This is a genomic window from Micromonospora sp. NPDC047762 (assembly GCF_043204655.1).
Classification (GTDB): domain Bacteria; phylum Actinomycetota; class Actinomycetes; order Mycobacteriales; family Micromonosporaceae; genus Micromonospora.
Genome location: NZ_JBIDCQ010000001.1, coordinates 738,011 through 851,877, shown reverse-complemented (window position 1 = coordinate 851,877; position 113,867 = coordinate 738,011). Strand labels below are relative to the sequence as shown.

Annotated in this window: 106 protein-coding genes, 1 tRNA gene and 1 riboswitch (1 of these 108 cut by a window edge); of the genes, 58 read left to right on the top strand and 49 right to left on the bottom strand. The window is 71.3% G+C overall.

Features of this window, described 5'->3' with window-relative positions; genetic code table 11:
* Positions 1-553, bottom strand: partial view of a DUF881 domain-containing protein gene (locus ACGF3C_RS04180; RefSeq protein ID WP_393218579.1) — the 5' portion only. 248 nt of this gene lie to the left of the window's left edge; the window shows 553 of its 801 coding nt (coding positions 1-553); its start codon is at positions 551-553; its stop codon lies beyond the left edge, outside the window.
* Positions 554-774: 221 nt separating this feature from the next.
* On the opposite strand from ACGF3C_RS04180, the gene ACGF3C_RS04175 reads away from it, so the two are divergent.
* The 5 genes from ACGF3C_RS04175 to ACGF3C_RS04155 all read left to right on the top strand — a co-directional run bounded on the left by ACGF3C_RS04175 (position 775) and on the right by ACGF3C_RS04155 (position 7,045).
* Positions 775-1,038 (top strand): cell division protein CrgA, encoded by a 264-nt coding sequence (locus tag ACGF3C_RS04175; RefSeq protein ID WP_112583988.1) that lies wholly within the window; start codon positions 775-777, stop codon positions 1,036-1,038.
* A 204-nt stretch (positions 1,039-1,242) separates the two neighbouring features.
* On the top strand, positions 1,243-3,441 hold the full coding sequence (locus ACGF3C_RS04170; RefSeq protein ID WP_357232856.1) for a (Fe-S)-binding protein: 2,199 nt from the start codon (positions 1,243-1,245) through the stop codon (positions 3,439-3,441).
* Positions 3,442-3,547: 106 nt separating this feature from the next.
* Entirely contained in the window at positions 3,548-4,870 is a 1,323-nt protein-coding gene (locus tag ACGF3C_RS04165) for a hemolysin family protein (protein WP_357232852.1), read from the top strand.
* Positions 4,863-5,864 carry a hemolysin family protein gene (locus ACGF3C_RS04160; protein ID WP_393218574.1) on the top strand — a complete coding sequence of 334 codons (1,002 nt, stop codon included), beginning with the start codon at positions 4,863-4,865 and terminating at the stop codon, positions 5,862-5,864. The genes ACGF3C_RS04165 and ACGF3C_RS04160 overlap by 8 nt, the downstream gene beginning before the upstream one ends.
* A 167-nt stretch (positions 5,865-6,031) precedes the next feature.
* Positions 6,032-7,045 carry an NlpC/P60 family protein gene (locus ACGF3C_RS04155; protein WP_357200642.1) on the top strand — a complete coding sequence of 338 codons (1,014 nt, stop codon included), beginning with the start codon at positions 6,032-6,034 and terminating at the stop codon, positions 7,043-7,045.
* Positions 7,046-7,100: 55 nt separating this feature from the next.
* Here the strand turns inward: ACGF3C_RS04155 and ACGF3C_RS04150 are convergent, their stop codons facing one another.
* Positions 7,101-9,083, bottom strand: coding sequence for an N-acetylmuramoyl-L-alanine amidase (locus ACGF3C_RS04150; protein ID WP_393218570.1), 1,983 nt, complete (start codon positions 9,081-9,083; stop codon positions 7,101-7,103).
* A gap of 235 nt (positions 9,084-9,318) precedes the next feature.
* Positions 9,319-9,454, top strand: a riboswitch (cyclic di-AMP (ydaO/yuaA leader).
* Positions 9,455-9,467: 13 nt separating this feature from the next.
* Between ACGF3C_RS04150 and ACGF3C_RS04145 the strand changes: the two genes are divergently transcribed.
* Complete coding sequence (locus ACGF3C_RS04145) at positions 9,468-10,508, top strand: NlpC/P60 family protein (protein ID WP_357233060.1); 1,041 nt, start codon at positions 9,468-9,470, stop codon at positions 10,506-10,508.
* Between the two features lie 60 nt (positions 10,509-10,568).
* Here ACGF3C_RS04145 and dcd read toward each other — a convergent pair whose 3' ends face one another.
* Positions 10,569-11,147 (bottom strand): dCTP deaminase, encoded by a 579-nt coding sequence (dcd, locus tag ACGF3C_RS04140; RefSeq protein WP_030332009.1) that lies wholly within the window; start codon positions 11,145-11,147, stop codon positions 10,569-10,571.
* Between the two features lie 97 nt (positions 11,148-11,244).
* Between dcd and ACGF3C_RS04135 the strand changes: the two genes are divergently transcribed.
* Together ACGF3C_RS04135 and ACGF3C_RS04130 are read left to right on the top strand one after the other, a co-directional pair.
* Positions 11,245-11,802, top strand: coding sequence for a pyridoxamine 5'-phosphate oxidase family protein (locus tag ACGF3C_RS04135; protein WP_355004623.1), 558 nt, complete (start codon positions 11,245-11,247; stop codon positions 11,800-11,802).
* 269 nt (positions 11,803-12,071) lie between these two features.
* Positions 12,072-12,145 (top strand) — tRNA-Gly (locus tag ACGF3C_RS04130).
* Between the two features lie 170 nt (positions 12,146-12,315).
* Here the strand turns inward: ACGF3C_RS04130 and ACGF3C_RS04125 are convergent.
* The 3 genes from ACGF3C_RS04125 to ACGF3C_RS04115 form a co-directional block, all read right to left on the bottom strand.
* Positions 12,316-12,924: a 2'-5' RNA ligase family protein gene (locus tag ACGF3C_RS04125; protein WP_393218566.1), complete on the bottom strand. Its 609-nt coding sequence runs from the start codon at positions 12,922-12,924 to the stop codon at positions 12,316-12,318.
* Between the two features lie 194 nt (positions 12,925-13,118).
* Positions 13,119-14,057, bottom strand: coding sequence for an LD-carboxypeptidase (locus tag ACGF3C_RS04120; protein WP_393219084.1), 939 nt, complete (start codon positions 14,055-14,057; stop codon positions 13,119-13,121).
* 194 nt (positions 14,058-14,251) lie between these two features.
* A complete protein-coding gene (locus tag ACGF3C_RS04115; protein WP_393218564.1) occupies positions 14,252-15,187 on the bottom strand; it encodes a 2-dehydropantoate 2-reductase N-terminal domain-containing protein in 936 nt (311 codons plus the stop codon).
* A 97-nt stretch (positions 15,188-15,284) separates the two neighbouring features.
* Between ACGF3C_RS04115 and ACGF3C_RS04110 the strand changes: the two genes are divergently transcribed.
* On the top strand, positions 15,285-15,854 hold the full coding sequence (locus ACGF3C_RS04110) for a TetR/AcrR family transcriptional regulator (RefSeq protein WP_357235422.1): 570 nt from the start codon (positions 15,285-15,287) through the stop codon (positions 15,852-15,854).
* Positions 15,855-16,014: 160 nt separating this feature from the next.
* Entirely contained in the window at positions 16,015-16,356 is a 342-nt protein-coding gene (locus ACGF3C_RS04105; protein ID WP_357200665.1) for a VOC family protein, read from the top strand.
* A gap of 24 nt (positions 16,357-16,380) precedes the next feature.
* On the opposite strand, the gene ACGF3C_RS04100 is transcribed toward ACGF3C_RS04105, so the two are convergent.
* The 3 genes from ACGF3C_RS04100 to ACGF3C_RS04090 all read right to left on the bottom strand — a co-directional run bounded on the left by ACGF3C_RS04100 (position 16,381) and on the right by ACGF3C_RS04090 (position 18,259).
* On the bottom strand, positions 16,381-17,025 hold the full coding sequence (locus ACGF3C_RS04100) for a dihydrofolate reductase family protein (protein ID WP_393218561.1): 645 nt from the start codon (positions 17,023-17,025) through the stop codon (positions 16,381-16,383).
* A 32-nt stretch (positions 17,026-17,057) separates the two neighbouring features.
* A complete protein-coding gene (locus ACGF3C_RS04095) occupies positions 17,058-17,762 on the bottom strand; it encodes a dihydrofolate reductase family protein (RefSeq protein ID WP_357200669.1) in 705 nt (234 codons plus the stop codon).
* A gap of 77 nt (positions 17,763-17,839) precedes the next feature.
* Entirely contained in the window at positions 17,840-18,259 is a 420-nt protein-coding gene (locus tag ACGF3C_RS04090) for a hypothetical protein (RefSeq protein ID WP_393218558.1), read from the bottom strand.
* Positions 18,260-18,306: 47 nt separating this feature from the next.
* On the opposite strand from ACGF3C_RS04090, the gene ACGF3C_RS04085 reads away from it, so the two are divergent.
* Entirely contained in the window at positions 18,307-19,188 is an 882-nt protein-coding gene (locus ACGF3C_RS04085) for an LLM class flavin-dependent oxidoreductase (protein WP_357200682.1), read from the top strand.
* Positions 19,189-19,254: 66 nt separating this feature from the next.
* Here ACGF3C_RS04085 and ACGF3C_RS04080 read toward each other — a convergent pair whose 3' ends face one another.
* The 3 genes from ACGF3C_RS04080 to ACGF3C_RS04070 are packed head-to-tail and all read right to left on the bottom strand — an operon-like array spanning position 19,255 to position 21,375.
* Entirely contained in the window at positions 19,255-19,686 is a 432-nt protein-coding gene (locus ACGF3C_RS04080; RefSeq protein ID WP_357222475.1) for an ASCH domain-containing protein, read from the bottom strand.
* A gap of 57 nt (positions 19,687-19,743) precedes the next feature.
* Entirely contained in the window at positions 19,744-20,790 is a 1,047-nt protein-coding gene (locus tag ACGF3C_RS04075; RefSeq protein ID WP_393218554.1) for a questin oxidase family protein, read from the bottom strand.
* A 33-nt stretch (positions 20,791-20,823) separates the two neighbouring features.
* Positions 20,824-21,375, bottom strand: a complete 552-nt coding sequence (locus ACGF3C_RS04070; protein WP_393218551.1) for a phosphoribosyltransferase family protein — start codon at positions 21,373-21,375, stop codon at positions 20,824-20,826.
* Positions 21,376-21,562: 187 nt separating this feature from the next.
* Between ACGF3C_RS04070 and ACGF3C_RS04065 the strand changes: the two genes are divergently transcribed.
* From ACGF3C_RS04065 to ACGF3C_RS04050, 4 genes are all read left to right on the top strand, one after another.
* Positions 21,563-22,201: a septal ring lytic transglycosylase RlpA family protein gene (locus ACGF3C_RS04065; protein ID WP_393218548.1), complete on the top strand. Its 639-nt coding sequence runs from the start codon at positions 21,563-21,565 to the stop codon at positions 22,199-22,201.
* 104 nt (positions 22,202-22,305) lie between these two features.
* Positions 22,306-23,430: a PP2C family protein-serine/threonine phosphatase gene (locus tag ACGF3C_RS04060; protein ID WP_357200720.1), complete on the top strand. Its 1,125-nt coding sequence runs from the start codon at positions 22,306-22,308 to the stop codon at positions 23,428-23,430.
* Positions 23,431-23,559: 129 nt separating this feature from the next.
* On the top strand, positions 23,560-25,416 hold the full coding sequence (locus ACGF3C_RS04055) for an acyl-CoA dehydrogenase (RefSeq protein WP_393218545.1): 1,857 nt from the start codon (positions 23,560-23,562) through the stop codon (positions 25,414-25,416).
* Between the two features lie 194 nt (positions 25,417-25,610).
* Positions 25,611-25,880, top strand: a complete 270-nt coding sequence (locus ACGF3C_RS04050; protein ID WP_030487564.1) for a DUF6458 family protein — start codon at positions 25,611-25,613, stop codon at positions 25,878-25,880.
* A gap of 48 nt (positions 25,881-25,928) precedes the next feature.
* Here the strand turns inward: ACGF3C_RS04050 and ACGF3C_RS04045 are convergent, their stop codons facing one another.
* Positions 25,929-26,468, bottom strand: a complete 540-nt coding sequence (locus tag ACGF3C_RS04045; protein WP_393218542.1) for a SixA phosphatase family protein — start codon at positions 26,466-26,468, stop codon at positions 25,929-25,931.
* 112 nt (positions 26,469-26,580) lie between these two features.
* On the opposite strand from ACGF3C_RS04045, the gene ACGF3C_RS04040 reads away from it, so the two are divergent.
* Positions 26,581-26,868: a DUF6458 family protein gene (locus ACGF3C_RS04040; protein ID WP_350854835.1), complete on the top strand. Its 288-nt coding sequence runs from the start codon at positions 26,581-26,583 to the stop codon at positions 26,866-26,868.
* Between the two features lie 230 nt (positions 26,869-27,098).
* Here ACGF3C_RS04040 and ACGF3C_RS04035 read toward each other — a convergent pair whose 3' ends face one another.
* Entirely contained in the window at positions 27,099-27,776 is a 678-nt protein-coding gene (locus tag ACGF3C_RS04035) for a hemolysin III family protein (RefSeq protein WP_355004642.1), read from the bottom strand.
* 107 nt (positions 27,777-27,883) lie between these two features.
* On the opposite strand from ACGF3C_RS04035, the gene ACGF3C_RS04030 reads away from it, so the two are divergent.
* From ACGF3C_RS04030 to ACGF3C_RS04020, 3 genes are read left to right on the top strand one after another with little or no spacing between them, the layout of a single operon-like run.
* Positions 27,884-28,561, top strand: coding sequence for an allophanate hydrolase subunit 1 (locus tag ACGF3C_RS04030; protein ID WP_357228001.1), 678 nt, complete (start codon positions 27,884-27,886; stop codon positions 28,559-28,561).
* Complete coding sequence (locus ACGF3C_RS04025) at positions 28,459-29,421, top strand: biotin-dependent carboxyltransferase family protein (protein WP_393219080.1); 963 nt, start codon at positions 28,459-28,461, stop codon at positions 29,419-29,421. The genes ACGF3C_RS04030 and ACGF3C_RS04025 overlap by 103 nt, the downstream gene beginning before the upstream one ends.
* A complete protein-coding gene (locus ACGF3C_RS04020; protein ID WP_357227997.1) occupies positions 29,405-30,154 on the top strand; it encodes a 5-oxoprolinase subunit PxpA in 750 nt (249 codons plus the stop codon). The genes ACGF3C_RS04025 and ACGF3C_RS04020 overlap by 17 nt, the downstream gene beginning before the upstream one ends.
* A 34-nt stretch (positions 30,155-30,188) precedes the next feature.
* Here the strand turns inward: ACGF3C_RS04020 and ACGF3C_RS04015 are convergent, their stop codons facing one another.
* The 6 genes from ACGF3C_RS04015 to pdhA form a co-directional block, all read right to left on the bottom strand.
* Positions 30,189-32,021 (bottom strand): NHL domain-containing thioredoxin family protein, encoded by a 1,833-nt coding sequence (locus ACGF3C_RS04015; RefSeq protein ID WP_393218537.1) that lies wholly within the window; start codon positions 32,019-32,021, stop codon positions 30,189-30,191.
* A 117-nt stretch (positions 32,022-32,138) separates the two neighbouring features.
* Positions 32,139-34,862, bottom strand: a complete 2,724-nt coding sequence (locus ACGF3C_RS04010; protein WP_393218534.1) for a hypothetical protein — start codon at positions 34,860-34,862, stop codon at positions 32,139-32,141.
* A 343-nt stretch (positions 34,863-35,205) separates the two neighbouring features.
* Complete coding sequence (locus ACGF3C_RS04005) at positions 35,206-35,346, bottom strand: hypothetical protein (protein ID WP_355004647.1); 141 nt, start codon at positions 35,344-35,346, stop codon at positions 35,206-35,208.
* Between the two features lie 219 nt (positions 35,347-35,565).
* Positions 35,566-37,020, bottom strand: a complete 1,455-nt coding sequence (locus tag ACGF3C_RS04000; RefSeq protein ID WP_393219077.1) for a dihydrolipoamide acetyltransferase family protein — start codon at positions 37,018-37,020, stop codon at positions 35,566-35,568.
* Positions 37,021-37,025: 5 nt separating this feature from the next.
* On the bottom strand, positions 37,026-38,015 hold the full coding sequence (locus tag ACGF3C_RS03995) for an alpha-ketoacid dehydrogenase subunit beta (RefSeq protein WP_355004649.1): 990 nt from the start codon (positions 38,013-38,015) through the stop codon (positions 37,026-37,028).
* A complete protein-coding gene (gene pdhA, locus ACGF3C_RS03990; RefSeq protein ID WP_355004650.1) occupies positions 38,015-39,190 on the bottom strand; it encodes a pyruvate dehydrogenase (acetyl-transferring) E1 component subunit alpha in 1,176 nt (391 codons plus the stop codon). The genes ACGF3C_RS03995 and pdhA overlap by 1 nt, the downstream gene beginning before the upstream one ends.
* A gap of 524 nt (positions 39,191-39,714) precedes the next feature.
* On the opposite strand from pdhA, the gene ACGF3C_RS03985 reads away from it, so the two are divergent.
* Together ACGF3C_RS03985 and ACGF3C_RS03980 are read left to right on the top strand one after the other, a co-directional pair.
* The gene (locus ACGF3C_RS03985) at positions 39,715-40,629 is read left to right on the top strand and encodes a hypothetical protein (protein ID WP_393218529.1); all 915 of its coding nucleotides are present in this window, start codon (positions 39,715-39,717) and stop codon (positions 40,627-40,629) included.
* A 65-nt stretch (positions 40,630-40,694) separates the two neighbouring features.
* Entirely contained in the window at positions 40,695-41,318 is a 624-nt protein-coding gene (locus tag ACGF3C_RS03980; protein ID WP_357227090.1) for a phosphatase PAP2 family protein, read from the top strand.
* Between the two features lie 145 nt (positions 41,319-41,463).
* On the opposite strand, the gene ACGF3C_RS03975 is transcribed toward ACGF3C_RS03980, so the two are convergent.
* From ACGF3C_RS03975 to ACGF3C_RS03965, 3 genes are read right to left on the bottom strand one after another with little or no spacing between them, the layout of a single operon-like run.
* Complete coding sequence (locus ACGF3C_RS03975; RefSeq protein ID WP_357204877.1) at positions 41,464-42,687, bottom strand: hypothetical protein; 1,224 nt, start codon at positions 42,685-42,687, stop codon at positions 41,464-41,466.
* 57 nt (positions 42,688-42,744) lie between these two features.
* Entirely contained in the window at positions 42,745-44,430 is a 1,686-nt protein-coding gene (locus ACGF3C_RS03970) for a GTPase (protein WP_393218524.1), read from the bottom strand.
* The gene (locus tag ACGF3C_RS03965; protein WP_357227085.1) at positions 44,427-46,247 is read right to left on the bottom strand and encodes an ABC transporter; all 1,821 of its coding nucleotides are present in this window, start codon (positions 46,245-46,247) and stop codon (positions 44,427-44,429) included. The genes ACGF3C_RS03970 and ACGF3C_RS03965 overlap by 4 nt, the downstream gene beginning before the upstream one ends.
* Before the next feature lie 220 nt (positions 46,248-46,467).
* Between ACGF3C_RS03965 and dnaK the strand changes: the two genes are divergently transcribed.
* The 5 genes from dnaK (at position 46,468) to ACGF3C_RS03940 (ending at position 51,213) form a co-directional block, all read left to right on the top strand.
* Complete coding sequence (gene dnaK, locus ACGF3C_RS03960; RefSeq protein WP_393218519.1) at positions 46,468-48,336, top strand: molecular chaperone DnaK; 1,869 nt, start codon at positions 46,468-46,470, stop codon at positions 48,334-48,336.
* A gap of 48 nt (positions 48,337-48,384) precedes the next feature.
* Positions 48,385-49,140, top strand: a complete 756-nt coding sequence (gene grpE / locus ACGF3C_RS03955) for a nucleotide exchange factor GrpE (protein WP_355004657.1) — start codon at positions 48,385-48,387, stop codon at positions 49,138-49,140.
* 85 nt (positions 49,141-49,225) lie between these two features.
* Entirely contained in the window at positions 49,226-50,410 is a 1,185-nt protein-coding gene (gene dnaJ / locus ACGF3C_RS03950; protein WP_393218515.1) for a molecular chaperone DnaJ, read from the top strand.
* A 30-nt stretch (positions 50,411-50,440) separates the two neighbouring features.
* Entirely contained in the window at positions 50,441-50,881 is a 441-nt protein-coding gene (locus ACGF3C_RS03945; RefSeq protein WP_030332087.1) for a heat shock protein transcriptional repressor HspR, read from the top strand.
* A 137-nt stretch (positions 50,882-51,018) separates the two neighbouring features.
* Positions 51,019-51,213, top strand: a complete 195-nt coding sequence (locus ACGF3C_RS03940) for a hypothetical protein (protein WP_393218512.1) — start codon at positions 51,019-51,021, stop codon at positions 51,211-51,213.
* A 203-nt stretch (positions 51,214-51,416) separates the two neighbouring features.
* Here the strand turns inward: ACGF3C_RS03940 and ACGF3C_RS03935 are convergent, their stop codons facing one another.
* Positions 51,417-51,848, bottom strand: a complete 432-nt coding sequence (locus tag ACGF3C_RS03935) for a hypothetical protein (RefSeq protein ID WP_355004660.1) — start codon at positions 51,846-51,848, stop codon at positions 51,417-51,419.
* 172 nt (positions 51,849-52,020) lie between these two features.
* Between ACGF3C_RS03935 and ACGF3C_RS03930 the strand changes: the two genes are divergently transcribed.
* Positions 52,021-52,479, top strand: coding sequence for a GNAT family N-acetyltransferase (locus ACGF3C_RS03930; protein ID WP_357231138.1), 459 nt, complete (start codon positions 52,021-52,023; stop codon positions 52,477-52,479).
* Here ACGF3C_RS03930 and ACGF3C_RS03925 read toward each other — a convergent pair.
* From ACGF3C_RS03925 to ACGF3C_RS03915, 3 genes are all read right to left on the bottom strand, one after another.
* A complete protein-coding gene (locus ACGF3C_RS03925) occupies positions 52,468-53,682 on the bottom strand; it encodes a cation:proton antiporter (RefSeq protein ID WP_357231141.1) in 1,215 nt (404 codons plus the stop codon). The two genes, ACGF3C_RS03930 and ACGF3C_RS03925, sit on opposite strands and share 12 nt — an antisense overlap.
* A gap of 5 nt (positions 53,683-53,687) precedes the next feature.
* The gene (locus ACGF3C_RS03920; RefSeq protein WP_124815967.1) at positions 53,688-54,188 is read right to left on the bottom strand and encodes a cation:proton antiporter regulatory subunit; all 501 of its coding nucleotides are present in this window, start codon (positions 54,186-54,188) and stop codon (positions 53,688-53,690) included.
* A 174-nt stretch (positions 54,189-54,362) separates the two neighbouring features.
* Complete coding sequence (locus tag ACGF3C_RS03915; RefSeq protein ID WP_393218507.1) at positions 54,363-55,499, bottom strand: epoxide hydrolase family protein; 1,137 nt, start codon at positions 55,497-55,499, stop codon at positions 54,363-54,365.
* Between the two features lie 86 nt (positions 55,500-55,585).
* Between ACGF3C_RS03915 and ACGF3C_RS03910 the strand changes: the two genes are divergently transcribed.
* From ACGF3C_RS03910 to ACGF3C_RS03845, 14 genes are all read left to right on the top strand, one after another.
* Positions 55,586-56,230, top strand: coding sequence for a helix-turn-helix domain-containing protein (locus ACGF3C_RS03910; RefSeq protein ID WP_357231148.1), 645 nt, complete (start codon positions 55,586-55,588; stop codon positions 56,228-56,230).
* A gap of 85 nt (positions 56,231-56,315) precedes the next feature.
* On the top strand, positions 56,316-58,907 hold the full coding sequence (gene clpB, locus ACGF3C_RS03905) for an ATP-dependent chaperone ClpB (protein WP_393218504.1): 2,592 nt from the start codon (positions 56,316-56,318) through the stop codon (positions 58,905-58,907).
* Positions 58,908-59,084: 177 nt separating this feature from the next.
* Positions 59,085-59,711: a DUF4178 domain-containing protein gene (locus tag ACGF3C_RS03900; protein ID WP_357225830.1), complete on the top strand. Its 627-nt coding sequence runs from the start codon at positions 59,085-59,087 to the stop codon at positions 59,709-59,711.
* Position 59,712: 1 nt separating this feature from the next.
* The gene (locus ACGF3C_RS03895; RefSeq protein WP_393218500.1) at positions 59,713-60,225 is read left to right on the top strand and encodes a DUF2617 family protein; all 513 of its coding nucleotides are present in this window, start codon (positions 59,713-59,715) and stop codon (positions 60,223-60,225) included.
* Positions 60,222-60,647, top strand: a complete 426-nt coding sequence (locus tag ACGF3C_RS03890; protein WP_393218497.1) for a DUF4247 domain-containing protein — start codon at positions 60,222-60,224, stop codon at positions 60,645-60,647. The genes ACGF3C_RS03895 and ACGF3C_RS03890 overlap by 4 nt, the downstream gene beginning before the upstream one ends.
* A gap of 33 nt (positions 60,648-60,680) precedes the next feature.
* Positions 60,681-62,252: a polyamine aminopropyltransferase gene (locus ACGF3C_RS03885; protein WP_357198249.1), complete on the top strand. Its 1,572-nt coding sequence runs from the start codon at positions 60,681-60,683 to the stop codon at positions 62,250-62,252.
* 112 nt (positions 62,253-62,364) lie between these two features.
* Complete coding sequence (locus ACGF3C_RS03880; protein WP_357225846.1) at positions 62,365-62,745, top strand: hypothetical protein; 381 nt, start codon at positions 62,365-62,367, stop codon at positions 62,743-62,745.
* Between the two features lie 69 nt (positions 62,746-62,814).
* On the top strand, positions 62,815-63,669 hold the full coding sequence (locus ACGF3C_RS03875; protein WP_393218494.1) for a hypothetical protein: 855 nt from the start codon (positions 62,815-62,817) through the stop codon (positions 63,667-63,669).
* 82 nt (positions 63,670-63,751) lie between these two features.
* Positions 63,752-64,333, top strand: coding sequence for a DUF4178 domain-containing protein (locus tag ACGF3C_RS03870; protein WP_393218491.1), 582 nt, complete (start codon positions 63,752-63,754; stop codon positions 64,331-64,333).
* 101 nt (positions 64,334-64,434) lie between these two features.
* A complete protein-coding gene (locus ACGF3C_RS03865; protein ID WP_393218488.1) occupies positions 64,435-65,202 on the top strand; it encodes a hypothetical protein in 768 nt (255 codons plus the stop codon).
* 72 nt (positions 65,203-65,274) lie between these two features.
* Positions 65,275-65,931 (top strand): hypothetical protein, encoded by a 657-nt coding sequence (locus ACGF3C_RS03860; RefSeq protein WP_393218485.1) that lies wholly within the window; start codon positions 65,275-65,277, stop codon positions 65,929-65,931.
* A 10-nt stretch (positions 65,932-65,941) separates the two neighbouring features.
* Positions 65,942-66,751, top strand: coding sequence for an SDR family oxidoreductase (locus ACGF3C_RS03855; protein WP_357225866.1), 810 nt, complete (start codon positions 65,942-65,944; stop codon positions 66,749-66,751).
* A gap of 169 nt (positions 66,752-66,920) precedes the next feature.
* Positions 66,921-67,460, top strand: a complete 540-nt coding sequence (gene pyrE, locus ACGF3C_RS03850) for an orotate phosphoribosyltransferase (RefSeq protein ID WP_112586136.1) — start codon at positions 66,921-66,923, stop codon at positions 67,458-67,460.
* Positions 67,461-67,517: 57 nt separating this feature from the next.
* Entirely contained in the window at positions 67,518-67,895 is a 378-nt protein-coding gene (locus ACGF3C_RS03845) for a helix-turn-helix transcriptional regulator (RefSeq protein ID WP_030332125.1), read from the top strand.
* Positions 67,896-68,059: 164 nt separating this feature from the next.
* Here ACGF3C_RS03845 and ACGF3C_RS03840 read toward each other — a convergent pair whose 3' ends face one another.
* Positions 68,060-68,881 (bottom strand): DedA family protein, encoded by an 822-nt coding sequence (locus tag ACGF3C_RS03840; protein WP_393218480.1) that lies wholly within the window; start codon positions 68,879-68,881, stop codon positions 68,060-68,062.
* A 129-nt stretch (positions 68,882-69,010) separates the two neighbouring features.
* Positions 69,011-70,582 carry an LPXTG cell wall anchor domain-containing protein gene (locus ACGF3C_RS03835; protein WP_393218477.1) on the bottom strand — a complete coding sequence of 524 codons (1,572 nt, stop codon included), beginning with the start codon at positions 70,580-70,582 and terminating at the stop codon, positions 69,011-69,013.
* A 181-nt stretch (positions 70,583-70,763) separates the two neighbouring features.
* Between ACGF3C_RS03835 and ACGF3C_RS03830 the strand changes: the two genes are divergently transcribed.
* A complete protein-coding gene (locus tag ACGF3C_RS03830) occupies positions 70,764-71,243 on the top strand; it encodes a SigE family RNA polymerase sigma factor (RefSeq protein WP_112586142.1) in 480 nt (159 codons plus the stop codon).
* A gap of 2 nt (positions 71,244-71,245) precedes the next feature.
* A complete protein-coding gene (locus ACGF3C_RS03825; protein ID WP_393218473.1) occupies positions 71,246-72,307 on the top strand; it encodes an LCP family protein in 1,062 nt (353 codons plus the stop codon).
* Positions 72,308-72,380: 73 nt separating this feature from the next.
* Here the strand turns inward: ACGF3C_RS03825 and ACGF3C_RS03820 are convergent, their stop codons facing one another.
* Complete coding sequence (locus ACGF3C_RS03820) at positions 72,381-73,958, bottom strand: LPXTG cell wall anchor domain-containing protein (protein ID WP_393218470.1); 1,578 nt, start codon at positions 73,956-73,958, stop codon at positions 72,381-72,383.
* A gap of 146 nt (positions 73,959-74,104) precedes the next feature.
* Positions 74,105-74,317: a hypothetical protein gene (locus ACGF3C_RS03815; protein ID WP_357260132.1), complete on the bottom strand. Its 213-nt coding sequence runs from the start codon at positions 74,315-74,317 to the stop codon at positions 74,105-74,107.
* A 124-nt stretch (positions 74,318-74,441) separates the two neighbouring features.
* On the opposite strand from ACGF3C_RS03815, the gene ACGF3C_RS03810 reads away from it, so the two are divergent.
* Complete coding sequence (locus ACGF3C_RS03810) at positions 74,442-74,825, top strand: phage holin family protein (protein ID WP_238677616.1); 384 nt, start codon at positions 74,442-74,444, stop codon at positions 74,823-74,825.
* Between the two features lie 135 nt (positions 74,826-74,960).
* Positions 74,961-75,986: a class II fructose-bisphosphate aldolase gene (gene fbaA / locus ACGF3C_RS03805; RefSeq protein WP_355004685.1), complete on the top strand. Its 1,026-nt coding sequence runs from the start codon at positions 74,961-74,963 to the stop codon at positions 75,984-75,986.
* A 51-nt stretch (positions 75,987-76,037) separates the two neighbouring features.
* Here fbaA and ACGF3C_RS03800 read toward each other — a convergent pair whose 3' ends face one another.
* Entirely contained in the window at positions 76,038-77,231 is a 1,194-nt protein-coding gene (locus ACGF3C_RS03800) for an LOG family protein (protein ID WP_393218465.1), read from the bottom strand.
* 249 nt (positions 77,232-77,480) lie between these two features.
* Here ACGF3C_RS03800 and ACGF3C_RS03795 point away from each other — a divergent pair, with 249 nt between their 5' ends.
* Positions 77,481-77,909, top strand: a complete 429-nt coding sequence (locus ACGF3C_RS03795; RefSeq protein ID WP_112586150.1) for a DUF3151 domain-containing protein — start codon at positions 77,481-77,483, stop codon at positions 77,907-77,909.
* A gap of 46 nt (positions 77,910-77,955) precedes the next feature.
* Here ACGF3C_RS03795 and ACGF3C_RS03790 read toward each other — a convergent pair whose 3' ends face one another.
* Entirely contained in the window at positions 77,956-80,409 is a 2,454-nt protein-coding gene (locus ACGF3C_RS03790) for a chromosome partitioning protein (protein ID WP_393218460.1), read from the bottom strand.
* An 89-nt stretch (positions 80,410-80,498) separates the two neighbouring features.
* Positions 80,499-81,635 (bottom strand): diacylglycerol kinase family protein, encoded by a 1,137-nt coding sequence (locus tag ACGF3C_RS03785; protein ID WP_393218458.1) that lies wholly within the window; start codon positions 81,633-81,635, stop codon positions 80,499-80,501.
* A 123-nt stretch (positions 81,636-81,758) separates the two neighbouring features.
* Here ACGF3C_RS03785 and ACGF3C_RS03780 point away from each other — a divergent pair, with 123 nt between their 5' ends.
* The 3 genes from ACGF3C_RS03780 (at position 81,759) to purD (ending at position 85,494) form a co-directional block, all read left to right on the top strand.
* Entirely contained in the window at positions 81,759-83,048 is a 1,290-nt protein-coding gene (locus ACGF3C_RS03780) for an adenylosuccinate synthase (RefSeq protein ID WP_357232596.1), read from the top strand.
* Positions 83,049-83,356: 308 nt separating this feature from the next.
* Positions 83,357-84,160 (top strand): hypothetical protein, encoded by an 804-nt coding sequence (locus ACGF3C_RS03775; protein ID WP_393218455.1) that lies wholly within the window; start codon positions 83,357-83,359, stop codon positions 84,158-84,160.
* 83 nt (positions 84,161-84,243) lie between these two features.
* Positions 84,244-85,494: a phosphoribosylamine--glycine ligase gene (gene purD / locus ACGF3C_RS03770; RefSeq protein ID WP_357234533.1), complete on the top strand. Its 1,251-nt coding sequence runs from the start codon at positions 84,244-84,246 to the stop codon at positions 85,492-85,494.
* 52 nt (positions 85,495-85,546) lie between these two features.
* Here the strand turns inward: purD and ACGF3C_RS03765 are convergent, their stop codons facing one another.
* The 3 genes from ACGF3C_RS03765 to ACGF3C_RS03755 all read right to left on the bottom strand — a co-directional run bounded on the left by ACGF3C_RS03765 (position 85,547) and on the right by ACGF3C_RS03755 (position 88,970).
* The gene (locus ACGF3C_RS03765; protein WP_357234530.1) at positions 85,547-87,109 is read right to left on the bottom strand and encodes an AMP-binding protein; all 1,563 of its coding nucleotides are present in this window, start codon (positions 87,107-87,109) and stop codon (positions 85,547-85,549) included.
* 192 nt (positions 87,110-87,301) lie between these two features.
* Positions 87,302-88,516, bottom strand: a complete 1,215-nt coding sequence (locus tag ACGF3C_RS03760; RefSeq protein WP_393218450.1) for an acyl-CoA dehydrogenase family protein — start codon at positions 88,514-88,516, stop codon at positions 87,302-87,304.
* A 1-nt stretch (position 88,517) separates the two neighbouring features.
* Entirely contained in the window at positions 88,518-88,970 is a 453-nt protein-coding gene (locus tag ACGF3C_RS03755; RefSeq protein WP_357230215.1) for an SCP2 sterol-binding domain-containing protein, read from the bottom strand.
* Between the two features lie 67 nt (positions 88,971-89,037).
* On the opposite strand from ACGF3C_RS03755, the gene ACGF3C_RS03750 reads away from it, so the two are divergent.
* Positions 89,038-89,676, top strand: a complete 639-nt coding sequence (locus tag ACGF3C_RS03750; protein ID WP_357230213.1) for a TetR/AcrR family transcriptional regulator — start codon at positions 89,038-89,040, stop codon at positions 89,674-89,676.
* Here ACGF3C_RS03750 and ACGF3C_RS03745 read toward each other — a convergent pair.
* Complete coding sequence (locus ACGF3C_RS03745) at positions 89,651-90,316, bottom strand: DedA family protein (protein WP_393218445.1); 666 nt, start codon at positions 90,314-90,316, stop codon at positions 89,651-89,653. The two genes, ACGF3C_RS03750 and ACGF3C_RS03745, sit on opposite strands and share 26 nt — an antisense overlap.
* 170 nt (positions 90,317-90,486) lie before the next feature.
* On the opposite strand from ACGF3C_RS03745, the gene ACGF3C_RS03740 reads away from it, so the two are divergent.
* Positions 90,487-91,638, top strand: coding sequence for a histidine kinase (locus ACGF3C_RS03740; protein ID WP_357230211.1), 1,152 nt, complete (start codon positions 90,487-90,489; stop codon positions 91,636-91,638).
* The gene (locus ACGF3C_RS03735) at positions 91,635-92,276 is read left to right on the top strand and encodes a response regulator transcription factor (RefSeq protein WP_357230209.1); all 642 of its coding nucleotides are present in this window, start codon (positions 91,635-91,637) and stop codon (positions 92,274-92,276) included. Before ACGF3C_RS03740 ends, ACGF3C_RS03735 begins: the two co-directional genes overlap by 4 nt.
* Positions 92,277-92,288: 12 nt before the next feature.
* Here the strand turns inward: ACGF3C_RS03735 and ACGF3C_RS03730 are convergent, their stop codons facing one another.
* From ACGF3C_RS03730 to ACGF3C_RS03700, 7 genes are all read right to left on the bottom strand, one after another.
* Positions 92,289-92,909 (bottom strand): DedA family protein, encoded by a 621-nt coding sequence (locus tag ACGF3C_RS03730; RefSeq protein ID WP_357230207.1) that lies wholly within the window; start codon positions 92,907-92,909, stop codon positions 92,289-92,291.
* 72 nt (positions 92,910-92,981) lie between these two features.
* On the bottom strand, positions 92,982-94,244 hold the full coding sequence (locus tag ACGF3C_RS03725; protein ID WP_393218440.1) for an adenylosuccinate synthetase: 1,263 nt from the start codon (positions 94,242-94,244) through the stop codon (positions 92,982-92,984).
* Positions 94,241-95,200 carry a hypothetical protein gene (locus tag ACGF3C_RS03720; RefSeq protein WP_357230203.1) on the bottom strand — a complete coding sequence of 320 codons (960 nt, stop codon included), beginning with the start codon at positions 95,198-95,200 and terminating at the stop codon, positions 94,241-94,243. The genes ACGF3C_RS03725 and ACGF3C_RS03720 overlap by 4 nt, the downstream gene beginning before the upstream one ends.
* A gap of 9 nt (positions 95,201-95,209) precedes the next feature.
* Positions 95,210-96,178, bottom strand: a complete 969-nt coding sequence (locus ACGF3C_RS03715; protein WP_393218436.1) for a serine/threonine protein kinase — start codon at positions 96,176-96,178, stop codon at positions 95,210-95,212.
* Complete coding sequence (locus tag ACGF3C_RS03710; protein WP_393218433.1) at positions 96,175-96,927, bottom strand: NUDIX domain-containing protein; 753 nt, start codon at positions 96,925-96,927, stop codon at positions 96,175-96,177. Before ACGF3C_RS03710 ends, ACGF3C_RS03715 begins: the two co-directional genes overlap by 4 nt.
* Positions 96,928-97,086: 159 nt before the next feature.
* Complete coding sequence (locus ACGF3C_RS03705) at positions 97,087-97,953, bottom strand: MaoC/PaaZ C-terminal domain-containing protein (RefSeq protein WP_393218430.1); 867 nt, start codon at positions 97,951-97,953, stop codon at positions 97,087-97,089.
* Positions 97,953-99,308 (bottom strand): 3-oxoacyl-ACP reductase, encoded by a 1,356-nt coding sequence (locus ACGF3C_RS03700; RefSeq protein WP_393218427.1) that lies wholly within the window; start codon positions 99,306-99,308, stop codon positions 97,953-97,955. Before ACGF3C_RS03700 ends, ACGF3C_RS03705 begins: the two co-directional genes overlap by 1 nt.
* 55 nt (positions 99,309-99,363) lie before the next feature.
* Between ACGF3C_RS03700 and ACGF3C_RS03695 the strand changes: the two genes are divergently transcribed.
* Positions 99,364-100,656 carry an acetyl-CoA C-acetyltransferase gene (locus ACGF3C_RS03695; RefSeq protein ID WP_393218424.1) on the top strand — a complete coding sequence of 431 codons (1,293 nt, stop codon included), beginning with the start codon at positions 99,364-99,366 and terminating at the stop codon, positions 100,654-100,656.
* A gap of 66 nt (positions 100,657-100,722) precedes the next feature.
* Here the strand turns inward: ACGF3C_RS03695 and ACGF3C_RS03690 are convergent, their stop codons facing one another.
* Both ACGF3C_RS03690 and ACGF3C_RS03685 read right to left on the bottom strand, forming a co-directional pair.
* On the bottom strand, positions 100,723-103,050 hold the full coding sequence (locus ACGF3C_RS03690) for a PKD domain-containing protein (RefSeq protein ID WP_393218421.1): 2,328 nt from the start codon (positions 103,048-103,050) through the stop codon (positions 100,723-100,725).
* A 447-nt stretch (positions 103,051-103,497) separates the two neighbouring features.
* Positions 103,498-105,816, bottom strand: coding sequence for a right-handed parallel beta-helix repeat-containing protein (locus ACGF3C_RS03685; protein ID WP_393218419.1), 2,319 nt, complete (start codon positions 105,814-105,816; stop codon positions 103,498-103,500).
* A 175-nt stretch (positions 105,817-105,991) separates the two neighbouring features.
* Between ACGF3C_RS03685 and purB the strand changes: the two genes are divergently transcribed.
* Positions 105,992-107,416, top strand: coding sequence for an adenylosuccinate lyase (purB, locus tag ACGF3C_RS03680; protein WP_238689259.1), 1,425 nt, complete (start codon positions 105,992-105,994; stop codon positions 107,414-107,416).
* Between the two features lie 137 nt (positions 107,417-107,553).
* Here purB and ACGF3C_RS03675 read toward each other — a convergent pair whose 3' ends face one another.
* Together ACGF3C_RS03675 and ACGF3C_RS03670 are read right to left on the bottom strand one after the other, a co-directional pair.
* Positions 107,554-108,117 (bottom strand): YbjQ family protein, encoded by a 564-nt coding sequence (locus ACGF3C_RS03675; RefSeq protein ID WP_357203695.1) that lies wholly within the window; start codon positions 108,115-108,117, stop codon positions 107,554-107,556.
* Between the two features lie 24 nt (positions 108,118-108,141).
* Positions 108,142-108,825 carry a trypsin-like serine protease gene (locus tag ACGF3C_RS03670; protein WP_355004709.1) on the bottom strand — a complete coding sequence of 228 codons (684 nt, stop codon included), beginning with the start codon at positions 108,823-108,825 and terminating at the stop codon, positions 108,142-108,144.
* 359 nt (positions 108,826-109,184) lie between these two features.
* Here ACGF3C_RS03670 and purS point away from each other — a divergent pair, with 359 nt between their 5' ends.
* From purS to ACGF3C_RS03650, 4 genes are read left to right on the top strand one after another with little or no spacing between them, the layout of a single operon-like run.
* On the top strand, positions 109,185-109,448 hold the full coding sequence (gene purS / locus ACGF3C_RS03665) for a phosphoribosylformylglycinamidine synthase subunit PurS (protein ID WP_350854676.1): 264 nt from the start codon (positions 109,185-109,187) through the stop codon (positions 109,446-109,448).
* Positions 109,445-110,128 carry a phosphoribosylformylglycinamidine synthase subunit PurQ gene (purQ, locus tag ACGF3C_RS03660; protein WP_091396055.1) on the top strand — a complete coding sequence of 228 codons (684 nt, stop codon included), beginning with the start codon at positions 109,445-109,447 and terminating at the stop codon, positions 110,126-110,128. Before purS ends, purQ begins: the two co-directional genes overlap by 4 nt.
* A 46-nt stretch (positions 110,129-110,174) precedes the next feature.
* Positions 110,175-112,844 carry a phosphoribosylformylglycinamidine synthase subunit PurL gene (gene purL, locus ACGF3C_RS03655; RefSeq protein ID WP_393218412.1) on the top strand — a complete coding sequence of 890 codons (2,670 nt, stop codon included), beginning with the start codon at positions 110,175-110,177 and terminating at the stop codon, positions 112,842-112,844.
* Positions 112,845-112,848: 4 nt separating this feature from the next.
* Positions 112,849-113,604, top strand: coding sequence for a 2-phosphosulfolactate phosphatase (locus tag ACGF3C_RS03650; RefSeq protein WP_393219074.1), 756 nt, complete (start codon positions 112,849-112,851; stop codon positions 113,602-113,604).
* Positions 113,605-113,867: the final 263 nt, after the last annotated feature.

Here is a 113,867-nt window from a genome sequence, read left to right as displayed (position 1 = left end):
TGGTGAGCACGCGGACATTCATGATTGACATGGCCTCGGCCCCGCCGGCCCAGAGCGCGTTGACCACCGCCTGTACGTCTCCCTGATGCACCACCAGGTCGTCGTTGCTGGCGTCCGACTGCGTCTGGTCGAGCTGGGGCGCGTCGTTCAGCTCGACGGTGACCCCGGGCCCGCTCAGGGCGGTGAACCCGGCGTCCTGGAGGCTGCCCTGGGCGCGATTCTGCTGAGCCTTGATCGGGGCGTCCGAGCCGGCCAGCGTGTTGGTCCGTTGCTCGACCTCGCCGCGCAGCTCGGCGGCGCGGCGCTCGCTGGCGGCGACCTGTTCGCGGCGATCCTCGATGAGCTGGTTGAGCTGGGGGCGTCGGTCCTCCCGGAGAGAGGTGCCGCCTGCGGTGGTCGCGGTGGTGGTGAAGAGCAACCCGGCCGCCGCGGCGATCAGGGGCACCCCGATCGACCAGCCCGGACGGCGTTGGCGCGGTCGCCGGGGCAGCAGCCCGGCGGCGGCCCGTCGGAGGACCTTCTGCCAGGAGGTTGCGCCGGATGTGTACTCCACCGAGCGTTCCTTCCGCGTGTCGGGGATCGGTCCGTGCCGGCTGGGCCGGTGATGCGAACAGTCCCGCCTCTTTCGGTCACTCCGTGCACCGGCCTGACCCCATTCGTGGTCCGGGCGGCCAATCGGGACTACGCTAGCTCTCGAACATTATTGGCCATGGACCGTCGCCCCCGCGCCCGGTTGTCAGGCCGGACGAGGTCGTCACCCCTCTGGAGAGCGCCGTGCCCAAGTCTCAGGTCCGTAAGAAGAAGGTGTACACCCCGCCGACGGACGTGCGTCCGACGACGACGTCGTCGTCGCGCAAGCCTAGCCCGGTGTGGTTGCCGATCACCGCGGTCGCCTTGATCGTCGTCGGCATCGGCTGGCTGGTGCTCTACTACCTGTCGGAGCAGGAGTACCCGGTCATGGCGTGGGGTTACTGGAACCTCGCCGTCGGCTTCGGTGCGATGGTCGCCTCGCTGGCGTTGCTCTCTCGCTGGCGCTGATCCGCCGACCGTCGCGTCGGCGGTCCCACGTCACCCCGTCGAGCCCCTGCCCAGCAGGATCGGGTGGGGCCCCCTATGGTGTGCGCAGGCAGCGCGGCCTACTGCGAGATGACTCACGTTACCGCTGGGTAACCTTCGCGTAGGCTGCACTGCATGACCGAGCAGAGCGAGGTCATCAGGCAGCAGACCGGGGAGGCCAACTCGATGGGCAGCGTCCAGATCGTCACCACGATCCTCGCAGCCGCCATCACCGCCGTGGCGGTGTGGCTTGCGGTGCGTGCGGTCCTGAAGATGGTGGCAGTCATCCGGCTCGGGCAACCCGCGCCGGAGCGGTTCTCCGACAAGGTCGCCCGCGCCAGGACGATGCTGGTGGAGACGGCCGGCCACACCCGGATGCTCAAGTGGGGCGTGGTGGGTGCCGCGCACTGGTTCGTGATGGTCGGCTTCGTCGTGCTGTCGCTGCTGGTGCTCGAGGCGTACTTCGAGGTGGTCACCACCGACGGCGGTCTGCCGATCATCGGGCACTGGACGATCTTCGGTCTGGTCACCGAGATCATCGGGGTGCTGGGTCTGGTCGGCATCCTGGTGCTGATGGCGATCCGGCTGCGCAACCGGCCGACCCGCCCGGGAGGGCGGTCCCGGTTCACCGGCTCGACCATGTGGCAGGGCTACTTCGTCGAGTGGATCGTGCTGCTGGTCCTGATCTTCGGCTTCGTGATCCGGGGCTTCAAGGTCGCCACTGACCACTTCGAGTTCCCGTTCTGGGCCACCCCGGTCAGCCACGCGGTCGGCGCGGTGCTGCCCGACTGGGCGGACGGCGTCAGCGTCGCCGCGGCCATCAAGATCATTATTTCGATGACGTGGCTGATCGTCATCTCCCTGAACGTCACGATGGGCGTCGCCTGGCACCGCTTCCTGGCGTTCCCCAACATCTTCTTCAAGCGGGAGCCCGCCAAGCCGGCCGGCTCCGGTCTCGGCGCGCTGCGCCCGATGACGAGCCAGGGCAAGCCGCTCGACTTCGAGGAGGCGGACCCGGAGAAGGACCAGTTCGGCGTCGCCCACGTCGAGCAGTTCAGCTGGAAGGGCCTCCTGGACTTCAGCACCTGCACCGAGTGCGGTCGCTGCCAGTCGCAGTGCCCGGCCTGGAACACCGGCAAGCCACTGTCGCCGAAGCTGCTGGTGCTGAGCCTGCGCGACCACGCGTACGCGAAGGCGCCCTACCTGCTGGCCGGCGGCGGCAAGGACCTGACCGGCGAGGAGAAGGCCACCCAGGCGCAGCTCGCCCACCTGGACGTGCTGGCCCTCGCCGAGGCCGACAAGCCGTTGATCGGCACCGCCGAGGAGGGCGGTGTCATCGACCCGGACGTGCTCTGGTCCTGCACCACCTGCGGTGCCTGCGTCGAGCAGTGCCCGGTGGACATCGAACACGTCGACCACATCGTCGACATGCGCCGCTACCAGGTCCTGATCGAGTCGAGCTTCCCCTCCGAGGCCGGGGTGATGCTGCGCAACCTGGAGAACAAGGGCAACCCGTGGGGCGCCCCGCAGAACACCCGCGAGGACTGGACGAAGGGTCTGGACTTCGAGGTGCCCCGCGTCGGCGAGGTGGACGACTTCGAGTACCTGTTCTGGGTCGGCTGCGCCGGCGCGTTCGAGGATCGGGCCAAGAAGACCACCCGCGCGGTGGCCACGCTGCTCAACGAGGCGGGCGTGAAGTTCGCGATCCTGGGCGAGGGCGAGACCTGCTCCGGCGACCCGGCGCGACGGATCGGCAACGAGTTCGTCTTCCAGATGCTCGCCCAGCAGAACGTGGAGACGTTGAACGAGGCGTTCGAGGGTCGGGAGAAGGCCAAGCGCAAGATCGTGGCGACCTGCCCGCACTGCTTCAACACCCTGGGCAACGAGTACGGGCAGCTCGGCGGGGAGTTCGAGGTGGTCCACCACACGCAACTGCTCGCGCACCTGGTCGCCACCGGCAAGCTCACGCCGGTGCAGCCGGTCGACGGCGGCGTCACCTACCACGACCCCTGCTACCTGGGTCGGCACAACCGCATCTTCGCGGCCCCCCGCGAGGTCCTCGGTGACGCCATCGCGGGCGACCTGACCGAGATGCCGCGTAACAGCGAGCGGTCCTTCTGCTGCGGTGCCGGCGGCGCCCGGATGTGGATGGAAGAGAAGATCGGCAAGCGGATCAACGTGGACCGCGTCGAGGAGGCCATGGCCACCGGGGCGAAGACGGTGGCGGTCGGCTGCCCGTTCTGCTCGACGATGCTCAACGACGGGGTCAACGGCAAGGGTGCCGGCGAACAGGTCGAGGTGATCGACGTGGCCAGCGTGCTGCTCCGCTCGGTCAAGCCCGAGCAGCCGCAGGGCGGCAAGGAGACCGCGCCGATCGGCGGCTGAGACGCGTACCTCCGGGATCTGTTCATCGACGGCGGCGGCCCCTGAGGGCCGCCGCTGTCGTGCAAGAATCTCGCCGAGGTGAGGCGACATCGACGGCCTACTCTTGATGACGCTGTTGCCCCTGGTCGGCTTCGCAGCCCTGACCGCGGGCAACGCGTTCTTCGTCGCGGCCGAGTTCGCCCTGGTCACTGTCGACCGGGCGGAGATCGACCGGCGGGCCGCCGCGGGCGACCAGGCCGCCCTGACGGTACGCACAGCGCTGCGCGAACTCTCCTTCCAGCTTTCCGGGGCGCAGCTCGGCATCACCATCACCGCGCTGCTCACCGGCTACCTGGCCGAGCCGGCCCTGGCTCGGCTCTTCACCCCGCTGTTGCGCCCGCTGGCCGGGGACAGCACGGAGCGGCTCACCCCGTTCCTCGCGTTGGCCCTGGCCACGCTGATCTCCATGCTCTTCGGCGAGTTGGTGCCGAAGAACGCGGCGCTGGCCCGGCCCATGCCGGCGGCGCTGGCCACGGCCGGTCCGATGCACACCTTCTCCCGGACGTTCGGCTGGGTGATCCGGGGGTTGAACGGCTCGGCGAACCGCCTGGTCCGGGCGTTCGGCGTGGAGCCGCAGGAGGAGTTGGCCAGCGCCCGCTCGCCGGAGGAGCTGGGCCTGCTGGCGGGCATCTCGGCGCGGGCCGGCGCGTTGCCCACGGACACCGCGATGCTGCTGCGTCGCACCATCCGCTTCGGTGACAAGCGGGCAGCGGAGGCGATGACCCCCAGAGTGGACGTGGTCGCGCTGCGCGCCACGGCCACCGTGGCGGAGCTTCTGGAGGAGTCGCGGCGGACCGGGCGGACCCGGTTTCCGGTGTATGAGGAGACCCTGGACCTGGTGACCGGTGTGGCCGGCGTGCCCGACGCGCTGGGCGTGCCGCTGGCCGACCGCGCGTCGACCCGGGTCGGTTCGGTGGCCCGCGAGCCGGTGTACGTGCCGGAGAGCCTGAACCTGGACGGTGTCCTGGCGGCGCTGAAGGCGGCCGGGGCCGACCTGGCCATCGTGGTCGACGAGTACGGCGGCACGGACGGCGTGGTGACAGTCGAGGACCTCGTCGAGGAGTTGGTCGGGGAGATCGCCGACGAGTTCGACCCGGCGAGCGTGGACGACAACGGTTCGGACGAGCTGACCGTGCCGGGCGGTGAGCGCACAGTGTTGGTCGACGGTGTGCTCCGCTCCGACGAGTTGGCCGAGCAGACCGGCTTCCGGCTACCCGAGGGGCCGTACGAGACCCTGGCCGGGTTCCTGATGGCCCAGCTCGGGCACATCCCGCTCGCCGGCGAGACGGTCGAGGCGGCCGGCTGGGAGTTCACAGTGGTCGAGGTCGAGCGGCACCGGATCGAGCAGGTCCGGGTGTTGCGCCCGGCGGACCCGGACGACGATGACTGAGCTGCTGGTGACAGTGCTGTTGCTGCTCGGCAACGGGTTCTTCGTGGGCAGCGAGTTCGCGCTCATCGCGTCCCGTCGGACGGTGATCGAGCCGCTGGCCGCCGGGTCGAAACGCGCCCGCTGGGCGTTGTCGGCGATGAACCAGATTCCGCTGATGATCGCTGGCGCGCAGCTCGGCATCACTGTCTGCTCGTTGGGTCTGGGCGCGATCGCCGAACCGGCGCTCGCTCACCTGCTGGAGCCGCCGTTCCACGCGGCGGGCCTGCCGGAGCGGGCGGTGCACCCGGTGGCTTTCGTGCTGGCGCTGGGCGTGGTGGTATTTCTGCACACGGTCGTCGGTGAAATGGTGCCGAAGAACATCACGCTGGCCGGTCCGGAGGTCTCCGCGCTCTGGCTCGGCCCGGCGATGCTGGCATTCTGTGTGGCCACCAAACCGTTGTTGCTCGCGATGAAATGGGCGGCCCGGAGGGTGCTCGGGTTCTGGCGGATCGAGGCGTCCGAGTCGGTGAAGACGGTGTTCACCGCCGAGGAGCTGGCCGGGTTGGTCTCGCAGGCGCGGACCGAGGGGCTGCTCGACGCGGAACAGCACGCGCGGATCACCGGCGCGCTGGCCCTGCACGCCCGGACGGCGGCGGACGCGCTGCAACCGTGGTCGACAGTGGTGACGGTGGCCGAGGACGTCTCGCCGGCGTCACTGGAGGTGCTGGCGACCCGGACCGGCCGGTCCCGGTTCCCGGTGGTGCAGCGGTCGACCCGTCGGGTGCTCGGCTTCGTGCACGTCAAGGACGTGCTCGGGTACGCCGGGCAGGGTCGCCGGTCACCGGTGCCGGCCGACGTCTACCGGCCGCTGGCGGTGGTGCCGCCGGACCGTACGCTGGCCGACCTGCTGCTGGCCATGCGTCGTGAACGGCGGCACATGGTGCTGGTCAGCGACGGGCGACGGCCGATCGGTGTGGTCACTCTCGACGATGTATTGACCGCAATCGTTGGATGATGAACCAATACCCTTGGTGTGCAAGCGGTTGCACGACAGTGATGGTTACCGCCCTCGCCTTGATTACCGCCGCGAGCTTCCCTAATGTGAGGCACCGACCGCTGTGGGTCGTCTGCCTCGGCCCTTTCCTCACGCGAGGCGCCCGGCGGTCGGTTGCAAAGGAGTCGGTGCCGGTGGCAACCATGCCCCCTCATCGTCACGACCTGTTTGCGTCTGCTCGCTCTGGTGGCCTGCGTCGCGTCGCGCACCGGGTGCTGATCCTGGTCGCCGCGGCGGCGGTCGGCGCCGGTCTGCTGACCGCGCCGGCACATGCCGCGCCCACGGTCGACGAGATCGAGGCGCAGATCGACAAGAAGTGGGAGCAGTTGGAGCCCACCATCGAGCAGTACAACAAGGTCCGGGCGCAGCTGAAGGTCAACCGGCAGAAGTCGGCGAACCTGCAGAAGAAGATCGAGCCGCTGGCGCTGCAGAGCGAGCTGGCGCTCAACCGGGTCGGCGACCTCGCCTCCCGCTACTACATCTCCGGCCCGTCACACGACATCGGTGCGCTGCTGGTCAGCGCCAAGCCGGACACGCTCACCGAGCAGCTCACCATCCTCGACCGGCTCGCTTCGCAGGAGCGCAAGGAGGTCGAGGGCGTGCTGGCCGTGCGGGCCAAGTACGACGGCGAGAAGCAGAAGCTGGACGCGCTGATCGTCACCCAGACCAAGCAGCAGAACGATCTGGCGGCCAAGAAGAAGCAGATCGACGCCGAGATCAAGCAGCTCGAGGCGTCGATGCCCAAGACCACCGTCAAGACGGCGGCCTGCCCGACCATCAACGGCGTGTTCAGTGCGGCGGCCCGCACCGCGATCAAGACCGCCTGCGGCAAGGTCGGCAAGCCGTACGTCTGGGGTGCCACCGGGCCGAACTCGTTCGACTGCTCGGGGCTGACCCAGTACGCCTACAAGGCGGCCGGGATCTACCTGACGCACCACACCGGTGACCAGTGGAACGAGGGTAAGGCCATCTCGCGCGCCGACGCCCGCCCCGGTGACCTGGTGTTCTTCTTCTCCGGCCTGAGTCATGTCGGGCTGTATCTGGGTAACAACCAGATGGTGCACGCGCCACGCGCCGGCAAACCGGTGCAGGTGTCCAGCATCACCACCATGCCCGTCGCCGGGTTCCGCAGACCTGGCTGATCCACCTCGCGCGACACGACGGCCCCCGGTCACCGACCGGGGGCCGTCGTGGTTCTCAGCGGGGTGCCCCCACCGGGGAGGGTAAGAGCTGCACGTCGGCGAGGTCGACGTACATGATCCGGTGGCCGAACTGGATCTGCGCGTACCGATTCTTGCCGCGAATGACCGTCCAGTCGCCGGGTGAGGAGCCGTCGAACGTGCTGGCCCGGTAGTACTCGCCGGCCAGCACCGCGCCGACGGCGTACCGCTGCCCGGCGGCCAGCGTGTACTGGAGCGGGGAGATCGCCTGGTAGGGCACCCCGTCCGGGTACGCGGACTGCTCCGGGTACGCCCGTCCGTAGACCGGAACGGTGGCTCTTCCGGGCTTCGGCGTCGCCACGACTCCGACGGTCCAACTGGCGGTCGGCGCGGACGCTGGGTTGTGGAACCAGGCCCGCTGCCCGAGGTACCAGATCGCCGTCCAGTCGCCCTGCCGGCCGGCCAGCGCGTACGTCTGCCCGGCGGACGCCCGGGCCCCGTGGTCCGAAACGGCCATCGTGTTCGGGCTGCCGTCCGGGCGGAGCGCGATGTCGTTGACCAGCGGCGCGTCAGTGGACGGCGCGCTGCGCAGCACCACCGACGAGGAGCCGCGCGGAGCGCAGGGCACGCCCACCGTGACGCAGTCGGTGAACGCCGGCTGGTTGGTGGTGTAGTCCGGGTCGATCCGGACCAGCCCGGTGGCCGGGGTGCCGGTGTCCAGTCGGGGGGCGTGCAGCAGGTCGAAGTAGTGCGTCCAGTCCCAGTAGGGGCCCGGATCCCAGTGCATCCCCCGCACTGTCGAGGGGATGGTGCCGGGCACGTTGTCGTGGCCGATGATGTGCTGGCGGTCCAGCGGGATGCCCAGCCGCAGCGCCAGGTGCCGAACGAGCTTCGCCGAGGTCCGGTACATCGCCTCGGTGTACCAGGTGCCCTGCGCCGCGAAGCCCTCGTGTTCCAACCCGATCGACTTCGCGTTGACGTACCAGTTGCCGGCGTGCCAGCCGACATCCTTCGTCTTCACGTGCTGGGCGATGTGCCCGTCGACCGAGCGGAGCGAGTAGTGCCAGCTCACGTAGGTCGGGTCCTGGACGAGTTGCAGGGTGGTGGCCCAACTCGCCTCGGTGTCGTGGATGACGATGTACTCGATCTTCTGCCGCGCGGGCCGGTCGGAGAGGTCGTGGTTGCCGTAGTCCCCCTCGCCGAACGCCTCGTAGGGCGCCGGGATCCACTCGCAGGAGATGGTGCGGGGGCACTCCACCCCGTCCGGGCGGGCCAGCCGGCGCAGGCCCAGCCGGTCCAGCCAGGAACGTTCGGGCCGCACCGTCCGGGCCGGCAGGGTGATCCGTTGGCCGTCGTCGGTCACCCGGGCTTCGCCCGCGCCGATGGTGGTGAAGACCTCGTCGGCGAAGGCCGCCGCGGCGTCGGCGCTGTCCGCGCCCGAGTAGCGGGCCACAGCGCCGTACCAGGCCGCCGGGTCGGTGTCCGCGCCGACCGGCGCGCCCAGATCCCTCTGGTACGCGGCCAGCAGCGCGGCCCCACCCCGGATGTTGAGGCCCGCGTCGGTACGCAGTGCCTCGGGGGCGGCGCCGGTCAGCGCGGCGGCGGCGTCGACGGTCTGCAACGCGGCGGTGGACGGGGCGGGCGCCTCAACCGGTCGGGGCGCGGGCACCCGGGCCGGCCGGGAGCCGTCGCCGCGCGGGTCCTCGGCGCCGGCGTCGTGGTGAGCGCGTCCGGGTAGGGCGGCCACGTGCCGCACGTCGGTCAGGTGCATCGGGCCGTAGCCGCCACTGGTGCTCGGTGTGCCGGCGTTGGTGTCCCAACGGGACTCCAGGTAGGAGACGCCGAGCAGCACGACGGCCGGTACGCCGTACTCGGTGGCCGCGTCGGCGTACTGCTGTTGGCGGTCGGTGGTGGGCGCGGCGGCGGCCGGGCCGGCGGAGAGTGGCACCGTTGTCGCGGCGGCGACCACGGTGGCGGCGAGCAGTGCGCGCCAGCCGGTCGACAGGGTTGGATGGTGCATCGAACCCCCTAGATTCTCGCGGAGTGAGGTCAGGTCACCATCGCGCCGTCCGGGAGCTCGCGTCAATACCTTTCCATCTATCGAAGTGTACGGAAAGAATTCTTCACACACGGTCGGTGACCTCGTCCAATCCGTACGGAGTGTCACGGCCGCACGGGTTGCGGATCGGTAACGGGCGTCTCTACTCTGGTCATTTGTCGGCCCGACAGCAGCTCCGCCCACCCCGGGCGGTAACGGACCGACACCGCCGAGTCGTTTCCGAGCGAACCGGGGACCCAGGTCCCTCGGGGTGAATCCGCAGCCACTGCGGTAGGGCGCCGACTTCCCGCCCGAACCCGTCAGCTAACCCGGTAGGCGGTCAGGAAGAAGGAGTACGGAACCCCGGTGGCACTCCATGCCCCGCGGCCGTCGTCCGAGCGGTCGGCATCAGCCGGCCCGGCGTCGATCGTGCCGCGCCCACGCTGGTCCCGCTTCACCACCGCACTCGCCGCGCTGGCCGGCGTCGCCGTCGTTCTGACCGGCAGCGCCACGGCGGCCCACGCCGACCCCTCCGTCGCCGAGATCGAGCGCCAGATCGACGCCGACTGGAACAAGCTCGAACCGATCATCGAACGGCACAACGCCACCCGCATCGACCTCGCCGCGAAGCGCAAGCAGGCAGACGCCCTGGCCGCCCGGATCACTCCGCTCGAGCGCCAGGTCGACGCCGCGATGGACAAGGTCAGCGCCCTTGCCGTACGCGCCTACATGGGTGAGAACGTCTCGACCGTCAACGCGATGCTGGGCAGCCGGTCGCCCAGCGAGGTGGTCGGCCAGCTCGAAATGCTCGACCGCTTCGCGCACGACCAGCAGAAGGACGTACGCCAGGTGGCCGACCTGCGCGACCAACTGGCCGCGCAGAAGGCGCCACTGGACGAGATGGTGGCCCAGCTGACCCGCACGGAAGCTCAGCTGGCGGCGAAGAAGAAGCAGATCAACGACGAGATCGACCGCCTGCAGAAGCTGCGCCTGAAGGTGTACGGCAGCGGCGGCGGCGGTCCGCTGCGCCCGGCGCCCTGCCCGGGTAGCTACCCCGGCGGTGCCGCGGGCACCGCGGTCAAGTTCGCCTGCGCGCAGATCGGCAAGCCCTACGTCTGGGGTGCCGAGGGTCCGAACTCGTACGACTGCTCCGGGCTGATGCTGGCCGCCTGGGCGAAGGCTGGCGTGTCGCTGCCGCACAACGCCGCCGCGCAGAGCCGGGTCACCAAGAACGTCAGCAAGGGTGACCTGCGCCCCGGCGACCTGGTCTTCTACTACAGCGACATCCACCACGTCGGCATGTACGTCGGCGGCGGCTGGGTGGTGCACGCCTCGCAGGCCGGTCAACCGGTCAAGATGAAGAAGGTCGACGACGGCCCGATCCACAGCTATGGCCGTCCAGGCTGACCCAGTGTGACCGAAGGGCCCGTCGCGATCTCCTCGCGGCGGGCCCTCGTCGTTCTGGTCCTAACGGGTGGGCCAGGTGCGCCAGTGCTGCCAGGCGCGGCTGGGTGTCGGCCCCCGCTGGCCCTGGTAGCGCGAGCCGTAGACCACCGAGCCGTACGGGTGCTCGGCCGGCGAGGAGAGCCGGAAGATGCAGAGCTGCCCGATCTTCATGCCCGGCCACAGGGTGATCGGCAGGTTCGCCACGTTCGAGAGTTCCAGCGTCACGTGACCGGAGAAGCCCGGGTCGATGAAACCGGCGGTGGAGTGCGTGAGCAGCCCGAGCCGGCCCAGGGAGCTCTTGCCCTCCAGCCGGCCGGCGAGCTGGTCACCCAGGGAGATGACCTCCAGCGTCGAGGCGAGCACGAACTCCCCCGGGTGCAGCACGAACGGCTCGCCGTCGGGGACCTCGACCGCCGAGGTCAGGTCGTCCTGCTGCATGGCCGGATCGATGTGGGTGTAGAGGTGGTTGTTGAAGACCCGGAACAGCCGGTCGAGTCGGACGTCGATGCTGGAGGGTTGGACCAGGGTGGGCTCGAACGGCTCCAAGCCCAGCGTGCCGGCCTTGATCTCGGAGACCAGGTCACGGTCGGAGAGCAGCATCGGACCACCATAGCCGCGTTGCCAAAAGTGGCCGGATTCGGTGCTGGACCAGCGCGTCGAGGTCGCTGCTCGTACATTTGTTCGATAGAATGCCCACATGGCTTCCTGGTCCGAATTCGCCGCCGACGAGCCCCGACTCGCCGACGGGATCCGCGTTCTCCTTCAGCAGTACGGGCCGGGCTTCGGCTATCTGGCCACGGTCCGTGCCGACGGTGGGCCCCGCGTCCATCCGGTCTCCCCGGTCATCACCGCCGAGGGGCTGTTCTGCTTCATCATCGACTCGCCCAAGCGCCGCGACCTCGAACGTGACGGCCGTTACGCGCTGCACTCGTTCCCTGCGGAGGAGAGCGACGACGAGGCGTACGTGGCAGGTCACGCCCGCCCGGTGACCGATCCGATCCGGGTGGCGCAGCTGGCGCAGAGCGCCCGGGCCGAGCCGCAGGTCGACTGGCGGCTCTTCGAGTTCACCGTCGACGTGGCCATGCTCACCCGCCGCGAGCAGCACATCGCGGGCATTCCGGGTCTCGGGCCGAGCCGGCCGGCCGTTCGGGTCTGGCTCGACCCAAACGCCCAGTCGGCGGTGGCAGCGCCCCTCGCCGTCCCGCAGACGCGCCCGACCCTCCTCAGCCGTGACGTGCAGTGCACGGCCGCCTGACCACACGACCGGAAGATCATCGGTGCCGGCTCCGTCGTGACGGAGCCGGCACCGATGCGTACGCCCGCCACGCCCGGCGAGCCGCCACTCCCGCATGATCCACTCGACTTCAGCGAAACCGCGGTATCCCGGCGCTCCGGATGCCCCGACTTCCAGGAAACCGAGTCGATCACCCCGGCCGACCCGAGCGGCACGGTCCGCGGACACCTGCGGTCACCGGGGGTGCCTGGGTGCACGGGCTCGATGACTCGGGTACAGTGGTGCCGCTTGCGGGTGTAGTTCAATGGCAGAACATCAGCTTCCCAAGCTGACAGTGCGGGTTCGATTCCCGTCACCCGCTCCACGATGAAGGCCCAGGTCAGGACATGTTCCCGACCTGGGCCTTCATCCATTCCAATCGCTTCTTGCGCTTGCCGTGGGTGGTTGCACGTCAGGAGCGGCACCCGACAACGGATGTACCGCCCTGCCCCGCGCGCCTTCTGCTGATTCACAGTCAGTACGTCGGTCACCTGGTTAGCTGACGTGACGGTCGCCCGTCACCCGCTCCCCGATCGAGGCCCTGGCCGCTGTGACTGCCGTGCCAGCCGGCGCAGGTGGTGTGGTGCCAAGCGGGAACTCGAAGACGGTGCGCCAAGGGCTGATGTCCGGTGTTCCGGCGATGAGCCTGACTCTGTCGATGGCCGCGTTGATCGGCAGGTACGTGGAGATGGTTTCTGCGGCGTGGTTCAGCGTGGGCTTGGCGGCGTCGTGACCGATGGTCAGGTGCGGCACCACATCGCTGTGCGCCCCGGCATAGGGGGGCGCCTCGGGAAACTGCTGCCACACGGCCGAGGTGAGCTCCCGGAACGGGCGAGCTGGCTGCGGAGCAAGCCAGACGACCGTGTCACCGAACCAGCCGACGTCCGTCAGTGCGACGTCGAACCGAGGGATCCCGGCAATGGTCTCGCGCAGTACGGCCAAGACCTGCTCATCGAGCTGCTGCGGGGGCAGGAACGGGTAGAGGACGGTCACGTGCGCTGGCACCCCCCATCCGGCGGCCCGGTCGAGCGATGCCCGGAAGGGGCCCACCGCCTCCTCGGCCTCGGGTATCGGCACGATGAGCGCCGTCTGTGTCGGTTCCATCCCCACAGCTTTCCGCCACGGTCGGTGCCGGTCCACTGGATTCACCACCCGCCAGGAGGCCCGCACCCCCCAGAGGTCGGGCAGTAGGAGGCGTGGTGGGTAAGCGCCCGTTCTCAGTCTCGGGACCGCATTCGGGCAGCGAGGAAGGACGGCCGCTCGGTGAGGCGGGCGTAGGCCACGTTGCCGGACGGCCTCTACCGGTAGTCGGCGAAGATGCGACGTTCCACGCCATCGACGGTTACCGGGCCACCATGCGGAAGAATCCATTGTGGCTTGGTGTGGCCGAACGGCACCCCGAGGCAGACGACCGCCTCGGGGTTGTAGCGGGTCACCACGTCGACGACCGTGTCGCGCTGCTGCTCGCGAAGTCGCGCCCGATCTGCGGCCGGGGGTCGACGGGTGTGGTCGGAGACCGGCGGACGGGCGACCAGGACGGCGTCGACGGCGCTGAGGAGACCGCGTTCACCCAGTGATCGGACGATCCAGCCGACCTCGCGGGCGGGGAGAAGCTCCTCCGAGGTTTCGATGATCAGCACCCCGCCGTTCAGGACCTCCGGGGGGAACGGGAAGCGTCCCGCCGTCAGGATCCACTGGATGACCTCCAGGCAGCCACCCCAGGTGCGGCCGGTGACCGCTCGGGCCGGCCCGTGCCAGCTCCACGGCTCCGTCGATTCGCGCTCTCCGAACGACTTCAACGCCTGCGGATCTGCCCAGTCGACGCCGATGTCCTCGGACTCACCCGGGTCGGTGATCTCCAGACGTTCCCCGGTGAGCAACGCCGCTCGCAGCGACCGGACGTGGACGTCGTCGACGGCAGGCCCGGGGCCGAGGTGCACCTGGGAGGACCCGCCGTAGAAGCTGGCGATGCCGAGTCCCCAGAGCCAGTGGTGCAGGTTGGTGTTGTCGCTGGTGCCGAGGAACGGCTTCGGGTCGGCACGGGCCAGGTCGGCGTCCAGGTGAGGAATGACGGTGATCTGGTCCTCACCGCCGATGACGGCGAGAATGCCGCGTACCCGGGGGTCCGCGAAGGCGGCGTTGATGTCCGCCGCACGCGCTGCCGCGGTCGCACCCACCTGGCGGGTGGTGGGGTATTCGACAGGTACGAGGCCGGTCAGGTCGGCAAGCCGTCGCATGGCCTGCTCGTGGATCACCGGAAAGGCACCGGCGGCGGCGAAGGACGGTGAGAGGACCGCGAGGTGGTCCCCGGGACGCGCCTTTCGGGGACGAACAAGCTCATGCTCCATGTCGAGATCCAACAGGTGCGTCGGTCCGTACGCGACTCATTTCGGCCCATGCCTGAGGCGTTTCAGCACCAGCGCGTGGATGCCTAGGCCGCTCTCTCGGCAGCGAAGTAGGGCTCGGCCGCCTCCAGTCGGGGCACCTCAACGCCCAGCCTGCGCGCCTCCGCCAGGGTGTCGCGGCAGACCGCGCGCAGCTCCTCGGGGTTGGCGTGGGCTTCCATCACCAGGCGCATCGGCGGGAAGTGCCTGAACAGCCAGGCCATCACCGGTGCGGCCAGCCAGACGGGCGCGGTGAAAGGAAGTAGCTCGCTGCGGTGCCGCCGCAGATCAACGCCGCGAGCCTCGACGAGCCGCAGGAGTTCGCGGATGGCGAGGATCGCTTCGCGTATGTTGCCGGGCGTCAGCTTGGACAACGAGCCCTGCTTCAGGCTCTGTGTGTGCAGGCCCGCGTTCTGAACGAAGTGGATCGACAGCCAGCCACGGAAGTCGGAGCTCTCCTGGAGCCTGAACCCCGCCTCGCGAAACACCTGGCGCACGGCCCGCTCGCGTTCGGTCGGCGGCCGGTCGAGAGTGCCGAAGAAGACCACGGGCAGCAGAGCCCCATGCAGCACACCGTCGTCGCCGAAGCCGCCGCCAGCCCCGGGGAAGCCCCAGGCCACCTGGTCAGCGGGAAGGTGTTCGGTCGCGGTCATCGGCTCGACCCAGAGGTTGTTGAAGACGAGCACAGTGGCGTTGCCCACGCGCGGCCCCAGGAAGGCCGCGGCCTCCGCGAAGTTGTAGTGCTGCACGCTCAGCACGATCAGATCGAAGTCATGGTCCGGCTCCAGTGACTCGCGGTAGCGCACCGGCCACCTCTCGGCGACGCGCTTCCCCCACGGCCGTCGCCGGGCGTCGAGCAGGTCGAGATCAATCGCATCGCCGTACGCTGCCGCCCGCCCCGGCCGGACATAGAACTCGACGTGGTGCCCGGCCCGTTCCAGGGCCCACCCGTACGTCGCGCCGATGACGCCCCGGCCGAACATCAAGATCTTCACGCGGCACCTCGTACCCTATAATCGGAGACTGTCTCCGGTTCTAAAAATATGGAGACAGTCTCCACTTGTCAACCTGGAGCCCCACGTGACCGATGCCAAGCCACTGCGCGCCGACGCCCGCCGCAACCGGGACGCCCTGATCGCGAAGGCCCGCGAGCTCTTCGCCAGCGGCTGCTTCAACCTGCGCTTCGACGACTTCGCCAAACTCGCTGGCGTGGGCACCGGCACGCTCTACCGCCACTTCCCCACCCGGGAAGCCCTGGCTGAGGCGGTCTACCGCGAAGAACTCACCGCGATGTGCGACCGCGCCTACGAGCTGCAGGCCACCCTCCCCGCCGACGAGGCGCTGGAATCCTTCCTGCGCGGCTTCGTGGAGCACCTGCACCGCCACGAGGGCCTCGCCCGCACACTCGCCACGCTCATGGCCACCCAATCGGGCGCGCTGGCAGAGGGTGCCCAAGCCCTGGGCCAGGTGATCGACGACCTCTTGGCCGCTGCCGTCAGGACCGGGACCATGCGCGACGACGTGGGAGCCGGCGCCGTCATGATGGCCCTCCACGGCATCTGTGCGGCCTACGACCACCCGACCTACCGAACCGACGCGGACGGCCTCATCACCCTCGTTCTCGCCGGCCTCCGACGCGCGGCGCCGTGAGCAGATCTGGCCCCTGTGGCAGTCCAGCGACTGTGCTCAGCTGGAGGCCCGGACGAGGCGACAACTTCTACCGGGATCGACAGTGGTAGTTCCTGCTGGACCCGGCACCGGCTAGGGTCCGGCTTGGAGGTGGTCCGTGTTCACCGAAGCGTTTCCGATCGTGACGACACCTGACCTGCCACGACTGATCGCGTTCTACCGGGACGTGGTCGGCTTCGAGCTGACCTACCGGTTCCCAGACGAGGGCGCACCGGAGTTCGTCGCCCTCCGACTGGGCAGCAGCGAGCTCGGCCTGGCCGCCAACCCGGAGGCTGGCGGGCCGGCCGACTCACACCGCTGGGAGCTGTGCGTCTACGCCGACGACTGCGACGCGGCAGTGGGCGCGCTGAGCACGGGTGGGGCGACGGTCACCGAGGAGCCGGTCGACCAGCCCTGGGGTGAGCGGTCCGCGCGGGTCACCGACCCCGACGGCAACCGCCTGCTGGTGCTGGCGCGGCTGTAGACGACAGTGCCGGGAAGGGCGCGGTCATCGTCTCCAGAACAGGAGGTGGGTGACTCCGCTGGGGCTGGGCACCGACTCGAGGTGGAAGCGGTCGAGCAGTTCGTCAGGGCTGTCCCACAACCGCTCGCCCCGGTCGAGGTCGACGGGCGCGACGGCGATGTGCATCGTGTCGACCAGATCGGCCTCGAGGAATTCACGAATGGTGGCGACCCCACCACCGAGGCGTACGTCCCGACCGTTGGCCGCCTGCTTCGCCTCGGCCAGTGCCTCGGCCGGGCTGACATCGCGGAAGTGGAACGTGGTGTCGGTCAGGCTGAACGACGGGCGCACGTGGTGGGTCAGCACGAAGACCGGTGTGTGGAACGGCGGGTTGTCCCCCCACCAGCCCTGCCAGTCATGGTTCTCCCAGGGGCCACGCTGGGGACCGAACTTGTTGCGACCCATGATCTCCGCGCCGATGTTGCACTCGGCGTCGCGGGTCAGGTAGTCGTCCAGGCCACGGGTGCCACCCGGCTCGGTGCGATACACGAAGCTGGCGGTGGCGGAACGCCAGGAGAACAGCGGGGTGGGGTCCGCGTGACCGAAGGGCCGTTCCAGGCTCTGCCCCTCCCCGGTCCCGAAACCGTCGCGCGAGACGTTGAAGCACTGCACCCGCAACAGTTGCGGCATGGTTTCTCCTCCTTTCTTCGAGGGGCCGTGGTTCAGTTCGCGGTCACCGTCGGGCCGCCTCCGCTGCCCCGGTCGTCGAGCACGAGCGGGGCGCGACCCCGCACCGCGTACCGGATGTGGGTCACCTGTGGGGTGGCAAGGACGCGGGTCGGCGTCAGCTCGACCCCTTCCCGGTCGCCCAGGTCGAGGTCCGCGTCGAAGAGGCGCAGGCCGGTGCCGAGCACGACGGGTACGACGTGCAGCTCCAACTCGTCGAGCAGGCCGGCCTTGAGCACCTGCCGCACCAGGCTGCCGCCCCCGGCCACCGCGACATCCTTGCCACCGGCCACGGCGCGCGCCTGCTCGACGGCGCTGACCACGCCATCGGTGACGTAGGTGAAGCTGGTGCCGCCTCCCCGCAGCAGCCGCTGGCGAGGGCGGTGGGTGACGACGAAGACCGGCGCGCGAAACGGCGGCTCCTCACCCCAGGGGATCTCACCCCCGTCGGCCATCCGGCGCCCCATCACGTACGCGCCGGCCGCGCCGAACGACTCGGCGATCACCTCGGAGTTGGTGTCCTGCTCCCCGCCGGCGAAGCCCTGCCGTTCGCGCCAGGCCGCCGCCTCGGTCGCCCACCGGGTTACCCGGAAGAATTTGGCGCTCTCCTCCGAGTCCATCCAGTTGCCGTTTCCGTCGAACTGTGGCCCGGCGTAGAAGCCGTCCACCGACACCGACAGTTGCGCGGTCACCTTCGTCATCGCGTTCTGATCCTCTCCTCGGGCGACACCCCGCCTGGGTGTCGCTCCCCGAGGGGTCGGAGCCGAACGCGGTGTCCCTACCGGGAAGAAGTGTGACCTGTGCCACTCGTCGGCTCGGTCAGGTACCACTCCCCGGCGTGTTCCGGGTCGCGTGACCAGCGCAACCGGGCCTTTTCCTCCGGGCGGGGGCTCCAGTCCCGGTAGGGCGCGAGGGCCACCCGCCAGGCGATCACCGCGAAGACGTAGATGCCCGGGCCGACCAGCCAGAGCAGGGCGTCGCGTCGCCGATAGGAGGCGTACGGCGCGAGCCACGCGGTCGCCGCCACCGGCACCGCGACCGCGCTGAGGTCGGCCAGCGGCCCGCGGCCGAACCGGGACTCGACCAACTCGCGGAGGATGAGGGACGGAACGACCACCCCGACCAGCAACGCCACCGTGCGGATCATGCGGAGCCGGCGAGCCGGGGGTACGCGGGCGGCGGTTGCTTCGGCGGGCACCACCGGAGGGTAGGGCGCGGGTGGCCGGCCCGACTAGGGTGGCGATCATGCGGATTGGCATCGTGATCCTTCCGGACCAGCGGTGGGCGGAGTCGCAGCGTCGCTGGCGGCAGGTCGACGAGTGGGGCTTCGACCACGCCTGGACGTACGACCACCTGGGTTGGCGTGACCTGGTCGACGGCCCGTGGTTCGACTCGATGGCCACGCTGACCGCTGCTGCCACGGTGACCTCGCGCATTCGACTGGGCACTCTCGTGGCGTCGCCGAACTTCCGGCACCCGGCCGCGTTCGCCAGGCAGATCACCACTGTGGACGACGTCTCCGCCGGCCGCCTGCTGCTCGGTCTGGGAGCGGGTGGCATCGGCTTCGACTCGGCGGTGTTGGGTGGTGAGACGCTGCCGCCTCGTCAGCGGGTCGACCGGTTCGCCGAGTTCACCGAGTTGTTGGACCTGATCCTGCGGGAAGACGGCACCACCTGGCGTGGGGACTGGTTCGCCGCTGTGGATGCCCGCAACAACCCGGGCTGCGTGCAGCAGCCTCGGGTGCCGTTCGTGGTGGCCGCCAACGGGCCACGGTCGATGCGGTTGGTGGCCCGCTTCGGGCAGGGGTGGGTGACCACCGGCACGGGTGACGACAACGACCTGGCGGGTTGGTGGGCCAGTGTGTCGGCGTTGTCCGCGCGGATGGACCGGACCCTGGACGAGGCCGGCCGTGACCCGGCCAGCCTGGACCGCTACCTCTCGCTGGATGCCGCGCCGGTCTTCTCGCTCAGCAGCGCACAGTTCTTCGCCGACCAGGTCGGCCGCGCCGCCGAGCTGGGCTTCACCGACGTGGTGACGCACTGGCCACGCGCCAGCAGTTGGTACGCCGGTGACGAGGCCGTCCTGGTGGACGTGGCGACGCGGCTGCTGCCACAACTACGCGACTGAGCCCGCCGGGCCGACACGTCGGCCCGGTGGGAAGCCGGCGCACCGACCCGGCTGGGAGCCGCCGCGTCAGGTGCCGAGGTCGCCGCTGGCCACACCGCCCTCGCCGCCGGAAACCAGGCGGAAGCGCAGGCAGACGATCGGGGTGTCGCCGTCGACCGGCGTGCCGAGGCGCGCCCAGTAGGTCGAGTGTCCGGCCCGCCACTCCTCGATCGAGCGGTCACCCTCGCCCTCGGCGTGGGCGAAGTCCCAGGGCACGTCGGCGAAGCGGACCACCTCAACTTCGGTGATCTCCACGACGCCGGCCAGTGCGTTGTCGTCGTCGACCAGGGCCAGGCGTTCGCCGACGTGCTCCAACTCCTCGCCTTCTTCCGCGTACTCGGCGAGTCGGCCGGCCGTCGCGGTCTTCACGCCGGCCAGCACCAGGGTGTTGAGGGTCGACCGCAACTCGCCGGGGGTGCCGAGGGCGAGGGCGCGCAGTTCACCGATCCGAGGCCACATCCTGCCGAGGCTAGGCCAGGGCGCCCCCGGTCGACGCCGCAATACCCGTCGCCCCGCTCAGATCAGTTGGCCGGCGTAGCCAGGTGCGGTGAGGAGCCGCTCGTCGGCACTGGTCGCGTACGCGTCGAGGATCGCGTCGGCGAGCTTGACCACGTGCTCGTCGCCGTGGCGGGCCGCGCGGGCGAAAACCTCCGACGGCGTCGCGGGGGTGACGGTCGGTGGCGCGATGCCGTTGGCCGGGGCGTACACGGAGGTCATGGCCGCCGTCGCGGCCCAGGCCGCTGCGAAGCTCGGCGCCCACAGAGCCCGGTCCAGCGCCGGCAGGGTACGCAGCACGGCGGTCGGCGCGGTGACCGCGTGCACCAGCATGACCGGGTTGGTGTGCCCGAAACGCAGGTAGTCCAGACCGGCCCGGTGCACCAGCGTGGTGAGCCCCCGCTGCGCCTCGGCCGGGCTCCGCGCGGGGCGCAGCGCCGCGAGCGCAGGCTCCCACCGGGGTACGGCCGGCAGCCGGCCCAGCCGGTCCCGGACCCCTCCGGTCTGGTCCTCGATCCGGGGCAGCCCGGCCAGCGCGCCCGCCACGTCGATGTCGTCGGTACCAGGCTCGTCGGGATCGCCGGTGAACAGCCGGTCGGTGCCGGGGATCGGCTGCCAGCGTGCCGCCCAGTAGCCGAGGGCCTGGCCCAACTCGGTGAGCCGCCGTGGGTTCTCCTCGTCCGCTTCGAGCGCGCGTACGGCGTGCCCGACCCGGATCACGCCGTGGGTGGCGCCGGCGGCGATGCCCGGCAGCAGCCGGGGCCACCAGGTGGCGAGCACGTCGCGCCATTGGTGTTCGCGCAGTTGCCTGTCGAAGTAGGCCAGCCAGTCACCGGCGCGCTTCGGGTCGCCGAGCGCGTCCCGCCAGTCGTCGATCGGGTGCAGCCCCCGGGGCAGCTCATCGAGTCGGCCGAGGTAGTCGTCGAGCCAGCGGTGCACCCGTTGCTGGTGCCCGTGCCGGACCAGCGCCTCGACGGCCATGGGTCCGTGGTTGGACAGCCAGCCCTCGAACTCCGGGCCGGTGCGGTGCAGTCGTTCGTACGCCTCGTCCAGTGTTCCCTCGCTCATCCACCGATCGTCGTTCTTCAACCTCGCTTGAGGTCAACCCGGCAGATCCGCGGCGTCGATCAGGCCGGTGATCCGTAGGTTGGCCGCGATCTCGGGCGGGCAGTCCACGGCCACCACCGCGGTGCCCAGCACCTCGGCGCCCCGGGCTGCGCAGATGTCGTAGAGGGCGTGCAGCTGCGCGCCGGTACGCACCCAGTCGTCCACCACCAGCACCCGGTCGTCGGGGCCGAGGTGGCGGTCCCGTACGGCGAGGTCCACCCGTCGACCCCGGTAGTCCGGTGGGCTCTGTGCCCAGGTGAGTGGCCCGGCCGGCAGGCGTCCGTCACCGGGCTTGTGTGCGGCCACGAAGCCGACCCCGAGGGCGGTGGCGGCCAACGGCCCGAGCAGCAGCCCGGTGACGGCCGGCGCGAGCACCACCGTTGGCCGGGCGGCCCGGTACGGCGCCACCAGGGCCGGCCCCAGCTCGGCCAGCACCGCCGGGTCCCGCCACCAACCGGAGATGTCGCTGACCAGGTGACTGGTGCCCGGGCCGGGGTCGATCCACTGGAACAGGGCGGCCAGGCGTTCGGTCAGATCGGCGGGCATCCGCTCATCCTGCGGCACGGGCGGCGGGCGCGACGGCACCCGGGCCAGCCGGCCCACCCCGGGTCGGATGATCGGCTACACGTACCTGCGCAAATGCGGGCATACCACCATGATCACGTTGACTTCGGAAGTGCTTCTCTCGTTACGGTCCGATCCGGTTTGTTCAGACGACGAAAGGACCGGGCCGGTGGCAGGCAAGCACTCTCGTACCCGCATCTTCTCCTCCCCGGCGGGCATCGTGGCCACCGCGGCGGTCGGCGTCGCCCTCGCCGTCGGCGGCACGGTAGGTGCCGTGCAGTTGGTCTCCGGGTCCGACCAGTCGGGGCAGGTGGCTCTCGACCTCACCCCGACCACCGCCGCGAGCAGCCTGACCCCCAGTTCCCCGGCCGCCACCCCGAGCGTCAGCGCCTCGCCCAGCGTGACCGCCAGCCCGTCGGCGACCCGGTCGCAGCAGGCCGCCTCCCGGGGCAGGGAACGCACCACGTCGCCGAAGCCCAAGCCGAAGCCGACCGTCAAGAAGACCACGGCCGCGGCGAAGGTGCTGGAGAGCGGTTCGTGCGGCGCCTCGTTCTACTCCGACGGGCAGCTCACCGCCAACGGCGAGTCGTTCAACCCCGACGCGCTGACCGCCGCGCACAAGACGTTGCCGTTCAACACCAAGGTCCGGGTGACCAACCCGGCCAACGGCAAGTCGGTGACGGTGCGGATCAACGACCGTGGCCCGTTCATCGACGGCCGCTGCCTGGACCTCTCCCGGGCCGCCTTCGCCAGCATCGCCTCGGTCGACGTAGGCGCGCTCACCGTCCGCTACGAGGTCCTCGGCTGAGCGGGAGCGGCGACGCCGATTCGGTCGGCCGACTGGGCCGGCCGGACAGAACCTCCTCAGACGACGGGTCAGGTTCATTCACCGGTTCACGTGGATCAGGCAAACTGTCCCTCGTACCCACGCGACTCCTCCAGTCGGGCCGTCGCCCGCTGAGCCCCGGATCCCGCGCCGGCCTCGGCGCGGCCCTCGTTCTGCTCGCGATCGTCTCGGCGGTGGAGGCGGCGGACGGCCGTAAGGTGCACTACGTTGCGCTCCTGGCGGCCGCGCCGGTTCTCGCCGCCGCACTGGCGTCCTGGCTGGTGGTCCTGGGCGTGGGTGTCGCGGCGACGCTGATCGGCGCCGGCTTCGCGCTGGTCGCGCCGAAGGTTTCGTTGGCCACCTCGGTCAACGTTGTCGCTGTCGCTCTCGTCACCGGAATGGCAGTGGCGGTGGCCTGGGTTCGCCAGCGGCAGGCCGAGCGGATCGTCGAGCTGACCAAGCTCGCCTCGGTGGCCCAGCAGGCGGTGTTGCGCCCGCTCGGGCCGCAGGTCGGCACGCTCTCGGTCGCGGGACGCTACATCTCCTCCACCGCGACGGCCGAGATCGGCGGCGACCTGTACGAGGCGATCGACACGCCCTACGGCGTCCGCATGATCATCGGTGACGTGCGGGGCAAGGGCCTGGACGCGGTCCGGCTGGCCAGCATCGTCCTCGGTTCCTACCGGCACGTGGCGTACGAGCGGGCCGACCTGCGGGCCGTCGTCGCCGACCTGGACCGCGCGGTGGCCCGCAACGTCGGCGACGAGGACTTCGTCACGGCGGCACTGGTCGAGGAGCGTGGCGGCACCCTCACGATCGTCAACTGCGGGCATCCGCCACCGCTGCTGCTACGCCGAGGTGCGGTGATCCCGCTGGAACCGCCGGCCCCGGCGCCTCCGCTCGGGTTCATGCCGGTGGTCCGCCCCCGGGTCGAGCGCCTGGAGCCCGGGGACCGGCTGCTGCTGTTCACCGACGGTCTCGGCGAGGCGCGGCGGGACGGTGAGTTCTTCCCGACCGCCGACCGGGCCTGGCGACTGCTCGGCCATGGCACTGTCGCCGACGGGCTGGCATCGCTGGAGACCGCCCTGGTCGAGTGGGTGCACGGTCGGCTCGACGACGACATCGCGTTGGTCCTGATGGAGTACGTGGGTGCCCGCGCCGGCGCGGCCGTCGCCGTCCCGAGCTGGGAGGTCGGCGCCGCCGAGAGCTGAGCCGCCCGGTCGCGCCCGCAGGTGTGTAATGGCCGTCACTTGGGTGATCCGCTTGTCGCTGCCTACCCGCGAGTAATACAGTCGGGGTTACTGATCGGTAACACCTGTCCGGAAGCGGGGCCAGCGAGCATGACCCACTACAAGAGCAACCTGCGGGACCTTGAGTTCAACCTGTTCGAGGTCTTCGGGGCGGACCAGGCGTTCGGCCAGGAACCGTACTCCGAACTCGACGCCGACACCGCCCGCAGTTTCCTCTCCGAGCTTGATCGCCTCGCTCGCGAGGACCTGGCCGCCAGCTACACGGACAGCGACCGCAACCCGCCGGTGTTCGACCCGGCCACGCACACCGCGCCGCTCCCGGAGTCGTTCAAGAAGTCCTACCAGGCATTCATGGACTCCGAGTTCTGGCGCCTGGACCTGCCGCCGCACCTGGGCGGCACCAACGCCCCCCGCGCTCTCTGGTGGGCCCTCGCCGAGCTGGTGCTCGGCTCGAACGCCCCGATCTGGATGTACGCCTCCGGCCCGTCCTTCGCGCACGTGCTGGAGGTCGAGGGCAACGAGCAGCAGAAGCGGTGGGCCAAGCTCTTCATCGACAAGCAGTGGGGCTCCACCATGGTGCTCACCGAGCCGGACGCCGGCTCGGATGTCGGCGCCGGCCGTGCCTGTGCCATCCAGCAGCCGGACGGCTCCTGGCACATCGAGGGCGTGAAGCGCTTCATCACCTCGGGTGAGCACGACCTCAGCGACAACATCGTGCACTACGTGCTGGCCCGTCCGGTGGGGGTGGAAGGCGTCGGTGGCCCCGGCACCAAGGGCCTGTCGCTCTTCGTCGTGCCGAAGTTCCACTTCGACGAGACCACCGGCGAGCTGGGCGAGCGCAACGGCGTCTACACCACCAACGTCGAGCACAAGATGGGCCTGAAGGTCTCCAACACCTGCGAGCTGACCTTCGGCGAGCACGGCGTACCGGCCAAGGGCTGGCTGCTGGGCGACAAGCACGACGGCATCCGCCAGATGTTCATGATCATCGAGTACGCCCGGATGCTGGTCGGCACCAAGGCCATCGCCACCCTCTCCACCGGCTACCTCAACGCCCTGGAGTACGCGAAGAACCGGGTGCAGGGCGCCGACCTGGTCCAGCAGGCGGACAAGACCGCGCCGCGGGTCACCATCACCCACCACCCGGACGTGCGCCGCTCGCTGCTGCTGCAGAAGTCGTACGCCGAGGGCCTGCGTGCCCTGGTTCTCTACACCGCCACCTGGCAGGACAAGGTCGCCATCGCCGAGGCGGCCGGCGACGAGAAGGCCACCAAGCTGGCCAAGCGGGTGAACGACCTGCTGCTGCCGCTGGTCAAGGGCGTCGGTTCGGAGCGGGCGTACGAGATGCTGGGGCACGAGTCCCTGCAGACCTTCGGCGGCTCCGGGTTCCTCCAGGACTACCCGCTGGAGCAGTACGTCCGGGACGCCAAGATCGACACCCTGTACGAGGGCACCACCGCCATCCAGAGCCTGGACCTGATCTTCCGCAAGATCGTTCGGGACAACGGCAAGGCCCTCATGGCGGTCGCCGGCGAGATCCAGGAGTTCATCTCCACCGAGGCGGGCAACGGCCAGCTCAAGGAGGAGCGGCAGGCGCTCGGCAAGGCGCTCGGCGAGGTGCAGAACATCCTCGGTGTGATGACCGGCTGGCTGGGCGAGGCGCAGGGCGGCGACACCCGCGCCCTCTACAAGGTCGGGCTGAGCAGCCGGCGCTTCCTGCTGGCGATCGGTGACCTGGTGGTCGGCTGGCTGCTGCAGCGGCAGGCCGAGGTGGCGCTGAAGGCGCTGACCGGCGAGGTCTCCGCCAGCGACAAGGCGTTCTACACCGGCAAGGTGGCCGCTGCCCGATTCTTCGCACGTGAGGTGCTGCCCCGCATCGGCGCCGACCGGCGGATCATCGAGGGTGCCGACCTCGACATCATGGACCTCCCGGAGGAGGCCTTCTAGGTCCTGTGCCGGGTCGCACCACTCGGCACCGACGGCCGGCGGGGCATGACGCCCCGTCGGCCGCCGCCGTTTCGACCCGACGGTGGGCACGGATTGACCGCGCCCGGTCGGGTATGCCGCTGCCGTGGCGGGTAACCGTCGCGTGACCTCGAAAGGGAACGCCCAGAGCCACCGCACGGGGGAGTGCAGCGCACATGGGTGTAGGAAGCGGCATTTTTCTCATCGCGATCGGCGCGATCCTGACCTTCGCGCTGAGAGCCAACGTCTGGTGGATCGACGTACGCGCCGTCGGCTGGGTGTTCATCCTGGCCGGGCTGGCCGTACTGCTGACCACTGTCTGGTTCTGGCAGGACCGGCGCAAGCGGGCTCGAACCCTCATCGTGGAGGAGAACCGGCTGTCTCATCCGACGGCGATGATGCCGCCACCGCCGGACCCGCCGCCACCAACCGCGCCGCCGTCCTGATCCCGGCACAACGCGTACCCTGAGCCACCCGTCGGATCGGCGGGTGGCTCAGTCGCGTGCGGTGTGCCGAACCGTGAGCGGCGCTCCCGCCCTGCTCAACTCCGCCCAGCCCAGCGGGCAGCGGTGCACCGCCAGCTCGGCGGTGCGCAGACCCTCGTCGTTCACTCCCTCGGGGTCGAGGAGTGCGGAGAGCAGCGAGATGCCCGGATTGTGGGCAATGAGCAAGGCTGTGCGGGCCGCCGGGTCCACAGTGCGGGCCAGCGACAACAACTCCTCGGGGTGCGCGTCGTACGCACCCGGCTCATAACGGACAGTCGGGCGAGGACCGGTCGGGCCACCCTCCGGCGGTGAACCGGTCATCCCCATCGCCACCCCGTGCCAGGTCTGGCGGGTGCGTCGGGCCGTCGAGCAGATCACCACGTCGGGCAGCAGCCCCTGGTGCGCCAACCAGGCCCCAGCCGCAGCCGCGTCGGCGGTCCCGCGTGCGCTCAACGGCCGCTCCGCGTCGTCCGCCGCGTCGTTGCCCTGCTCGGCCTTCGCGTGCCGCAGCAACACCAGTGTCCGTGTGTCGGGGTCGGCGTCCGTCATGCCCCCAGCTTGCCCGATTGGCGATCTCCGTGCCTGGGTAAGTCGATGGATGCCGCACCCCTACCGACGGCCGCGGCGCGACGTACGCCAGGTTAGAGCCGAGGAGCGAGACATGGGCATTGGTGGCAGCATCTTCTTGATCGCGTTAGGCGCGATCTTCGCGTTCGCAGTGGAGGCCGACCTGGGTTGGCTGGACCTGGCCGTGGTCGGCTGGGTGCTGATGCTCGCCGGCGTCGCCGGCCTGCTCGCCACCCTCTACTTCTGGAACAGCCGCCGCCGCCCGGTAGTGGCCGCGCCGGTTCGCGAGGAGCGCGTGGTCGCCGACCGGGTCGTGCCGGTCCAGGACAACCAGGTCGTGCAGGAGTACCGCGAGGTGCGTCGGCCGGGCCGACCGGTCTGATCCTCGCCCACACACTCCGGGGTCCCGCAGCGTCGCGGGGCCCCGGCTCGCGTGTGCGCCCCGGCTCGCGTGTGCGCGACGGGACCGCCAGCACCCCGCTACCCGGCCATCTTGAAGTGTGGGCCTGATCCCGGAGGCGGTGATCGGGCGAAGATCGTGCTCGATCCAGGAACTAGTGCCTTCGAATGCGAGCGAGGCCACTACATCCTTGATCGAGCACGATCATTGGGTCAGGCGAACAGCGCGAAGTAGATCGCGATGTGGTGACAGAGCGCCGCCAGCAGGGTGCAGGCGTGGAAGAACTCGTGGTGGCCGAAGACGGTCGGCCACGGGTTGGGTCGGCGCAACGCGTAGAAGACCGCGCCGACGCTGTAGATCGCGCCGCCGACGATCAGCAGCACCAGCGCCGCGACGCCGCCCCCGTGCAGGATCTCCGGGAGCATGGCCACCGCCACCCAGCCCAGCGCCAGGTAGAGCGGCGCGGACACCCAGCGTGGCGCGTGCGGCCAGACCACCTTGACCGCAACGCCGGCCAGTGCGCCACCCCAGACCAGGGCCAGCATCACGGTGGCTGGCCGGGGCGCGAGCAGCATCGCGCAGAGCGGTGTGTACGTGCCGGCGATGAACACGAAGATCATCGAGTGGTCCATCCGGCGCATCACCTGATAGCCGCGCTCCGACCACACGCGGCGGTGGTACAGCGCGCTCGTACCGAAGAGCCCGCAGACCGTCAGGCTGTAGATGAGGCAGCTCACTAAAGGTGCCCACCCGGGTCGGGTGGCGGCGATCGAGCAGAGCACGATGCCGCAGACCAGGGCGACGAAGAAGGCGTACGTGTGCAGCCAGCCGCGCATCCGGGGCTTACCGATGTCGACCGGCTTCAGGCGAAGCGGGGCGGAGGTGGTCACCCAGTCAGGTTACGGCACCGTAGGTTACTTCTAAGTAGTGGCGTTGGTGACACCCGGCACCGTCAACGTGAACACCGGATCGGCACGGCATCGGCGAGGATGAGCGGATGCGGATCCGACCCGTCGGGGCGCACGCCCTGCTACTCGACTGCACCGCCCCCGCCGACACCCCCGAAGCCGAGGCCGCCTTTGTCGAAGCGTGGCGGGCCGAGCTGTGGCGGCGTCGGGAGCGGGGCGACCTGATCGCTGTGGAGATCGTGCCGGCGGCCCGGACCGTGCTACTCGACGGCCTGCCCGACCCGGCCACCACGACCGAGCAGCTGACCCGTTGGGCGTCCACCGTCGCCGGGGCCCGAGGCGCAGCCGACCTCCGTGACGCCACAGCCGAAGACGGGGCCGACGACGCGGCTGAGGTGTTCGTGCCGGTCACCTTCGACGGGCCGGACCTGGCGGCGGTGGCGGAGCACTGGGGCGTGGACGTGCCGGCAGTGCGGCACAAACTGACCAGTACCCGGTTCCGGGTCGCCTTCTGCGGATTCGCCCCTGGATTCCCCTACCTGACCGGGCTGCCCGCCGAGTTGGCGCTGCCCCGCCTCGCCACGCCCCGTCCCCGGGTGCCGGCCGGCTCGGTCGCGTTGGCTGGCCCGTACGCCGGCATCTACCCGGGCGCTTCCCCGGGCGGCTGGCTGCTGGTCGGTCGGACCGACCTGGTGCTGTTCGACGTGGCCGCGGACCCGCCGGCCCGACTCGGTCCGGGGACCACGGTGCGGATGGTGGCGGCGTGACCCGCCCGGCCGCCATCGAGGTGATCCGCGCCGGTGCGCTCACCACTGTGCAGGATCTGGGCCGGCCCGGCTGGGCGCACCTGGGCGTACCCCGGTCCGGCGCCCTCGACCCGGGTGCCCTGCGGTTGGCCAACCGGCTGGTCGGCAATCCGGAGCACGCGGCCGGCCTGGAGATCACTCTCACCGGCTGCACAGTGCGGTTGACCCGGGCCGCCACGGTGGCGGTCACCGGCACCGAGGTTCCTGTCCAGGCGGGTGCCCGGCCCGGTGACACGGGACGCCCGCTCAGCGTGCCGGCCGGGACTGTACTGCGGATCGGTCCCGCCCGTCGGGGCGTACGGAGTTGGCTGGCGGTGGCGGGCGGCATCGACGTGTCACCGGTGCTCGGGAGCCGGGCCACCGACACCCTCTCCGGGCTCGGCCCGCCCCGGCTACGGGACGGTGACCTGCTGCCGCTCGGTGATCCGGTCGGCACCCCGGCACCGGTGGATGTGACCGTGTGCCCCACGCCGCCGGAAGAGCTGCACCTGACGCTGGGTCCCGGTCCTCGCGAGGACTGGTTCACGCCGACCGCGTTCAACCGGCTCTTCAGCAGCGCGTACACCGTCAGCCCGGTGAGCAACCGGGTCGGTGCGCGGCTCGCCGGCGCGGCGCTGCCCCGCGCGGTGGCCGGCGAACTCCCCAGCGAGGGCATCGTGCTCGGGGCGGTGCAGGTGCCGGCGGACGGACAACCCCTGATCTTCCTCACGGACCATCCGACCACCGGTGGATACCCCGTCATCGGGGTGGTCACCGACGTGACCCCGCTCGCGCAGGCCCGGCCAGGTACTACCGTCAGATTCCATGGACCTCAACGCTGACCTGGGCGAGGGATTCGGCATCTGGCGACTCGGTGACGACGAGGCACTGCTGAGCCTCGTCACCTCCGCCAACGTCGCCTGCGGCTTCCACGGTGGCGACCCGTCGACAATGCGGCGGGTCTGCGAAGGCGCCGCGCGACGCGGGGTCGCGGTGGGCGCGCAGGTCGGCTACCGGGACCTGGCCGGCTTCGGCCGGCGGCACATCGCGTACGACTTCGCCGAGCTACGCGACGAGGTGACCTACCAGTTGGGGGCGCTGGACGCGTTCTGCCGGCTGTTCCGCACCCGGGTCCGGTACCTGAAGCCGCACGGCGCGCTCTACCACGCGGCCAGCACCGACGAGTCCCAGGCGGCGGCGGTGGTCGCCGCCGTCAGCGGTTACGACGCGGAGCTGCCCGTACTCTGCCTCCCCGGTTCGACGCTCGCCCAACTCGCCGTGGGTGCCGGCCTGCCGGTGGTTGCCGAGGCGTTCGCCGACCGTGCCTACCTGCCCAACGGGGCGCTGATGCCGCGCGGCACCCCCGGCGCGGTGATCACCGACCCCGAGCAGATCGCCGAACGGGCGGCGCGGATGGCCACCGAACGCAGCGTGGTGGCTGTCGACGGCACTGTCATCCCCTGCTCGGTCGACTCGATCTGCCTGCACGGGGACACCCCCGGCGCGGTCTCCGCCGCCGAGCTCGTCCGCGCCAGCCTGATCGACGCCGACATCACACTGGCCCCGTTCGCCTGACCGGAGGGGCCCAGCCGGGCCCCTCCGAATCGCGTCAGGCGTCCAGGCCGCGAAGCACCAGCGGCAGCCGGGTCACGGCGCCGTCGACCACCCGGACCGGTACGCCCCAGTCCTGCCGGGTCAGGTGGCACGCCGCGTGCTCGACGTCCGCGTCACAGGTCGCCGCCTGCGCTGTCACCTGGAGCACCCCCGCGGTGACCTCGCCGTTGAGCACCAGCCGGCGGGACAGCTCGGTGCCCGTGCCGGCACCGTCCACCAGCAGTTCCGGCGGGGACGCGGAGACCACCAGCCGGGTCGACGGCCCGTACGTCTCGTCCAGCTTCTGCCCCGGCGCCGGGGTGAAGACGATGTCCAGGGTGACCTCGCCGGCGGCGACGTCGGTCGGCTTGCGCTCGGTGCGGTGCCGTGGCCCGTCCACAGTGCTGGCACCCGCCGCCGACAGGGCACCGGGGGCGAGCCGGGTCAACCGGTGTGCGGCGGACTCCACCACCAGCACCTCACCGGACGGGGTGAGCACCAGGTCGCTCGGCTCCGCCAACCCGTCGGCGACGGTGGAGACCTGGTTGCTGGCCGGGTCGAAGCGGCGCACCGCACCGTTGTACGTGTCCGCGATCAGCACCGAGCCGTCCGGCAGCGCGCACACGCCCAGCGGGTGCTGGAGCAGCGCCGACTCCGCCGGGCCGTCCACGTGCCCGAAGTCGAACAGGCCCTGCCCGACGGCGGTGCCCAGCACACCGTTCTCGACGTACCGGATCGAGCTGGTCTCGCTGTCGGCCACCCAGAGCCGGGTGCCGTCGGCGGAGGTGGACAGCCCCGACGGCTGGGCCATCCACGCCTCGGCCAGCGGGCCGTCGCGCAACGCCTCCACTGTGGTGCCGGCGTACATGCCGGCGGTCCGCTTGATCGGGTCGAACCACCAGAGCTGGTGGATGCCGGCCATCGCGATGATCAGCTTGTCGTCGTACCAGGCCAGGTCCCACGGCGACGAGAGGTCGACGGCGAACGCGTCGTGGGCGTGGTCGTCGACCTCAGCGCGCCACTGCCGCCCACTGCCGGCAACGGTGACCACCTCGCCGGACTCCAGCCGAACGCCGCGCAGCAGGTGGTTGACGGTGTCGGCCACCACCAGGTCGTAGCCGGCCACCTCGGCGACGTGCGTGGGCAGCACGCACACGCCCTGCGGCTCGGAGAACGTCGCCGCTGCGGCCGGACCGTCCGCCCGGCCGCGCTCGCCCGAGCCGATCCGACGCACCGGCGTCTCGCCGTCCGGGTCGACCTCGACCAGGGAGTGTCGGGCCGAGTCCGAGACCAGCAGGTTGCCGTTGGGCAGCACCGCCGCCTTACCCGGGAAGCGCAGCGCCGTCTCCGGTGCCGGCGGCGGGACGTACGGGCCGTTGCCCCGGTGCAGGGTGCCCTTGGCCTCGTGGGTGGTGATCAACTCGTCGATCAGTCGGGCCAGCCCCTCGGCGTGCCCCTCGCCGGCCATGGTGGCCACCACGTAACCCTCGGGGTCGATCACCGACAGGGTCGGCCAGGCCCGGGCCGCGTACTGCTGCCACATGTCCATCTCGGGATCGTCGAGTACGGGGTGGTGCACCCCGTACCGCTCCACGGCGGCGGCGAGTGCGTCGGCGTCCTTCTCGTGCTCGAACTTCGGCGAGTGCACGCCGATGACGACGAGCACGTCGCCGTACTTCTCCTCCAGCGGGCGCAGCTCATCGAGCACGTGCAGGCAGTTGATACAGCAGAACGTCCAAAAATCCGCGATTACGATCTTGCCGCGAAGGTCGGCGAGCTTGAGGTCGCGTCCACCGGTGTTCAGCCAGCCCCGACCGCGCAGTTCGGGAGCCCGTACTCGTGCGCTCATGCACCCATCGTGCCTGACCACCGGCCCGCGCCCGGCCGGAGGGGGCGAGATTCGGTACCACCTGCGGGTACGACGACGGCGGGGCCACGGTTGCCCGTGACCCCGCCGTCGGTGCGGCTACTTCGCGGCCGGCTTCAGGCAGAGCACCCGGTTGGCACCCTCACCCGGCAACACCACGTGGGGCTGCGTCGTGTCGGTGCACTTCTCCTTGGCGTCCACCTTCGAGACGATCGTGAACGCGCCCGCCTCGCCGCAGTCCGCCGCCGACGCGCCGGCCTGCCCGGACTGCTTCACGCAGGTGCCGACCGCCGGGTCGAAGGCCGGCGTGTCGTTCCCGCCGACCTTGCCGAGCAGAAGCAGCAGGCCGAGCGGCACCGCCAGGATGAGCATCGCGGCGATCAGCACCGCGGCCAGCACCCGGCCGTTGCGTACCTTCGGCGTCGGTGGCTCCACCTTCGGCTCGTCGACGGCGTCCGGCTTGAACGCGTCGAACCGGCCCTGGTCCGACTGGCCGGCCTCCTGGCCCCAGGACGACGCGGGCTGCGGCGGTGGCGGGAACGACGGCGGGAAACCGCCGCCGGGCACCGGTTCGGTCGCCGGCCCGCCGTAGCCCGGCGCGCCGGATCCCGGGCCGCCGAAGTTCGGCGCACCGAAGGTCGCCGTTCCGTTCGCGGTGCCGGCGGCAGACGCCCCGGGGCCGCCGAACTGGTCCGCCGACGGCTCGGCACCGGAGTGCGGGCGGGTGCCGTTCACCGGCCTGTTGTTGCCCGGGGCGTCGACGAAGGACGGCACACCGGGCGGGAACGCCGGCGGCGCCTCGTTGAACGCGTTCGGTGCGGGCTGCCGGTCGTCGAAGCGCGGATCGGCCGAGGGCTCGCCGCCCCAGCCGGGCCCAGCCTGACGCTGCGCGTCGTTCTGCCAGTCGGGTGCGGGCTGCTGCCGCTGCGCGTCGTTCTGCCAGTCGGGAGCGATCTGCCGCTGCTCCTCGTGCTGCCAGTCGGGCGTGGCCTGTCGTGGCGCGTCGTTCTGCCACTCCGGAGCACCCTGCCGGTCGGTGCCCGGGTCGCCCTGGAACGCCTCCGGCTCCGGCTCGGCCTCCGGCTCCGGTCGTGCCGGACGGCCGTACACCCTGGGTTGCGGGTTGGCCGTGCCGGTCGGTCGGATGGCCTGGTCGGTCGGGGGCATCACCCGGCTCGCCAACGGCACGGAGGCGCTCGCCGTGGCCCGGGCCGCCGCGCCGGCTGCCGACTCGGCGTCCGACACCGGTACGACCGCGCGGCCCGCTCCGGACTCGGGCGAGGTGCGTGGGGCGGGTACCACCGCGCCGCTCGCGGAGACGTCCTCGGGGCGGCCACCGTACTGCGCGGCGGCGTCCGGGGTCTCCCGCTCGGCGTAGGCGGGCTGCTCGGGGATCGGAGCGAACTGGGCCTGGGGCGTGTAGTCGGACGGCGGGACGGCAGCCAGGCTGGCACCCGGGACGCGCTGCTCCTGCGGGGGCAGCGGCACCGCGTTCGCCGGCGAGATGCCCGGCGCGGGCCCGGGCTGGTAGGCCGGTGCCTCGTCGCCGCGGTCAGCCTCCCAGCCTCCACGGGACTGGGCGGAAGCTTCGGCCTCCGCGCGACCCCACACCTCACCGGGGGCCCACGGCTCGGCCTCCGGCACGCCGCCGGAGTTGCCCTGGGCGGCGTTGTCCGGGCCGGCGGCCCAGTTGGGCGCGCCGCCGCTGGTGGGCACGCTGGCGCTGGCACGGGCGGGGAGGTTGCTCGGCTCCGCCGGGGTCCACCCTGCCTGCTCCGGCCGCTCGGTCGGCTGCTCCGGTTGGGGGAGCACCCAGTCGGGCTGCTGTGGACGGCCCTCGGCCTCGGCCCAGGCGGCCGGCTGCGCGGGCTGGTCCTGCCGCGCGTCGTTGCCGTCGTTCCACGATGCGGGCTGCGCCTGCTGCTGCTGCGCGGCCCACCCGCCGGAGTTGGCCGGATCGTCCTGCGCGGGCCAGTTCGTCGTCGGGGCCGGGACCTGGGCGGCGCCACGGGCCGGGCTCGGCTGGGCGGCCTGACCCCAGCCGGGGGCGGGCTGCTCGGTCGCTTCGGCGGGCTGGCCCCAGGCCGGTGGCGACTGCTCCGCCGGCGTCCACACCGGCTGGTCGTCGCGGGCGGCGCCGGCGGCGGGCCAGCCGCCGTTGCCGGTGGCCTGCTCCTGCTGGGCGCCGCCGGACCAGCCGGCGGCCTGCGGTGCGGCGTCGGACTGCGGAGACTCGGTCGCCCGCCAGTCGGCTGCGGGCGGGTTGGCCTGCGCCGCGCCGCCCCAGCCGCTGGCCGGGTCCTCCTGGGCGGGCCAGGCGGCGGTGGCCGGGGGAACCTGCGCGGCGCCCCGTGCGGCTGGCTGGGCCTGCACCCAGTCCGGCTGCTCAGCGGGGGGGTTCGGGGTCCAGGTCGGTGCGGGTGCGCTCTGCTCGGCGGGCGTCCAGCCCTGCTGCTGCGCGGCCCAGGGTTCGGGCTGCGCCGGGGTCGGCGCGCCGTCGTTGCCGGACCATGCGCCGGGCTGCTGCTGCGGCGGCTCGCTCGCGCCACCACCGGCGGCCCAGGCGGGCTGCGCCGGGTCGTTGGGCTGCGCGGCGGCGGCACCCCAGGCGGGGGCCGGCGGCTGCTCGGGCTGGGTCGCCCAGGCCGGCGCCGACGGGTTCGGTCGCGTCGGGGGCGGGGGTGCCCAGCCCAGGTCGGGGCCGGCGGCGTTCTGGCCGTTGTCCGGCTGCGCCGGGCGGTCGCCGTACGGCGCCGGTCCGCCGGCGCCCGGTGACACCTCGTCCGGCTCCTGGCCGGGTCGGTGCGGGCCCTCGGACGTCATGGGTGCGCCTCCTCCATCACATGTCGGCTCGCCGGTGCCGATCGGTCTCCTCGGCGTGGCTGCCGGCGTCACCGGCGTACCGCTGTGCCGGCTCCCCGCACGGTATCGGGTGGTGGCACGAACCGTCCAAGGAGCACTGCTCGTCACTCACCGTGGCCGGTTGATGTCGAGCAGTTCCTGTCGGCTCGGCCTCTGCCGGGTCGGCGGGCGACGACCGAAGCCCACCGTACCGGGCGCTGCGGCAGGGCGGAATCCCGGTGGTGGTGGTTGGGAAACGCCGATGGCCCACCCGGTGAGCCGGGTGGGCCATCGATCTGGAGGAGGTGAGGAATGTGGTGGAGCGTCAGCTCATGTGACGCTGGGCGATGACGAGGATTTCCTCGCGAACCGCCGGCGAGTTCGCCGAGCGCAGCGCGTGCTCGATGGCACGGGCGCGGCGGGTCGCGTCGCGGTGGTTGCGGATTCGCTCGATCATGCTGCTCATTGGTGGGTCCCCCTAGCTATTCGGTTGTCAGCCCCTGATGCCTCTATTCAACAGCAGGAGCCGGCGAAATTCCATCGATTATTAGGTGAGCTGAGACACCTGCCTAACAATCAAAGGTCAACAGGCCGCTTGGCCGACGGTTCCTTCGTTCAACGGACACGGCCGGTGTGCCGGGCGTTAACCCGTGGCACACCGGCCGTGGCTGGCGTTCTGAAACGATCAGGTCCAGGCGAGCAGCGCCGCCTCCGGATCCGTGAGGAAGTCGCCGACGTCCCGCAGGAACTTCGAGCCCAGCTCACCGTCGATGATCCGGTGGTCGAAGCTCAGCGCCAGCGTGGTGACCTGGCGAACCTTGACCTTGCCCTTGTGCACCCAGGGCATCTCCCGCACCGCGCCGAAGGCCAGGATCGCGGACTCACCCGGCGGCAGGATCGGTGTGCCGGTGTCCACCCCGAACACGCCGACGTTGGTGATGGTCAGGGTGCCGCCGGACATGGCCGCGGGCGAGGTGCGGCCGGACTTCGCCGTCTGCACCAGGTCGGTCAGCGCGTCCGCCAACTCCCGCAGCGAGAGTCGGCCGGCGTCCTTGACGTTGGGCACGATCAGACCGCGCTCGGTGGCCGCCGCGATGCCGAGGTTGACGTACTCCTTGACCACGATCTCGTCGCCCGCCCAGGTCGAGTTGACCATCGGGTGCCGTTGCACCGCCAGCAGCACCGCCTTCGCCACCAGCAGCAGCGGCGAGACCCGTACGTCGCGCCACTCCCGCCGGCCGCGCAGCCGGTCCAGTGCCTTCATCGCCCGGGTCACGTCGACGGTCAGGAACTCCGTCACGTGCGGGGCGGTGAACGCCGAGCGGGACATGTTCTCGGCGGTCAGCTTGCGGACGCCCTTGACCGGGATGCGCTGCTCCCGGTCCGCGCCGAAGCTGGGCGCTGCCGTCGCCGCGATCGGCTCGGCAACCACGACGCTCGCGCCGCTCGCCGCCTGCTGTACGTCCTCCCGGGTGATCGAGCCGAGCGGCCCCGACCCGGTCAACGTGGCGAGGTCGACCCCGAGATCCTTGGCGAGCTTGCGCACCGGCGGCTTGGCCAGTACGGCTCCCCCGCTCGCCCCGCCGCGTCGATCATGGACTTGTGGTGCCGGAATCGTGGGAGTCGGGGTCGGTTTGTCACCCACCACAACTCCATGATCGACCCCAGAAGGGGCGGCGCCCTTGCGGGGGCGGCGCTTCGCGGCGGTGGTACGCGGCCCGTAACCGACGAGCACCGCCGTCCGCCCGCCCGGGGCGGCACCGCCGATCAGACCGGGTTCGATCATGCCCTCGGCCGGTGCCACCTCCACCGCCGCCAGCGAGGCCGCCGACGGGGTGGGCAGGTCACCGCTGGGCGTGGCAGTGGTCGACAGCGCCTCCAGCGGCCCGGCACCCGGGTCGGTGTCGATCGCGATGATCGGCGTACCGACCTCGACCGTGGTGCCCTCCGGGTGGTGGATCGCCTGGACCTGGCCGGCCCACTTCGCCGGGATCTCCACGGCCGCCTTCGCCGTCTCCACCTCGACGATCGGCTGGTTCAGCTCGATGGTGTCGCCGACCTTGACCAGCCAGGCCAGGATCTCGCCCTCGGTCAGCCCCTCGCCCAGGTCGGGCAGGTTGAACGTCTTGATCCGGGACATGTCGCTCACCAGCCGAAGGTGCGGTCGACGGCGTCGAGCACACGATCGAGGTCGGGCAGGTACTCCTCCTCCACCCGGGCGGCCGGGTAGGGGGTGTCGAAGCCGGTCACCCGCAGCACGGGCGACTCCAGGGAGTAGAAGCACTCCTCGGTGATCCGGGCGGCCAACTCGGCGCCGAGGCCGATGTTGGACGGCGCCTCGTGCACCACGACCACACGGCCGGTGCGCTTCACCGACTCGTACGCCGCGGTCAGATCCAGCGGCGAGAGCGAGCGCAGGTCGATGACCTCCAGCTCCCGGCCGTCCTCGGCGGCGGCGGTCGCCGCCTCCAGGCAGGTCCGCACCATCGGACCGTAAGCCAGCACGGTGACGTCGGTGCCGGGCCGCACGACCCGGGCCGAGTGCAGGGGGTACGCGTCGGACAGCGGCGCGTCCAGGTCGACCTGGCCCTTCTCCCAGTAGCGCCGCTTGGGCTCCAGGAAGACGATCGGGTCGTCCGAGGCGATTGCCTGCTGGATCATCACGTACGCGTCCTGCGGGTTGGAGCAGGTCACCACCTTCAGGCCGGCGGTGTGCGCGAAGTACGCCTCGGGCGACTCGGAGTGGTGCTCGACCGCGCCGATGCCGCCGCCGAACGGTATCCGGATCACCATGGGGATGCTGAGCTTGCCGCCCGAGCGGTAGTGCATCTTCGCCACCTGCGACACGATCTGGTCGTACGCGGGGTAGACGAAGCCGTCGAACTGGATCTCGCAGACCGGCCGGTAGCCGCGGATGGCCAGACCGACAGCGGTGCCGATGATGCCGGACTCGGCCAACGGGGTGTCGATCACCCGCTGGTCGCCGAAGTCCTTCTGCAGACCGTCGGTGATCCGGAAGACGCCGCCGAGCTTGCCGACGTCCTCGCCCATGATGATGACCTTGGGGTCGTTCTCCAGGGCGCGGCGCAGACCGGTGTTGAGGGCCTTTCCGATGGTGAGCGTCTCCGTGGCCATCAGTGGGCGCTCCCCTCGAACGACTCCATGTAGCGGCTGAACTTCGCGCGCTGCTCGTCGAGCAGCGGAGACCCGTTGGGGTAGACGTTGTCGAACATCGTCACCGGTTCCGGGTTCGGCATCTCGAGCACCCGCTCACGCAGGTGCACCGACTCGCGGCGGGCCTGCTCGTCGACCTCGGCGAAGAAGCCCGCGTCGGCGATCTGCTGCTTTTCCAGGAAGGCCTTGACCCGGGCGATCGGGTCCTTGGCCTGCCACGCCTCGACCTCGCTGGCGATCCGGTAGCGGGTCGGGTCGTCGGAGGTGGTGTGCGCGCCCATCCGGTAGGTGTACGCCTCGATCAGGCTCGGGCCCTGCCCGAGGCGGGCGTTGTCCAGCGCGGTGCGGGTGACCGCGTACGTGGCGAGCACGTCGTTGCCGTCCACCCGTACGCCGGGGAAGCCGAAGCCGGCGGCCCGCTGGTAGAGGGGGACGCGGGTCTGCCGCTCCAGCGGCTCGGAGATCGCGTACTGGTTGTTCTGGCAGAAGAAGACCAGCGGCGCGTTGAACACGCTGGCCCAGACGAATGCCTCGTTCACGTCGCCCTGGCTGGTGGCGCCGTCACCGAAGTAGGCGATCGCCGCCTCGCCGTCGTCGGTGCCGGTCTTGCCGTCGATGGTGATGCCCATCGCGTAGCCGGTCGCGTGCAGGGTCTGCGCCCCGATGACGATCGTGTACATGTTGAACTTGAACTCGTTCGGGTCCCAGCCGCCCTGGTCGACGCCGCGGAACAGGCCGAGCGGCATGATCGGGTCGATGCCCCGGCAATAGAGGACGCCGTGCTCCCGGTAGGTCGGGAAGGCCATGTCCTGGGTACGCAGCGCCCGCCCGGAGCCGACCTGGGCGGCTTCCTGGCCGAGCAGGCTTGCCCACAGGCCCAGCTCGCCCTGACGCTGGAGAGCGGTCGCCTCGGCGTCCAGCTTCCGGACCAGCACCAGGTCGCGGTAGAGACCGCGGTATTCCTCGTCGGTGAAGTCGACGCGGTACTCGGTGCCGTCCGGCCCGATGGCGCTGTCGATCCGCTCGCCTTCGGGGGTGAGTAGCTGCACCAGCGCGGGGTCGCCGGCCGCGCCCTTCCTGGAGCGGGGTGCAGCCCGCCTGCTGCGGGTGGTGCCCCCGGGGTCGCCCTTTGCCATCGGTGTCTCCCTGTCGTGTCTGCGTCGGCACCGGGGGGTCACCCGGCCGCGCAACTCGTGCGCCTGCCCGGCTGCTGCCGGGCCGGTTCCTGGCGGCCGCGCCTAGCCCCGGTGGGGGTTGCCGCACGGCGTGATCCGGGGTCTGGCCGAACCCGGATCGGGAGCGCCGGCGCTCAACCGCGCCTGCCGCGAGGGTGCGCGGAGGTCACGGCTGCGTTGCCGTCGTGCTCCATATTCGCAGAGCAGGTGAGCGCGCCCACAGTACGCCTGCCTCCGCAATCCGACTGCCCATGCTTTGACGCCGTTTGTCGCCATCATGCCGGCCGGCGTTTTCCATGCGTTGCGGCACGATTCGTCACCGTTCGGGCAGCACTGCGTGTCGACACGCGGTGGAGGTTGGCTGACTCAGGGTGACTGCGCCAGGCTGGTTCCCGCAGGATCGCGCCTATCGGGCTATTTGTCGGGTTTTACCCTACGGCGGCGTCCATTCATGTCCTCCCACGGCCGACGACTAGGGGTGTGCGGTGTACGAGCCAGGTGACGGTCCCGGCACACCAGCGCTCGGTCGGCACCGGTCGGCTGGCGGCTATCGCCGGGTGGTCGGTGTCCACCGGGCCCCCGGCGCCGGTGGCGCCTCCCGCGGTTACCTGCTCACCGTCGCGCTGCTGGCCGGCACGGCGTCGATGCCCATCCTCGCCGCGATCAGCGCGGGCTCGGCCACCCCGGGCAGCAGCGCCCTACCGGACAGCAGCATCCCGTTCATGCCGACCCCGTCCGTCGGGCCGGTGGTGATCCCCATGCCGATGACCAGCCAACCGGCGCTTCCCCCGCTCGGCACACCCAGCGTCGGCCCGACCAGCGGCTGGCTGCCGGCCGCGCCGTCGCACGCGCGGGGAGGGCCCGCCGCTGCCGATCCCGGGCCCGCCCGGTGGACGAGCGCCCCGCCGGTTGCACCGAGACCCACGCGCAGCAGCTCGCCGCCGGTACCCCCGCCCGTCGCTCCGCCACCGCCGACCAACCCGGACCCGACCGATCCGCCGGACCCGACCGATCCGCCGGACCCGACCGATCCGCCGGACCCGACCGACTCGCCGGACCCGACCGACTCGCCGGGCCCGGAACCGACCGACCCGGAGCCCACCGACTCGGCGGACCCGGACCCGACCGACTCGGCGGACCCTTCCAGTTCGGCCGATCCTGATCCGACCCCGACCCTGACGGTGGACCCGACGCCCACGCCGACCGACGACGCGACAGCGACCGCCGTGCCGACCAGCACCCGGTCCGTCCCGGCCCCCACACCCACGCCGCCCGCGGTCCCGTCCCGCCGACCCGGCCCGGTGATCCCGTCGCCGTCGGCCGTCGCCCCGACGCCCAGCGTCAGCCCGGCGCCACTGGCCGGACCGACACACCCTGCGGTCTCGCCGACGGTACGGTGACGATCAGGCGCGACCCGTCCGGCGACGGCGGCGCTCGGCGGTAGGCGCGTACCGGAGGGGGTGGCGTGGGCGGCGGTGCGGAACCCCGCCCGGTCACCACCCGGCCCGGCCCGGGGCTGCGGATCGCCCGGCTGGTCACCGAGGTGACCGCCCCGGCGGTACTCGTGTCGCTGCTGATCATCACGGTGAGCTGGCGCAGCGCCAGCCGCCCCGGTCAGGGCCTCGTCTGGGGTCTGCTCGCCACTCTCTTCGTCACCGGCATTCCGTTCGCCTACATCGTCGGCGGGGTACGCCGGGGCCGGCTCACCGACCACCACGTCGGCCGCCGGGAGCAGCGCCGGGCCCCGCTGCTGGTCGGCCTCGGTTCGGTCGCGGCAGGGCTCGCCCTGCTCGCCGTGCTCGGTGCGCCCCGCCCGGTGCTGGCACTGGCGGTGTCCGGCCTCGTCGGCCTCGTCGTCGCCGTATCGGTCAGCCACTGGTGGAAGATGTCGATCCACTCGGCGGTGGCCGCCGGCACGCTGGTCATCCTGATGCTCACCTTCGGGACCCGGCTGGTCGTCGCCGCACCGCTGCTGGCGGTGGTCGGCTGGTCCCGGGTACGGCTGAAAGACCACACCCTGGCACAGGTGCTGGCCGGAGGTGCGCTCGGCGCCCTGATCGCCGCGGTGATCTTCGGTTCGATGCGCTAGCCCGACCCGAAACCTGCGGCGCAGCCCGGGCCCCGGATCCGCTGCGCTGGCTCGACCCACGGCGGGCTGCGCTGGCCGGGCCCCGGAGGGCGATGCCGGCCGGGCCGAGGGCGGGCGGCGCGTAGCCGCCCACCCTCAGACGCCGTCAGGCGCCGTCGTCGGCGAGGCGGTGGCGGTTCGCCTCGATCCACGCGTCCAGCGCGGCCGGGTCGTCCGGGTCCACCCCGTCGGCCATCAGCTGCGCCACCGCGGCGGTGGCCGCGCTGCGCCGCTCACCGGTCGAGTAGAGGCGGGCGAACTCCGGCACCATCTCCTCGATCGCCTCGTCGGTGCGCGTCGTCGCCGCCTCGGGCAGCCCGCGCTGGCGCGACGCGTACCGCGCCCAGGCCCGCAGCACCCGGGGAAGCATCGCCGCGTCGTCCATGTCCAGCACGGCCCGGCGGTGCACCCAGTCCAGCAGGAAGAGCCCGGACACCGCCGGACTCCAGCGCATCGGATCGGCGTCCGGGAAGCTCGCCGAGTGGTCCAGCAGCAGGCTCAGGCAGAAGTGCAGCGAGGCCAACTCCGGCCCGTCGACGGCGTCCAGCCCGAAGCGGGCGGCCTCCGGCGCGGCGAGGAACCGCCGGACCAGGTCGGTGCGCTCGGCTGCGGAGAGCGGCTCGACCTCCGCCGGACCGGTCGGGTCGGCCGCGGTGGGCAGCATCGCCAACCGGGCCCCGACCAACGCCCGGTCGGTGGCGAGCGACCCTTCGCCGGGCAACTCGCCCAGGTCGTCGGTGACCGCCAGATGGCGAGCCACCTCGCCCCGGAACCGGGCTGGATCTTCGGTACGGAACCAGGTCAGCTCGTCGTCGGCGCACATCTGCCGGACCTGGTCCAGGATCCGTTCGGCCGGACCGCCCACGAAGATGTCCTTGGTGATCCCGATGTTGTGGTCCACCAGGGCCACCAGCGCGTGCTCCGAGCCGCCGGACTCGTCGTCGTAGGCGAAGGTCGCGAGGTAGGAGGTCTGGTCGCCGTACACGTCGCCGTACGCCCAGGTGCCGGTGAGGTGCACCCGGCCGAGCTGGGCCGTCCAGGTGGGCGCCTGGCTGCCCGGGCGCACCCGGTCGGCGCCCTCGGCGGTCGGAACGAGGGTGGCGAAGACCTGCCGGATGGTGGTCGCCGCCGCGACCCTGCGGCGGGCGGTGGCGGCGAGAAAGCCGGTGACGAACTCCCGTACGGCGGCGTCGCGGTCGGTCTCCGCGATGGCGTAGACACTGCCCAGCAGGGCGCTGCCGAGCATCTCGGCGTCGAGGGCGGACTCCAGCTTGGTCACGTCGCGTGCGGCGTGCAGCACCGCGTCGTAGGGGGTCTGAGGCGTGGCCATGCTCCGACCCTACGCCGCCCGGGGCATACGCAGAGCGGTAGCGAGCCGTGCGGAGCGTCAGCGGCGTGCGGCGTCCCGCAGCGCGTCGCGTGCCTGGGCGTACGAGCCGAGCACGGTCCGTACCGGTGTCAGTACGTACTCGTCGCCCACCTGGGCGACCCGCGCCGTCAGCCGCTGGTCGGCGCGGGCGCGGGCGCGCCGGGCGGCCAGGCGCACCACCGGCCGGGTCAGCGCCGCCACCAGCAGCCCGGCCAGCAGGCCGCCGAGCAGCAGGACGGTCGGCAGCGGCACCTGGCCGATCATCGGGTTGTCCAGCGCGGGCAGGCCGAGTGCCCGCAGCGCGTAGCCGAGCACCAACCAGCCCAGCCCGACCACGGCGGCGAGGGTGACCAACCACTGCACACCGCCGACGAGCCGCCACCACAGCGGGCGACGGTCGAGGCCGAGGTCGGTGCCGGCGATCGTGCGATCCAGTGCGTCCGGCAGGTCGCCGAGGCGGGACCGGGCGGCGGTGGTCACCGCGCCGGGCCAGGCCGCTGGCAGGCCGGCGGCGGCCCGGTCGGCCACCGCGCGGATGGCGAGACCGAGCGCCGAGCGCTGGGCGGCCGTCGGGTCCGGTACCGAGGTGGCCGCCACCAGGCTCTCCGCCGGGTCGGCCTGGTCACCGCTCGGGCCCGGCAGGTGCAGCCGACGCAGCGGGTCGGGCCGCAACCGCCGCCAGCCCCGGACCACGGGCCAGCCGGTGGCCGCGCCGGCCCGGTGCCGGTACGCCCGCTCCACGGCCTCGGTCACCGCCGGCACCCCGGCGGCCCCGGCCAGAGCACGGTTCAGCCCGTTGACGGAGGTGTCGTCCGGCCCGCCCGCCGGCCGGGCCGAACCGACCAGCTCGTCCAGGCCGGCGACGACCGTGTCGACGTCACCCGCGAGCCGGCGCAACGCGGCCTGCCGCTCGGCGACCGTGCGCTCCAGCGCGTTGCGCAGTCCGACCATTCCGGCCGGATCGATGGCGGTGGTGGCAAGCAGGGGCACCCCGGTCAGCCCGTCCGTGTCGAGCAGTCGACGCAGGTCGTCCAGGACCCGGGGCACCTCGGCCGGGGGCAGCCGGTCGGCCTGGTTGAGCACGACCAGGGTGACGTCCCGGTGCCGGTGGAACTCGCGCAGGTAGCTGTCGTGGATGACCCGGTCGGCGTACTTCTGTGGGTCGACGACCCAGACTACCTGGTCGACAAGGCCGAGGAGTCGGTCCACCTCGAGCCGGTGCGATCGCTGCACCGAATCGAAGTCGGGCAGGTCGAGCAGGATCAGCCCGTGCAGGGCCGTCTCGTCGTCCGCGTCCAGGGCGCTCTCCCGGACGAAGCGGTGTCGGGGCAGTACGCCGATCCAGTCGAGCAGATGGTTGGCGCCCTCCAGCGGCCCCCACACGCAGGCGTGGGTGACGCCGGTGGTCGGCCGGCGCACCCCGACCGGCGAGAGTTCCAGTTGGGCCAACGCGTTGAAGAGGCTGGACTTGCCGCTGCCCGTGGCGCCGGCCAGAGCGACCACAGTGTGGTCCCGGGACAGCGCGAGCCGGGTGCCGGCCCGCTCGACAAGGGTGTGCGCGGGCACCAGGTCGGCGTCCGGCAGCAGACCGTCCACGGCGGTCAGGAACCGGCGTACCGCGTCCAGGCGGGCGATCAGCGCGTCGGCGTCGACCCGCTGGTCCCCGCGGAACACCTCGCGTACCCGGCCGGCGATGTTGCTCACCGGGAGCCCTCCTCGTCGGCGGCGGACAGGCCGCTGCGGTGCCGGGCCAGCTCGACCCGGCCGGCGGCCCGGCGCAGCCCGTCGCCGGCGTCCGCGGCGGGGCGGGCGTCGGCGGTGCGGCTCAGGAAACGGTCGGCCTCCTCGTCGAGCAGCGTCCGCACCCGGCCCAGCAGGTCGGTGCGGGCCTTTGCGGCGAGGGTACGCACCGCCTGGTCGCCGAAGATCGCCTGGAGGACGGCCTGCGCGGCGACAGTGGTGCCGGCACCGGTGGCCAGTTCCAGCCCGGTCGGGATGAACGCAGTGGAGGCGAAGACGGCGATCATCACGGCCAGCCCGGTGGCATTCACCGCGTACGCGGCGGTGCGGGCCACGAATCGCTTGTCACCGCCCTCGACCCGGACCAGTTCCAGCACTCCGCGCTGCCAGTCCCGGACCATGCGCTCGGCGCGTTCGGGTAGGTCGTCGCTCGGGTGGGCGAGCGCCGGGTCGAGCAGCCCGGCGCCGGCCGGGTGTGCCTTCCACCCGGTGTACGCGGACTCGGCGGCTTCCGAGGCCACCCCGCGCAGCAGCGTCACCAGTTGGGACTCGATGGCGTTGCGCAGCTCGACGGCGGGCGCCGGCCGACCGGTGACGGCGGCCACGACCCGGTCCCGGAGGCGGCCGATCCGTGCCTCCAGCGTGCGGAACAGCTCGCCGGTGCCGACGAACTCCTGCCAGCGGGCGAGCACCTCACCCCGGAGCAGCCGGCCGTCCTGGAGCCCCTGCTCGACGGTGCGCTCGGCACCCCGGTACGCGGCCCGGACCCGTTCGTCCAGCCCGTCGGCGGCGGCGAGCTGCTCGTCGGCGGCGTCGGCCAGATCCTCCACGGCGGGGTGGAGTGCGGCCAGCGCCCCGTCGAGGGTCTGGCGGACCACCGCCGCCCGCGCGTCCACGTCGGCGGCCAACCGGGCGAACCAGTCGGCAAGGGGGGCGGTGACCCCCTCGGGCAGCAGCCCCTGACCGTCGACCCAGGTTTCGGGCAGCACGAACAGCGGCGCCCGGCCGAGATCCTGCTCGGCGAGCATCTCGGTCAGGTGCGCGGCGATCTCGTCGGTGGCCTCGGCGGGCACCCGGTCCAGCACCATGGCGATCACGGCGCCGCGCGCCCGGGCGCTGCGCAGCAGCTCCCAGGGCACCGCGTCCGCGTACCGGGCGGCGGTGGTGACGAAGAGCCACAGGTCGGCGGCGGCCAGCAGTTGGGTGGCGAGTGCCCGGTTGGCGTCGACGACCGAGTCGATGTCGGGCGCGTCGAGGAAGGCCAGCCCGGCGGGCAGGGCCGGGGCGGTGACGAGGTGCAGGGCGCGCGGATCGTCGCTCGGCTCGGTGGTGCGGGTCAGACCGGGCAGGAGCTCTCCCTGCCGAAACCAGGCCGCGTCGGACGGGTTGCAGACCAGCACCGGGGAGCGGGTGGTCGGCCGGAGCACGCCGGCGGCGCTGACCCGGGCCTTGACCAGGCTGTTGACCAGGGTCGACTTACCCGCGCCGGTGGAGCCGCCGACCACCACGAGCAGTGGGGCGTCCAGCCGGGCGAGCCGGGGCAGCAGGTAGTCGTCGAGTTGGTCGGTGAGTGCGGTGGCGGTGTGCCGGGCGGGGCCGGCGGTGGGCAGCGCGAGGGGATAGCGGGTCGCGCCGATCGCCTCCCGGAGGCCCGACAGTGCGCCGGGGAGGCTGTCGTCCCCGGTGGTGGCGGGGGGCTCCTCCGCGGCGGCCGGCGGGTCGGTGCGGGCTGCGACGGCGGGCGCACCGGAAAGGGTGGCGGGATCGCCGTGCGTCGTCACCGCTAAAGCGTGCCCGACCGATGCAAGGGAAGACAACCGGACGGTAATAACGGCTGGGTTGCGTCGGGTTGACTCAAGTCACCTTGACGATTGGCCAACGCGTGGCACTATTGAGTCAAGTTCACTCAACTTGTGGTGGGGCCCGCTGCGGGCGGTGCTCGCCAGCAGCCCACGGGCGATGCCCGTCACCTGCACAACCTTACGAAGCGAGGAAGCGAAGATGGCACGTGCGGTCGGTATCGACCTCGGCACGACGAACTCCTGCGTCAGCGTTCTCGAGGGCGGTGAGCCCACCGTCATCGCCAACGCTGAGGGTTCGCGGACGACTCCTTCGATCGTCGCGTTCGCCCGTAACGGCGAGGTGCTCGTCGGTGAGGTCGCCAAGCGCCAAGCGGTGACCAACCCGGACCGGACGATCCGGTCGGTCAAGCGCGAGGTCGGCACGAACTGGTCCGTCGACATCGACGGCAAGAAGTACACCCCGCAGGAGATCTCGGCCCGGACGCTGATGAAGCTCAAGCGGGACGCCGAGGCGTACCTGGGCGAGCAGATCACCGACGCGGTGATCACCGTTCCGGCCTACTTCAACGACAGCCAGCGCCAGGCGACGAAGGAGGCCGGTGAGATCGCCGGCTTCAACGTGCTGCGGATCGTCAACGAGCCGACGGCCGCCGCCCTGGCGTACGGGCTGGACAAGGGCTCCAAGGAGCAGACCGTCCTGGTCTTCGACCTCGGTGGCGGCACCTTCGACGTGTCGCTGCTGGAGCTGGCCGAGGGCGTCGTCGAGGTCAAGTCGACGAGCGGTGACAACCAGCTCGGTGGCGACGACTGGGACCAGCGGATCATCGACCACCTGGTCAAGACGTTCCGTGGTGAGCACGGCATCGACCTCTCGCAGGACAAGATGGCCCTCCAGCGGCTCCGCGAGGCGGCCGAGAAGGCCAAGATCGAGCTGTCCGCCGCCACCACCACCAACATCAACCTGCCGTACATCACCGCCGGCGCGGCCGGCCCGCTGCACCTCGACGTGACGCTGAGCCGTGCCGAGTTCCAGCGGATGACGCAGGACCTGCTGGACCGCTGCAAGGGCCCGTTCGAGCAGGCCGTGAAGGACGCCGGGATCAAGATCTCCGACGTCGAGCACGTCATCCTGGTCGGTGGTTCGACCCGGATGCCCGCTGTGACCGACCTGGTCAAGCAGCTCACCGGCCGTGACCCCAACAAGGGCGTCAACCCGGACGAGGTGGTCGCCGTGGGGGCCGCCCTCCAGGCCGGCGTGCTCAAGGGTGAGGTCAAGGACGTCCTGCTGCTCGACGTGACCCCGCTGAGCCTGGGCATCGAGACCAAGGGCGGCATCTTCACCAAGCTGATCGAGCGCAACACCACCATCCCGACCAAGCGTTCCGAGGTCTTCACCACGGCCGACGACAACCAGCCGTCGGTGCTGATCCAGGTGTTCCAGGGTGAGCGGGAGATCGCGGCGTACAACAAGAAGCTCGGCACCTTCGAGCTGACCGGCCTTCCGCCGGCGCCGCGCGGCGTGCCGCAGATCGAGGTCGCGTTCGACATCGACGCCAACGGCATCGTCAACGTGCACGCCAAGGACCTGGGCACCGGCAAGGAACAGAAGATGACGATCACCGGCGGCTCCTCGCTGCCGAAGGACGACATCGAGCGGATGCGCCGGGACGCCGAGGAGCACGCGGAGGAGGACAAGCGTCGCCGCGACGACGCCGAGACCCGCAACGTGGCCGAGGCGCTCCAGTGGCAGACCGAGAAGTTCCTCGCCGAGAGCGGCGACAAGCTGCCCGCTGAGAACCGCGAGCAGCTCAACGAGGCGCTCGGCGAGCTGCGTGGCGCCCTCGGCGGTCAGGACATCGAGAAGATCAAGTCGGCGCACGAGAAGCTGGCTCAGGTCTCCCAGCAAGCCGGTTCGCTGCTCTACTCGGCTCAGGCCGAGCAGGGTCAGCAGCCGGGTGGCGAGCCTGGCCCGGGCGCGACCGGCGCGACGGGTGCGACCGGCCCGCAGGCCGGCGGTGCCGACGACGTGGTCGACGCGGAAATCGTGGACGAGGACGGCAAGAAGTGACCGTCGGCCTCCGACACGTTTCCACCGCGAAGGGGATGAGGTAGCCGCATGACGCAGAAGCCACGAGCCGCCGACCCGGGCGACACCGGGTCGACGCCGGGTGGCTCCGCGACCACGGAGCCGACCGGCGACGGGGAGCGGGTCGTCATCCGCAACAACCGTAAGCTCGTCGACACCGCCGAGCCGGAGGGGACCGCCGCGGACGCGGAGACCGGTGTGCCGGCCGAGGGTCTGGTCGAGGACGCCGAGGTCGTGGTCGATGAGATCGAGGTCGAGGTCAACTCCACCGACGGGCCGGAGCCGTCCGGTCCGGCGGTGGTGGACGCCCCGGCGCAGCCGGTGGACGGTGGCCGCGCGGGCACCTCGCTCGGCGCCGAGCTGGAGGCACTACGGGCCGAGCTGGACGAGCGGACCAGGGATCTCCAGCGGGTGTCGGCGGAGTACGCCAACTACCGCAAGCGGGTCGACCGGGACCGCAGCCTCGTGCAGGAGCAGGCGACCGGCTCGGTGCTGGCCGCGCTGCTGCCGATCCTGGACGACCTGGACCGGGCCCGGGAACACGGCGACCTGGTCGGGCCGTTCGGCACGGTGGCGGAACAGCTCACCACCGCGCTGGGCAAGTTCGGTCTGAACGCCTTCGGCGAGCAGGGCGACCCGTTCGATCCGACCCGGCACGAGGCGGTCGCGCACCAGACGTCGGCCGACGTCAGCGAGCCGACCTGCGTACAGGTCATGCGACGCGGCTACCAGCTCGGTGAGCGGCTGCTGCGCCCCGCGCTGGTCGCGGTCGCGGATCCGGAATAGTGCCAGACAGTGAGCAGGCCGTCCCGCCCACCGCCCAGCGGTGGGCGGGACGGCCGGGCCACCAGGGTCGGAAGGAGGTGGACCGGTGAGTTCGAAAGACTGGATCGAGAAGGACTTCTACGCCGTGCTCGGCGTGGACAAGGCCGCCTCCGCGGATGACATCAAGAAGGCCTACCGCAAGGTGGCCCGGGAGTCGCACCCGGACCACAACCCGGGCGACCCGAAGGCCGAGGAGCGATTCAAGGCCGCGTCCGAGGCGTACAACGTGCTGTCGGACAGCGGCCGCCGTCGCGAGTACGACGAGATGCGTTCCCTCTTCGGCTCGGGCGCGTTCCGGCGCAACGCCAGGGGTGGGGGTCAGCCGGGCGGCATGCCGTTCGACGTCTCCGACATGTTCGGTGGCGGCGGAGGCGGCGGCGATCGTCGCTTCGGTGGCGCCGGCTTCCAGGACCTGTTCAGCTCGATCTTCAGCGGAGGTCAGGCCGGTGGGCAGGCCGCGCCACGCGGTCCGGCCCGTGGTCGAAACGTGGAGACCGAGGTGGCGCTGGACTTCGGCGACGCCGTGCGCGGGGTGACGCTGCCCCTGACGTTGCGCGCGCCGGGAGTCTGCGACACCTGCCACGGCAACGGGGCGAAACCCGGCACCCAGCCGCGTACCTGCCCGGTCTGTCATGGTGCCGGCGTGACCACCCGCGACCAGGGGTCGTTCAGCTTCTCCGAGCCGTGCCGCAACTGCCAGGGCGTCGGCACGGTGGTCGAGGAGAAGTGCCCGGAGTGCCACGGCAGCGGCGGTGTCACAAAGACCCGCACCATGAACGTGCGCTTCCCCGCCGGTGTGGCCGACGGTCAACGCATCCGGCTGGCCGGGCGCGGTGAGCCGGGCGAGCGCGGTGGCCCGGCGGGTGACCTCTTCGTACAGGTCAAGGTTCGGCCGGACGAGCTGTTCGGGCGTACCGGGGACGACCTGACGCTGACCGTGCCGGTCACCTTCGCGGAGGCCGTGCTCGGCACGGACCTGCGGGTGCCCACGCTCGACGGGGCGGTGACCCTGCGGGTGCCGCCGGGGACGCCGAGCGGTCGGGTGCTGCGGGCCCGGGGCAAGGGTGTGGTCCGCCGCGACGGGCAGGCCGGTGACCTGCTGGTAACGCTGGATGTGGTGGTGCCGGCCCGGTTGTCCGACGAGGCGCGCACGGCGCTGGAGTCGTTCGCCGAGCAGACCCCGCCGGCGGCCCGGGAACATCTCGACGCGCGGGTGCGTCGAGTCAGTTAGTCCGGTGGAACGGACGCGGAGGTGAGCGGGATGTCGGGCGAGTTCCTCGGTTCGGGCGACCCTGCCTACGAGGCCAAGGTGTTGATGATCTCGGTGGCGGCTCGGATGGCGGGGATGCATCCGCAGACCCTGCGCCAGTACGACCGACTGGGGCTCGTGCAGCCCGGCCGAGCTGCTGGTGGCGGGCGTCGCTACAGCGTCCGCGACGTCGTGCTGTTGCGCGAGGTGCAGCGGCTCAGTCAGGACGACGGGATCAACCTGGCCGGCGTCAAGCGGATCATCGGGCTGGAGCGGCTGCTGGAGCAGGCGCAGCAGCGGGTGGCCCGGCTGGAGGCTGAGCTGGACGCCGCGTACCGCCGGGTGGCGGAGCTGGAGTCGCTGGCCCGCTTCCCGGGCCGGGATCTGGTGCCGACGAACCGCACGTCCACCGCCCTGGTGGTGTGGCGCCCCCGCCGTACACCCGATCGCTGAGCTGCCGCTCACCCCGGATCTGTCTTCTCGGCCCGGACCGCGCCGGATTCCCGGCGCGGTCCGGGCCGCTTCGGTTAGCCTGTCGATAAGGGTCCAATCGGCTTAATCTGGACCTACCGGCATGGCGAGGGGGAGCGATGGCGGAACAGGCGAAGAAGGTGGCCCAGCAGACCGAGGACCGGTTGGAGAACCTGGCCGAAACCGTCCGCAAGAAGTTCGACAAGGTGACCGAGGGGACCTACCGGGACCGGATCATCGCGGGCCGGTTCGCCGAAAACGGCGACCACACCGGCGAACGGGGCCAAGCCGAAACGGACCGCAAGCAGGACTGACCGGTAACCGACGTGCGGGCCGGGACCCACGGGGGGTCCCGGCCCGCACGCACGCCACACACCACGCCCCGCCCCCCGCGCCCCCGCGCCCCCCGCGCAATTCCGCGATCTTGCAGTTTGGGATGACGGAATGTCTAGCTTCGCGCAATAGGTCGGAACAGAAAGTGCAAGATCGGCGAAAGAAACGGCGCGAATCCGGTAGTTCAGCCGAGGCGGCGGTTCTCGCGGACCAGGCCGCCCTCGCACCAGTCTCGGTAGACGAAGAGGTCCGGTCTGGCCAACAGCACCCGGCCGTTGTGCGCCCAGACCTTCATCAGCTCGTCGCCGTCACGCTCGGCCTGTTCGACGAGCTTGCGGAAGCGGCGCTTGGGATGGGCGCGGAAGTTCGTCCGGATGCCGTCGGCCGCGTAGATGTAGAGGCAGTGCAGCGCGAACCGTCGGGCCGGGCAGGTTGAATCCATCGCTAACTCGAAGAGTGTCAACACCAGCCGGTCGCCGGAGACCAGCAGGTCCCAGTCCGGTGGCATCGACGCCAACGGCACTGAATCGGGCTTGTACGCCCAAGCTCGCAACTCCGCCGGAGTCGGATCGACGGGGTTGGCAAAGCCGTGGAACGTCGACTCCTGCACGCTCACCGGCTGACCTTCCGCTCTCGCCCGCGTTTGGCAACGCTGCCTGCGGACCCTGGCTGCTGGGGCGAAACGGTAACCCGCCGTCGGGTGCTGCGGTAGTACCCGCGAGGAGCAATTCCGCAACCGTTGGCATGGGCGGGTCGGTTGCATCGATGACGCAGCCGATGATGTCCCCATGACCATCCACGTACGACAGTTACAGCGAGGCGCCGAGGCCGAGTTCGTCACGGGGCTGGAGTGGCTTTTCGCCCCTCCCGGTGGCCGTCCCGGGGATTGGGACCGGGATCGTGCCGTCGAGCGGACCGCGCAATTGCTCGCCCACGAAGACGTCGCACTCTTCGCGGCGCGATCGGGTGAAGGTCAGGTGGTCGGTGTGGCCAGCGTCTACGTGGACATCCTCTCGGTGCGCTTCGGCCGTCGGGCTTCGATCGAGGACCTCGCTGTGCACCCTGAGTGGCGCTCCCGGGGTGTCGGCTCCAGCCTCCTGACGGCGGCCAGGGCATGGGCGCACGAACACGGTGCCGACTACGTCTTCCTGGAGTCCGGCCTCGCCCGGACCGAGGCGCACCGCTTCTACCTTCGCGAGGGTGCGACCCACGCGGCCGCGGCGTTCAGGTGGACCTCAGTGCAGTGAGTCGATGACCGGGGCCTGCCCCCGCCGCTGCGCCGCCGCGCGGTTGCGCAGCCACCGCTTGAACCACGGGAAGTCCGGCAGCCGGGCCAGGATCGGCCCGGTCACCACGGTGATCAGGACGTACGTCGCGGCCAGCGCTGCCAACCGCGGCTCGACGCTCCCGGCGGCCACCGCGAGACCGGCGATGACGATGGAGAACTCGCCTCGGGGTACGAGTGCCAGACCGGTCCGCCATCGGCCGGGTTCGGCGATGCCGACCCGACGGGCGGCGAGGTAACCGGTGGCCGTCTTCGTCGCCATGGTGATCACGGCCAGCGCGAGCGCCGGCAGCAGCACCGGCGGAATGTCCTGCGGGTCGGTGGTCAGGCCGAAGAAGACGAAGAACACCGCGGCGAACAGGTCCCGCAGGGGCGAGAGCAACTCGGTGGCGTGGTGCGCCACCGGGCCGGAGAGCGCGATGCCGACGAGGAACGCGCCGACCGCCGCCGACACCTGGAGCGACGCGGCGATGCCAGCGATCAGCAACGTCAGACCGAGTACGCCGAGCAGCAGCGCCTCGGGGTCCTTCGCCGACAGGGCGGACGAGATCAGGTGGCCGTACCGGATGGCGACCACCAGCACGATCAGCACAGTGCCCACCGCGACGGTGAGCGCGATCCCGCCGCCGAGCAGGCCGGTGCCGGCCAGTACGGCGGTGACGAGCGGCAGGTAGAGCGCCATCGCCAGGTCCTCGATGACAAGCACCGAGAGGATCACCGGGGTTTCCCGGTTACCGAGCCGGCCCAGGTCGGCGAGGACCTTGGCGATCACCCCGGAGGAGGAGACCCAGGTGATGCCGCCGAGCACCAGGGCGGCGACCCAGTCCCAGCCGAGCAGCAGGGCGAAGGCCGCGCCGGGCAGCGCGTTGAACACGCCGTCGATCAGCCCGGCCGGGGCTGCCGAGCGGAGGTTGCCGACCAGTTCGTTGGCCGAGTACTCCAGGCCGAGCATCACCAGCAGCAGGATGACGCCGATCTCGGCGCCGACCGCGAAGAACTCCTCGCTGGCGGCGAGCGGAAGTAGCCCGCCGTGCCCGAACGCGAGCCCGGCGAGCAGGTAGAGGGGAATGGGCGAGAGGCCGAAGCGCCGGCTCAGCCGGCCGAGGAGGCCAAGCAGCAACAGCAGCGCACCGACTTCGATGAGCAGCGTGGTGAAATCGTGCATCCGCCTCAGCCGTCCGGGTCACTGTCGGCGAGGATGGCGGACACACCGTCGAGACCTCTGCGGGTCCCGACGACGACCACCACGTCGCCGGCTGCGAAGCGGAAGGAGGGGAGTGGCGAGACGATCACTTCGCCTTCGCGCAGCACCGCCACGATGGAGGCGCTGGTGCGGGTACGCGCCTTGGTGTCGCCGAGCTTCCGGTTGACGTACGGAGAGCCGGCCGTGATGGCGATCTGCTCGGTGAGCAGACCGGCGGCCTGCTCGCGGAGCCCGGAGAGTTGACCGAGCATCAGCGACGCGCCGAGGATGTCGGCCAGAGCCTCAGCCTCGTCGTCCGTGAGCGGAATGTCCGCCTGGCAGGCATCGGGGTCGTCGGGATCGTAGAGAACGAGATCACGCCGGCCATTGCGATGGGAGACGACGCCCAGGCGGCGTCCGGACTCCGTCACCAGATCGTGACGTACCCCGATCCCGGGTAGGGCGGTCTGCTCGACACGTACTCGCACCAGCCAAGGCTACCGCTTGATGAACAATCCGCAGATCTTGGACGGCCACCGGTCGTCAGACCAGGCCCTGCGCAGCTCATCGGGCGTGATCGACTCGGCTTTCCTGAAGTCGCGGTGTCCTGGTGGTCCGGACACCCCGACTTCAAGGAACCCGAGTCGATCAAGCGCTGGCGGTCAGCGGAGGCTGGCGAAGAACTCGCGGATGTCGGTGACCAGCACCTCGGGGGCCTGGTGGGCCGCGTAGTGACCGCCGACGTCGCCCCGGCCCTCGATGTCGGTGTCGTACGCCGTCCACCGGACGATGTTCGAGTGGTCCCGGTCGGCGAACGGGCGGATGGACTGGAAGTCCCCGGGGAACATGGCCAGCGCGGTCGGGGCGGTGGTCGGCTCGGTCGGCGGCTCGCCGGCGTGCGCGTCCTCCCAGTAGAGCCGCATCGCCGAGGCCGCCGTGCCGGTGAACCAGTAGAGCGCCACGTTGGCCAGGATGAAGTCGGCGTCCAGGCTCTCGTCGAAGAGTTGGGCGTTCCAGGCGAGCAGCCCCACCGGCGAGTCGGCCAACCCGAACGCCAGGGTCTGCGGCTGCTGACTGTGCACCTGGTTGAAGGAGAACTTGTTCTCGTAGAACCACTGGAGGTGTCCGAGCGCCGCCTGGTCCGCCTCGGAGAGCCCGGCGAACTCGGCCGGGTCGCCCGAGGGGAACGAGAAGAGCTGGGTGACGTGTACGCCGAGCACGTGCTCCCGGTCGGTCCGGCCCAACTCCGGCGCGATCATCGATCCGGCGTCGTTGCCGACCGCGCCGTAGCTGTCGTACCCCAGGCGGTTCATCAGCTCGGCCCAGGCGCGGGCGATGCGGAACCGGTTCCAGCCGGCGTTGCGGGTCGGGCCGGAGAAGCCGAAGCCGGGCAACGACGGGACGACCACGTGGAAGGCCGGCGCGTCCGGGTCGGTCGGCTCGGTGAGCGGGGCGATCACGTCGAGGTATTCCAGCACCGAGCCGGGCCAGCCGTGGGTGAGCACCAGCGCGGTGGCGTCGGGCCGGGACGACCGGACGTGCAGGAAGTGGATCCGCTCGCCGTCGATCTCGGTGACGAACTGCGGGTGAGCGTTCAGGCGGGCCTCGACGGCGCGCCAGTCGAACCCGCCCCGCCACCTGTCGACGAGGGCCCGCACCCGGTCGTTGCTCACCCCGTACGAGTCACCCGCGCCGGGCAGTTCGACGGGCCAGAGGGTGCGGTCCAGCCGGGCGGCCAGGTCGTCGAGGGCGGTTTGCGGGATCTCGGCGCGGAACGGGTGGACAGCTGTGTCACTCATGCCGGAACTCCTTTTGGAACGGAATGTTTCGTTCTGCAATCACCATAGCAGAGCGGAACGATCCGTTCCACTGTTAGTCTGAACCCATGTCAACGACGTCCGGCAAGACCCTCGGCGGTCGCCGCGCCCAGGCCGCCCGCAACGACGAGGTCATCCTCGAAGCCGCCCGCGCCGTCTTCCTCGACGACCCGAAGGCCCCGATCGCCGCCGTCGCCGAGCGCGCCGGCGTCGGCATCAGCGCCCTCTACCGGCGGTACGCGGGCAAGGAGGACCTGCTGCGCCAGCTCTGCCACGACGGGCTGCGCCGGTACGTCGCGGAGGCGGAGACCGCCCTCGCCGAGCCGGACGACTGGGCCGCGTTCACCGGTTTCCTGGCCCGGGTGGTCGACGCCGACGTGCACTCGCTCACCGTCCACCTGGCCGGCACCTTCACCCCGACCGAGGAGATGGGTCGGGACGCGGTGCGCGCCGGTGAGTTGGCCACCGCGCTGGTCGACCGGGCCCACGCGAGCGGGCGGCTGCGCCCCGACGCGGTCGTCCACGATCTGGGGTTGTTGTTGGAGGCGTGCGCCGCGGTCCGCGTACCCGATCCGGAGCGGACCCGCCAGCTGCGCCGTCGCCAGCTCGCGGTCCTGGTGGCGGGCCTGTCGTCGGTGCCGGACGAGGGCCCGCTGCCCGGCCCGGCCCCGGCGGCCGGGGAGTTCGACTGGCGGTGGCGACGCCGGGAGTGATGGGCGTCACGCGCTAAGGTTGAGCGGAATACGCTCAACTCTGGTTGTGTCCAACCCAGTGGACAACGCCGATCCGGGGGAGCCCATGAACACCGAAAGACTCACCACCAAGAGCCGCGAAACCATCACGGGCGCTGTGGCACTGGCCAACCAGCGTGGCCACGCCACGGTGGAGCCCTGGCACCTGCTCCTGTCACTCCTGGACACCGACGGCTCGACCGCCACCGGGCTGCTGCGCGCCGTCGGGGCCGACCCGACCGAGCTGCGCCAGGCCGCCCAGCGCGCGGCCGACAACCTGCCGGCCGCCCGCGGCTCCAGCATCGCCGAGCCGACGTTGGCTCGGGAGTTTGTCAACGCCATCGGCGCCGCCGAGCAGATCGCCCGGCCGCTGGGCGACGAGTACACGTCCACCGAGCACCTGCTCGCCGGCCTGGCCCGGGTGGGTGGGGCGGTGTCCGGCGCGCTGAAGACCGTCGGTGCCACCGAGGAGGCCCTGGTCGCCGCCTTCCCGACCGTGCGCGGTGGGGACCGTCGGGTCACCACCGCCGACCCGGAGCAGACCTACCAGGCCCTGACCAAGTACGGCGTCGACCTCACCGCCAGCGCCCGCGACGGCAAGATCGACCCGGTCATCGGCCGGGACTCCGAGATCCGTCGGGTCATCCAGGTGCTGTCCCGGCGTACCAAGAACAACCCGGTGCTGATCGGCGAGCCCGGCGTCGGCAAGACCGCGATCGTCGAGGGCCTGGCCCAGCGGATCGTCACCGGCGACGTGCCCGAGTCACTCCGCGACAAGAAGCTGATCTCGCTGGACCTCGGCGCGATGGTCGCCGGCGCGCAGTACCGTGGCCAGTTCGAGGAGCGACTGAAGTCCGTCCTGGAGGAGATCAAGAACTCCAACGGGCAGGTCATCACGTTCCTCGACGAACTGCACACTGTCGTCGGCGCCGGCAAGGGCGAGGGCTCGATGGACGCCGGCAACATGCTCAAGCCGATGCTGGCCCGTGGTGAGCTGCGGATGGTGGGCGCCACCACGCTCGACGAGTACCGCGAGCACATCGAGAAGGACCCGGCGCTGGAGCGCCGTTTCCAGCCGGTGCTGGTCGGTGAGCCGACCATCGAGGACACCATCGGCATCCTGCGTGGGCTCAAGGAGCGCTACGAGGTGCACCACGGCGTACGGATCACCGACGCCGCGCTGGTGGCTGCCGCGACGCTGTCCGACCGTTACATCACCGACCGGTTCCTGCCGGACAAGGCGATCGACCTGGTCGACGAGTCCGCGTCCCGGCTCCGGATGGAGATCGACTCGCGTCCGGTCGAGGTGGACGAGATCGAGCGGGCCGTCCGCCGGTTGGAGATCGAGGAGATGGCCCTGGCCAAGGAGCCGGACGCCGCCTCGGCCGAGCGGTTGGAGCGGCTCCGCAAGGAGTTGGCCGACAAGCGCGAGCAGCTCACAGTGCTCTCCGAGCGCTGGCAGACGGAGAAGAGCCACATCACCAAGCTCTCCACGGCGAAGGAGGAGCTGGAACGCCTCGGCGGTGAGGCCGAGCGGGCCGAGCGCGACGGCGAGCTGGAACGCGCCGCCGAGCTGCGCTACGGCCGGATTCCCGCCCTGAAGGTCGAGCTGAAGCAGGCCGCGGAGGAGCTGGCTGAGCTCCAGGCCGACGGCGCGATGCTGAAGGAGGAGGTCGGCGCGGACGACATCGCCGCCGTGGTCGCCTCCTGGACCGGCATCCCCGCCGGCCGCCTGCTGGAGGGTGAGACGGCCAAGCTGCTGCGGATGGAGGAGTCGCTGGGCGGCCGGGTGGTCGGCCAGACCGAAGCGGTCGGCGCCGTCTCCGACGCGGTACGCCGTGCCCGGGCCGGTATCGCCGACCCGGACCGCCCGACCGGCAGCTTCCTCTTCCTCGGCCCCACCGGCGTCGGCAAGACCGAGCTGGCCAAGGCCCTCGCCGAGTTCCTCTTCGACGACGAGCGGGCCATGGTCCGCATCGACATGAGCGAGTACGGCGAGAAGCACTCGGTAGCCCGCCTGGTCGGTGCCCCACCCGGCTACGTCGGTTACAACGAGGGCGGTCAGCTCACCGAGGCGGTGCGCCGACGGCCGTACTCGGTGGTGCTGCTGGACGAGGTGGAGAAGGCTCACCCGGACGTCTTCGACGTGCTGCTCCAGGTGCTCGACGACGGCCGGCTCACCGACGGCCAGGGCCGCACCGTGGACTTCCGTAACGCGATCCTGATCCTCACGTCCAACCTCGGGTCGTCGGTGATCAGCGACCTGACGCTCGCCGACGAGCAGCGCCGCGAGGGCGTGCTGGCCGTGGTCCGGTCGCACTTCAAGCCGGAGTTCCTCAACCGTCTGGACGACATGGTGGTCTTCGCCTCGCTGCGGGGAGATGACCTGCGCTCCATCGTCGACATCCAGTTGCACCGGATGCGGCGGCGGTTGGCCGATCGCCGGCTGGGTCTGGAGATCACCGATGCCGCTCGGAACTGGCTGGCCGAGCACGGCTACGACCCGATCTACGGTGCGCGACCGCTCCGTCGTCTGGTCCAGACCGCGATCGGCGACCAACTCGCCAGGGCCCTGCTCTCCGGGACGATCCGAGACGGCGACACCGTCAAGGTCGAGCTGGCCGACGCGAAGGAAGGGTTGGCCGTCACCGCCGCCTGATCCGTCGCACCCGGGCCGATCCCGCCTCGCAGGCGGGGTCGGCCCGACCCGTTCTCCGCCCCCGACGGCGCCCCACCGGGACGCTCCGTAGCTGCCAGATCACCAGACAATGATGAATTTCTCCAGGTGCGCGGGGTTGTTACCGTTCCCGCCGACGCACTTGGGGAGGTGGTCGGCATGAACGGTCCCGTGGCGTACCTGGTGACGACGTTGGGGTGTCTGATCGGAGTCGCCGGGGTCGTGGTTGCGGTGGTGGCGCTGCGCAAGGGCCGTAAGGCCGCCCGGCCGGCGGCACCCGCGGACCCGTTCCGGGACACCGACAGCGACGCGCTCCGGGGCGACCCGCGCAGGCTCAAGCCCGGCGACATCGTCGAGATCCGCCGGGTGTCGTACGCGGTCCGGGGCTCGGTGCATCTGGATGAGGGCGGCTGGAGCTGGGCCGAGCACCTGCTGGACACCGCCGAGGGCGACAAGCGCTGGCTCTCCGTGGAGGAGGACCCCGACCTGGAGCTGGTGCTCTGGACCGTCGAGCCGGCCGCCACGATCACCCCGGGTGCGTCCGCGCTCGACTTTGCCGGCCGCCGCTACGCCCTGGAGGAGTCCGGCCAGGCCCGCTTCACGGCCACCGGCAGCACCGGCCTCGACCCCAGTGGCACCCTTCGATACCACGACTACCGGGCCCCTGGCGGCGAACGGCTCTCCTTCGAGGCGTACGGCCAGGCCGGCTGGGAGGTCGCCCGGGGCGAGCAGTTGCACCGCGCCGACGTGATGGTCTACCCGCAGGCCGGGCCGGAGGCCAGCTGAGGTGCTGGTGAGCCTCCACACCCCGTACGTCGACACCTGCGCCGCCGACCTGAGCCTGGCACTCGGCGGCCCGGAGCGTCCCGCGCTGCACGTCCGCGACCTCACGCTGCCCGGGGACGTCCGGCTACGGCTGCGCCTGCTCGGTGCGTCCCACCAGGTCGTGCTGGCCGAACCCGGCGGTGCGGCCGAACTCACCGAGACGGTCGCCTGCCTACCGGGCCGGCCGCCGCACCTACCCGACGCCCTGCACGACGAAGCGGGCGGCTACCGCTTCACCGCCACCGTGCTGCGCCCCGCCGACGGTGAGTTGCACACCCGGATCGCCAGGCTCCGCGCCGACCTGGCCGACGACCCGTACGCCCTGGTCGGAGTCTTTCCGGGCGACCCGGACGCGGTCACCGCGCTGGCCGTGCGCACCGACCTGCCGCACGGAACGGTCGGCTGGCGTACCTGGCACGCGTACCCCCAGACCAACGAGCTGGTCCTGACCGAGACGGTGGTGGCACTGCGATGACGTACCGACGCTGGTTCGTGGTGGGCGTGGCAGCGGCCGTGGTCGGCGCGCTGGTCGCGGCCTTCGCCCTCGTCAACGGCACCTTCTCCCCGCGCGCCTACGTGCAGGACAGGTATTCGCGAGCGGCCAGCCGGGACATCGGCCGGGAAGCGACCGCGTACACCTCGTCGAAGTCACCGACCGCCGTCGCCAAGGAACTGACCGACGCGTGGAATCCGTCCGACCGGTACGCCGACGGCAGCGGCGTCTACCTGCGCTACGACGACGACTCGGTGGTGATCCTGCCGATCGCCGCAGGCTCGGTGATCCTGCTCGAAGACATGGACACCGCTCACCCCCGCTACCACTCGACCGTCGGGTCGTACTGGGGTTGGGGACGCGGTAACAGCGTTCGGGGCGGCGGCCCCGGCACCGGCAAGTAGCCCGACGCCTGACCCCATCACCTGGAGCCCTCCGTGCAGAACCTCGTCACCGAGGCCCGGCCGCACTGGCGGCTGGCCCGCGCGGCGGTGCTGGTCGCGGTCTTCGTCTGCGCCGCCTGCGGGCTGGTCTACGAGCTGGCCCTTGTCGCGCTCGGCAGCTACCTGATCGGCGACACCGTCGGGCAGGCGTCGATCGTGCTCGGCGTGATGGTCTTCGCGATGGGCGTCGGCGCACTGGTCGCGAAGCCGTTGCAGCCCCGGGCCGCCGCAGCGTTCGCGGTGATCGAACTGACCCTGGCCCTGCTCGGTGGCCTGTCCGTGCTCGGCCTCTACGCCGCCTTCGCCTGGCTCGACCTGTACGGCCCGGCGTTGGTCGCCACCGCCTTCGTGCTGGGCCTGCTGATCGGCGCGGAGATTCCGCTGCTGATGGTGATGTTGCAGCGCATCCGCGAGCAGGCCGCCGGCAGTGCGGTGGCCGACCTGTTCGCCGCCGACTACGTCGGCGCGCTGCTCGGCGGGCTCGCCTTCCCGTTCCTGTTGATCCCCGTCTTCGGCCAGCTCAAGGGTGCCCTGGTGGTCGGCGCGGTGAACGCGGTGGCCGGTCTCGCCCTGGTCTGCACGGTGTTCCGGAGAGAGCTGAGCCGCCGCGCCCGGCTCGTCCTCGGCGCCGGCTCCGTCGTGGTCGCGCTCTGCCTGGGGTACGCCTGGGTGACCGCCGCCGACTTCGAGGTGACCGCCCGGCAGCAGCTCTACCGGGACCCCGTCGTGTACGCCGAACGCTCCCGTTACCAGGAGATCGTGCTGACCAGGTCGGTGCGGGAGGTCGGCCACGCCGACACCGACCTCCGGCTGTTCCTCAACGGTGATCTTCAGTTCAGCTCGGTGGACGAGTACCGCTACCACGAGGCGCTGGTGCATCCGGCGATGCGAGGTCCACGCGGCGACGTACTGGTTCTCGGTGCCGGCGACGGCCTCGCCGTCCGGGAGATCCTGCGGTACCCGGACGTCCGCCGGGTGACAGTTGTCGACCTCGACCCGGCGGTGGTGGCGCTGGCCAGCACCGTGCCGCAGCTGCGGGCGCTCAACGGCGGCTCGCTCGACGACCCCCGGGTACGGGTGGTGAACACTGACGCGTTCGGCTGGCTGCGTACCGCCGCCGAGCGCTTCGACGTCGTGGTCGCCGACCTGCCCGACCCGGACGAGACGGCCACGGCCAAGCTCTACACCGTCGAGTTCTACGCGCTGATCAGGTCGGTGCTCGCCGAGCGGGGACGGCTGGTGGTGCAGTCCGGCTCGCCGTACTTCGCGCCCCGCTCCTACTGGTCGATCGACGCGTCGGTGCGGGAAGCCGGCTTCGCCACAGTGCCGTACCACGTCGACGTGCCGTCCTTCGGCGACTGGGGTTTCCTGCTCGCCACGGCGGGAACCGCCCCGCCGGTGCTGGAACTGCCGGCCGACGCTCCCCGGCTGCGTTTCCTCGACCCGGGCGTGCTGCGGGCCGCGGCGGCCTTTCCCGCCGACCGCGCCCGCCTGGACGTGCCCCCCAGCACCCTCCTCCAACCGAGGGTCCTCGACTACGCCCGCACCGAGTGGCGCGGCTACTGACCCGCACCACCTGGCGCCCGAACAGGCGGCCGTGTCAGGAGAGTCTCCGCTCATGGCACAAACCTCGTGATCAACGGGGTGGAGTGGGGCCGGACGGGGAAAGGGTGGAGGCATGTTTGGAAAGCGGAAGGCTTGGGAGCGCGAATTGGGCGCCGCCGTCGACGAGTTGGTGGCCGCTGAGACGCTCGCCTTTGGTGGGGTGGGGATCGCGGGCACCCTGTTGCCGGTGACCGAGGCGTACCACCGGGTCGAGGCCGCCCTCAGCGACCACCCCGATGAGGTACGCCGCCAGCTCGACCGGGTGCTGGCCGACGGCACACCCGCCGGCCGGGCGTACGCGGCCACGCTGCTGGAGCGGATCGACCCGGAGACGGCCCGAGCGACGTGGACGTCGCTGCGGGACGATCCGAGCGAGTTGACCACCTTCGTCGGCTGCGTGATGGACCGGGAAACCCTCGGCACCTACGCCAGTCGGCGGCTCGCCGCAGCATGATCTATTCGCCGGTCGGCGCTGCCCGATCGGTTCTGCCGGTTGCTGACGACGCACCGTACGTTGCGAGCCATGAGCCCGCCCGCCACCGCGCCGCGTCCGCCCCGCCCGGCCACCGTGACCATCGCCTTCTGGCTGCAACTGGCCGTGGTGCTGGTGCTGCTCGGCCTGGCCGCGCTGACGGTGGCCGAGGCGGTGCGCTTCGATGGCCAGATCGACCGCGCGGTACGACTGGTGCCGGACGCCGACCCGGAGGAGGTGGCCGGCGAGCGGCAGGGCAACGCCGTGATGACGCTGATCCTCGGCGTGCCGGCGGTGTTGCTCGCGGTCTGGTTTTCGGCCACCGCCGTCCCGGTCCGGCGGGGCGCCAACGTCGCGCGGATCCTGGTCTTCGTGGCCAGTGGAGCGCAGTTGCTGGTCTGCTTCGGGCAGTGCTGCTCCGGAGGTTTTCTCGTGCCGCTGCTGACCATGCCGGAGATCGGCGACGAACCGCCACCGGACTGGGACGAGGAGTGGGAGACCTCGACGTTCTACGACACGTTGTACGCCGGCACCGATCCCTGGGAGGACCTGCTCTTCCCGGCGGCAGGGCTGGGTGTGCTCACCGTTCTTGTCCTCTCCGCAGCCGTGACCCTGCTGCTGGCGCTGCCGCCGGCGAACCGCTGGTTCGTGCCGCGTACCGCGAACGAGGCGCTTCCCGGGCCGGCCTGGGTGATGCCCGTCCCCACCTACGCCCCGACCGGTTACGGATACCCGACAGCTCCGCTCGTGCCGGGCTTCCTGCCGCCGAACCAGCCGCTCCCACCCGGCTACCTGATCTGCCCCGACCCGGCAGCGCACCTGACGCCGGGAGCACCGGGCGCCTCACCAGGGCCGACGGGACCGCCGGTGCCGCCTCCGGAGGACGCACCCGACCACAATCGTTAGCTGAGCTGTCGGCCACAGCGCGGGTCGTCCGGGTGCCGACGGTTGTTACCGTCTGCGCCGACGTACCTGGGGAGGTGGTCGAGTGGACGCGCTGGTGACGTGCCTGGTGGCGGCTGTTGCCGTACTAGCGGTGGTCGTGGTCGTCGTGCGGGCCCGCCGACGGCCGACGGGCCGGCCTCTCGGCCAGCCGGCGGAGCCGCCGCACGGTGGCCCGCTCCGCCGGCTGGCTCCGGGTGACAGCGTGCGGATCCGCGAGCGGGAGTACGCGGTGAGTGCCACGATCCGCCTGGTCGAGGGCGACTGGAGTTGGGTGCAGCACCTCCTCGACGACGACTCCGGCACCCGCCACCGGCTCTCCGTGGAGGACGGCCCCGAACTCGAGCTGGTCTTCTGGACCCCGGAGCCGGGCGCCACCGTCACCCCGGGCGCCCCGACCATCGAACTCGGCAGGCGGCGCTACACCTGGGCCGAGACCGGGCAGGCGCGTTACACCGCGACCGGAGAGACCGAGTTGCCGTCGACCGGGACGATGCGCTACCACGACTACCAGTCCGGTGGCAGCGCGCGGCTGTCCTTCGAGGCGTACGGCGAAGAGGGCTGGCGGGTCGCCCGCGGTGACCTGCTCGACCCCGCCGACCTGACAATCCGCCCGCCCCGGGCCTGAGGCCTGCCGAGCCGGGCCGGGCGGACGCGCCGGGCTCGTCACGGCATGCCGAACTGGCCGGTTGTCGATACGGTGTGGGCGCGATCTAGGGAAGGAGAATCGTGGTCGATTCCCAGAGCACGCCGGCCCGTCAGCGGCCATCCATTGTGTCGATTTCCAGTTACCTGCTCTTCCTGTTCCTGGCGCTCCAGGTAATCAGTCTGATCATCACGCTCAGCACCTTCGGCAAGACGCGGGACGCGCTCCGCGAGGCGTACGCGGGCAGCGGCACCGACGGTGACCAGGTGGCCGACGTCTTCGCCGTCATCGGCATCGGCGGGAGCATCGTCCTGCTGCTGCTCGCGGTCGTGCTGGGCGTGCTGGCCCTGTTCAACAACCAGGGCCGCAACGGTGCCCGGATCACCACCTGGATCGTCGGCGGCATCATGGTCTGCTGCGTGGGCGGTGGTCTGCTCAGCAACGCGGCCGGCGGTTTCAACACCGGTGGCGGGACCACCGGCGACGCGCCGAGCCCGGAGGAGATCCAGCGCCGCCTGGAGGAGGCCCTGCCCTCCTGGGTGACCCCGGTCAGCCTCCTGCTGGGTGTGCTCAGCCTGATCGCGCTGATCACGGCGCTGGTCCTGCTGGCGCTGCCGAAGGCCAACCCGTTCTTCCGCAAGCCCACCGCGGGCTGGGAGCCGCCCACCCCGGGCGCCAGCTACCCGGGCCACCCGCCGGCGCCGGGTCAGCCCGGTTACCCGCAGGCATCCGGTGAGCCGGGTTATCCGTCGAGTGGGGAGCCGAGCTACCCGCCGCCACCGGCGGCGGACCGCCCGGACGACACGCCGCCCACGGATCGGCCCGGGTCAACCCCGCCGCCGAGCAACTGACGGCTCGATAAGCACGACGCCGACGATCCCTCCGAGTAGGTTGCAACCCGACGCCTACCGGAGGGATTCGTCGTGTCGTACCCGGAATCGGCACCGGCCCGCCGGCCCGCCGCCGCCCTGTCGGCTGCGACGGTGCTGTTGGTGATGGCGGTCGCCGCGCTCGCGTACGCGGTGGTCTCCCTGGTGGTGCTGGGCGGGACGGTCGACGCGTTCCGCTCCGCCGCCCGCGACACCTCGGCGAGCCCGGAGCAGATCGACGGCGTGGTGGCCCTGCTCCGCGCGTCGGCCGTGCTGACGGCGGTGGTGGCGGTGCTGTCCGCGCTGCTGCTCGCCGGCCTGGCCCTCGGTCTGCTGGCCGGTCGCAACGGCGTTCGGGTGGCGACCTGGGTGGTCAGCGGGCTCGGTCTGCTCGCCGCCTGTTGCAGTGTGGTGGTGGTCGTCGGCGAACGGGCCGCGCCACTGCGAATGGGCTCCGGCGACCAGTCCCTCGCCGAGTTGCTGGGCCTGGTCGGTGACGCGTACCCGTCCTGGTGGATCCCGCTCAACGCCGGGCTTTCCGTCGCACAGGCGCTCGGTTACCTTGTAGTAGCTTCGCTGTTGGCGCTGCCGGCGGCGAACAGATGGTTCGGCCGCCACCGCACGACGGCGCCAACCGCATCGCCCATGTTCCCGCCCGCACCGCCCCAGCCCCCGTCGGCGCCGCATACGCCCCCGTACCCGCCCAGGTGAGGACCACTCCGTGACGCTCGACCCCACGACTGCCGAGCGCCGAGCCCTGATCACCGGGGCCACCGCCGGCATCGGCGCGGCGTTCACGCGACGCCTGGCCGCCGACGGCTGGCACCTGGTGCTCGTTGCCCGCGACGCGGCGCGGCTGACCGAGCTGGCCACCGAGCTGGGTTCCACGTCCGGACGCGAGGTGGAGACGATCTCAGCGGATCTGTCCACCGACGACGGCTGCGCCACCGTGGAGCAGCGCCTCGCCGACGGCAGCCCGGTGCACCTGCTGGTCAACAATGCGGGGATCAGCCTGAACAAACCGTTCCTGCGCTCCACGGCGGAGGACGAGGCGCGACTGTTGCGACTCAACGTGCACGCGGTCATGCGGTTGACCCTGGCGGCGCTTCGACCGATGACCGAACGGCGAAATGGGGCAGTGATAAATGTCTCTTCGGTCGCCGGGTTCGGGACGGCGATGCCCGGATCGACATACTCCGCCAGCAAGGCGTGGGTCACCAACTTCAGTGAGTCCGTCGGCCAGTCAGCGCGGCCGTTCGGCGTCCAGGTGATGGCCCTCTGCCCCGGCTACACCCGCACCGAATTCCATCAGCGGGCCGGCATCAACATGTCCAAGACGCCGGAGTGGCTGTGGCTGCGGGCCGAGGATGTTGTGGACGAAGCCCTGCGTGACCTGCGCAAAGGCAAGATGGTCAGCATCCCTGCGTGGAAGTACAAGGTGGTCGTGGCAGGTATGCGACACGCGCCGCGGCGGCTGCTCCAGGCGGTCGCGCGGGACACCCGCGGCCGGATCGGTCGCGACGAGCGCTGAGCCTCGACCGGCCCGCCGACCCCGAGCGAGTGGTGGGACGGCGTTGGCACGCCGCTGTCGGCCCAGTTGCTGAGCGTAGTCGAGCATCGCCAGTCATCGGTTCCCCTCGGGGCTGATCAGGGTGGACCCCACACACGGCGTTCAGAGTTGCGCAGTAACCTCTATCGCCATGGGGGACCACGACGACCTGCGTAAATTCATTACCGACCTGGCTGTGGTCCACGGCCGGGTCGTGCTCTCGTCGGGGCGCGAGGCAGACTGGTACGTGGATCTGCGGCGCGTCACGCTCCATCACCGGGCCGCTCCTCTGGTCGGCCGGGTGTTGCTCGACCTCACCGCCGACTGGGAGTTCGACGCCGTTGGGGGCCTCACCCTGGGCGCGGATCCAGTCGCGCTCTCGATGCTGCACGCCGCCGCTCCGACCGGCCGGGCCCTGGACGCCTTTGTGGTGCGCAAGGCGGGCAAGGCCCACGGTCTTCAGCGGCGGATCGAGGGACCGGAGGTGGCTGGCCGCCGTGTGTTGGCGGTGGAGGACACATCCACGACTGGCGGAAGTGTTTTGACAGCTGTCGAGGCGCTTCGCGAGGCCGGGGCGGAAGTCGTGGGTGTGGTGGTTATTGTTGATCGAGGCGCCGGCGACGCGGTGCGAGCCGCCGGATTGCCGTACCGGGCGGCCTATACGTTGGCTGACCTCGGCCTTGTGGCGTAAAAGTCTGCCGATTCGGATCTGCTGATATGCAGGCGGATCGATGCTGCTGGTGGAAGGATGGAATACGTGGGAACTGCGTTGGCCGAAATGACTATGCCTCAGATCTCGCCGCTAAACGGCGAGCCGATCGAACGTGCCGATGCCGAGCGTCTCGCCGGGGTCCTCAAGGCCCTTGCTGATCCTGCTCGGTTGCGGCTGCTCAGCCTGATCCAGTCGGCCCCCGAGGGCGAGGCGTGCGTCTGTGACCTGACCGCGCCGCTCGGCCTCTCTCAGCCGACGGTCAGTCACCACCTGCGCATCCTCACCGAGGCTGGCTTGTTGCAGCGGGAGAAGCGCGGTGTCTGGGCGTACTACAGCCTGGTCCCGAGTGCGATCGCGACGATCGCCGACCTGCTGACCCCGCCGCGTAAGCGGGCCACCAAGAAGGCCCGCTGACGTAGGCACCATGCCGTCCCGAGCCGGGGCGGCGTCCGGTGGCGAGCCAGGGGTGGCGCCACCGGTGGTTGACACCTGCTCGGCCCCGGTCGCACCACCGGAGGCCGGGTTCGACATGCCGACGGCCGACCCCCTCACCAGGGGGCCGGCCGTCGTCGTACCGCTCAACCGTCCTGACCGTGCTCCGGGCGCTGACGGCCGTCCTGGTGCTGGTCGTGGTCGAACGCGTCGCGGGCCGCCTCCACAGCGCCGGCGGCGCTGGCCGCCGCGACCACCGCGACCGCCTCGCCGCGCTTACGAGCCCGCCGGTCGCGGAGGAACTCGAAGAAGATCGGCAGCACCGAGATCACAATGATCAGGGCCACCACCGGCAGGATGTAGTGGTCGATCTTGTCGCCGATGGCCTGGTAGATCTGCTCGGCCAGCAGGTAGCCGATCAGCAGGATGCCGTCCACCCAGAGCACCGCGCCGACGATGTTCCAGAGCAGGAACTTCTTGGCCGGCATGCCGAGCGCGCCCGCGACCGGGTTGAGGAACGTCCGGACGATCGGAATGAAGCGCGCCAGCACGACGGCCTTCGCCGGGCCGAACTTCTCGAAGTAGTACTCGGCCTTCTCCACGTACTCCTTCTTGAAGAGCCGGGAGTTCGGCCGCTCGAACATCGGCCGGCCGTACCGCGCGCCGAGCCAGTGCCCCAGCTGTGCCCCGAGGATCGCGCAGATCGGCCCACCGATCAGCAGGCCGGCGAGGGAGAGGCGGGTGCCGTCACCGAAGATCGCGTCCGCCACCGGTGACGAGGCCACGCCGGCGAGGAACAGCAGCGAGTCACCCGGGAAGAAGAAGCCCACCAGCAGGCCGGTCTCGGCGAAGAGGATCACCCACACGCCGATCAGCCCGAAGGTCTGCAACAGATCTTTGGGATCGAGCGGGTTCAGGGCGACGCTCTCCACGAGAGCGCGGGTCTTCTCAGCTGTGTCCACGGCCACAAAGGGTACCGAAGCCCGGGGCCCCGGCCGCGCCGGACCGGCCCGTCACCACCCGCCCGCGCCGTGGGGCCCAACGACGGTGCCCCGCCGACCGTGGTGGTCGACGGGGCACCGGTGGTGCGGGGTGGATCAGGCGACGAAGCGGGTCCGGCGGCGCTTGGCCACCAGGTAGCCGCCGACGCCCGCGGCGAGCAGCAGCGCGCCGAGGCCGGCGATCAGCCCGGTGGACTGACCGGTGATCGGCAGCGAGCCGCCGTCACCGTCACCGTCATCGCCGCCGCCCTGGCCGCCGTCACCGCCGCCGTTCACCAGGATCTGCGCGGTGTCGTTGGCCGGGTTCAGGTCCTTGATCTGCTTGTCTTCCTGCCCGGTGCTCAGCTTGACCTCACCGGTCTGGCCGCCGGCCTGGTCGATCCGCACCTGGAACTCGTAGTCGACCTTCTCGCCCTTCCTGATCGAGCCGAGCACGAAGCACTGGTAGATCCGCCCGCCGGGCTTGCCCGGCTCCCACCCGTCGTCCTCGGAGCTGAAGCAGTCCTCCGGAGCGCGGACGGCGGTGACGCCCTTCGGCAGCGTGACCGTGGTGCCGATCCAGGGCGACTCGCTGCCACCCGAGTTGACGGCCGCCGGCCCGTTGTTGACGTAGCCGACAGTGAGCGGGACGGTGGCGCCAACGTCGCCGGTCACCTTCGCGCCGCGCGCTGCCACATCGGCCCGCTGGTCGCCGGTCACCTGAAGGTCGACCCAGGTCGAGTTGTCCAACGGGTTGACGTCGGTCTGCCCGGAGCGCATGTTCATGACCGGCTCGAGCTTCAGCTCACCCTCGGTCCCGTTCGGCCCGATCTTTGCCGGGAGTTCGGCCTCGGACCGGTACTCGTCCCAGTCGGCAGGCGTGAACCAGATGGAGAACCCGCCGAAGCTGTTCGGCGCCCAACTGTCGGCGGGCACCGTGAAGCCGAAGCTGTCGTCGAGGCGGAAGCTGGCGTTCTTGCCGATGGTCGCCTCGAAGCGGCAGGCGAATGCCCAGTCGTGCAGCGGGCCCTCGGTGTACTCGCAGTTCTCGTAGCGCTTCGACGGCTGAAGACCGTCCGCGCCGACGAAGAAGAGAACCGCGTCCTTCGCGGGCGCCTCGCCCCGGTTCGTCACCTGGAACGGGGCCTTCAGCGTGGCACCGGGCGCGCCCTTGAGCTCCAGGAACTCGTTGGTGGTGAGATCGACGCCCTCGCCGATCTCCACAGTCGAGCTGTAGGAGACGGATCCGGACTTGCCGTCCGACGTGACAGTGAAGTTCAGCTCGCCCTTCTGATCGGGCTTGGCACCGGCCTTCGCGCGAACGACGAGGGAGACGAGGTTGAGGTACGAGCCGTCGTCGTCCTGGTCCTCTACCTTGCACGTCAGGATCGCACCGGACTCGGTGCAGTTCTCCCCGCTGCTCTCGACGCTGGCGAAACCGTCGATCTTGCTCCGGTCCACCTTGATCGTGTAGTCGTCGGGCTGCCGCTCCGTGGTGAGCGAGAAGAGGGTTACCCACTTCTCGGTGCCTCCAGGCGCGACGATCACGTTGTTGGCGTACAGGTCGAGATTGTCTACCGCTGCGGCGGGGGCTGCCGGTGCGGCGACGGCCGGGCTGGCGGAGGCGGCGACGAACGCGCCTGCTACGCCCAGTCCGGCGAGCCAACGCCGGGTGGAGTGGGTGAGCATGAGGGGGGTTCCTCCAGTTGGGGGATCAGGTGGAGCCTGCGGATCTTAAGGAATTGCTAAGGCTGACTGCAGCCCTCAAAGCCGCCCGCCGAGCAAGACGAACCAAAAGGTTGATGAGCGTCACCGCAATGTTCGGTCGGTCCGCTTCCGTCAAGTGAGGCAGGAGCCCCCGGGAGGTGCAGTGACGTACGAGGAGTTCGCGGACACGCGGCTGGCCCCGCTACTGCGGTACGCGGTGATGCTGACCGGCGAACCACACCAGGCCCAGGATCTGGTCCAGGAGACCATGGTCCGGGTCCAGCTCAACTGGCGTCGGGTCGCCCGAGCCGACTCGCCCGAGCGTTACGTACGCCGGATGCTCACCAACCAGTACGTCGACTGGCGGCGCGGCTCGTGGGTGCGCCGGGTGCTGCTGCGCGGGGAGCCCGACGCATCGGTGCCGGTGCCCACCGATCACGCCCAGTCCGCCGTGGACCGGGACCAGGTCTGGTCCTGGCTGTCCCGGCTGCCGCGTCGGCAGCGGGCCGCGCTGGTGCTGCGCTACTACGAGGACCTGCCCGACGTCGAGATCGCCGACATTCTCGGCTGTGCCGTCGGGACCGTCCGTTCGTCCATCTCCCGGGCCCTGGCCACGCTCCGGGCCGAGTACGTGGAGGCGTGAACATGATCGAGGATGACCTGCGTGCCGCGTTCGCCCGGCACGAACCGCTGACCCCGTCGACCGGCCCGCTGCGTGTCGCGATCGACCGGCTCGCCGCTGTCCGCCGTCGCCGCCGCCAGCGGTTGCAGGCCGCTGGCGTCACGCTCGCCCTGCTCGCCGCGCTCGGAGTCGGGGTGCCGCAACTGCGCCCCGATCGACCAGTTGCGGATCCGTTGATGTCCGGACAACCGGCTGACGCGCAGTCCGGGGCGCTGAACGTCCTCTTGCTCGGGGTGGACGGCTTCGGCGAGCAACCGCCGTACCGGTTGGCGGACTCCGTCCTGCTGGTGCACATCCCTGCCGACCGGAGCCGGCCGTACCTCATCTCGTTGCCGCGCGACCTGGAGGTGTCGATCCCCGGCCGGGGGATCGACAAGCTCAACAGCGCGTTCTGGAGCGGTGCCGGTGAGCCCCGGCCCGACCTGGACGCCGGCTACGACCTGACCCGCCGGGTGGTCGCCGACCTGACCGGGGTACCCGTCGACGCCGGCGCGGTGCTGACCTTCGCCGGTCTGCGCCGGATCACCGAGGCGGTCGACGGGGTGGAGGTGTGTCTGCCGAAGGAGGTGCGGTCCTGGCACACCCGCCGGACCTTCCCGGCAGGCTGTCAGCTGCTCGACGGGGCTGCCTCCGTCGACCTGCTGCGGCAACGGCGGTATCTGCCCGACGGCACGTTGGACCGGGACCGCAACGCCCAGCGCTACGTCGCTGGACTGGTCCGGCGGGCCGTCGCCCAGGACGTGCTGACCAATCCGGTACGGCTCACCGCGCTGCTGTCGGCCGCCGGCACGGGTCTGGCGGTCGACGACGACGGCCTGCCGCTGACCAGGCTGGTGGCGGTGCTACCCGAGCTGAGGAGCGTCGACCCGGTGGGGCTCAGCCTCCCGGTGGGCCAGCCGGTGGATGACCGTACGCTGCTGCCGCTGGCCCCGGAGCAGGGCCCGGCGTTCCTCGCCGCGCTGCGCGAGGATCGGTTGGCGCAGTGGGTGGCGCAGCACCCGGAGCAGGTCAACCCCGTCCGCTGACGGACGAGGACTTCACGACGACGCCCCGCCAGCCCGGTACGGGCTGGCGGGGCGTCGGTCGGGTCGGGGTGGGTCAGGCGGTGAAGCGGCTGCCGTGGCGTCGGGCGAGCAGGTAGCAGCCCGCACCGGTGACGAGCAGCAGGGCGCCGATGCCGGCGATCACAGTGGTGGGGGCGCCGGTGATGGGCAGCGAACCGCCGCCACCGCCACCGCCGTCGCCATCACCGTCATCATCACCTTGGCCACCGCCGCCCTGGGCCGCGTTGACCACGATGGTGGCCCTGTCGTTGGCCGGTTTGATGTCGTCCTTGAAGGCGCCGCCGGAGGGGCACTCGCACGGCGCGTTGACCCGCACCGCGCCCCGGGCGTTGGGGATGACCTTGTCGATACGCAGCCGGAACTTCACGGTGTACGTCTGCCCGGCCACCAGGAGCATCTCCGAGGCGCACAGGTACGTGCGGGTGGTGTCCTGCCGCAACCAGCAGTTGTCGGGGACCCCGACGGCGGTGGTGCCCGGCGGTAGCTCGACGTCGGTGTGGGTGGCGGCCTCGAAGTCTCCGTTCGTCCTGTCGAGCGTCGCCGGGCCGTTGTTCCGGAAGCCGACGGTCGCCGTGACGACGGCCCCAGCCGCGCCCTTGAGCGTGGCGCCGATCGCCGCGAGGTCGGTGCCGTTCGTGCCGGTGGCCTTGATGGTCCACCCGGTGTACTCGTTACCCGGGCCGACGTCGGTCTGGTCGGCCTGCCGCACCCTGCTGGGTGCCTCGGCCAGAGTCAGTTTCGGGCCGCTGCCGGGGGTGGCCGCTCGTGCGCCGACGGCCGCCCGCACCCGGGTCAGGTCCTCGAAGTCGGCAGTGGTCATGAACTGGGCGTAGCCCGACTGGTTGGTCGGCGCGGCGGTGTCCTTGGCGAGTTCGAGGTTCAGCGTGGTGGCCAGCCCGGTGCCCACCGGGATGTCCTCGTCGAAGTGGCAGGAGACCAGGTGGTCGTCGGCGTAGCGGCAGTTGCTGAACCGGTCCTTGGTGCGGATCGAGTAGGGGAGGTCGAAGACCGCGACGAATCCGGTGACGGTCCTGTCGCCGGCGTTGGCCACGACCAGCGGCACAGTGAACTTCCCACCCGGCTTGGCGGAGAGGCTGGTGTACGGTCCGCCGGCCAGGTCGACCCCCTCGCCGACCCGGACGTGCGAGGTGTAGCTGCCGCGCCGGCCGCTGGCCGCCTGGAAGCTGACCGCGACGTCGCCGGAGTCGCCGACCTGCGCCTCGTCGGTGGCGGCGATGAGTACCTGCTTTGCCCCGTTGCCGTAGATCCCGCTGCCGACCGGCGCCATCTCGTACAGGACGATCTCGTCGGGCTCCTCGCAGACGAGAACGCCCGACTCCGGGGCGGTGCACTTCTGGCCGTTGGCCGGGGCAATGGTGATCTTGTTGGCGAGCGAGCGGTAGTCGTACCGCACGGAGACGTCGGTGAGGACCGTCGGCTCGTCGGCGTACAGCGACAGGGCGCGGGTTGTCGGCGTCGCACCGACGGCCAGGGTGGCGTCCTGGAAGTAGGGCTCGACGGCAACCGCGGCGACGGCGGGGGTTGCGGAGGCGGCGACCAGCGCGCCAGCCGCGCCGAGCCCGGTCAGCCAGCGGAGCGAGTGCTTGAGCATGGGGTCCTCCCGTGGGGGGTACAGGTGGCGCTCGTCCAACCTAGGGACGCCCGGACCCTCCGGTAACCCCTTCCGGATCGATATTTGTCTAATGACCCGAACGGCTGAAGACCCCTGTCGCAACGGGCAGCCGACCCGCGGCGGAATCAGCGGTAGTCGTCCTCGTCCCCGGTGACCACCCGGGCCTGCTCCATCGCGTCCCAGTCGTCGACCTCCAGGCCGCGGTGCGGCTCACCGTCAACGTCGGTCGGGCCGGCGACAGTGGCCTGCTCGACCGCGTCCGCCGGGTCCGCCTCGGGGTCGCGCTCGTCGGGCGCGAGGTGGTCACCGGGGGTGAAGTCCTCGTCGGGCTGACCCATCGTCCCTCCCGGGGGTCTCGGGGCACGGTTCCCACCCACCGTACGGGCTGGGCCGGCGCGCCGCCCGGAAGCCGAGTAGGCGGAATCAGCCCTCGGCGACGCGCCCCGGTGCCAGGATGGTGCCGTGGGCTTCCTCATCAGACTGGCGATCACCGCGGTCGCGTTGTGGATCACCACGCTGATAGTGCCCGGCGTCGACGTGCATGGTCGCTCGGGTGGCAACACAGTCCTCACCCTGATCGTGGTGGCTCTGATCTTCGGCGTGATCAACGCGGTGCTCAAGCCGGTGATCCGGGTCGTCGGTTGTGTGTTCTACCTGCTGACCCTGGGCCTGTTCGCGCTGGTGGTCAACGCGTTGCTGTTCCTGCTCACCGACCGGATCGCCAGCGGGCTCGACCTGCCGTTCCAGGTGGACGGATTCTGGCCGGCGTTCTGGGGAGCCATCGTGATGACGGTGGTGACCTGGTTGATCAGCGTCATCGTGCCGGACAACCTGGACCGCCGGTGAACGACCAGCACCGGGTCGGTTGTTCCGGCGCACCTCACCTACGGGATACTTCCGGGCGGAGGACAGCGCGGTCCGGCGCACAAATGAAGAACAGCGGCCAGCACGGCCGAGAGTGGTAAGTAAGGAGCACATCACATGCCCATCGCTTCCCCCGAGGCTTACGCGGAGATGCTGGACCGCGCCAAGGCTGGCCGGTTCGCGTACCCCGCGATCAACGTGACCTCCTCCCAGACGCTGAACGCGGCGCTCAAGGGCTTCGCCGACGCGGAGAGCGACGGCATCATCCAGGTCTCCACCGGTGGCGCCGAATACCTCTCCGGTCCCTCGATCAAGGACATGGTCACCGGCGCGGTGGCGTTCGCCGCGTACGCGCACGAGGTCGCCAAGAAGTACTCGGTGAACATCGCCCTGCACACCGACCACTGCCCGAAGGACAAGCTGGACGGGTTCGTGCGTCCGCTGATGGGCATCTCGCAGGAGCGGGTGAAGCGCGGCGAGGAGCCGCTGTACCAGTCGCACATGTGGGACGGCTCGGCAGTGCCGGTCGCGGAGAACCTCGAGATCGCCGCGCAGCTGCTCGACGAGGCCGCCAAGGCCAAGATCGTCCTTGAGATCGAGGTCGGTGTCGTCGGTGGCGAGGAGGACGGCGTCGAAAACGCCATCAACGACAAGCTCTACACCACCACCGATGACGGCCTGGCCATGGTCGAGGCGCTCGGCCTCGGCGAGAAGGGCCGCTACATGGCGGCGCTGACCTTCGGCAACGTGCACGGCGTCTACAAGCCGGGCAACGTCAAGCTGCGTCCGGAGATCCTCAAGCAGATCCAGGACGCCGTCGGCGCCAAGTACGGCAAGGACAAGCCGCTCAGCCTGGTCTTCCACGGCGGCTCGGGCTCCCTGCTGAGCGAGATCCGCGAGGCTCTGGACTACGGCGTGGTGAAGATGAACATCGACACCGACACCCAGTACGCCTTCACCCGCCCCGTCGTGGACCACATGCTCCGCAACTACGACGGCGTGCTGAAGATCGACGGCGAGGTCGGCAACAAGAAGCAGTACGACCCGCGCGCCTGGGGCAAGGCCGCCGAGGCCGGTCTGGCCGCCCGGGTCGTCGAGGCCTGCGAGCACCTGCGTTCGACCGGCACCACGATGACCAAGTAACGACGTTCCACCCGACGGCCGGCTCCCCGCACTGGGAGTCGGCCGTTGTCGTCAGGTCGTCAGCAGGCGTACGGCCTCGCGAACGTCGTCGGTGAGGTGGATCGTCGACGACAGGTCACCGAACGGGGACGCGGCCAGCAGCGGACGCAACAACGCCTCCACCGGCAACTCCCCGGTCCAGTAGGCGCGGTCCAGGAAGATGTACGCCCCGCTGGCGCCGTCGGTGCCGTAGTAGGTCTTGGTGGCCGCCTGGAACACCTCCTGCACCGTGCCCGCCCGCCCCGGCGCGAAGACGATGCCGCCCCGGGCGAGGCGCAGGATGGTGTCCTCCCGGATCGCGTTCGAGAAGTACTTCGCGATCCGCCCGGCGAACAGGTTCGCCGGCTCGTGCCCGTACAGCCAGGTCGGAATGGCCAGACCACCCGCACGCGCCCAACCCAGCTCGTCGCCACGTTGCCGGGGCACCCCCGCGTACCGCTGCCGGACCGTCAGCGCCGTGGCTGTGTACCGGTGGTGGTCGGTGAAGTCGGGGGCGGTGGCCAGCAGGTCGATCGCGGCCGTCACATCGGTCTCCGGCCGGTCCGCCAGGTAGGCGCCGAGGTTCGCGGCCTCCATGACACCCGGGCCGCCGCCGGTCACCACCAGCCGGTCGGCCCGCGCCAGCTCCCAACCCAGCACGGCCGCCATCCGGTACGCGGGACTGCCGCGCCGCACCGCGTGCCCGCCCATGATGCCCACCACCGACTGCGGCCCGAACGCGGTCAGCCAGACCCGGGTGGCGTCGGCCAGCGCGTTGTCCACGCCGTGATCGTGCAGCCGTTGACCCAGCGCCTCCTTGACGTCCGGCAACGCGCCGCCGTGCGCCCGGTAGTGGTCGTACACCCGGGTGTCGTACATCCCGGTGAACCCGCCCTCGGCGAACCCGGCGGCCAGGTCGTCCGGGGTGTAGAGGTGCGTCGGCTGGGTCGGGTACGGCAACCCGGAGAACGGCGGCACCACGTTCGCGCCCCGCCGGACCAGGTCGGCACCCACGTCCCGGGACGCGAACAGGCAACCGACGAAAAGGGTGCCGGCGACGTCGACGCCGGTCAGGTCGGGCACCGGCGCGAGGTCGAGCCGCAGGCCCTGCACGGTCAGCCCGGCCAGCCGGCCGGTGGCCAACTGCTGGTCGAACTCGGCCCGGGTCTGGATCTCACCGGCATGCAGGTGCGGCTCGATGACGTCCGCGGGAGGTGGGGTCGGCACCGGGCCATCCTGCCCCTCCGTCGGGGCCGGTCAAACCTCGGGCCAGGGGTGGAACCGACAGGAGCCCGATGGTCGTGGCCACCGGGCTCCTGCGTTACCGGTTCCTGGGGAGGCTCCGGACCATTATTTGTAGTGGAAAACACCAGGCAGCGGCATAGGCCGCAGGCGTGACCAACTCCTCAGCCGTTCAGCGGGACACGTCGGCCGACCCGCTCGCGTGTCGCCCTGTCCAGCGGGTTGAATGGGGCGATGCAGAACCTTTTGCCAGAGCCACCGGCCACCCGCCTGCCCGTGAACGACGAGGCCGACGCCGCCCTGGCCGCCGCCGACGAGGCCGGCACCGATGAGGCGTACGCCAACGTGGCGGCCGGCTTCCCGACCTACAGCGCGGCCTGGGCGGAGCTCGCGGCGCGGGCGTTCGCGCAGGGCCAGGTGGTGACGGCGTACGCGTACGCCCGCACCGGCTACCACCGGGGCCTCGACCAGCTGCGTCGCAGTGGTTGGAAGGGGCACGGCCCGGTGCCGTGGTCACACGAGCCCAACCAGGGCTTCCTCCGCTGCCTCTACGTGCTGTCCCGTGCCGCCGACGAGATCGGCGAGGCCGACGAGGCGGCCCGCTGTGCCCAGTTCCTGCGCGACTGCGACCCGGAAGCGGCGGACGCGCTGGCGAGCAACTGACCACTGCCCCGACGGCCGGCCCGAGACCGGGTCGGCCGTCGGCGGGTCACAGCCCTTCGGCGACCGCGGCGGCGATCTTCAGCCAGGCGTCCCGGGTGGCCGAGGAGAGCCCGCCGTACCGGATCGGCTCGCCGCTGTCGATGAGCCGCTCGTACGGGGCCAGCAGCACCGCCCGGGTGCGGGCCGCGAAGTGCTCCTGGATGGCCGGCAGGTCGATCTCCTTGCGGGACGGTGGCATCGACACCACCGTCACGGCCTGGCGGACCAGCCGTTGCCGGCCGCTCTGCTCCAGGTGGTCGAGCATCCGGGCGGCGGTCTCGGCGGAGTCGTTACGGGCCGACATGGTGACCACCAACTGGTCGGTGGCGTCCATCGACGCCTGCCAGTTCTGCGCCCGGACGTTGTTCCCGGTGTCCACGAAGATCAACTTGTAGAACCGGCTGACCACCTCTCGGATCTCGGCGAACGCGGCAGCCGTCAACATCTCGCCGCCGGTGGCCGACTCGTCCGAGGCCAGGACGTCGAACATCCCCTCGCCCTGCGAGCGGACGTACTGCGACAGGTCCCCGACCCGCCCGTGCGCACCCTGGAACTGCCCGAGGTCACGCAGCATGTCCCGCACCGTGCGGGAGTGGAAGTCCTGTTGGGCGCGCATCCCGAGCGTGCCCTGGGTCTCGTTGTTGTCCCAGGCCAGTACGTAGCCGCCGCGCTTCTGACCGAACGTCATCGCGAGCAGCAGGATGGCCACCGTCTTCCCGGCGCCGCCCTTCGGATTGACGACGGTCACCTGCCGCAGACCGCCGAAGTTGCGGCGCACCATCTCGATGTCCCGCTTGAGCTCCTGCTCGTGCCGCCCCGGAGAGAGCCGGAGCAGGCCCATCTTGTTGACCACCGCGCGTACACCCATGGTCGCCACCGGATCGGCGGGTCGAACCTGGCGGCGTCGGGCGAAATCCTCGGCGGTCGGTGCGGCTGTGGTGTCCGGTGTCCAGCTCGCGTCCGGGTACGCGGTCGCGTCCGGGTACGCGGGGGCCGGGACCCGGGTCACCCCGTCGGCCTCCTGGTACGGCTGCCCGGGCGTGCCGCCGGGCGAGCCCTGCTGCCAGGGCGGTGGGTGCCAGCCCGGCGAGGGCGGGAACGGCCCGGGCGGTGGGGTCGCCGGCCCGGCCTGCCCAGGAGCGTGTTGCGGTGCGGCAAGGCCGTGCGGTGGGTTGCTGAACTGCGTCACGTCGGGCGGTGGCGGAATCTGCGCCGGGCCGACCTGGCCGGGGATGAACGGCTGCCCGGGGTGTGCCTGCGTGGGACCGGCGTGCGGAACGACCGGAGGCGGAGGCGGAACCGGAGGTGTCGCGCCGGCCTCGTCCGGAGCGGGCGCGGCCGTTCCGGCCGGGCGTTGCGGCGGGTACGCCCACGGCGACTCGGCAATCGGCCGCGCCGGCCCGTCAGGGGACCCGTCCGCACCGGCCCCGCTGGCCTGTTGCACCGGCTGGCCGGGCTGTGGTGCCGGCCCGCCGGGCTGCGGCGCGGTCCCGTCCGACTGTGGTGTCGGCCCGCCAGCCTGGGGCATGGGCACACCAGGTTGTGGTGCCGCCCTGGCCGCCGCGAAGGCTGCGGCCGAGGGGTCTGCCGGCGCGGGGCCGGCGGCCGTCGGACTGTCGGCGGCACGCGGGCTGTCGGTGGCGTTCGGGCTGGCAGCGGACGCGGTGGCCGCCGAAATGGGCGAGCCGGTGGCGGCGGCCGAGGTGGAGCGGTCGGCGGGTGCCGATGCGGCGGAGCGGTCGGCGGCGGTCGGGTGATCCAGGGTGAACGGCAGGTTCAGGTCGACGCTGCCCGGGGTGATCGGCGCGGCGGTCGGGCCCCGGTCACCGGGCAGTACCTGTGCCGCGTCGGGCGCGGCGCTGCCCGCGTCGCTCCCGGCGGGACGGCCGTCGCGCGGTGCGGCGGTGGTGCTCGGTGTCGCGGCGGCAGCCGGGATGCAGGGGCCGGTTGGCCCGCCGTTGCTCCCCGGGCCGGTTGGCCCGCCGTTGCCCCCGGGGCCGGTCGACGGCGTCGTCGGCCGGGCAGCGGTCGCAGGCGGAGCGGCCGGGGGTGACGCAGCGGCCGGGTCTGCCGGGGGTGACGCAGCGGCCGGGTCGGTCGGCGGCGGCCAACTCGGCTGCGCCGGCGCCCAACCAGACCCGACGCCGGACGGGCCGCTGGCCCCCCACCCCCCGGGCGCCGGGACGGCGCCGGTGAGCGACGGGTAGTCCGACGGCGAGGGCGGCGACTGGGCCGCAGCGCCGGGCTGGCCGGGAACCGGCGGTCGCCCGATCGGCGGCGCGGCCACCGGTGGCGTGACCGGATGTGTGACCGGCGACGGCCCACCCCGCTGCTCGGCGACAGCAGCCCACGGCGGCACCGCGCCCCGGTCGCCCGGATCTGGCGGCCAGAGTGGTTCGACGTCCCGCTCCGGCACCGGCTGCTGGCCGGGCACCTGCGCCCGGTCGGCGTTCTCGTCCATTACGGCCCTCCCCAGTCCTCCTGCGAGGATAGGCCCAATCGCCCAACAGGGCCGATCGGCTCAGGCAGGTCGGCCGGTCGCGGCCGAGGTCAGATCGACCAGACCGCCCAGGCGCCCGGCTCGACCCACCAGGAACGCTTACGGGTCAGCTCGCTCTCGACACCATCGTCGAGGTACGGCACCCTGCCCTCCCTGGGCAGCACCGACACCGCCCGTCCACGGGCCCGCCGAACTTCGAGGCGTACCCGCTTGCGCCCCCACGTCGACCGGACGACCACCGGCACGGCCACCGCGACCTCGACCTGGCCGTCGGTCGGGTCCGGCGCGGTCAGCAGCGTCACGTCGTTGAGCGTCGCGTACCCGCCGGCGTTGCCGACCGCGCAGGCCAGCAGCGGTTCCGAACCGTCGGTGAGGATGGTGTCGTCGACCTCCACCCGGGCGCGCCAGTGCAGCGGCCGGCCGGCGTCGTCGGCTGCGCCGAGGAGCGCGCCGTCCAGGGTCACCGAGCCACCGTCGTTGCGGAGCAGGTCCAACCGGCGCGGCGTGCCGTCCAGCACCGCGGCGGCCACCGCCGCCGGGTCACGGGGCAGCCCGAGCTGCGCGGCCAGGTCCCGGTGGGTGCCGCCACGGGCCGGGTCGAGCGGGAGTACGGCCACCGGCGGCAGGTCGGGCAGGGTCCGGTTGCCGGGCAGGTCCGCCGGGCGCTTGCTCGGCGCCGGGGCGTACCGCTTGACCAGCCGGCGCAGCACGGCGCGCAACTGCCCGTCGCTCGCCGTGGCGATGACCAGCCGGGTCTTGCTGTCCGGGTCCGGCCAGGTGAGGCCGTCCGGGCGTGCTGGGCCGTCGAATCGGGCCAGCACCGCGTCGATCTCGGCGTCGGAGCGGGCCGTGACCGTCTCCACCCGGGCGCCCCGGGCGTTCAACGCGTCGGCGCACGCCAGCACCGGCACCCGTGGTCGCTCCGTCGCGCACTGCCCGGTGTCGGTCTCGCCGCTGCCGGCCTGGTCGGTGTTCGCCTGCCCGCTGCTGGTCTGGTCGTTGCCGGCCTGGTCGGCATTTGCCTGGCCGGGGGCGGCCTGGCTGGTGTTTTCCGGCCCAGTGTCGGCCTGGCTCGTTGGGCCGGTGTCGGCCCCGGTCGCGCCGCCGCCGCAGCAGGCCCCGCCGCTGCCGCAGCCCCCGGGAGCGTCCCGCTCCGAACCAAGGGTGAGCAGCACCACGTCGTACACGGAAGAGCCTCCTGCCTCTCGACGCGACCCCTGCCGGCCACGCCGTCACTACTTGTTAACCTGACACCCCGGGCTCGCCGAGCGGTCGCCACCTGGCACCCGAGCCTTCTGGAGGCGGAAAAGATGCCAGCGATCGTGCTCATCGGCGCTCAGTGGGGCGACGAGGGCAAGGGCAAGGTTACCGACCTGCTGGGTGAGCGGGTCGACTACGTCGTGCGCTACTCCGGCGGCAACAACGCCGGGCACACGGTGATCACCCCGGACGGCCAGAAGTACGCGCTGCACCTGATGCCGTCCGGCGCGCTCTCACCGAACGCGATGATCGTCATCGGCAACGGTGTGGTGGTCGACCCGAAGGTGCTGCTCGCCGAGATCGACGGCCTGGCGGAGCGCGGCGTCGACGTGTCCCGCCTGCGGATCTCCGGTGACGCTCACCTGATCATGCCGCACCACCGGGCGCTGGACCGGGTCATCGAGCGCTACCTCGGCTCGTCCCGGATCGGCACCACCGGCCGCGGCATCGGCCCGGCGTACGGCGACAAGGTCGCCCGGATCGGCATCCGCCTCCAGGACCTGCTCGACCCGGGCATCCTGCGCAAGAAGCTGGAACTCGCGCTGCGCGAGAAGAACCAGATCCTCTTCAAGGTCTACAACCGCAAGGCGATCGACGTCGACGCGACGGTCGAGGAGTACCTGGCGTACGCGGAGCGGCTCAAGCCGTACATCGCGGAGACCCGGGCGATGCTCTGGGACGCCCTGGACCGGGGCGAGACGGTGCTGCTGGAAGGCGCCCAGGCCACCATGCTCGACATGGACCACGGCACCTACCCCTTCGTGACCTCGTCCAACCCCACCGCCGGTGGTGCCTGCGTGGGCGCGGGCATCCCGCCGACCGCGATCAACAAGGTCATCGCGGTGAGCAAGGCGTACACCACCCGGGTGGGTGCCGGGCCGTTCCCGACCGAGCTGTTTGACGCCAACGGCGACCACCTGCGCAAGATCGGCGCTGAGTACGGCACCACCACCGGGCGGGAGCGCCGGTGCGGCTGGTTCGACGCGGTCGTCGCCCGGTACGCCTGCCGCCTCAACGGCGTCACCGACCTGGTCATCACCAAGCTGGACGTGCTCACCGGCCTGCCCAAGGTGCCGATCTGCGTCGGCTACGAGATCAACGGCGTCCGGGTCGACGACATGCCGATGAGCCAGACGGACTTCCACCACGCAAAGCCCGTCTTCGAGGAACTCGACGGCTGGTGGGAGGACATCACCAAGGCCCGCACCATCGACGACCTTCCGGAGAACGCCCGCCGCTACATCGCGAGGGTCGAAGAACTCTGCAACACCCAGGTGAGTGTCGTAGGCGTAGGCCCAGGCCGAGAAGAAAACGTAGTCCTCCACCCCCTCCTCCCCTAACCCCCCGCACCCACCCCCACCCCCCGTGTTGATCATGAAGTTATTGCCATCGCTGTCGGCGTGTCGAGGCAATAACTTCATGATCAACCAGCTCTGAGAGCCTCGTTATCCACAGGGGTGGAGGGGTTGTCCACAGGGGGTCGTTTCGGGTTTCGGGTTGGGCCAGGGTGGCCGGGTGGATGCCTTGGATGTGGTGCGGCAGATTGCGGCCGTGCGGGACGGAGTTGTAACACTCAAGGCAGGCGCGTGCGGCTGGCCTGACGACGCATGAGGTGCAGCGGCTTTGTCGGACTGGACGCTGGCGGGTCGTGGCGCGTGGCGCCTATCTGGTGGACGCTGACCGGTACGACGGCGTTCCGCGAGCGGCACGGATCAGGGCTGCGGTGGCCTCCTTCGGGCCAGCCGCAGCCGCTGTGCTCGCAACGGCTGCGGAGCTGCACGGGTTAGCCGGTCTGCGGGCCACCGACGTGATCGACCTGTCGGTGCCAGGCCCGATCGCCAGGCCAGCCCGGCTTGCCCACCCGGAGGTGGTGGTCCATCAGTTGGTCATTCAGCCCGACCAACTTGTCCAGGTGAACGGAATCACCGCTACAGAACCGCTGCGGACCCTTGCCGACGTGAGCCTTCGGGTTGATCGTCTTTCGGCGGTGAGTGTGCTGGACTCGGCACTGAATCGTCGGCTCGTGACCATCGATGATCTGCTCGCCATTCCGCGCCTCGTTCGAGGACGACGCGGTGCGGTCGTGGCGCGTGGCTACCTCAGCGAGGTCGATGGGCGTGCGCAGTCCCCGTTGGAGACGCGGACCCGGCTGCGCTGCGTGGACGGGAGAGTGCCACCGGACGCACTGCAACTTGAGGTACGCGATGAGGACGGCTACCTGTTGGGGATCGGGGATCTCGGCTGGCGGGGCCCTCGCGTCATCGCCGAGGCCGACGGCCGCGGCCCTCACGGTGCCCCGGAGGCCGCCTACGCCGACCGCCGTCGACAGAACCGCCTCGTCAAAGCCGGCTGGACCGTCCTCCGATTCACCTGGCAGGACACCCTCCACCCCGCCTACATCCCGCACACAGTCCGCCAGGCAATCGCCGCTGCCCGACGCCGTCGATCATGAAGTTGTTGCCACGACACGCCGCGGCGGAGGGCAATAACTTCATGATCAACGGTGGGGTAAGGGGGGACAGTAGGATCTCGGGCGTGCGGGTTCTTTTGGTGGGTGGTGGCGGGCGCGAGCATGCGCTTGCGCTCGGGTTGGTGGCGGATTCGCGGGTTTCTGCGGTTGTCGCGGCGCCGGGTAATCCGGGGATCGCGGGCGTGGCTGAGCTGCGGGCCGTCAATGCCACAGATCCGGCCGCGGTGGCGGCGTTGGCCGTGGAGGTGGCGGCTGACCTGGTGGTGGTCGGGCCCGAGGCGCCACTGGTCGCCGGGGTCGCCGATGCGGTACGCGCCAAGGGCATCGCCGTGTTCGGTCCATCCGGTGCGGCCGCGCAGCTGGAGGGCTCCAAGGCGTTCGCCAAGGACGTGATGACCGCCGCTGGCGTGCCGACCGCCCGCGCGTACGTCTGCGCGGACGAGGAGAGCACCGCCCGGGCGCTGGACGAGTTCGGCGCGCCGTACGTGGTGAAGGACGACGGGCTAGCCGCCGGCAAGGGCGTGGTGGTGACCGACGACCGGGCCGCCGCGTTGGCGCACGCCAACGAGTGCGGACGGGTCGTGGTCGAGGAGTTCCTCGACGGCCCGGAGGTCAGTCTCTTCGTGGTCACCGACGGCGAGGCGGCGCTGCCGTTGGTGCCGGCACAGGACTTCAAGCGCCTCGGCGACGGCGACACCGGGCCGAACACCGGTGGCATGGGGGCGTACGCGCCGCTGGCCTGGGCGCCGTCCGGTCTGGTCGACGACGTGATGCGCGATGTGGTCCACCCGACGCTCGCGGAGATGCGTCGCCGGGGCACCCCGTTCGCCGGCCTGCTCTACGTGGGGCTCGCGATCACCGCCGCCGGCCCTCGGGTGATCGAGTTCAACGCGCGCTTCGGCGACCCGGAGACCCAGGTGGTGCTCGCGCTGCTGGAGACCCCGCTGGGCGGGTTGCTGCACGCGGCGGCCACCGGCTCGTTGGCCGAGCACCCGCCGCTGCGGTGGCGGGACGGCAGCGCCGTGACAGTGGTGCTCGCCTCGGCGGGTTATCCGGCCGCGCCGCGCACCGGAGACGTGATCACCGGTGCGGACCGTCCGGGCATCATCCACGCGGGCACCGCCCGCCGGGCCAGCGACGGCGCGTTGCTCTCCGCCGGCGGCCGGGTCCTCTGCGGTACGGCCACCGGCGTCGATCTGGCAGCCGCACGGGACGCCGCGTACGCGCTGGTGGACGGGGTGGAGTTGGCAGGCTCGCAGCACCGCACCGACATCGCCTCCGCCGCGATCGAGGATCGGATCACGATTCCCGGCTGAACTCGGGCAACCCCCGGCAGTGACATCCAGGCGACCGTCGGCAGCGCCGCCGTCAGCCGTAGTAGCGGCGCAGCTCTCGGGTGAGCACCTTGCCGGTGGCGTTGCGGGGTAGGTACTTCACGAGGATCACGTCCCGGGGGACGCTGAACCGGGCCAGAAAGTGCCGGACGTACTCGCGGACCGCCTCGGGGTCGAGGGTCTCGCCGGGGTGCAGGGCGAGGAACGCGGAGAGGCGCTGGCCGTACTCGGGGTCGGGCACGCCGATCACTGCCGCCTCGCGGACCTGTGGCAGTTGCGCGAGCAGGTCCTCCACCTCGGACGGGAAGACGTTCTCGCCGCCAGAGACGATCATGTCGTCGGCCCGGCCGTCGACGAAGAGCAGCCCGTCGGCGTTGAGCCGGCCGAGGTCGCCGGTGTCGAGCAGCCCGTCGTGGGTTTCCCGGCTGGCACCTGAGGTGTAGCCCTCGAAGAGCATCTCGTTGCCGACGAAGATCCGCCCGACCCGTCCGTCCGGTACGGGTTGGCCGTCGTCGTCGAGCAACTCCAGTCGGGTGCCGTGCGGGGGACGACCAGCGGTGGTGGGTGCTTGACGCAGGTCCTGCGGGCCGGCGATGGAGGCCCAGGAGACCTCGGTGGACCCGTAGAGGTTGTAGAGGACGTCTCCGTAGACGTCCATGAACTTCGGGGCCAGTCCGCCGGGCAGGGCGGAGCCGCTGACCGCGACGACAGTGAGCTGGGGGCGCGGGTCCGGCGGGGGCACCTCCAGCAGCCGTTGCACCATCACCGGTACGGCGAAGAGCGCGTCGCAGCGGTGCGCGGTCAGGGCGGCGAGCGTTGCGGCCGGGTCGAAGCGGCGGTGCAGCACGATGGTGGCCCGTAGTGCCAGGCAGACCTGGAGGGCGGCGAATCCCCAGGTGTGGAAGATCGGTGCGGCGATCATCACCCGGTTTCGGGCGTGCAGGGGGATGCGGTCGATGATGGACACCAGTGGGCCGAAGCCGCTGGGTGTCGGCCTCCGGGCGCCCTTGGGTGTGCCGGTGGTGCCGGAGGTGAGGACGATGATCCGGCCGTCGCGCTCGGGTGGTTGCAGGTCACCGGGCAGTGCCCCGGCCACCAGTTCCTCGCGGGCGCGTTCGTCTAGCCGGTGCAGCTCGGCGGGGAGGCCGAGAACCCGATCGGCGAACTCGTCGTCGTGCACGAGGAGCCGCAGTCGCTGCTCCTCGGCGACGGTGCCCAGCTGGGCGGCGCTGAGCCCGGTGTTGACCAGTACCGCGTCGACGCCGAGCAGGGTGGCGGCGACGATCGTCTCGATCAGTCCGCTGTGGTTGCGGCAGAGCACGCCGATCCGGTCGCCGGCCTGTACGCCGAGCCCGGCCCGCATCGAGCGGGCCATCCGTTCGGCCCGGTCGAGCAGGTCGTGGTACGTCAGCTCGACGCCGTTCTCGTCGATGACGGCGGGCCGGCCCGGGTCCCGGGCGGCTGCCTGGCGTAGCTCGCCTGCCAGGCTCCACCCCCACGTGCGCAACGCGTTGAGCTGCGAGGCGACCCGGATCGGGCTGCCGGGGGTGAGCAGCCCGCGACGGGTCAGCGTGGTGACGACGAACGGCAGGTCCATGCCGCAGACCTCCTCGGGGTGGTGCGCGGACGGGCGGCGGCCCGCCCGTCCATCAGGGCTTCTTTCCTTGATCATGCACTGGGCGCGGCTGAAGGCCCAGTTCGCGTCGGCGTGGGGTGACGAAGACGGCACAGATCGTGGAGTCCGGCCCGCCGTCGGCCCGCCCCTCGAGGAGGGCTGGGCCGACGGCGGTCAGCGGATCTGCATCCCGGAGATCGCCCGGGAGATGACCAGTCGTTGGATTTCCGAGGTGCCCTCGAAGATGGTGTAGATCTTGGCGTCCCGGTACCAGCGCTCGACCGGGTGGTCACGTAGGAAGCCGGCTCCGCCGAGCAGTTGCACTGCCTTCTCGGTGACCGACACGGCCACCTCGCCGGCCTTGAGCTTGGACATCGATCCTTCGCCCGCTGTGAACGGGCGGTTGTTGCGGCCCATCCACGAGGCCCGCCAGACCAGCAGCCGCGCCGCGTCGATCTCCATCCGCATGTCGGCCAGCGCGAACGCGACCCCCTGGTTCTCGATGATCGGGCGTCCGAACTGGACGCGGTCCTTCGCGTAGTCGAGGGAGTATTCGTAGGCGGCCCGGGCCACGCCGAGCGCCTGGGCGCCGACGGTGGGTCGGGACAGCTCGAACGTGCGCATCGCGGCCTGCCCGGTGGACCGCTGACCGGAGCGGGCACGGTCGAGGCGTTCCAGCAGGGCGTCCCGTCCGCCGAGGAGGCAGCGGCCGGGTACGCGTACCCCGTCGAGGAAGACGTCGGCGGTGTGTGACGCGCGGAGGCCGAGTTTGCGCAGCTTGCGGGTGGCGGCCAGGCCGGGGGTGCCGGGCGGTACGACGAACGCCGCCTGACCCCGGGAGCCGAGCGCGGGGTCGACGGAGGCGGTGACCACGTGCACTCCGGCGATGCCGCCGTTCGTGGCGTACGCCTTCTGGCCGGTGAGCACCCACTCGTCGGTGGCCTCGTCGTAGACGGCCCGGGTGCGCATCGCGCCGACGTCGGAGCCGGCTTCCGGCTCGCTGGTGCAGAAGGCGGCGACGGTCGGTGAGTCAACGTCGCCGAAGCACTGCGGCACCCACTCGACCATCTGGTCCGGGGTGCCGGCGCCGTAGATGGCGGCGACGGCGAGCGAGGTGCCGAAGATGCTCATACCGATGCCGGCGTCACCCCAGAAGAGTTCCTCGCTGGCGATCGGAAGGGAGAGCCCGGTCGGGTCGGCCCAGCAGGTGGCGAGGAACTCGAAGCCGTAGAGGCCGACCTTGGCGGCTTCCTGGATCACCGGCCACGGGGTGTCCTCGCGTTCGTCCCACTCGGCGGCGGCCGGGCGCACGACCTCGGCGGCGAAGCCGTGCACCCAGTCGCGTAGATCCCGCTGTTCCTCGTTCAGGTCGAGCGAGAACTCAGCCATGTCAGGCCTTGGGGATGTCGAACAGGTTGGCGATGTTGGCGGCGAGGCCGAGGTCGCCCTTCGCCTTCAACTTGCCGGTCATGAACATCATCACCGGGTTGGCGCCACCGGAGACGATCTTCAGGAACTCGACCGGGCCCATGGTGAGAGCCAGCTTCGGGTCGTGCTGCGGGGTCGAGTTCACGACGCAGGTGCCGTCGGCGATGACCACCTCGTAGGTGTCGCTGCCGCCGTCGGGGCGACCGGTGATGATCCAGTGGATGACCGCGTTGGTGGAGCCGGCCCGGTCCGCGCGGAACAGCGACGGCATCCGGCCGAACACCTCACCCAGGACCTTGTCGCGCATGTCGCCGGACATCACCTGGGCGATCTTGTCGTCCGGGGTGGACTTGACCAGCTGGGCGAACTCCTTGGGGCCCACGTTGGCGAAGGTGGCCGGGTCGAAGTCAGTCATCAGGTGTGCCTTCCGGAAGATTGGCTACTCGTGCGTAACCCTACGCACGAGTAGGTATGCTCGCAAGGTGTCCAGCGTCCCCGCCTTCAAGCGCCTGCCTCGCGCCGTCCGCGAGCAGCAGATGCTCGACGCGGCCGTCAAGGTCTTCTCCCGACGTGGTTTCCACGCCGCCAGCATGGACGAGATCGCCGAGGACGCCGGCATCTCCAAACCCATGGTGTACGCGTACCTCGGCACCAAGGAGGAGCTCTTCGTCGCCTGCCTGCACCGGGAAGGCACCCGGATGATGCAGGCCATCGCCGGGGCGGCGGCCCCCGACCTGCCGGCCGACGAGCGGCTCTGGCGCGGGCTGAGGGCGTTCTTCGGCTTCGTCGGCGCCTACCGGGACGGCTGGGCGGTGCTCTACCGGCAGGCCCGGGGCGAACAGCCGTTCGCCGGCGAGTTGGCCACCATGCGGGCCCGGCTGGTCGAGGTGGTCGCCGGAATGCTCGACCACGCGCTGCGCGCCGAGGGCCGCGAGATCGCCGCCATCGACCTGGAGGTCGTCGCGTACGCCCTGGTCGGCGCGACCGAGTCGTTGGCTGACTGGCTCGCGGACCACCCGGACGCCGACCCGGAGAAGACGGCCACCCGGATGATGAACGTCGCCTGGCTCGGCGCCGCCCAACTGCTGCACGGCGTCACCTGGCGTCCGCCGGCCGCCTGACGGCCCCGGCGGAAAGAGCGTCGGTGCCCGGCTCGCCGGCCCGCGCCGTACGGCGGCGGTTGCGGAGCCAACGGACCACCTCGACGACCACCGTCACCGTCAGGGCGAGGCCCAGACCGAGCAGGAGACCACGCAGCGGGTCCTGCTCGAAGGCGAGCCCACCGACGTACCCGACCAGCGCGGAGTAGAGCCCCCACGAGCTGGCGGCCAGCGCGTCGAAGGCGAGGAACCGTCGCCGGGGATAGCGCACCGCACCCATGGTGAGGGTGACGGCGGTCCGGCCGCCGGGGATGTAGCGGGCCACGGTGAGGATCAGGCCGCCCCGGGTGGCGATCCCCCGACGGGCCCGGTCGATGGCGGCCCGGCGTCGACCGTCGGGCGGCAGCCGGTCGAGCAGCCGGGTGCCGCCGCCCCGCCCGATGGCGTACGAGATGTGGTCCCCGACCAGCGCCCCGGCGGCGGCCACGAGGATCACCGCCGGCAGGTACGGCGCTCCGGAGGCCGCGAACACCCCCGCGGTGATCACCGCCGTCTCGCTCGGCACCACCGGGAAGAAGCCGTCGAGCACCGCGATCGCGAAGATCGCCAGGTACACCCAGGGCGAGGACATCGTGTCGTGCAGCAGGTCGAGCAGATCCATGATCCCGATGCTGGTCGGGGCGGCGGCTCCGGACATCGGCCAGTGGTCAGGTGGGCGGCACTACTTAGGTAGCGGCCGGCCCGGACTGTGCATCGGGGTCATCCCCCACCTCACCCGGGTACGGCGCTGCGGGGCGGCCCGATGCGTCGGCTGGGCCCTAGGCTCGCTGCGTGGCCTCCAGCGCCGTCGCCCTCCGGCGGGTCGTCCATCGGTACGCCCCGCCGCTGCTCGCCGTCCTGGTCGCCGCAGCCGTGTGGGCCAGCGCGACCGGTGACATCGGGGTCCGCTCGCCGCTGCCGAGCATGGTCGTGCTGCTGATCGCACTGGGCTCGGCCTGGGCCGCCGGCACGGTCCGGACCCGCCGCTGGCCGTTGTTCCTGGCCGCGGCGGTCGGCTGGCTGGTGCTCGCCGCGGCGGCGGCCGGGGTGCTGGCCTCGTACCAGGCGGGTCTGCGGTTGCGAGGTCGCCAACTCGCCGGGTACCTCGCCGGTGCGGCGGGGGTGCTGACCGGCGGGGTACTGGTCGGGCTGGCGGTGGGTGGCGTACGCCGGATCACCACCGCCAGCACCGGCAACGTGCTGCTGCTCGCCGCCGGCCTGGTGGGGCTTCCGTTGATCTTCGGCCTGTGGGTGCGGGCCCGTCAGGACACGCTCGCCGCCCTGCGGGACCGGGCCGAGCGGCTGGAACGCGAGCAGGAGGCCCGCGCCGACCGGGTCCGCGCCGAGGAACGGACCCGGATCGCCCGGGAGATGCACGACGTGGTGGCACACCGGGTCTCGTTGATGGTGGTGCACGCCGGGGCGCTGGAGGTGACCGCCGCGGACCCGGCCACCGTCGAGGCCGCCGCGCTGATCCGGACGACCGGCCGGCAGGCGCTCACCGACCTGCGCGAGGTGCTGGGTGTGCTGCGCCAGGCCGACCCGACCGTGACGCCGGAGCGGGGGCTGGACACGTTGGATGAGTTGATCGGGGAGTCCCGTGCCGCCGGGCTGCGGGTGTCCCGGCAGGACGAGGGTGTGCCGAGGGCACTTCCAACGACGCTGGGGCGTACCGCGTACCGGGTGGTCCGTGAGGCGCTGACCAACGTTCGCAAGCACGCGGCCGACGCCGAGACGACCGTCTGCCTGCGCTACCTGCCCGACGGGCTGGAGGTGCTGGTCCGTAACGGCCCGTCCGAGGGCGGGTCGGCGTTGCCGGGTGCCGGGCAGGGGCTGCTCGGGCTGCGCGAGCGGGTGGAGCTGCTCGGCGGCCGGTTGGAGGCAGCTCCGGTGGACGACGGCTTCCTGGTCCGGGCCCTGATTCCGCTGGCGGGTGCGACGTGATCCGGGTCGTGGTGGTCGACGACGAGCAGTTGGTTCGGGCCGGGCTGCGGCTGATCCTCGAGGCGGCGGAGGACATCACTGTCGTCGGTGAGGCAGCCGACGGTGCCGGCGCGCTGGAGCAGGCCCAGCGGTTACGCCCCGACGTGGTGCTGCTCGACGTGCGGATGCCGGGCGTCGACGGGCTGACCGTGGCGCCCGACGTGGTCGCCGTCGGCCCAAAGGTGATCATGTTGACCACCTTCGACCTCGACGAGTACGTGCACCGCGCGCTACGTGCCGGCGCGGTCGGCTTCCTGCTCAAGGACACCCCGCCCCGCGAGCTGGCCGCCGCCGTCCGCACGGTGGCCGCCGGGAACGCGATGCTCGCCCCGACGGTGACCCGGCGCCTCATCAGCTCGTTCGCCGAGCGCGGTCCGGCCCGCCGGGAGGCGGCCCGTGAGCGGCTCGCACCGCTGACCGAGCGGGAGCTGGCGATCGTCCGGGAGGTGGCGCGCGGGCGCGGCAACGCGGAGATCGCCCGGCGGCTGACGATGAGCGAGGCCACCGTCAAGGCACACGTCAGCCGGGCGCTGGCGAAACTCCACGCGGGCAACCGGGTGCAGCTGGCCATCCTGGTGTACGACGCCGACCTGCTGTGACGGGTGTGCCCGTCAGCGTCGAGCGGCGGCGCGTCGGTGCGCCTGGCGGCGCAGCCACCGAATCCCCTCCAGCCCGAACGTGACGACCAGCGAGACCCCCACCCCGACCAGCACGCCCTTCACCGGGTCACGTTCGAAGGCCAGCCCGCCGAAGTAGCCGAGCAGCCCGCAGTACAGCGCCCAGGTGATCGTCGCGATGCTGTCGTACAGCAGGAACGACCGGCGGGGATAGCCCACCGCGCCCATGGTGAGGGTGACGGCGGTCCGCCCGCCCGGCACGTACCGGCTGGTGGTCAGGATCATCCCGCCGCGCCTGTCCACCGCCCGCCGGGCCCACTCGGAGCTGGCCCGCCGGCGGCTGCCGTCGGGCAGGCGGGCCAGCCGGCGGGCACCTCCGCCCTTTCCGATGGCGTACGAGATGTGGTCGCCGACCAGCGCGCCCACGGCGGCGCTGACGATCACCAGGGTCAGGCTGGGGTGCCCGGCGCTCGCCGAGAGCACCCCGGCGGTGATCACCGCCGCCTCGCCCGGCACCGCGGGGAAGAACGCGTCGACCGCGGTGAGCCCGAAGATCACCAGGTAGACCCACGGCGACGTGACCGTCCCACGGAGGAGGTCGAGGAGGGCGTCCATTCCCCCATGCTTGCCGGGCGCGACCTGCCCGGTGGGCGAGTCGCCGGATCACAGGCCTTCGGCCCCGAGTTGTCAGTTGGCGCGGACCAGGGCCGGTGGGGCCAGCAGTGGGCCGCACCGGGTCTTGTCGTCGGCGGTGGGGCCGTGCGAGGTCAGCACCACCGGGGTGCCCAGCTCCGCGCGTACCGCCTCGGCCCAGTCCGCCGGTGGGTCGTCGTACACCGGGCGCGAACGCAGCAGGCGGGCGGTGAGCGCGGCCTGCCGGTCCAGGTCGCCGGGCGGGCCCGGGGTGAGCCGGTCGGTGGTGTCGTAGCGGCGGCAGATCCGCAGGTCGGGGCCGGTCAGGTCGAGGTGGGTAAGGGCCAGGCCGTCGACGCCGCCGGCCGCGGCGAGGGCGTACCGGTGGGCGACCGCGTCGAAGTGGCCGAACCGGAACCGGCCCTGCCACGGGTTCGTGGCGTTGTGCGCGTCGGCGAACGGCAGGCTGCTGTCCTCGGTCACCAAGGGGCCGTGCCCGTGCCGGGTGGTGACGACGCGGAGCACCCCGATCCGGGTCACGTCCCCGGGTCGGCCCGCCTCGGCGAGCAGGCTGTCGACGTTGGCGAACGTGGTGGTGCTCCAGGTGGTGTACGGGTGGAAGCCGTGCCACTCGTCGAGCAGCACCCCCTGCGCGCCCTCGAAGACGCAGGTCCCGGTGCGCAGCGCCCCGGCGAGCCAACTGGCGTCGACGATGGCGACCCGGTCGGCGAACCCCGTGTACGCGGGCAGGCAGTCCTCGATCGGTGGCGCGTCCAGCGGGCCCAGCTCGGCGGTCAGCCGGTCCCGCAGGATGGTCAGCCTGCGGCGCAGCAGTGCCGGGTGGTGGCAGTCGGCGACCCGGGGCGCGTCGTCGGGGTGGGCGAGACCGTACGCGACGGCCTCGCCCACCCCCAGCCCGCAGGAGCCGTGCCGGTCGGCTCCCCGGGCGATCTCGCGGGCCCGGTTGGCGGCCCGGTGGTACGGGGTGGCGAGCAGTGCGTCCCCGTCGACGGTCAGCCGGTCGAGCGCGTCGGGCACCCCGACAGCGGCGAGGTGGTCGGCCTCGGCGGCCATCGCCAGCGGGTCCACCACCACGTGCCGGGACAGGTGCGTACGCACACCGGGATGGAAGGTGCCGGCACCGAACTGCGCGAACGTGTGGTGCCGCCCGTCGCGCAGCACGACGTTGTGTGCCGCCTGCGCGCCCCCGTTGAAGCGGACCACCGTGTGCACGGGACGGGTGGCGCAGAGCCAGTCCACAACGGTGCCCTTGCCGGCGTCGCCGTAGCCGAGGTCGACCACCGCCACGTGGTTCACAACCGGGTCACCCCGCTGGCCGTGTCGGTGAACGTCGGCAGCGTCGACACCTCGGCCCGCCGTCCCCGACCGAGGCGGGCCAGCGCCTTCGACACGGTCCCGGTGGCGCTGGAGCCGGCGCGGTCCAGGTCACGCAGGCCCTCGTCCAGGTCGATGGCCTGCTCGCCGAGGCCGATGGTGAGCGCGATGGTCTCGCAGACCGCGTCGAGGTCGTCGAGCACGACGGTGTTCTGCCCGAGCAGGTCCCGCCAGAAGTCGAGCACCGTGGCGTTGCCGGAGTAGTGGCTGCCGGTGGGGAGCAGGTAGTAGGTGTCCCAGCGGCGGGTCACCTCGTCGACGACCTGCCGCAGCGGCACGTCCTCGGAGAGGTCGTCCCCGATCAGGCCGGCCACCTCCCGGGCCTTCACCCGCTGGTACGCCAGCTCGTCGCCGATGATGAACAGGTAGCCGCGCCGGCCGCGCTTCTCCCAGTTGTCGGTGACCGTGTGCCGGGCCATGAAGTACATGGCCAGTTCGTACGACTCGCTCATCTGTCCGCCGCCACCGCCCTCCAGCACGATCCGGCCGAGGTCGTCGTCCATCCGGTTGTCCGACTCGAACTGGCCCACCTGCAACGGCACCCGGTCGCAGGTGGCGTCGCCGATGGCACCGAACATGATCTGCGGGTCGCTGGCGTAGCCCTGCCGTTGCAGCAGCCCGAGCAGTTGCGGCAGCTTGGTCTGCAGGACCCGTGGCACCGTGCGCATCGAGCCGGTCACGTCGAAGAGCACCGCGACGGGGGTCGACCGGGGGTGCTCGGCGGAGTCGCGGCTCTCGCGGGTCGCGTCCCTGGGGTCGAGCGCGGGGTGCACTGTGCGCGCCCCGCTGTCGCTGTAGGAGAAGGCGCTCCTGCCGGTGGACCGGCGGTAGCGGTCGGCTGCGTCGTACACGTCGGTGGACCAGATTCCACTGCCCATGACAGCTCCTTAGGGGGTGAGGGTGAAGGGTCGGAAGGTGCGTGGCCCGTAGAGCCGGTCCAGCACCTGGTCGAGTTCGCGCAGCAGGCGCCAGGCGTCGTCGGGCCGGGCGCCCAGGGACCGTTGCCGGCAGCCCTGCGCGAAGATGTGCAGCTCGCGGGGCGCGCGCGGGCCCATCAGCCAGCTCATGCAGTGGCTGGCCATCGCGATGTCGGTGCCCGGCCCGCACGGCTGCTTCTTGAGGACTTCCTCCGGGTCCCAGCCGTGGCCGGGGACCACCGCCGGGATGGTGCTGCCGACAGCCGCGGAGAAGCACCAGTCGATCAGCACCACGCCGTGGGCGTCCGGCTCGATCAGCACGTGTCGGGGCACTACCGCGCCGTGTACCACGCCCGCCCGGTGGGCCAGGCCGAGCACGACCAGCAGTCGCCGCCACATCCAGGCGACGTCCCGGGCGTCCAGCCCGTCGGGGTACGCGCGCCGTACCTCGTCCAGGTCGTGCAGGCCGGGTGCGGTGGCGAGCACGTTGATCCGCCGTTCCGCGCCGGTGTTGGCGTCGCGGTGCCGGAACTCGTCGACCAGCCGGGGCACGTACGGCAGGTAGCGCGGGTCACCGCGCTCGGCGATGGTGCGCAGGGCGTGCGCCTCGCGGGCCATCAGGTCGTTGTCGGTGGGCCGTCGGGGGAGCTTCAGCAACCGGTCGTCGCCGACGTCGTAGAGGTCGGCGAGGTCACCTGAGTGGGTTGGCGCGCCGAGCCGGTAGTCGCCGAGGACTGTGGTCTGCCGTGCATGCCACCGGGTGGTGACGTGGATGAACGCGTCGATGGCTTCGGCGCGTACCGCCGGGTCGGTCGGCAGGCGGTCGGGGTGCAGGGCCGCGACCAGCTCGCGGTAGCGGCGGGCCGGCTGGTCGGCGCCGAACAGGTCCGCGTCGGTGCGGGCGGCCGCGACCAGGTGGATTGCCTCGGTCGCCCTCACCGCACCGTCTCCTCGCGGGCGGGGCGCAGCAGCGCCGGGTGCAGCAGGCGGGCGTCGCCGGCCCGGTAGAGGCGGGCGCGCGGGCCGCCCCGGGCACCACCGCGCTCGGTGCTGGCGCCGGTGCTCTCCACGAAGCCCGGCACGGAGAGCACCTTGCGGTGGAAGTTGCCGGCGTGCAGCGGGTGCCCCCAGACCGTCTCGTAGACGGCGCGCAGTTCGCTGATCGTGAACTCGGCGGCGAGGAAGCGGGTGGCGAGCGGGGTGTACTCCAACTTGGAGCGGGCCCGTTCCAACGCGTCGTCGATGATCCGGCCGTGGTCGAAGGCGAGCTGCCGGCTGGTCAAAGCGGTCACCGGCAGCCAGATCGCCTCGTCGGCGTCGCTGCCGGCGGCCGGGTCCGGCAGGTCGGGGGCGAACGCGAGGTGGGCGATCGAGACGACCCGCATGCGCGGGTCGCGGTCGGGAGCGCCGTAGCTGCCCAACTGCTCCAGGTGTACGCGGAGCAGCTCCTCGCCGCCGAGCCCGGTCTCCTCGGCCAGCTCCCGTCCGGCGCCGGTGGTCAGGTCCTCGTCGGGGCGGACGAAGCCCCCGGGCAGCGCCCAGTGCCCGGCGAAGGGTGCCTCGCCGCGCCGGATCAGCAGCAGGTGCAGTGCGCCGTCGCGGATGGTCAGGGCCACCACGTCGACGGTCACGGCGACCGACGGATAGGCCCGGGGGTCGTACGCGGCCAGGAACTCCTGCTCGTTCATCACGTCTCTCTCACTTTGAGAACATCTCGCTCTGAGAACAACTTAGCGCAGAAGCGCGCGCCTGCCAAGGGCAGGACCAACTCAGCGCACGAGGCGGTGCGGTGCGCTCAGCGCACGGTGCGGTGCGGCGCGCTCAGCGCACGGTGCGGTGCGGCGCGCTCAGCGCACTAAGCCCGTCAGGTGGGGTCGGCCCCGCGAGTCGTGCAGGGCGAACCCGCCATCCGGCAGGAGCGCGAAGCTCACAGTGCTCGGCAGCGGCACGGGCAGCTTGAAAGCGACCTCGACCGTGTACGCGTCCGGCAGCCGGGACTCCAGCGCGGCCAGGCAGCGCGCCTTGCTCCACATGCCGTGCACGATCGGCCGGCGGAAGCCGAACAGCCGCGCACCGAGTCGGGAGGTGTGGATCGGGTTGTGGTCGCCGGAGACCCGCGCGTACTCCGTACCGACGCGCGGTTCCACCCGCCAGCGGGCGGTGGCCGTCGGCGCGGCGGGTCGCTCGCCGGGCTCGCGCCCGCCCGGCTTGCCCTCCCGACCGAGGTACGTCGAGACGCCACGCCACACCTCCGCCCCGTCGACGGAACCGACCAGCACCACGTCCACCTGCCGCCCCCGGTCGTGAGGGCGCAGGTTCTGCGCGTACGTCGTGAAGTCGAGGGTTTCGTCGGCGGTGATCGGGCGGTGCGTGGTGATCCGGTTGCCGACGTGCACCAGGCCGATCAGCGGGAGGGGGAAGTCCGGCGCTGTCATCAGGCGCAGGGCCAGCGGAAAGCCCATGACGTGGGGAAACGTCGCGGGCAGCCGGTCGGTGAGCCGGAACCCGCAGACCCTGTCGTAGTCGGCCAACTGCGTCCGGTCGACTGTCACCCCGCTCACCGTCAACTCGACAGCTTTCAGGTCGGGCCCGCGCCGTCCACCCCCGAGGCCCGGTAGCGCGCCGAGCAACGCCCGTCGGTGCAGCGCCCCGACCGCCGGCATCCGGGGCAGCTCGACCAGGCTGCGGCCGCCCGACTCCGGCCCCGTTCCCATCACGCCCCCAGCAGGCTCTGGCCGCAGACCCGGACCACGTTTCCGCTGACCGCGCCGCTGGCCGGCCAGGCCAGCCAGCCGATCGTCTCGGCCACGTCCACCGGCAACCCGCCCTGGGCCAGGCTGTTCATCCGCCGCCCCGCCTCGCGGACCACCAGCGGGATACGCGCGGTCAGCCGGGTCTCGATGAAGCCCGGGGCCACCGCGTTGACGCTGATCCCGTGCTCGCGCAGGGCCGGCGCGAGTGAGTCGACGAGCCCGATCACACCGGCCTTGCTGGTGGCGTAGTTGGTCTGCCCCCGGTTGCCGGCGATCCCGGCGATCGACGAGACCGAGATGATCCGCCCGCCGGCCGGGATCAGCTCCCGCTCCAGCAGTACGTCGTTGATCCGTTCCTGGCTGGAGAGGTTGACGTCGATCACCTGGTCCCACCGGTCGGCGTCCATCCGGCCCAACGTCTTGTCCCGGGTGATGCCGGCGTTGTGCACCACCACGTCGACCCGGCCGTGCCTGCCGGCCAGGTGCTCCGCGAGTCGGGTCGGCGCGTCCGGCGCGGTCAGGTCGAGTTGGACGGCGGTGCCGCCGATGTCGTTCGCCACGGCGGCGAGCGCGTCACCAGCGGCCGGGATATCCAGGGCCACCACCTTCGCGCCGTCGCGGGCGAGCACCTTAGCCAACGCGGCACCGATGCCCCGTGCGGCGCCGGTGACCAGCACGACCTGCCCGTCCAGCGGGCGGTCCCAGTCGGCCGGGACGCTCGCCGCGCCGCCGCCGACCCGGATGACCTGCCCCGACACGTACGCGGACCGGCCGGACAGCAGGAACCGGAGAGTCGATTCGAGGCTCGTGCGCGTGCCGGCGGCGTCGCTGTCGCGGGCGACGTGGACGAGTTGCGCGGTGGTGCCCCGGCCGAACTCCTTGCCGATGCTGCGGACCAGCCCTTCGAGGGCGCGCTGGGCGGTCGCCTCGCGGGGTGTCGGGCACTCCTGCGGCGGGGTGCCCAGCACGATCACCCGGCCGCTGGGCAGCACGGCCCGAGCCTGCGGGTGGAAGAAGTCGTAGAGCTGACGCAGCTCGGTCGAGTCGGTGATCCCGGTGGCGTCGAAGAGCAGAGCTCCGTACCGCTGCGAGGTGGCGGCGGCCGGGTCGGCCAGCTCGACCCCGGCGCTGGTGAGGATCTTGGCAACCGGCTCGGCGAGCCGGCCGCCGGTGGCCGCGCCGAGCAGGGCCGGGCCGGCCAGCAGCGGGTCGCCGGGGTGGTGCCGGCGCAGTCGGGGCGGGTCGGGCAGCCCGAGGCGCTTGACCAGCGCGCGGCCGGCGGCCGATTGGACGAAGCTCGCGTACCTGTCGGTCATGGGCGTAGCCTACTGGCGAGTAGGGTTCGAGCAACACATGTCGAGGAGGCGGATCGTGCAGAGCATCCGGCGGGTCGCGGTCATCGGGGGCAACCGCATCCCCTTCGCCCGCTCCAATTCCCGCTACGCGGACGCGTCGAACGCGGACCTGCTCGGCGCGGCGCTCGACGGCCTGATCGCCCGCTACGGGCTGGCCGGGCAGCGCATCGGCGAGGTGGTCACCGGGGCGGTGCTCAAGCACTCCCGCGACTTCAACCTCACCCGTGAGGTGGTCCTCGGCTCCCGACTCGACCCCCACACCCCGGCGTACGACATCCAGCAGGCCTGCGGCACCGGCCTGGAGGCGACCATCCTCGTCGCCAACAAGATCGCCCTCGGTCAGCTCGACGTGGGCATCGCCGGCGGTGTCGACACCACCTCCGACGCCCCGCTCGCCGTCAACGAGGAGATGCGCCGCACGCTGCTCAAGCTCAACTCGGCCCGTACGCTGGGCGAACGGCTCAAGATCGCGGCGAAGCTGCGCCCGTCCCAGCCGTTCAAGCCGGAGATCCCGCGCAACGCCGAGCCGCGTACCGGGCTGTCCATGGGCGACCACGCCGCCCGGACCGCAGTGCGCTGGCAGATCGACCGGCGCTCCCAGGACGAGTTGGCGCTGCGCTCACACCAGCGCCTCGCCGCCGCGTACGACAGGGGTTTCTTCGACGACCTGATGACGCCGTACCTGGGGCTCACCCGGGATGCGAACCTTCGCCCGGACAGCAGCCTGGAGAAGCTCGCCTCGCTGAAGCCGGTCTTCGGCACCCGTGGCCCGGACGCCGAGCACGCCACCATGACGGCCGGCAACTCGTCACCCCTCACCGACGGCGCGTCCACTGTGCTGCTGGCCAGCGAGGAGTGGGCGGCTGCGCACCACCTGCCCGTGCTGGCCTGGTTCAGTTGGTCGGAGACGGCGGCGGTGGACTTCGTGCACGGCGACGAGGGGTTGCTGATGGCACCCGCGTACGCGGTGCCCCGGATGCTGGCCCGTGCCGGCCTGACGTTGCAGGACTTCGACTACTACGAGATCCACGAGGCGTTCGCGTCGCAGGTGCTGGCCACCCTCGCCGCCTGGGAGTCGCCGGAGTTCGCCAAGGACCGGCTCGGCCTGGACGCGCCGCTCGGCGCCGTCGACACCGACCTGCTCAACGTCAACGGTTCGTCGCTGGCCGCCGGGCATCCGTTCGCCGCCACCGGCGGGCGCATCGTGGCGACCCTGGCGAAGCTCCTGGCCGAGCGGGGCAGCGGGCGTGGGCTGATCTCCATCTGCGCCGCCGGTGGTCAGGGCGTGACCGCCATCCTGGAGCGCTGAACGGAGTGTGCACGGCGACGCCCGCCGGACCCGAGGGTCTGGCGGGCGTCGACAGTGCGGTAGGGCTCAGCCGAGGGTGAACCTCTCCCAGGAGCTGACGACCGGGCCGCTGGCGATCAGTGGCTTGCTGCCCGCGCCGTCCGCGCTGACGTACTTGTTGTTGATGGCGGCCTTGAAGCTGACGGTGCCGTCACTGCTGCGGATCATTGTGAACCGCTCCCAGGTGCTGGCCGTCGGTGCGTTCGCGATCAGCGGCTTGGCGCCAGCGCCGTCGGCGGACACGAAGTGGTTGTTGACCCGGGCGAGAAGGCCGACCTGCCCGTTGCCGAGATCCACCACGTCGAACCGTTCCCAGGTGCTGGCGGTCGCCGCGCTCGCGATCAACGGCTTGGCTCCCGCGCCGTCGGCGCTGACGAAGCGACCGTTGACCTTGGCCTTCAGTGACCGGTTAGCGTCCGGTACGACGACCAGGAGGAACTTCTCCCAGGTGCCGATGGTGGACGTGCTGGCGCTCATCGGAACGGCGCTGTTGACGTCGGCGGTCACGTACTTGCTGGTGATGGGGCTCTGGAGGCTGATGGTGCCGTCGCTGTTGCGCACCAGCTTGAACGACTCGTGTACGTCCACGAACACGCTGTCCGCGGTCAATGTGACGAGGTCGGACTCAGCGACGGCGACGTAGCGACCGACCGCCCGGGAGAAGAGGGCGACCCTGCCGTTGCCGGCATCCGCCAGGTCGAACTGCGCGATCGTGCTCGGTTCGGCCTGGTTCGGCCGAAGCCCGTAGCTCTTCTCGTAACTCACGTAGCGGCGGTTGGAGAGGGCGCGCAGACCGACGGTCCCGGTCGGCCGCAGCATGCTGATCTGCCTGCCGTAAGTCCCCGACCGACCGTCGGTGCCAGTGACCGTGACGGCGATCCGGTAAGAGCCCGGGTTCGCGTAGGTGTGCGAGGCGATCGGGCTCGTCTGGGTGACGCTGCTGCCATCGCCGAACGAGAACTGGTAGGACGCGATCGGGTTGAGGCCGGGGAGAGAGGCGGACGCGTCCACAGTCACCGACCGCGCCTGGATGCTCATGGCGACGTCGAACCGCACCTCCGGGCTCCGGACGGCTTCGATGGTGCCACGGTCGGCGTACGTTATCGGGCCGGCGCCGGTGTTCGGCACGCCCGGATCGTCGACGCGCGGCGCGCCGCCGCGGGCGAGGGTCGGGTAACCGGGGGCGGCCGAGTTCGCCGAGTCGATGTTGTCCCGGGCCTGCCCCGTCTCGCGGTCGTGTGTGGCCTGGCCGGAGGCGGCCCGGAACGCAGCGAGCGACATCCGGGTGTTCCAGGCGTAGATCTCCGGTGAGTCGTTGTAGTAGTGGTGCGCGTTGTTGTAGTCGACCACCGTCTTTCCGACGGCACCGCCGTAGACGCCGATCTCGACCCCGTCCAGCACCTTGTTGTCGCAGTAAGCCAGATTGAAGTAACCGTTCAGAGCGAGCACGTTGTTCTGTACGGAGACGCCGGACGAGGCTCCGTCGACGCGGATGCCGTCGCGGCAGCGGTCCTTGATGGTGTTGTTGGCGATGGCCGTGCCGGTGGCCCCGTTGTTGTGCACGCCGTGGCCGGCGCCCCCGGAAATCACGTTGTTGGCCACCACGGTGCCGGCTGCGGTGGGCCCGAGCGCGATCGCCGCGTTGCTGAAGCCGTCAACGCTGCCACCGATGTACGAGTTGCGCTGCCCGTCGATCCGGACGCCGACCGTGTTGTCGGCAAGGACGTAGTTGGCATAGCCCTGCACGCTCGTGTCCTGGATGGCCACGTCACTGCTGGCGGCGTCCATGGTGATGCCGGCGCTGGCGGTCAACCCACTGACGATGATCTTCGACAGGCTTGAGCTGGTCACGCCGGCGAACCGGATCACCGGTGACGTCGCGGGAATGTTCAGGGCGTAGGTGCCGCCTCGGATGGTGAGGCCCGAGGAGTTGCGCACGTCTAGGGCCGGCACGTCGCCCGACCCGACGACGCGGAGGTTCTGAAGCACCACATCATGCTGGCCGTCGATCACGAAGCCGGCCGTCGCGCCGATCAGGGTCGCCCCGGAACCGGAAGCGGCGAGGAAGGTGACCGGCTGCTCCGGCGTGCCGGACGTGCCGATCGTGACGCGCTCCCGGTAGGTGCCGCCGCCGACGTCGACTGTCTGCCCACCGGTGACGATCGCTGCTGCGGCTCCGATGGTGCAGAACGGCTGCGCCAACGTGCCCGGGAACTGGTCCGAGCAGCCGGTGGCGGCATTCTGCCGGACGTAGAGCGTCGTCGGAGCGGCCGCCTGGGCGGGCAGCGCGGTGCCCACCAGGGTGCCGCTGGTCAGTAACGCGGTCGCGAGACCGGCGAAGAAGGATTTGCGCATGCTGGCCTCGAAAAGGAGGAGGATCCGGCGACGCCGGAAGTCAGATAAGGCGATTTTGCATGATCGACAAGTGAGGTGCTGACCTGGGTGACAAAACGGCCACCCGTCTCGTGACCGTCCTGGTTCCGGCGGATCGAGGCGGCCGGCAGGTAGACGTTGACGTCCTGTTCAACGGCCGGCTGAACGCCCGTGAGGTTGTCGGGTGACGGTGACCGTCCGCACCCCCGAACGAGGTGCGTTCGATGACAGCTGGGTCCGGAACGGGGCCGGTAAGCGTTGGTGCTGTCTGTCGTCATTCCGATGTACAACGAGGCCGCGGTCATCCCGGTCCTGATCGCCCGGCTGCGTCCGGTGCTCGACGCGCTCAGCGTCGAGTACGACCGGCCCTCGCCCGACGACGCCCGCCGGACCCCGAGGTTCCGGCGGGCGTCGATCGATTGGGCCGGCTCAGCCGAGGGTGAACTTCTCCCAGGTGCTGACGGCCGGGCCGTTGGCGATCAGCGGCTTGCTGCCCGCGCCGTCGGCGCTGACGTACTTGCTGTTGATGCCGGCCTTGAAGCTGACGGTGCCGTCGCTGTTGCGGACCATTGTGAACTTCTCCCAGGTGCTGACGGCCGGGCCGTTGGCGATCAGCGGCTTGGTGCCGGCGCCGTCGGCGGACACGAAGCGGCTGTTGGCGCGGGCGAAGAGGGCGATCTGACCGCTACCGAGGTCGGCGATGTCGAACCGCTCCCAGCTGCCGACGGTCGCCGCGCTCGCGATCAGCGGCTTCACACCGGCACCGTCGGCGATCACGTAGCGGCCGTTCACGCTGGCCTTCAGCGACCTGTTCGCGTCCGCGACCGGCACCTGGGCGAACTTCTCCGAGGCGCTGATGGTGGACCGGCTGGCGCTCATCGAGATGGTGCCGCTGGCGTCGGCGGTGACGTACAGGTTGTTGCTCGCCTTGAGGCTGACGGTGCCGTCACTGTTGCGGACGACAGTGAACTTCTCCGGCGTGCCGACCACCTGGCCCGCGGCGTTCAGAGACTCGTTGGCCGACTGCGTCACGTAGCGGCCGTTGGACCGCGCGACGAGGGCCACCTGGCCGTTGCCGGCGTCCCCCAGGTCGTACTGCGCGGCGGCGGTCAACCCGGCCTGGTTCGGCAGGAGAACCGACGCGGACGTTCCCACGTAGCGACGGTTCGACATGGCGAGCAGGCCCACGGAAGCGGTCCGCCGCAGCACGCTGACCTGCTCGGTGCTGCTGCCGGTCAGGCCGTCGGTCCCGTAGGGGGTGACGGTGACGTTGTAGGTGCCCGGTGTGGCGTACCTGTGCGTGGCGATCGGACTGGACTGGCGGGTGGAGGTTCCGTCGCCCCAGCTGACGTCGTAGTCACGGATCGGGACGAAGCCCGGCGTCGAGGCGGAGGCGTCCACCCTGACCGTGCTCGTGGCGAGGTCCACTGTGGCGTCGAAGGACGACACCGGGTGTTTGATGGCCTCCGCGGTGCCACGGTCGGCGTACGCGATCGGGCCGGCGCCGGTGTTCGGCACGGCCGGATCGTCCCGGCGTGGCTTGCCCTCGGTGTCGAGATCCTGGTAGCCGGGCGCCGTCGAGTTCGCCGAGTCGACATTCTCCCGGACATCCGACGTGTACCGGTCGTGTGCGGCCTGCCCGGAGACGGTGCGGAACTGGGTGAGACCCATCCTGGTTCCGTTCCACGAGTAGCCGGTCGCGGACGCGGACTGGTGCCAGGTGTTGTTGTAATCGATCACCGTGCCGCTCACCGCGGCGTCGTGGACCGCGATCTCAGCGCCTTCGGGAGCCTGCGGGTCGCAGTAGCCCTGGGCGAAGGCGGCGTTGTTGCGGAGCAGGTTGTTCTGCACCGAGACCTGGGATGACGCACCGTCGACCCGGATGCCGCCCAGGCAGCGGTCCTGGATGTCGTTGTTGGCGATGGCAGTGCCCACGGCTCCGCGGTTGTGGATGCCGTACCCGATCCCGCCCTTGATCCGGTTGTTGGCGATCACCGTCCCGGCGGCGGCCGGGCCCACCGAGATGGCAGCTCCGGAGAAGCCGGCGACGTCGCCGTCGATGATCGTGTTCTGTGGCCCGTCGACTCGAATGCCCACGCCGCTATCGGCGGCGACGTGGTTCGGGGCGGTCGACACCAGCGTGTTGCTAACGCGCACGTCGCTGGTGGAGGCATCCATCGTCAATCCGTCGGCGAGCGCCGCTCCGGTGGCGATGAGGCCATCCAGCCATGTCCACGTCGCATTGGTCAGTCGGATGGCGGGCGCGGTGGCGACGTTCGCCATGGTGAATCTGCCGCCCGCGACCACTACGTTCGAGGCGTTCCGCAGATCGAGGGCGGGCACGTCGGCAGACCCACTGACATTGATTTCCTGGATATAGATGTCGTGCTGGCCGTCGACGACCAGCCCCGCGTTCGGACCGACGAGCGTCACCGGGGTGCGAGGGGTCTTGGCGACGAAAGCGATCCCCGATCCCGGTGTGCCGGAGCTGGTGATGGTGACGCGCTCGGCGTAGGTGCCGCCGTCGATCCAGACCTCCCCGGGGGCGGTCACCACGGCGGCTGCGGCACCGATCGTGCAGAACGGCGTGTCGTCGGAGCCGGGCCCCTGGTCGGAGCAGTTCGCGTCGGCCTGCTTGACGTGCAGAAGCATCACAGGGTCGTCTGCCTGGGCGGGTGCGCCGGTGGCCAGGAGGGTGCCGCCGGTCACCGCGATCGCGGTGAGGCCGGCGAGGGATCTTCTACGCATGCATGCCCTCTGTCGTGAAAAGAGATTCGGCTTCGCCGGAGATCAGATGGAGACCATGATCCGATACCGGCTGGTAGCTGTGCCGCCCCGGGCGACAAAACGGCCAGTCGGCCCCACCGGCACCCGCCCTGGCCTGCCGGCCGCACGGGCCGCCGGGTAGGAGAGAATGAGGCACGTGACGACGATCCCCAACGTGCTGGCCAACCGGTACGCCTCGCCCGAACTGGTCGCCCTCTGGTCCCCGGAGGAGAAGGTCCGGATGGAGCGGCGGCTCTGGCTCGCCGTTCTCCGCGCTCAGCGCGACCTGGGAGTGCCGGTGCCGGACGGCGTTGTCGAGGCGTACGAGCGGGTGCTCGACCAGGTCGACCTCGCCTCGATCGCCGAGCGGGAGCGGGTCACCCGGCACGACGTGAAGGCCCGGATCGAGGAGTTCAGCGCGCTCGCCGGGCACGAGCACGTGCACAAGGGGATGACCTCCCGGGACCTCACCGAGAACGTCGAGCAGCTCCAGGTGCGCGCCTCGCTGGAGCTGATCCGCGACCGGGTGGTGGCCACCCTGGCCCGGTTGGCCTGGCTGGCCCACGAGCACTCCGAGCTGGTCATGACCGGCCGGTCGCACAACGTGGCGGCGCAGGCCACCACGTTGGGCAAGCGCTTCGCGTCGGCGGCCGAGGAGCTGCTGATCGCGTACGAGCGGCTGGAGGAGTTGATCGCCCGCTACCCGCTGCGGGGGATCAAGGGACCGGTCGGCACGGCCGCCGACCAGCTCGACCTCTTCGACGGTGACGCCGACAAGGTGGCCGAGTTGGAGCGGCGGGTCGCCGAGCACCTGGGCTTCTCCCGGGTACTGGACAGCGTCGGGCAGGTCTATCCGCGCTCGCTCGACTTCGACGTGCTGGCCGCGCTGGCCCAGACGGCCGCCGCGCCGTCGTCGCTGGCCACCACGATCCGGTTGATGGTCGGTCAGGAGCTGGCGACCGAGGGCTTCAAGCCGGGTCAGGTCGGTTCCAGCGCGATGCCGCACAAGATGAACACCCGTTCCTCGGAGCGGGTGAACGGCTTCGCCGTGATCATCCGGGGTTACCTGTCGATGGTCGGTGAGCTGGCCGGTGACCAGTGGAACGAGGGGGACGTGTCCTGCTCGGTGGTCCGCCGGGTGGCGCTGCCGGACGCCTTCTTCGCCGCCGACGGGCTGTTCCAGACGTTCCTCACAGTGCTCGACGAGTTCGGCTCGTACCCGGCAGTGATCAACCGCGAGCTGGAGCGGTTCCTGCCGTTCCTGGCCACCACGAAGATCCTGGTCGCGGCGGTCCGGCGAGGCGTCGGCCGGGAGGTCGCCCACGAGGTGATCAAGGAGCACGCGGTGGCGGTGGCCCTGGCGATGCGCGAGAAGGGCTCACCGGAGAACGACCTCTTCGACCGCCTGGCAGCGGACGGTCGACTCGGCCTGTCCCGAGCCGACATCGACACCCTGGTCGCCGACCGCAACGCCTTCGTCGGCGCCGCCCAGGCCCAGGTGGCAGCGGTGACGAGCCGCATCACCACCGTGGTGACGGCCCACCCGAACGCCGCCACCTACAGCCCACCCCCCATCCTCTAACCCCACCCCACCCCTTGGCCCTCCGGGCTGTCGATCATGAAGTTGTTGCCACGACACGCCGGTTGGGGTGGCAACAACTTCATGATCAACGAGGCCGAGGGTCCGGGCCTAGTGGGTCGGTGGGTGGGTTGGCGGGGTTACTCGCCGGTTGGGGTTTCTGCTGCGGTGCGGAGGTTGGGGGCGCTGGCGGGCTCGGCGATGCCGCCGAGAGATTCGGCGAAGGCCGGGTCGGTGGCGGTCTCCGCCGCGACCGCCGGCTGGTCGGCCGGCATGACCTCGGGCATCTTGGGTACGGCGACCACTGCCGTCCCGTACGCGCAGATCTCCATCCACATCTCGCCGCAGTCCCGGCTGTCGAACCGCATGCCGATCACCGCGTTCGCGCCGATCCGGAGGGCCTCCTCGCCGAGGCGGGTCACCGAGTCGGTGCGCCACCGGGTCAGGTTGTCCGGGGCCATCGGGTCGTACGCGCCACCGCGCAGGTTCTTCACACCCTCGCGGTACGGGTTGCGCGTCCTGGCCATCGATGACACCACCTCACCGAGAATCTGGCGGATCTCGTAGCCGGGCAGTTGCTCTGTCGTCACGACCAGCACGGTTCCGATGCTGTCAGGAGTGGCCCGACCCGATCGGGTGCATTGTTCACCTGATCGGATGCTGCAAAACGACGCGGCGCGGACGGCCGGCACGTGGCCGACCATCCGCGCCGAGCGGGGCGCTAACCGTCAGACACCGGCCACCGAGGTGATCCAGGCCCGGTTGTACGCGACGCTGCCGTAGTTCTGGATGCTCGACCCGTCGGCGGTGGAGGCGACGCCGACCTGCTGACCGTTGTAGAACTGCGGGCCGCCGGAGTCACCGCGCCAGGCGTTGCCGTTGATCCGGGTGCTGCGGATCGCCTGGCCGCCGTACGCGTCGGTGGCGCCGTTGCTGGTCACCCGGACGGTGGCGGTCTTGAGCTGGGTGGACGCCGAGCAGCCGCTGTAGCAGGTCATGCCCCAGCCGTAGATCGAGTTCGTCGAGTTGATCGGCGGGTTGCTGCTGGCCAGGCTGACCGCGGAGGTGCTGACGGTGCTGGAGAGCCGCATGAGCGCGAGGTCGTTGCGGGTGTAGGTGGCGCTGACCGTGCGGGTGACCCCGCCGGAGGTGCGGTTCACGCTTCCGACGCGCACCGACATGGTGCCGCTGATGCAGTGCCGGGCGGTGAGCACCCACTGCGCGGCGATGACGCTGCCGGAGCAGGTGAACGAGCCGTTGCTGAGCACCGCGGCGGCCCAGGGGGCGGACGAGACGGTGCCGCCGCCGATGATGGGTTGCGGGCCGGCGGGGGCGGCGGACGCGGCGGACGTGACGCCGAGGGCGCCGACCAGCGCGGTGCTGAGTACGGCGAGCAGGGGGCGGATGCGCATCGGGTGGACTCCTTGGACGGGGCGGGCCCGGGGTCGCCGGGCGCGGGCGGCGCCGGACGGCGGGGGGTTCCCGGCGCCGGCAGATCGAGCTACGTCGATGTAGAGTAGGGCGCGACGCGATCGTTATCAAGGAGGTCATCGAGGTTGCCCAATGTAACGATTCGGCCACCCGCTGCGCCGTGTATGTCCTGCTAGGGCCACCTGTAGCGCCCGACGTGTCACCCTGAGCGTCAGTAATGTCGATCACTGCCTGAACCGCACCCGGCCGGTGCGTCCGCGGCGATATCTGCCAGGTACGCTGGCTGCGCTCGCCCATTTGTGGGTCGGCACCCAACTGCGTACACAGTCAGGAGTGCCCAGTGCCTCGCGTCGTCGTCGACGTCATGCTCAAGCCCGAGATCCTTGATCCGCAGGGCCAGGCCGTCGCAAACGCGCTGCCCCGGCTCGGCGTCGGTGACGTCGCCTCGGTTCGGATCGGCAGGCGCATCGAGATCGAGTTCACCGGTGAACCGGACCTGGACCGCGCCCGGGAGATTGCCGACAAGCTGCTCGCCAACCCGGTCATCGAGGACTTCACCGTCCGCGTGGTCGAGGCCGACGAGACCGCGGACGCCCGCTCGTGACCGCCCGGGTCGGTGTGGTCACCTTCCCCGGCTCGCTCGACGACGGGGACGCGGCCCGGGCCGTCCGGATCGCCGGCGCTGAGCCGGTCCGGCTCTGGCATGGCGATCCGGAGCTGCACGGTGTCGACGCGGTCGTCCTGCCCGGCGGTTTCTCCTACGGTGACTACCTGCGGTGCGGCGCCATCGCCCGGTTCGCCCCGGTGATGGAGACGATCGTGGACGCCGCCCGGGGTGGCCTGCCGGTGCTCGGCATCTGCAACGGCTTCCAGATCCTCTGCGAGGCGCACCTGCTGCCCGGCGCGCTCACTCGCAACCAGCACCTGCACTTCCGCAACCGGGACCAGGTCCTGCGCATCGAGTCGGCCGGGACGGCGTGGACCAACGCGTTCCAGCCCGGCCAGGAGGTGCTCATCCCGGTCAAGAACGGCGAGGGCTGCTACGTCGCGGACACCGCGACGCTGGACCAGCTCGAAGCCGAAGGTCGGGTGGTCGCCCGCTACGTCGGCGGCAACCCCAACGGGTCCCAGCGCGACATCGCCGCGATCACCAACGCCGCCGGCAACGTGGTCGGCATCATGCCGCACCCCGAGCACGCGGTAGAGGCGCTCACCGGCCCTTCGCTGGACGGCCTCGGCTTCTTCACGTCGGTCCTCAAGCACCTGGTCGGGGCGCCGGCATGAGTGCGAGGAGCGGCTTCGGCGGGCACGAGCGCAGCGAGGAGAGGTCATGACCACCCATCCGGATCCGGTACGGGACACGCCGGAGGCGTACTCCGCCCCGGCGCAGCCGACCGAGCCGAGCCCCGCGCAGCCGGCCGCACCGGCGACCGCTCCCGCCCAGCCGGCCGCCGCCGTCTGGGCCGAGGGCGTGGACACCGTGCCGCGCGCCGGTGGCACCCCGGGCGAGCTTCAGCCGTACACCGAGCTTGGTCTGCGCGACGACGAGTACGACCGGATCCGGCAGATCCTCGGCCGCCGGCCCACGCAGTCCGAGCTGGCCATGTATTCGATCATGTGGAGCGAGCACTGCTCCTACAAGTCGAGCAAGGTTCACCTGCGCCAGTTCGGTGAGAAGGCCCCGCCCAGCGACCGAATGCTCGCCGGCATCGGTGAGAACGCCGGTGTCGTGCAGATCTCCGACGAGCTGGCGGTGACCTTCAAGGTCGAGTCACACAACCACCCGAGCTTCGTCGAGCCGTATCAGGGCGCGGCGACCGGCGTCGGCGGCATCGTCCGGGACATCCTCGCCATGGGCGCCCGTCCGATCGCGGTGATGGACCCGTTGCGCTTCGGTGCCGCGGACCACCCGGACACCGCCCGGGTGCTCACCGGCGTGGTCGCCGGCGTGGGTGGCTACGGCAACTGCCTCGGCCTGCCCAACATCGGTGGTGAGCTGGTCTTCGACCCCTCCTACCAGGGCAACCCGCTGCTCAACGCGCTCTGCCTGGGCGTGCTGCCGGTCAGCCGGCTGCAGAACAAGGCCGCCGCCGGCCCGGGCAACGTTGTCGTGCTGATGGGCGCCAAGACCGGCCGGGACGGCATCGGCGGCGTGTCGGTGCTGGCCAGCGCGACCTTCGACGAGGGCAGTGAGGCACGTCGACCGGCCGTGCAGGTCGGCGACCCGTTCACCGAGAAGCTGCTGATCGAGGCGTGCCTCGAGCTGTACGACGGCCAACTTGTCGTCGGCATCCAGGACCTCGGCGGCGCCGGCCTGACCTGCGCGCTCACCGAGACCGCCGCCGCCGCCGGCACCGGCATGCGGGTCTGGCTGGAGCGGGTTCCGCTGCGCGAGCCCTCGATGGACCCGCACGAGATCCTGGCCAGCGAGTCGCAGGAGCGGATGCTGCTGGTCGTCGAGCCGGACAAGCTCGACGCTGTGCTCAAGACCTGCGAGAAGTGGGGCGTCCTCGCCACCGCGATCGGCGAGGTCACCGCACCGGAGCCGGACGGCCGCCCGGGTCGACTGCTGATCACCTGGCAGGACCACCTGGTCGTCGACGTGCCGCCGGGTTCGCTGGTCGACGACGGCCCGGTCTACGCCCGGCCGATGCGTGAGCCGGCCGACCTGATCCTGCTCCAGGCCGACCGGGCCGAGACGCTGCCCCGCCCGGCCGACCCGGAGGCGCTGCGGGAGACCGTGCTGCGCATGATCGCGTCGCCGAACCTGGCCGACAAGTCCTGGGTCACCGAGCAGTACGACCGTTACGTGCTGGGCAACACAGTGCTCGCCCAGCCGGAGGACGGCGGCGTGATCCGGATCGACGAGCGGACCGGGTTGGGTGTGGCGCTCTCGGTGGACGGCAACGGCCGGTACGCCAGGCTCGACCCGTACAACGGCACCAAGCTGGCCCTGGCCGAGGCGTACCGGAACGTGGCGGTGACCGGCGCGAAGCCGATCGCCGTCACCGACTGCCTCAACTTCGGCTCGCCGGAGGACCCGGGCGTCATGTGGCAGTTCGCCGAGGCCGTGCGCGGCCTGGCGGACGGCTGCCTGGAGCTGGGCATCCCGGTGACCGGCGGCAACGTCAGCTTCTACAACCAGACCGGTGCCGCGGCCATCCACCCGACCCCGGTTGTCGGCGTGCTGGGCGTGCTGGACAACGTCGCCGACCGGGTGCCGATGGGCTTCGTGCCGCGCGCCGCTGGCGACCACGACCAGCTCTACCTGCTCGGCGAGACGAACGTGGAGCTGTCCGGCTCGGAGTGGGCCTGGGTGACGCACGAGCACCTCGGTGGTATTCCGCCGCAGGTCGACCTTCTCCGCGAGAAGGCGCTCGCCGAGCTGCTGGCCGAGGCGGCCCGCGTCGGTCACCTGGCCTCCGCGCACGACCTCTCCGACGGCGGTCTCGCCCAGAGCCTGGTCGAGTCCTGCCTGCGTCGCGGCGTCGGTGCCCGGGTCGCGGTGCCGGAGCAGTTCGCCGAGGGCTCGATGCCGTTCGTCTACCTGTTCAGCGAGTCCGCCACGCGGGCGCTGGTCTCGGTGCCGCGCGGCCACGACAAGGCGTTCGCGGCGCTCTGCGCCGAGCGGGGCGTGCCGTTCGAGCTGATCGGCGTCACCGACCCGTCCGGTGGGGCGCTCGAGGTGCACGGTCAGTTCCGGATCGGCCTGGACGAGCTGCGTACCGCGCACACCGAGACGTTGCCGCGCCTCTTCGGGGGTTCGGCGTCCGTCGAGGTGCCCGCGCCGGCTGCCGGCGTGGCGGGTGCGGTCGAGGCCGTCCCGTTGCCGGGCGAGCCGGCCGAGCCGGTCGACGCGGCCGAGGTGGTCTCCGAGCCGATCGCATCCTCGGGTCCGTCTCCGGAGACCGGCGCGGTCGAGCCGATCGGGTCAGAGCAGCCGGGCGAGGTGTCCGAGCCTGACTCCGGTGTCACCGAGCCGTCGCCTGACGAGCGCTGAGGCGTTGACGGCCGCCGTCTACGGCCAGCCCGGATCGGGTGCCCGGTTCGACTGGGGGCTGACCGGGGCGGCCGAACTCGGCCGGGTCTGCGCGGCGCTGGTGGTGGTGGACGTTCTCTCGTTCACCACCGCCGTGGAGGTGGCGGTCGCCCGGGGCATGCGGGTGCACCCGTTCCCCTGGGGTGAGCAGGCGGCCGAGTACGCAGTCCGGGTCGGTGCGACCGCTGCGGTCGGGCGGCGGCAGACGACCGCGGAACATCCGTGGTCGCTCTCGCCCGCCGCGCTGAGCAGCGCACCGGTGGTGGCGGACCTCGTGCTGCCCTCCCCGAACGGCTCGGCCATCAGCGCCGCCGCCAGCGCCACCGGCCTGCCGGTGGTCGCGGCGTGCCTGCGCAACGCGCGCGCCGTCGGGCACTGGCTGCGCCGCCAGGGGTACGGCACGCTGGACGCCCCGATCGGCGTGATCGCCTCGGGGGAACGGTGGCCGGACGGGTCGCTGCGACCGTCGGTGGAGGACCAACTCGGTGCCGCCTCGGTGCTGGACGCCCTCTCCGGTGTGCCCGGTGGGCTCTCGGTGGAGGCGGCCATGGCGCTCGCCGCGCTGGCGAGCACCCCGGATCTGCCCGCCGCGGTGCGCGGCAGCGTCTCCGGACGGGAGTTGACCGAGGGCGGCTTCGCCGCCGACGTGGACGTCGCCGTCCGGATCGGCGTGTCGGACGTCGTGCCGGTGCTCCACCACGGCGTCTTCTCCGCCGCCTGACCGCGCCTGACCGCGCCTGACCGAGCCGCGCGCTCCCTGTGATCAACTCGGCTTTCCGGAAGTCGCGGTGTCCAGGTCTTCGGGATGGCCCGACTTCACTGATCGCGAGTGGGTCTTGCAGCGAAAACGGCCACCCGGATCTCCGGGTGGCCGTTTTCATGTGCTGTGGTGGGGGTCAGTCGTCCAGCCAGTCGAGGCGGCGACCGCCGCGCTCGGTCGGCGGCGGGGTGTCCGGTCGGGGGTTCCGCCCGGCGGGCTGGCCG

Coding starts and splice junctions, on each gene's coding strand:
- ACGF3C_RS04170 (WP_357232856.1), top strand. CDS start 1,243: ATGGGCAGCGTCCAGATCGTCACCACGATCCTCGCAGCCGCCATCACC.
- ACGF3C_RS04165 (WP_357232852.1), top strand. CDS start 3,548: ATGACGCTGTTGCCCCTGGTCGGCTTCGCAGCCCTGACCGCGGGCAAC.
- ACGF3C_RS04160 (WP_393218574.1), top strand. CDS start 4,863: ATGACTGAGCTGCTGGTGACAGTGCTGTTGCTGCTCGGCAACGGGTTC.
- ACGF3C_RS04150 (WP_393218570.1), bottom strand. CDS start 9,083: ATGCACCATCCAACCCTGTCGACCGGCTGGCGCGCACTGCTCGCCGCC.
- dcd (WP_030332009.1), bottom strand. CDS start 11,147: ATGCTGCTCTCCGACCGTGACCTGGTCTCCGAGATCAAGGCCGGCACG.
- ACGF3C_RS04135 (WP_355004623.1), top strand. CDS start 11,245: ATGGCTTCCTGGTCCGAATTCGCCGCCGACGAGCCCCGACTCGCCGAC.
- ACGF3C_RS04125 (WP_393218566.1), bottom strand. CDS start 12,924: ATGGAACCGACACAGACGGCGCTCATCGTGCCGATACCCGAGGCCGAG.
- ACGF3C_RS04120 (WP_393219084.1), bottom strand. CDS start 14,057: ATGCGACGGCTTGCCGACCTGACCGGCCTCGTACCTGTCGAATACCCC.
- ACGF3C_RS04115 (WP_393218564.1), bottom strand. CDS start 15,187: ATGTTCGGCCGGGGCGTCATCGGCGCGACGTACGGGTGGGCCCTGGAA.
- ACGF3C_RS04100 (WP_393218561.1), bottom strand. CDS start 17,025: ATGCCGCAACTGTTGCGGGTGCAGTGCTTCAACGTCTCGCGCGACGGT.
- ACGF3C_RS04095 (WP_357200669.1), bottom strand. CDS start 17,762: ATGACGAAGGTGACCGCGCAACTGTCGGTGTCGGTGGACGGCTTCTAC.
- ACGF3C_RS04085 (WP_357200682.1), top strand. CDS start 18,307: ATGCGGATTGGCATCGTGATCCTTCCGGACCAGCGGTGGGCGGAGTCG.
- ACGF3C_RS04080 (WP_357222475.1), bottom strand. CDS start 19,686: ATGTGGCCTCGGATCGGTGAACTGCGCGCCCTCGCCCTCGGCACCCCC.
- ACGF3C_RS04075 (WP_393218554.1), bottom strand. CDS start 20,790: ATGAGCGAGGGAACACTGGACGAGGCGTACGAACGACTGCACCGCACC.
- ACGF3C_RS04070 (WP_393218551.1), bottom strand. CDS start 21,375: ATGCCCGCCGATCTGACCGAACGCCTGGCCGCCCTGTTCCAGTGGATC.
- ACGF3C_RS04055 (WP_393218545.1), top strand. CDS start 23,560: ATGACCCACTACAAGAGCAACCTGCGGGACCTTGAGTTCAACCTGTTC.
- ACGF3C_RS04050 (WP_030487564.1), top strand. CDS start 25,611: ATGGGTGTAGGAAGCGGCATTTTTCTCATCGCGATCGGCGCGATCCTG.
- ACGF3C_RS04045 (WP_393218542.1), bottom strand. CDS start 26,468: ATGACGGACGCCGACCCCGACACACGGACACTGGTGTTGCTGCGGCAC.
- ACGF3C_RS04040 (WP_350854835.1), top strand. CDS start 26,581: ATGGGCATTGGTGGCAGCATCTTCTTGATCGCGTTAGGCGCGATCTTC.
- ACGF3C_RS04030 (WP_357228001.1), top strand. CDS start 27,884: ATGCGGATCCGACCCGTCGGGGCGCACGCCCTGCTACTCGACTGCACC.
- ACGF3C_RS04020 (WP_357227997.1), top strand. CDS start 29,405: ATGGACCTCAACGCTGACCTGGGCGAGGGATTCGGCATCTGGCGACTC.
- ACGF3C_RS04015 (WP_393218537.1), bottom strand. CDS start 32,021: ATGAGCGCACGAGTACGGGCTCCCGAACTGCGCGGTCGGGGCTGGCTG.
- ACGF3C_RS04010 (WP_393218534.1), bottom strand. CDS start 34,862: ATGACGTCCGAGGGCCCGCACCGACCCGGCCAGGAGCCGGACGAGGTG.
- ACGF3C_RS04005 (WP_355004647.1), bottom strand. CDS start 35,346: ATGAGCAGCATGATCGAGCGAATCCGCAACCACCGCGACGCGACCCGC.
- ACGF3C_RS04000 (WP_393219077.1), bottom strand. CDS start 37,020: ATGTCCCGGATCAAGACGTTCAACCTGCCCGACCTGGGCGAGGGGCTG.
- ACGF3C_RS03995 (WP_355004649.1), bottom strand. CDS start 38,015: ATGGCCACGGAGACGCTCACCATCGGAAAGGCCCTCAACACCGGTCTG.
- pdhA (WP_355004650.1), bottom strand. CDS start 39,190: ATGGCAAAGGGCGACCCCGGGGGCACCACCCGCAGCAGGCGGGCTGCA.
- ACGF3C_RS03975 (WP_357204877.1), bottom strand. CDS start 42,687: ATGGCCACGCCTCAGACCCCCTACGACGCGGTGCTGCACGCCGCACGC.
- dnaK (WP_393218519.1), top strand. CDS start 46,468: ATGGCACGTGCGGTCGGTATCGACCTCGGCACGACGAACTCCTGCGTC.
- grpE (WP_355004657.1), top strand. CDS start 48,385: ATGACGCAGAAGCCACGAGCCGCCGACCCGGGCGACACCGGGTCGACG.
- ACGF3C_RS03945 (WP_030332087.1), top strand. CDS start 50,441: ATGTCGGGCGAGTTCCTCGGTTCGGGCGACCCTGCCTACGAGGCCAAG.
- ACGF3C_RS03940 (WP_393218512.1), top strand. CDS start 51,019: ATGGCGGAACAGGCGAAGAAGGTGGCCCAGCAGACCGAGGACCGGTTG.
- ACGF3C_RS03930 (WP_357231138.1), top strand. CDS start 52,021: ATGACCATCCACGTACGACAGTTACAGCGAGGCGCCGAGGCCGAGTTC.
- ACGF3C_RS03925 (WP_357231141.1), bottom strand. CDS start 53,682: ATGCACGATTTCACCACGCTGCTCATCGAAGTCGGTGCGCTGCTGTTG.
- ACGF3C_RS03915 (WP_393218507.1), bottom strand. CDS start 55,499: ATGAGTGACACAGCTGTCCACCCGTTCCGCGCCGAGATCCCGCAAACC.
- ACGF3C_RS03910 (WP_357231148.1), top strand. CDS start 55,586: ATGTCAACGACGTCCGGCAAGACCCTCGGCGGTCGCCGCGCCCAGGCC.
- clpB (WP_393218504.1), top strand. CDS start 56,316: ATGAACACCGAAAGACTCACCACCAAGAGCCGCGAAACCATCACGGGC.
- ACGF3C_RS03900 (WP_357225830.1), top strand. CDS start 59,085: ATGAACGGTCCCGTGGCGTACCTGGTGACGACGTTGGGGTGTCTGATC.
- ACGF3C_RS03890 (WP_393218497.1), top strand. CDS start 60,222: ATGACGTACCGACGCTGGTTCGTGGTGGGCGTGGCAGCGGCCGTGGTC.
- ACGF3C_RS03880 (WP_357225846.1), top strand. CDS start 62,365: ATGTTTGGAAAGCGGAAGGCTTGGGAGCGCGAATTGGGCGCCGCCGTC.
- ACGF3C_RS03875 (WP_393218494.1), top strand. CDS start 62,815: ATGAGCCCGCCCGCCACCGCGCCGCGTCCGCCCCGCCCGGCCACCGTG.
- pyrE (WP_112586136.1), top strand. CDS start 66,921: ATGGGGGACCACGACGACCTGCGTAAATTCATTACCGACCTGGCTGTG.
- ACGF3C_RS03845 (WP_030332125.1), top strand. CDS start 67,518: ATGGAATACGTGGGAACTGCGTTGGCCGAAATGACTATGCCTCAGATC.
- ACGF3C_RS03835 (WP_393218477.1), bottom strand. CDS start 70,582: ATGCTCACCCACTCCACCCGGCGTTGGCTCGCCGGACTGGGCGTAGCA.
- ACGF3C_RS03825 (WP_393218473.1), top strand. CDS start 71,246: ATGATCGAGGATGACCTGCGTGCCGCGTTCGCCCGGCACGAACCGCTG.
- ACGF3C_RS03820 (WP_393218470.1), bottom strand. CDS start 73,958: ATGCTCAAGCACTCGCTCCGCTGGCTGACCGGGCTCGGCGCGGCTGGC.
- ACGF3C_RS03815 (WP_357260132.1), bottom strand. CDS start 74,317: ATGGGTCAGCCCGACGAGGACTTCACCCCCGGTGACCACCTCGCGCCC.
- fbaA (WP_355004685.1), top strand. CDS start 74,961: ATGCCCATCGCTTCCCCCGAGGCTTACGCGGAGATGCTGGACCGCGCC.
- ACGF3C_RS03795 (WP_112586150.1), top strand. CDS start 77,481: ATGCAGAACCTTTTGCCAGAGCCACCGGCCACCCGCCTGCCCGTGAAC.
- ACGF3C_RS03790 (WP_393218460.1), bottom strand. CDS start 80,409: ATGGACGAGAACGCCGACCGGGCGCAGGTGCCCGGCCAGCAGCCGGTG.
- ACGF3C_RS03780 (WP_357232596.1), top strand. CDS start 81,759: ATGCCAGCGATCGTGCTCATCGGCGCTCAGTGGGGCGACGAGGGCAAG.
- ACGF3C_RS03765 (WP_357234530.1), bottom strand. CDS start 87,109: ATGGACCTGCCGTTCGTCGTCACCACGCTGACCCGTCGCGGGCTGCTC.
- ACGF3C_RS03760 (WP_393218450.1), bottom strand. CDS start 88,516: ATGGCTGAGTTCTCGCTCGACCTGAACGAGGAACAGCGGGATCTACGC.
- ACGF3C_RS03755 (WP_357230215.1), bottom strand. CDS start 88,970: ATGACTGACTTCGACCCGGCCACCTTCGCCAACGTGGGCCCCAAGGAG.
- ACGF3C_RS03745 (WP_393218445.1), bottom strand. CDS start 90,316: ATGGATCTGCTCGACCTGCTGCACGACACGATGTCCTCGCCCTGGGTG.
- ACGF3C_RS03730 (WP_357230207.1), bottom strand. CDS start 92,909: ATGGACGCCCTCCTCGACCTCCTCCGTGGGACGGTCACGTCGCCGTGG.
- ACGF3C_RS03720 (WP_357230203.1), bottom strand. CDS start 95,200: ATGGGCAGTGGAATCTGGTCCACCGACGTGTACGACGCAGCCGACCGC.
- ACGF3C_RS03710 (WP_393218433.1), bottom strand. CDS start 96,927: ATGAACGAGCAGGAGTTCCTGGCCGCGTACGACCCCCGGGCCTATCCG.
- ACGF3C_RS03705 (WP_393218430.1), bottom strand. CDS start 97,953: ATGGGAACGGGGCCGGAGTCGGGCGGCCGCAGCCTGGTCGAGCTGCCC.
- ACGF3C_RS03700 (WP_393218427.1), bottom strand. CDS start 99,308: ATGACCGACAGGTACGCGAGCTTCGTCCAATCGGCCGCCGGCCGCGCG.
- ACGF3C_RS03690 (WP_393218421.1), bottom strand. CDS start 103,050: ATGCGCAAATCCTTCTTCGCCGGTCTCGCGACCGCGTTACTGACCAGC.
- ACGF3C_RS03685 (WP_393218419.1), bottom strand. CDS start 105,816: ATGCGTAGAAGATCCCTCGCCGGCCTCACCGCGATCGCGGTGACCGGC.
- ACGF3C_RS03675 (WP_357203695.1), bottom strand. CDS start 108,117: ATGGTCGGCCACGTGCCGGCCGTCCGCGCCGCGTCGTTTTGCAGCATC.
- ACGF3C_RS03670 (WP_355004709.1), bottom strand. CDS start 108,825: ATGCGCATCCGCCCCCTGCTCGCCGTACTCAGCACCGCGCTGGTCGGC.
- purL (WP_393218412.1), top strand. CDS start 110,175: ATGACCACCCATCCGGATCCGGTACGGGACACGCCGGAGGCGTACTCC.